This window comes from Nocardiopsis sp. TRM 82005 (genome assembly GCF_056312425.1).
This window is the reverse complement of the sequence record NZ_JBWDTQ010000019.1, coordinates 55,686-171,028: the sequence shown is the minus strand read 5'-3', so window position 1 is coordinate 171,028 and position 115,343 is coordinate 55,686. Positions and strand designations below refer to the sequence as shown.

At 71.9% G+C, this 115,343-nt stretch carries 86 protein-coding genes and 5 pseudogenes (2 of these 91 cut by a window edge); 30 read left to right on the top strand and 61 right to left on the bottom strand.

All coding sequences use genetic code 11. The annotated features are described in order from the left end of the window. Positions 1-14 carry the 3' portion of an ATP-binding protein gene (locus AC0T5L_RS16375; protein ID WP_476166347.1) on the top strand. Its footprint begins 2,110 nt before the window's first position, so the window shows 14 of its 2,124 coding nt (coding positions 2,111-2,124); its start codon lies off the left edge, out of view; the stop codon is at positions 12-14. A gap of 7 nt (positions 15-21) precedes the next feature. Here AC0T5L_RS16375 and AC0T5L_RS16370 read toward each other — a convergent pair whose 3' ends face one another. The 22 genes and pseudogenes from AC0T5L_RS16370 to AC0T5L_RS16265 form a co-directional block, all read right to left on the bottom strand. After that, positions 22-495 carry an SRPBCC domain-containing protein gene (locus AC0T5L_RS16370; RefSeq protein WP_476166346.1) on the bottom strand — a complete coding sequence of 158 codons (474 nt, stop codon included), beginning with the start codon at positions 493-495 and terminating at the stop codon, positions 22-24. A 78-nt stretch (positions 496-573) separates the two neighbouring features. Then, a complete protein-coding gene (locus AC0T5L_RS16365; RefSeq protein ID WP_476166345.1) occupies positions 574-1,398 on the bottom strand; it encodes a class I SAM-dependent methyltransferase in 825 nt (274 codons plus the stop codon). A gap of 26 nt (positions 1,399-1,424) precedes the next feature. Further along, entirely contained in the window at positions 1,425-3,044 is a 1,620-nt protein-coding gene (locus AC0T5L_RS16360; protein ID WP_476166344.1) for a class I adenylate-forming enzyme family protein, read from the bottom strand. Beyond that, positions 2,980-4,872: a CoA transferase gene (locus tag AC0T5L_RS16355; RefSeq protein ID WP_476166343.1), complete on the bottom strand. Its 1,893-nt coding sequence runs from the start codon at positions 4,870-4,872 to the stop codon at positions 2,980-2,982. The genes AC0T5L_RS16360 and AC0T5L_RS16355 overlap by 65 nt, the downstream gene beginning before the upstream one ends. Next, positions 4,869-6,476 carry a class I adenylate-forming enzyme family protein gene (locus AC0T5L_RS16350; RefSeq protein ID WP_476166342.1) on the bottom strand — a complete coding sequence of 536 codons (1,608 nt, stop codon included), beginning with the start codon at positions 6,474-6,476 and terminating at the stop codon, positions 4,869-4,871. Before AC0T5L_RS16350 ends, AC0T5L_RS16355 begins: the two co-directional genes overlap by 4 nt. Continuing rightward, entirely contained in the window at positions 6,473-7,837 is a 1,365-nt protein-coding gene (locus tag AC0T5L_RS16345; RefSeq protein ID WP_476166341.1) for a protoporphyrinogen/coproporphyrinogen oxidase, read from the bottom strand. The genes AC0T5L_RS16350 and AC0T5L_RS16345 overlap by 4 nt, the downstream gene beginning before the upstream one ends. Beyond that, a complete protein-coding gene (locus AC0T5L_RS16340) occupies positions 7,834-8,835 on the bottom strand; it encodes a UbiA family prenyltransferase (protein ID WP_476166340.1) in 1,002 nt (333 codons plus the stop codon). Before AC0T5L_RS16340 ends, AC0T5L_RS16345 begins: the two co-directional genes overlap by 4 nt. Further along, positions 8,832-9,986, bottom strand: a complete 1,155-nt coding sequence (locus tag AC0T5L_RS16335; RefSeq protein WP_476166339.1) for a DegT/DnrJ/EryC1/StrS family aminotransferase — start codon at positions 9,984-9,986, stop codon at positions 8,832-8,834. The genes AC0T5L_RS16340 and AC0T5L_RS16335 overlap by 4 nt, the downstream gene beginning before the upstream one ends. After that, entirely contained in the window at positions 9,983-11,188 is a 1,206-nt protein-coding gene (locus tag AC0T5L_RS16330; protein WP_476166338.1) for a DegT/DnrJ/EryC1/StrS family aminotransferase, read from the bottom strand. The genes AC0T5L_RS16335 and AC0T5L_RS16330 overlap by 4 nt, the downstream gene beginning before the upstream one ends. Positions 11,189-11,271: 83 nt before the next feature. Beyond that, a complete protein-coding gene (locus tag AC0T5L_RS16325) occupies positions 11,272-11,799 on the bottom strand; it encodes an EF-hand domain-containing protein (protein WP_476166337.1) in 528 nt (175 codons plus the stop codon). A gap of 182 nt (positions 11,800-11,981) precedes the next feature. Further along, positions 11,982-12,452: a DUF6917 domain-containing protein gene (locus AC0T5L_RS16320; RefSeq protein ID WP_476166336.1), complete on the bottom strand. Its 471-nt coding sequence runs from the start codon at positions 12,450-12,452 to the stop codon at positions 11,982-11,984. Continuing rightward, positions 12,449-13,435 (bottom strand): Gfo/Idh/MocA family protein, encoded by a 987-nt coding sequence (locus AC0T5L_RS16315; RefSeq protein ID WP_476166335.1) that lies wholly within the window; start codon positions 13,433-13,435, stop codon positions 12,449-12,451. The genes AC0T5L_RS16320 and AC0T5L_RS16315 overlap by 4 nt, the downstream gene beginning before the upstream one ends. Beyond that, a complete protein-coding gene (locus tag AC0T5L_RS16310) occupies positions 13,432-14,571 on the bottom strand; it encodes an Ldh family oxidoreductase (RefSeq protein ID WP_476166334.1) in 1,140 nt (379 codons plus the stop codon). The genes AC0T5L_RS16315 and AC0T5L_RS16310 overlap by 4 nt, the downstream gene beginning before the upstream one ends. After that, complete coding sequence (locus tag AC0T5L_RS16305) at positions 14,568-15,851, bottom strand: M20/M25/M40 family metallo-hydrolase (RefSeq protein ID WP_476166333.1); 1,284 nt, start codon at positions 15,849-15,851, stop codon at positions 14,568-14,570. The genes AC0T5L_RS16310 and AC0T5L_RS16305 overlap by 4 nt, the downstream gene beginning before the upstream one ends. After that, on the bottom strand, positions 15,848-16,753 hold the full coding sequence (locus AC0T5L_RS16300) for a sugar phosphate isomerase/epimerase family protein (RefSeq protein WP_476166332.1): 906 nt from the start codon (positions 16,751-16,753) through the stop codon (positions 15,848-15,850). The genes AC0T5L_RS16305 and AC0T5L_RS16300 overlap by 4 nt, the downstream gene beginning before the upstream one ends. Further along, entirely contained in the window at positions 16,737-17,750 is a 1,014-nt protein-coding gene (locus tag AC0T5L_RS16295) for a Gfo/Idh/MocA family oxidoreductase (protein WP_476166331.1), read from the bottom strand. The genes AC0T5L_RS16300 and AC0T5L_RS16295 overlap by 17 nt, the downstream gene beginning before the upstream one ends. Positions 17,751-18,048: 298 nt before the next feature. Beyond that, complete coding sequence (locus AC0T5L_RS16290) at positions 18,049-18,366, bottom strand: hypothetical protein (protein WP_476166364.1); 318 nt, start codon at positions 18,364-18,366, stop codon at positions 18,049-18,051. Between the two features lie 276 nt (positions 18,367-18,642). After that, a pseudogene (locus AC0T5L_RS16285) lies at positions 18,643-19,107 on the bottom strand (FAD-dependent thymidylate synthase); the annotation flags it as partial. A gap of 267 nt (positions 19,108-19,374) precedes the next feature. Continuing rightward, a pseudogene (locus tag AC0T5L_RS16280) lies at positions 19,375-20,007 on the bottom strand (LAGLIDADG family homing endonuclease); the annotation flags it as partial. A gap of 201 nt (positions 20,008-20,208) precedes the next feature. Then, positions 20,209-20,550, bottom strand: a pseudogene (locus AC0T5L_RS16275) (FAD-dependent thymidylate synthase); the annotation flags it as partial. Positions 20,551-20,819: 269 nt separating this feature from the next. Further along, the gene (locus tag AC0T5L_RS16270) at positions 20,820-20,960 is read right to left on the bottom strand and encodes a GPGG-motif small membrane protein (protein ID WP_017586934.1); all 141 of its coding nucleotides are present in this window, start codon (positions 20,958-20,960) and stop codon (positions 20,820-20,822) included. Between the two features lie 167 nt (positions 20,961-21,127). After that, on the bottom strand, positions 21,128-23,359 hold the full coding sequence (locus tag AC0T5L_RS16265) for an anthranilate synthase component I (RefSeq protein ID WP_476166330.1): 2,232 nt from the start codon (positions 23,357-23,359) through the stop codon (positions 21,128-21,130). A 423-nt stretch (positions 23,360-23,782) separates the two neighbouring features. On the opposite strand from AC0T5L_RS16265, the gene AC0T5L_RS16260 reads away from it, so the two are divergent. Continuing rightward, complete coding sequence (locus AC0T5L_RS16260) at positions 23,783-26,098, top strand: HelD family protein (RefSeq protein WP_476166329.1); 2,316 nt, start codon at positions 23,783-23,785, stop codon at positions 26,096-26,098. A 73-nt stretch (positions 26,099-26,171) separates the two neighbouring features. Here the strand turns inward: AC0T5L_RS16260 and AC0T5L_RS16255 are convergent, their stop codons facing one another. The 6 genes from AC0T5L_RS16255 to AC0T5L_RS16230 all read right to left on the bottom strand — a co-directional run bounded on the left by AC0T5L_RS16255 (position 26,172) and on the right by AC0T5L_RS16230 (position 33,671). Then, complete coding sequence (locus tag AC0T5L_RS16255) at positions 26,172-28,466, bottom strand: hypothetical protein (RefSeq protein ID WP_476166328.1); 2,295 nt, start codon at positions 28,464-28,466, stop codon at positions 26,172-26,174. 267 nt (positions 28,467-28,733) lie between these two features. Beyond that, positions 28,734-29,711, bottom strand: a complete 978-nt coding sequence (locus AC0T5L_RS16250) for an aldo/keto reductase (protein ID WP_476166327.1) — start codon at positions 29,709-29,711, stop codon at positions 28,734-28,736. Further along, positions 29,711-30,109: a MerR family transcriptional regulator gene (locus AC0T5L_RS16245; RefSeq protein ID WP_476166326.1), complete on the bottom strand. Its 399-nt coding sequence runs from the start codon at positions 30,107-30,109 to the stop codon at positions 29,711-29,713. The genes AC0T5L_RS16250 and AC0T5L_RS16245 overlap by 1 nt, the downstream gene beginning before the upstream one ends. Before the next feature lie 56 nt (positions 30,110-30,165). After that, the gene (locus AC0T5L_RS16240) at positions 30,166-30,843 is read right to left on the bottom strand and encodes a TetR/AcrR family transcriptional regulator (RefSeq protein WP_476166325.1); all 678 of its coding nucleotides are present in this window, start codon (positions 30,841-30,843) and stop codon (positions 30,166-30,168) included. Positions 30,844-30,896: 53 nt separating this feature from the next. Next, entirely contained in the window at positions 30,897-31,685 is a 789-nt protein-coding gene (locus tag AC0T5L_RS16235; protein ID WP_476166324.1) for a hotdog family protein, read from the bottom strand. Between the two features lie 909 nt (positions 31,686-32,594). Next, entirely contained in the window at positions 32,595-33,671 is a 1,077-nt protein-coding gene (locus tag AC0T5L_RS16230; RefSeq protein ID WP_476166323.1) for a hypothetical protein, read from the bottom strand. 651 nt (positions 33,672-34,322) lie between these two features. Between AC0T5L_RS16230 and AC0T5L_RS16225 the strand changes: the two genes are divergently transcribed. The 4 genes and pseudogenes from AC0T5L_RS16225 to AC0T5L_RS16210 form a co-directional block, all read left to right on the top strand. Beyond that, positions 34,323-36,146, top strand: a complete 1,824-nt coding sequence (locus AC0T5L_RS16225; protein ID WP_476166322.1) for a PP2C family protein-serine/threonine phosphatase — start codon at positions 34,323-34,325, stop codon at positions 36,144-36,146. A gap of 67 nt (positions 36,147-36,213) precedes the next feature. Next, a complete protein-coding gene (locus tag AC0T5L_RS16220; protein WP_476166321.1) occupies positions 36,214-36,609 on the top strand; it encodes a hypothetical protein in 396 nt (131 codons plus the stop codon). Further along, positions 36,555-38,885: an ATP-binding cassette domain-containing protein gene (locus tag AC0T5L_RS16215; RefSeq protein WP_476166320.1), complete on the top strand. Its 2,331-nt coding sequence runs from the start codon at positions 36,555-36,557 to the stop codon at positions 38,883-38,885. The genes AC0T5L_RS16220 and AC0T5L_RS16215 overlap by 55 nt, the downstream gene beginning before the upstream one ends. Before the next feature lie 38 nt (positions 38,886-38,923). After that, a pseudogene (locus tag AC0T5L_RS16210) lies at positions 38,924-39,078 on the top strand (MFS transporter); the annotation flags it as partial. Positions 39,079-39,142: 64 nt separating this feature from the next. Here AC0T5L_RS16210 and AC0T5L_RS16205 read toward each other — a convergent pair. The 3 genes from AC0T5L_RS16205 to AC0T5L_RS16195 form a co-directional block, all read right to left on the bottom strand. Beyond that, the gene (locus tag AC0T5L_RS16205; RefSeq protein WP_476166319.1) at positions 39,143-39,865 is read right to left on the bottom strand and encodes a hypothetical protein; all 723 of its coding nucleotides are present in this window, start codon (positions 39,863-39,865) and stop codon (positions 39,143-39,145) included. Between the two features lie 110 nt (positions 39,866-39,975). Continuing rightward, a complete protein-coding gene (locus AC0T5L_RS16200; RefSeq protein ID WP_476166318.1) occupies positions 39,976-41,205 on the bottom strand; it encodes an acyl-CoA dehydrogenase family protein in 1,230 nt (409 codons plus the stop codon). 158 nt (positions 41,206-41,363) lie between these two features. Next, on the bottom strand, positions 41,364-42,803 hold the full coding sequence (locus AC0T5L_RS16195; protein ID WP_476166317.1) for a helix-turn-helix domain-containing protein: 1,440 nt from the start codon (positions 42,801-42,803) through the stop codon (positions 41,364-41,366). Positions 42,804-43,021: 218 nt separating this feature from the next. Here AC0T5L_RS16195 and aceA point away from each other — a divergent pair, with 218 nt between their 5' ends. The 4 genes from aceA (at position 43,022) to AC0T5L_RS16175 (ending at position 46,146) form a co-directional block, all read left to right on the top strand. Next, a complete protein-coding gene (gene aceA, locus AC0T5L_RS16190; protein WP_476166316.1) occupies positions 43,022-44,320 on the top strand; it encodes an isocitrate lyase in 1,299 nt (432 codons plus the stop codon). 232 nt (positions 44,321-44,552) lie between these two features. Beyond that, complete coding sequence (locus AC0T5L_RS16185) at positions 44,553-44,756, top strand: DNA primase (protein WP_476166315.1); 204 nt, start codon at positions 44,553-44,555, stop codon at positions 44,754-44,756. Positions 44,757-44,980: 224 nt separating this feature from the next. Then, the gene (locus AC0T5L_RS16180; RefSeq protein WP_476166314.1) at positions 44,981-45,199 is read left to right on the top strand and encodes a hypothetical protein; all 219 of its coding nucleotides are present in this window, start codon (positions 44,981-44,983) and stop codon (positions 45,197-45,199) included. 131 nt (positions 45,200-45,330) lie between these two features. After that, positions 45,331-46,146, top strand: coding sequence for a CPBP family intramembrane glutamic endopeptidase (locus tag AC0T5L_RS16175; RefSeq protein WP_476166313.1), 816 nt, complete (start codon positions 45,331-45,333; stop codon positions 46,144-46,146). Here AC0T5L_RS16175 and AC0T5L_RS16170 read toward each other — a convergent pair. Beyond that, positions 46,115-47,395, bottom strand: a complete 1,281-nt coding sequence (locus tag AC0T5L_RS16170) for an MFS transporter (RefSeq protein ID WP_476166312.1) — start codon at positions 47,393-47,395, stop codon at positions 46,115-46,117. The genes AC0T5L_RS16175 and AC0T5L_RS16170 overlap by 32 nt on opposite strands. A gap of 170 nt (positions 47,396-47,565) precedes the next feature. Between AC0T5L_RS16170 and AC0T5L_RS16165 the strand changes: the two genes are divergently transcribed. Beyond that, positions 47,566-48,267: a FadR/GntR family transcriptional regulator gene (locus AC0T5L_RS16165; RefSeq protein ID WP_476166311.1), complete on the top strand. Its 702-nt coding sequence runs from the start codon at positions 47,566-47,568 to the stop codon at positions 48,265-48,267. Between the two features lie 152 nt (positions 48,268-48,419). Here the strand turns inward: AC0T5L_RS16165 and AC0T5L_RS16160 are convergent, their stop codons facing one another. Both AC0T5L_RS16160 and AC0T5L_RS16155 read right to left on the bottom strand, forming a co-directional pair. Next, a complete protein-coding gene (locus tag AC0T5L_RS16160; RefSeq protein ID WP_476166363.1) occupies positions 48,420-49,181 on the bottom strand; it encodes an RraA family protein in 762 nt (253 codons plus the stop codon). A gap of 249 nt (positions 49,182-49,430) precedes the next feature. Further along, positions 49,431-50,339 carry an Lrp/AsnC family transcriptional regulator gene (locus AC0T5L_RS16155; protein ID WP_476166310.1) on the bottom strand — a complete coding sequence of 303 codons (909 nt, stop codon included), beginning with the start codon at positions 50,337-50,339 and terminating at the stop codon, positions 49,431-49,433. 494 nt (positions 50,340-50,833) lie between these two features. On the opposite strand from AC0T5L_RS16155, the gene AC0T5L_RS16150 reads away from it, so the two are divergent. The 3 genes from AC0T5L_RS16150 to AC0T5L_RS16140 all read left to right on the top strand — a co-directional run bounded on the left by AC0T5L_RS16150 (position 50,834) and on the right by AC0T5L_RS16140 (position 54,346). Further along, positions 50,834-52,357, top strand: coding sequence for an LCP family glycopolymer transferase (locus AC0T5L_RS16150; protein ID WP_476166309.1), 1,524 nt, complete (start codon positions 50,834-50,836; stop codon positions 52,355-52,357). A 907-nt stretch (positions 52,358-53,264) separates the two neighbouring features. Next, positions 53,265-53,420, top strand: a complete 156-nt coding sequence (locus AC0T5L_RS16145) for a hypothetical protein (RefSeq protein WP_476166308.1) — start codon at positions 53,265-53,267, stop codon at positions 53,418-53,420. Positions 53,421-53,557: 137 nt separating this feature from the next. Continuing rightward, the gene (locus AC0T5L_RS16140) at positions 53,558-54,346 is read left to right on the top strand and encodes a VldE C-terminal domain-containing protein (RefSeq protein WP_476166307.1); all 789 of its coding nucleotides are present in this window, start codon (positions 53,558-53,560) and stop codon (positions 54,344-54,346) included. Between the two features lie 470 nt (positions 54,347-54,816). Here AC0T5L_RS16140 and AC0T5L_RS16135 read toward each other — a convergent pair whose 3' ends face one another. Next, a complete protein-coding gene (locus AC0T5L_RS16135) occupies positions 54,817-55,026 on the bottom strand; it encodes a dodecin (RefSeq protein ID WP_476166306.1) in 210 nt (69 codons plus the stop codon). Between the two features lie 557 nt (positions 55,027-55,583). On the opposite strand from AC0T5L_RS16135, the gene AC0T5L_RS16130 reads away from it, so the two are divergent. After that, positions 55,584-55,796 (top strand): hypothetical protein, encoded by a 213-nt coding sequence (locus tag AC0T5L_RS16130; protein ID WP_476166305.1) that lies wholly within the window; start codon positions 55,584-55,586, stop codon positions 55,794-55,796. A 663-nt stretch (positions 55,797-56,459) separates the two neighbouring features. Here the strand turns inward: AC0T5L_RS16130 and AC0T5L_RS16125 are convergent. The 5 genes from AC0T5L_RS16125 to moaA all read right to left on the bottom strand — a co-directional run bounded on the left by AC0T5L_RS16125 (position 56,460) and on the right by moaA (position 61,948). Continuing rightward, entirely contained in the window at positions 56,460-58,127 is a 1,668-nt protein-coding gene (locus tag AC0T5L_RS16125; protein WP_476166304.1) for a hypothetical protein, read from the bottom strand. 81 nt (positions 58,128-58,208) lie between these two features. After that, positions 58,209-58,859, bottom strand: a complete 651-nt coding sequence (mobA, locus tag AC0T5L_RS16120; protein WP_476166362.1) for a molybdenum cofactor guanylyltransferase — start codon at positions 58,857-58,859, stop codon at positions 58,209-58,211. A 23-nt stretch (positions 58,860-58,882) separates the two neighbouring features. Then, on the bottom strand, positions 58,883-59,320 hold the full coding sequence (locus AC0T5L_RS16115) for a hypothetical protein (RefSeq protein ID WP_476166303.1): 438 nt from the start codon (positions 59,318-59,320) through the stop codon (positions 58,883-58,885). A 94-nt stretch (positions 59,321-59,414) separates the two neighbouring features. Continuing rightward, the gene (locus AC0T5L_RS16110) at positions 59,415-60,602 is read right to left on the bottom strand and encodes an RtcB family protein (protein WP_476166302.1); all 1,188 of its coding nucleotides are present in this window, start codon (positions 60,600-60,602) and stop codon (positions 59,415-59,417) included. A gap of 338 nt (positions 60,603-60,940) precedes the next feature. Next, positions 60,941-61,948 carry a GTP 3',8-cyclase MoaA gene (gene moaA / locus AC0T5L_RS16105; protein WP_476166301.1) on the bottom strand — a complete coding sequence of 336 codons (1,008 nt, stop codon included), beginning with the start codon at positions 61,946-61,948 and terminating at the stop codon, positions 60,941-60,943. A gap of 370 nt (positions 61,949-62,318) precedes the next feature. On the opposite strand from moaA, the gene AC0T5L_RS16100 reads away from it, so the two are divergent. Then, positions 62,319-63,155 (top strand): lysophospholipase, encoded by an 837-nt coding sequence (locus AC0T5L_RS16100; protein ID WP_476166300.1) that lies wholly within the window; start codon positions 62,319-62,321, stop codon positions 63,153-63,155. A 55-nt stretch (positions 63,156-63,210) separates the two neighbouring features. Here the strand turns inward: AC0T5L_RS16100 and yczR are convergent, their stop codons facing one another. Further along, a complete protein-coding gene (gene yczR / locus AC0T5L_RS16095; RefSeq protein ID WP_476166299.1) occupies positions 63,211-64,677 on the bottom strand; it encodes a MocR-like transcription factor YczR in 1,467 nt (488 codons plus the stop codon). A 711-nt stretch (positions 64,678-65,388) separates the two neighbouring features. On the opposite strand from yczR, the gene AC0T5L_RS16090 reads away from it, so the two are divergent. Then, a complete protein-coding gene (locus tag AC0T5L_RS16090) occupies positions 65,389-67,194 on the top strand; it encodes a glycoside hydrolase family 15 protein (RefSeq protein ID WP_476166361.1) in 1,806 nt (601 codons plus the stop codon). Positions 67,195-67,359: 165 nt separating this feature from the next. Here AC0T5L_RS16090 and AC0T5L_RS16085 read toward each other — a convergent pair whose 3' ends face one another. After that, on the bottom strand, positions 67,360-69,588 hold the full coding sequence (locus tag AC0T5L_RS16085; RefSeq protein WP_476166298.1) for a protein kinase domain-containing protein: 2,229 nt from the start codon (positions 69,586-69,588) through the stop codon (positions 67,360-67,362). A 182-nt stretch (positions 69,589-69,770) separates the two neighbouring features. Between AC0T5L_RS16085 and AC0T5L_RS16080 the strand changes: the two genes are divergently transcribed. The 3 genes from AC0T5L_RS16080 (at position 69,771) to AC0T5L_RS16070 (ending at position 75,573) form a co-directional block, all read left to right on the top strand. Further along, positions 69,771-71,441 (top strand): serine/threonine-protein kinase, encoded by a 1,671-nt coding sequence (locus tag AC0T5L_RS16080; protein WP_476166297.1) that lies wholly within the window; start codon positions 69,771-69,773, stop codon positions 71,439-71,441. A 79-nt stretch (positions 71,442-71,520) separates the two neighbouring features. After that, positions 71,521-72,192, top strand: coding sequence for a uracil-DNA glycosylase (locus AC0T5L_RS16075; protein WP_476166296.1), 672 nt, complete (start codon positions 71,521-71,523; stop codon positions 72,190-72,192). Positions 72,193-72,324: 132 nt separating this feature from the next. Beyond that, positions 72,325-75,573, top strand: coding sequence for an NACHT domain-containing protein (locus AC0T5L_RS16070; RefSeq protein WP_476166295.1), 3,249 nt, complete (start codon positions 72,325-72,327; stop codon positions 75,571-75,573). Between the two features lie 119 nt (positions 75,574-75,692). On the opposite strand, the gene AC0T5L_RS16065 is transcribed toward AC0T5L_RS16070, so the two are convergent. After that, positions 75,693-76,484, bottom strand: coding sequence for an SIR2 family NAD-dependent protein deacylase (locus AC0T5L_RS16065; protein WP_476166294.1), 792 nt, complete (start codon positions 76,482-76,484; stop codon positions 75,693-75,695). Between the two features lie 166 nt (positions 76,485-76,650). Here AC0T5L_RS16065 and AC0T5L_RS16060 point away from each other — a divergent pair, with 166 nt between their 5' ends. Continuing rightward, positions 76,651-77,535 (top strand): sulfotransferase family protein, encoded by an 885-nt coding sequence (locus tag AC0T5L_RS16060; RefSeq protein WP_476166293.1) that lies wholly within the window; start codon positions 76,651-76,653, stop codon positions 77,533-77,535. A 42-nt stretch (positions 77,536-77,577) separates the two neighbouring features. On the opposite strand, the gene AC0T5L_RS16055 is transcribed toward AC0T5L_RS16060, so the two are convergent. Beyond that, on the bottom strand, positions 77,578-78,162 hold the full coding sequence (locus tag AC0T5L_RS16055) for a TetR/AcrR family transcriptional regulator (protein ID WP_476166292.1): 585 nt from the start codon (positions 78,160-78,162) through the stop codon (positions 77,578-77,580). Positions 78,163-78,253: 91 nt separating this feature from the next. Here AC0T5L_RS16055 and AC0T5L_RS16050 point away from each other — a divergent pair, with 91 nt between their 5' ends. Both AC0T5L_RS16050 and AC0T5L_RS16045 read left to right on the top strand, forming a co-directional pair. Beyond that, positions 78,254-79,264, top strand: coding sequence for a DMT family transporter (locus AC0T5L_RS16050; protein WP_476166291.1), 1,011 nt, complete (start codon positions 78,254-78,256; stop codon positions 79,262-79,264). A 4-nt stretch (positions 79,265-79,268) separates the two neighbouring features. Then, complete coding sequence (locus AC0T5L_RS16045) at positions 79,269-79,430, top strand: hypothetical protein (protein WP_476166290.1); 162 nt, start codon at positions 79,269-79,271, stop codon at positions 79,428-79,430. A 78-nt stretch (positions 79,431-79,508) separates the two neighbouring features. Here the strand turns inward: AC0T5L_RS16045 and AC0T5L_RS16040 are convergent, their stop codons facing one another. From AC0T5L_RS16040 to AC0T5L_RS16030, 3 genes are all read right to left on the bottom strand, one after another. Continuing rightward, on the bottom strand, positions 79,509-80,336 hold the full coding sequence (locus tag AC0T5L_RS16040; RefSeq protein ID WP_476166360.1) for an aldo/keto reductase: 828 nt from the start codon (positions 80,334-80,336) through the stop codon (positions 79,509-79,511). Positions 80,337-80,786: 450 nt separating this feature from the next. Further along, a complete protein-coding gene (locus AC0T5L_RS16035; RefSeq protein WP_476166289.1) occupies positions 80,787-81,044 on the bottom strand; it encodes a hypothetical protein in 258 nt (85 codons plus the stop codon). Positions 81,045-81,158: 114 nt separating this feature from the next. After that, entirely contained in the window at positions 81,159-81,695 is a 537-nt protein-coding gene (locus AC0T5L_RS16030) for a hypothetical protein (protein WP_476166288.1), read from the bottom strand. A 318-nt stretch (positions 81,696-82,013) separates the two neighbouring features. Here AC0T5L_RS16030 and AC0T5L_RS16025 point away from each other — a divergent pair, with 318 nt between their 5' ends. The 4 genes from AC0T5L_RS16025 to AC0T5L_RS16010 all read left to right on the top strand — a co-directional run bounded on the left by AC0T5L_RS16025 (position 82,014) and on the right by AC0T5L_RS16010 (position 86,523). Further along, entirely contained in the window at positions 82,014-83,195 is a 1,182-nt protein-coding gene (locus AC0T5L_RS16025) for a PucR family transcriptional regulator (RefSeq protein ID WP_476166287.1), read from the top strand. A gap of 182 nt (positions 83,196-83,377) precedes the next feature. Then, positions 83,378-83,974 (top strand): Dps family protein, encoded by a 597-nt coding sequence (locus tag AC0T5L_RS16020; protein ID WP_476166286.1) that lies wholly within the window; start codon positions 83,378-83,380, stop codon positions 83,972-83,974. Positions 83,975-84,480: 506 nt separating this feature from the next. Further along, a complete protein-coding gene (locus tag AC0T5L_RS16015) occupies positions 84,481-85,308 on the top strand; it encodes a rhamnogalacturonan acetylesterase (protein ID WP_476166285.1) in 828 nt (275 codons plus the stop codon). Between the two features lie 57 nt (positions 85,309-85,365). Next, positions 85,366-86,523, top strand: a complete 1,158-nt coding sequence (locus AC0T5L_RS16010) for a pectinesterase family protein (protein WP_476166284.1) — start codon at positions 85,366-85,368, stop codon at positions 86,521-86,523. A gap of 7 nt (positions 86,524-86,530) precedes the next feature. Here the strand turns inward: AC0T5L_RS16010 and AC0T5L_RS16005 are convergent, their stop codons facing one another. The 8 genes from AC0T5L_RS16005 to AC0T5L_RS15970 all read right to left on the bottom strand — a co-directional run bounded on the left by AC0T5L_RS16005 (position 86,531) and on the right by AC0T5L_RS15970 (position 95,025). After that, entirely contained in the window at positions 86,531-87,409 is an 879-nt protein-coding gene (locus tag AC0T5L_RS16005) for an ABC transporter permease (protein WP_476166283.1), read from the bottom strand. Continuing rightward, positions 87,399-88,184 (bottom strand): ABC transporter ATP-binding protein, encoded by a 786-nt coding sequence (locus tag AC0T5L_RS16000; protein WP_476166282.1) that lies wholly within the window; start codon positions 88,182-88,184, stop codon positions 87,399-87,401. The genes AC0T5L_RS16005 and AC0T5L_RS16000 overlap by 11 nt, the downstream gene beginning before the upstream one ends. Next, positions 88,181-89,239, bottom strand: a complete 1,059-nt coding sequence (locus AC0T5L_RS15995; protein WP_476166281.1) for an ABC transporter substrate-binding protein — start codon at positions 89,237-89,239, stop codon at positions 88,181-88,183. The genes AC0T5L_RS16000 and AC0T5L_RS15995 overlap by 4 nt, the downstream gene beginning before the upstream one ends. 402 nt (positions 89,240-89,641) lie before the next feature. Continuing rightward, positions 89,642-90,526: a MetQ/NlpA family ABC transporter substrate-binding protein gene (locus AC0T5L_RS15990; protein WP_476166280.1), complete on the bottom strand. Its 885-nt coding sequence runs from the start codon at positions 90,524-90,526 to the stop codon at positions 89,642-89,644. A gap of 269 nt (positions 90,527-90,795) precedes the next feature. Further along, positions 90,796-91,791, bottom strand: coding sequence for a zinc-dependent alcohol dehydrogenase family protein (locus AC0T5L_RS15985; protein WP_476166279.1), 996 nt, complete (start codon positions 91,789-91,791; stop codon positions 90,796-90,798). After that, positions 91,791-92,675 (bottom strand): carbohydrate ABC transporter permease, encoded by an 885-nt coding sequence (locus AC0T5L_RS15980; protein ID WP_476166278.1) that lies wholly within the window; start codon positions 92,673-92,675, stop codon positions 91,791-91,793. The genes AC0T5L_RS15985 and AC0T5L_RS15980 overlap by 1 nt, the downstream gene beginning before the upstream one ends. Further along, complete coding sequence (locus AC0T5L_RS15975) at positions 92,672-93,598, bottom strand: carbohydrate ABC transporter permease (RefSeq protein ID WP_476166277.1); 927 nt, start codon at positions 93,596-93,598, stop codon at positions 92,672-92,674. The genes AC0T5L_RS15980 and AC0T5L_RS15975 overlap by 4 nt, the downstream gene beginning before the upstream one ends. 65 nt (positions 93,599-93,663) lie before the next feature. Next, positions 93,664-95,025: an ABC transporter substrate-binding protein gene (locus AC0T5L_RS15970; RefSeq protein ID WP_476166276.1), complete on the bottom strand. Its 1,362-nt coding sequence runs from the start codon at positions 95,023-95,025 to the stop codon at positions 93,664-93,666. Positions 95,026-95,232: 207 nt separating this feature from the next. Between AC0T5L_RS15970 and AC0T5L_RS15965 the strand changes: the two genes are divergently transcribed. Further along, on the top strand, positions 95,233-96,186 hold the full coding sequence (locus AC0T5L_RS15965) for a sugar-binding transcriptional regulator (protein WP_476166275.1): 954 nt from the start codon (positions 95,233-95,235) through the stop codon (positions 96,184-96,186). A gap of 60 nt (positions 96,187-96,246) precedes the next feature. Next, positions 96,247-97,632, top strand: a complete 1,386-nt coding sequence (gene xylB, locus AC0T5L_RS15960) for a xylulokinase (protein WP_476166274.1) — start codon at positions 96,247-96,249, stop codon at positions 97,630-97,632. A gap of 246 nt (positions 97,633-97,878) precedes the next feature. Here xylB and AC0T5L_RS15955 read toward each other — a convergent pair. Further along, a pseudogene (locus AC0T5L_RS15955) lies at positions 97,879-98,811 on the bottom strand (RNA-guided endonuclease InsQ/TnpB family protein). Between the two features lie 128 nt (positions 98,812-98,939). Between AC0T5L_RS15955 and AC0T5L_RS15950 the strand changes: the two are divergent. Then, a complete protein-coding gene (locus tag AC0T5L_RS15950; RefSeq protein ID WP_476166273.1) occupies positions 98,940-101,717 on the top strand; it encodes an AAA family ATPase in 2,778 nt (925 codons plus the stop codon). A gap of 59 nt (positions 101,718-101,776) precedes the next feature. On the opposite strand, the gene AC0T5L_RS15945 is transcribed toward AC0T5L_RS15950, so the two are convergent. The 5 genes from AC0T5L_RS15945 to AC0T5L_RS15925 form a co-directional block, all read right to left on the bottom strand. Next, positions 101,777-102,220, bottom strand: a complete 444-nt coding sequence (locus AC0T5L_RS15945; protein WP_476166272.1) for an SRPBCC family protein — start codon at positions 102,218-102,220, stop codon at positions 101,777-101,779. A 69-nt stretch (positions 102,221-102,289) separates the two neighbouring features. After that, complete coding sequence (locus tag AC0T5L_RS15940; protein ID WP_476166271.1) at positions 102,290-103,060, bottom strand: thioesterase II family protein; 771 nt, start codon at positions 103,058-103,060, stop codon at positions 102,290-102,292. After that, positions 103,057-105,441: a beta-ketoacyl synthase N-terminal-like domain-containing protein gene (locus AC0T5L_RS15935; protein WP_476166270.1), complete on the bottom strand. Its 2,385-nt coding sequence runs from the start codon at positions 105,439-105,441 to the stop codon at positions 103,057-103,059. The genes AC0T5L_RS15940 and AC0T5L_RS15935 overlap by 4 nt, the downstream gene beginning before the upstream one ends. 8 nt (positions 105,442-105,449) lie before the next feature. After that, positions 105,450-114,293 carry an SDR family NAD(P)-dependent oxidoreductase gene (locus AC0T5L_RS15930; protein ID WP_476166269.1) on the bottom strand — a complete coding sequence of 2,948 codons (8,844 nt, stop codon included), beginning with the start codon at positions 114,291-114,293 and terminating at the stop codon, positions 105,450-105,452. Positions 114,294-114,318: 25 nt separating this feature from the next. Next, positions 114,319-115,343: the end of a type I polyketide synthase gene (locus tag AC0T5L_RS15925; protein ID WP_476166268.1), read on the bottom strand. 5,161 nt of this gene lie beyond the right edge of the window; the window shows 1,025 of its 6,186 coding nt (coding positions 5,162-6,186); its start codon lies beyond the right edge, outside the window; the stop codon is at positions 114,319-114,321.

Genomic DNA, 115,343 nt, shown 5'->3' with positions numbered 1-115,343 from the left:
CCGACGAGGGGTGAGGAGCGGTCACCGCTCGACGTGGGCCGCGAGGTTGGCCAGGGACGAGGCGAGGGCCGCCTCGTGGTCGGTCTGGGAGACACCCCGGGGAACGCCGGTCGCCTCGACGGCCACCAGGGTGCCCTCGGGCACCTCGGTGAGCCGCCAGACCATCGTCATCGTCCCCGCGAAGTCGGGGTCCGAGGACTCGAAGACGACCCGCTGCACGATCCGAGCGTCGGGCACCAACTCGGCGAACTCGACCTCGGTGACGTCGCTCGACTCCGAGGTCTTGCCCTGCCCGGATCCAGGATCGAGGTAGGTCAGCACCATGCGGAACCCGCCTCCGGACCACGGTTCGAAGCGCTCGATCCGCCCGGTCATGCCCTCCGGCGGCAGCCAGGACTCCAAGGCCTCCGGTTCGGTCATCGCCCTGTAGACCTCCACGGCGGAGGCCCGGACGGTCCTGCTCCCCCGGTCGACACGCGATTCCGTTTGGCCCATGACCGCCCCTTCCTCGAACGTGCGTGCATGGGCAACCTAACCGGCACCACCGACAAACGGCACCCGAGCGGGCAGACCTCAGGTCGGGCGGCGGCCCTGGACCGAGTAGATCGCACAGGAGCAGGCCCGGAAGGAGGGATCGGCCAGCAGCGCGCGCACGTCGGCGAGATCGCGGTCGGTCATCCCCTCGCGCAGGAAGGCCTCACGCAGGTGGCGGGTGTGGTGCGCGATCAGGTGTACTCCCGGTGAGCCGGCGTCCCACAGCTCCAGCCGGGGCTGGGGATCGACACCGGCCAGGCCCGCGCGGCGCATCGCCTCGGCGGCGTTGCGCCCCCAGGCCGGGTCGGCCCCGGCGCGGACCATCAGCCTGGTCTTGGCCTCCTGGAACTCCTCGTAGAGCTTCCGGGACCCGGCGTCGGGCATGAGCAGCCCCGGGCCGTAGGTGATGTCGAACTCGTCGAGCTGGAGCACCCCGCCGGGCTTGAGCGCGCGCACCAGGCGGTCCAGGACCGCGATCCGCTCGGGCAGGTGCAGCAGCACCAGCCGGGAGTGGATGAGGTCGAAGGCCGCCTCCGGCAGCGGGTCGTGGACGACGTCGTGCCGGACGACCTCCAGCCCCTCGGTGCCGGGGATCCGCTCGGGCTTGATGTCGGTGGCCAGCACGCTCCCGCCCGGGGCGACCCGGTCGGCCAGCCAGAGCGCGACGCTGCCGCCCCCCGCACCCACCTCCAGACAGTTCCACCCCGGTCCGACCCCGGCCTGCTCCAGGCGTTCGGTGGTCATCGGGTCATAGGCGGCCGACAGAAAACGGTGCTGGTCGAAGGCGTGTGCGTTGTGGTTGTCGAAGAGGTAGCGCGAGGCCTCGGTTCCTCGCCGGGGCGCCTCGGCGGCTGTGTCCGTCACCGGATCCTCCTTGGGTGTTCGGTCGGTCAGTGGTGCGCGGCCTCGGAGGCGACGCGGGACAGGGTGGCCGTGCAGACCTTCCCGGTCGGACCGAGCGGCAGTTCGGGCAGGACGAGCACGTGTTCGGGGAGCGAGCGGGTGTCCAGGCCGCGTTCGTCGCGCAGGAAGGCGAGCAGTTCCCGCGGGGTGGGCGGAGCGGCTCCCGCCACGGGCGAGACACAGGCGCACATGCGCTCGCCCAGGTCGGGGTCGGGCACCGGTACGCAGTGGGCCTCCGCGAGGAGGGGGTGGGCACCGAGTTCGCGCTCCACCTCGGCCGGAAAGATGTTGGCCCCGCCCCGGATCACCGTCCGGCGCAGGCGGTCCACCACCCACAGCGCGCCGTCGGGGTCCAGACGGCCCAGGTCGCCGGTGCGCACCCACCCGCCCGGTGCCCGGCGCTCGGCGTCCAGGTCGGGCGCGGCGACGTGGCACAGCGGTGTCATCGGGCCCAGGGCCCAGATCTCGCCGGTCTCCCCCGTGGGGACCGGACGGCCCCGGGGATCACGGATACTCACCTGGGCCACGTCCGCTGCGGGGTAGCCGGCCATCCCCGGCTCCCAGTCCTGCGGGCGGCGCCCGGTGTGGCAGTTGACCCCGTCGGTGGAGCCGTAGACGTTGACCACCGGCCGGTCGAAGCGTGCCGCGCAGGCGTCATGGACCTCCCGGTGCAGCGGCGCTCCGCTGGCCACCACCATGCGCAGGGACGAGGTGTCCGCCCGCTCGGGTAGCGAGGCGATCCGCCGCAGCATCGTGGGAACCCCGATCAGGTGGGTGGGGCGGTGCCGTTCGATCGCGCGCAGCGCGGCGGCCGGGTCGAAGCGGGGCAGCACCACCAGGGTTCCGCCGTGCCGGGCCAGAGTCACCGGCACCCCGCAGGAACCGAAGGACGAAGCCAACGAGACGAGGAGCAGACCGCGCATCGGTCCGGGGCCCGTGCGCAGTGCCGCCACGTAGTTGCCCCGTCCGCCCGCCATGGCGTTGTGCGTGTAGGCGACCATCGCGGGGTCCCCCTCCGAGCCCGAGGAGACCAGGACGCGGGCCGGGGACTCGGGGTCGGGCCGCGCGGGACGCCAGTCCCGGATCGCCCCAGGGTCGGGCTGGTCCAGGCTGCGCGCCCCGAGGCGGGTCGGGCCGAACGTCCACACCTGGCGCAGGTGCGGCAGGTCCGTCCGGCGGACCTCCTCCACCCTGTCCGGGCCGGTGATGAGGGCTACGGCCCGGGAACGGCCCAGCAGGCTGTGCACGTCGGCAGGGGAACGCCCGTCGGGAACGGGCATCGAGACCGCGCCCACGGCGGCGACGGCGAGCTCGGCCACGGCCGCCTCGCGTCCGTTGGGCAGCAGGACGCCGACGACGTCCCCCGCTGCCCTCCCCGCGGCGGCCAGCGAGGCGGCGGCGCACCGCACCCTCTCGTCGAGCCCGGCGTAGTCGAGCGTGCCGCGGTCGTCGATGACGGCCGCCCGGTCGGGATGGGTGCGCGCGTGCTCGTGGAACAGGGTGTACAGGTCCCTGCCCGGGCACCAGCCCCGGGCGGTCCACTCAGCGCGCAGGTCCGGCGGTACGAGGTCGGTCAGCGCCAGTCCGTTGGACGAGGTCCACGTCATCTGGTCTCCGAAAGAGGTCGGCGGGTCTGTCAGGGCTGGGTGCGGCCGGCCGCGCCGTGGCCGGGGTGAAGCTCCACGGGGCCCGGAAGCAGGACGTACCGTCGACCGTGTCCAGGGCCTGAGCGAACTCCGGTGCGGCGGCCATCGCCGCCAGGTCGCCGGCCGGTGCGTGACCGCCCCGGTCCTCGCGCGCGGTGCCGCGTCCGGTGCGGCGCAACAGTCGGGCGGCGTCCGCCAGGGCGGTCCGGGCCCCCGTCCCGGAGCCGGTGCGGGCACGGGCCAGCAGCGCGGCCACCGCCCCTTCGGCCGCGATGATCCCGCCGAGCACGTCGGTCAGGGTCAGCAGGGACGGCGAGGGCTCCTCGCCGGGTCCGGACAGGAGGTCGGCCACTCCGCCATAGGCCTGGACCAGGTAGTCGGTGGCCAGGGTGCCGGGTTCGGGAGCCTCCTCGGCCCACCCGTCGGCGTGGACGTGGACCAGGCCCGGGGCGAGGCCGGCGAGGTCGTCGGGCCCCAGGCCGAACCGCTCGGCCCGGCCTGGCGGCCAGTTGTACAGCAGGACGTGGGCCGTGGCGGCCAGGTCCCGCGCGACGCGGCGCCCGGACCCGGTCCTGAGGTCGGCCTCGACCACGCCCTTGCCCCGGTTCAGGGCGAGGAACCTGGCGGAGCGCTGCCCCGCCATCGGCGGCACACCACGCATCGGGTCGCCGCCCGGCGGCTCTATACGCACCACCTCGGCGCCGAGCATGCCGAGCAGCAGCCCGGCGAGCGGTCCCTGTATCCGGTTGGTGGCCTCCACCACGCGCAGCCCGGACAGGGGCGCGGTCCCGTCGGGGGCGAGCGGCGGCAGCCCGGGGGGACGGCGGCCCGTACCGCCTGCCGCGCGCAGCCGCCACTCCGGGGGCGGGGACGGCCCCTCCGCCTTTGCGGCGGCGCGGATCGGGGCGATACTCACTCCGGTACGCCGTGCCGCGGAGCGCACCAGGGAGAAGTCCGTGGCGGCTGCCGTGGCCGCCAGCTCCGGCGGCAGCGGGCACACCGCGGTGGCGAAGCGCCGTTGGAAGGACGGCCACCCGGCGGCGATCACGGCCGGGGCGGCTCCCAGGTCGGTCCAGAACCGCAGCCACGCCTCGGCGTCCAGGGTCTCGACCTCGAAGCGTGTCCCGTCAGCGGAGCGGAACGGAGGGGTGGGACCGGCCCCGGGCGCGGACTCCCCCTCACCCGTCGCGGACGGCCCGGCACCTGACACGAGCGGTTCCCGCCCCGGCACGGACGGCTCCTGGCCGTGGGCGGACGGCCCGTCGGCATCAGGCCCGGTGCCGGGCGCGGTGGCCGCGGCGATGTGGGGGCCCGCCGCCACCAGGGCGGCCTGGGCGGCCGAGACGGACGCGGCCAGAACCGGCCCTCCGCGCACCAGGGCCAGCGCTGAGGCCGCCACCGCCTGCGCGGCCAGTACACCCGCGCACACCGAGGCGTAGTCCACACCGAGGAACCGGGGGCCGCCGCGGGCACGGCCGTGCAGATGGGCGAGCCCGCAGACGGCCTGCACGTCACGCTCGTCCTCCAGTGGCGACGCGACCGGACCGGACCAACCGAGAGCGCAGGTGACCGGCACCGCCAGCGGGGCACCGGAACTCCCTGGGACGCGCAGCAGGCCGATCCACCCGGCCGGGGCTCCCGGGGGCGGGCCCCCGCCCAGCCGGTAGACGGCGCAGCCGAGCGCCTCCAGGCGCGCCGCCGCCACCCTCAGCACGACCGAGTCCCCCATCGCGTGCGCGACGGCTCCGGCCAGCGGGAGCACGGCCGTGTCCGCAGGTCGCGCCGTCACGTCCACCGTCCCGTACCGCAGGTGTCGGGGCGCAGGCCCATACGGTCGCGCAGCACGATCCGGCGAACCTTACCGGTGCCCGTGCGCGGCAGCCCGTCCCACGTCGTGACCACGGGGTCGGCGAGTTCGGGCAGGTCGGCGACGGCGTGCCGCCACGCCTCGGTGTCGAGCCGACCGTCCTCGGTGACCACCACCGGTACCGGGGGGCCGCCCGGAACGCTGAGGACGACGCACTCCAGCACCTCGGGCAGACGGTCGTCCACGACGTCCTCCACCTCCAGGCAGCCGCCCTCGCGCAGGACGTCCACCTCGCGGTCCACCAGCCGCACCCCGCCGGTGCGGGTGATGACCCCGACGTCGCCGGTGTTCCACCACTCTCCCACCAGCTTGGACCGCCACCGGCCCTCCTCGCCGACGTAGCCCAGGCACAGGGCCTCGGTACGGCAGAACAGCAGGCCCGGCACGCCGGATGGGACGGGACGCATGGTGCGCGGGTCCACAGCGCGCAGCCGGGTGCGGGTGGGCACCGGGCGGCCCAGGTCGCGGGTGGTCGGATGGCGTTCCCGCCCCCGGGCCAGTGCCCGACGGGTGAGGAAGCGGAAGGTCAGCGGCCCGGTCTCGCTCTGGCCCCAGCCCTGCATCCACACCGGGCGCCTGTGCCCGGTGGCGCTGAGAAAGGTGCGTACGGTCGACGGGTGTACGGCGTCGAAGGTGCTGGTGTAGAGACGTACCCGGTCGAAGGGGCCGTCCTCCCGCGCCGCCCGGTCCTGCCAGTGCACGAAGGTGGCGGGTTGGGCCTCCAGGGTGGTGGGGCGGTACCGGTGCAACAGCGGTCCGGCCTCGGCCCAGTCGGCGCCGGTAACCACCGACAGCGCTGCCGGGGACAGCCACAGCACGCCCGCGGTCCAGGCGAGCGCGCGGCCGTGCGCGAAGGAGAACGCCGCGGTCACCGTGTCGTCGGGCCGACTGCCCAGCACGGGCCAGCGGTGCGATTCGAACCCGGCCAGGCGGCGCATGATCGTGCGGGTGGAGTGCGTGACCAACTTCGGCACCCCGGTGGTACCGGAGGTGTGCATGATCGCCAGGGGCGCGTCCAGGGGCGGCCTCCGCGGCGGCGGAGCGGAGGTGCCGCGCACGTCGTCCAGGCACAGGGCGCGCTCGGCCGGGCCGTCGACGACCAGGGTGCGGGCGGCGTGCACCGCGGGGTCCGCCCCCGCTTCCCCGGCCTCGGCCAACAGCGCCGCGTCGGTGACCAGCAGCCTCGGGTCCAGCCGCTTGAGCAGAACCTCCAGGGCATGGGGCTCCAAGTGCGCCGACAATGACGCGGGGACCGCGCCCAGCCGTGCGGCGGCACAGTTCAGCAGCACGTAGTCCCAGTGGTTGCGCTTGGCGATCGCGACACGGTCGCCGGGCAGGACACCGGCCGCGGCGAGCCAGCCCGCGGCCTCGCGCACCAGCTCGGCCGCCCCGGGCACGTCCAGTTCGGTGCCCAGGCCGGGGGCGATGTCCAGGGGTCTGCTCAGGTGCACGGCGGTGGCGACGCCGCGCACGGCCAGGTCGTCGAAGAGGGTGCCCAGATGGATGGGCTTGGTGAACAGTGTCATCTGGCTTCCTTGGAAGTCGGGGCGGGGGTCGCGGCCGTGCGGCCGAGGAAGGCGAGCACCCGCTCGGCGGCCGGCTCGGCGGAGGAGACCGCCCCCTCGCTGCACGGGCGCAGCGCGATCCAGTCCCCGGCGTAGTCCACGGCCGTGAGGGGGCGGGCGGCGAAGGCGGCGCGTACCCCCAGCGCGCGCGGCCCCGCCGCGGGCAGCCCGTGCCGGAAGCGGTGCACTCGGACCTCTTCGACACGGTCCGACAGACCGGGGACGAGGCGTTCGGCGCGCACGGTGAGCAGCTCCGCCACCTCCTCGTCGGGGGCGTCGAGGAGTTCGGCGGCACCCCGCGGCGAGGCGACCAGCGAGACCAGGCCCCGACCGGCCGGCGCCCTCCCCGGGTGCTTGTTGTGGTCGGCGGTGACCACGTTGAGCAGCGGGTCCTCCGCGGCGGGCACCAGGGTGGCGAAGCCGCCCCGGGCCCCGGCCGGGGACATGGGGCGGTCCAGCATCAGGGAGACCCTGAGCATGGGTGCGTACTCGCACGCGTCGAGGTAGGCGCGCTCGGCCCGGGTCGCTTCGGGGTGCAGCCGCGCCGCGATCGGGGCGGGCACCGCCAGCACCGCCGCGCGGGCGGTGACCGGGCCCGCCGGGGAGTCCAGCCTGACCCCGTCGGGGACCGTGGCCACACCGGTCACCGGGTGGTCGGTGGCGACGTCGAGCCGGCCGGCCAGGGTTCGCGCGAGGGTGTCCATGCCGTCGCGGTAGGTACGCCAGTGGGCGGTGCTGCCCGCGGAGACCAGGTGCGCGGCGAAGGGGGCGGCGGCCGTCCGCTCCGGGTCCCAGCCGAAGAACCCGGCGGCCAACGGGCCCAGCAGCCGGTCACGCAGTTCCTGGTGGTAGGGGCGCAGAAGGTCGGCGAGGGTGCGTGTACCCAGAGGGGAGCGCTCGGGGCGTTCGGGGTCCGGTGCGGCACCGGCGAGCAGGAATTGCAGGCGCAGAAGATCGGCCCGTGCGCGCAGGGACAGCCCCGCCCCGGTGAGCAGCCCCAGCGCGCGTCCCGTGTGCGGCCGGGCACGGCCGCCGCGCCACGACGCCAGGGCACCGCGGACCCGTGTCACCGCGCCCCGGTCGGCGTCCAGGCCGAGGTCGGAGATCAGTCTCCAGGTGGCCGGATAGGCGGCGGCCGGGGGCAGCATCTCCGCGCCGGTGTCGATCAGGAAACCGTGCTCTCGCAGGGTACGCATCCGGCCGCCCACGGCGTCGGCGGCCTCCAGGACCCGCACGGAGCACCCCGCCAGGGCCAGCGCGTGGGCCGTGGCCAGGCCGGCGGGCCCGGCGCCGACCACGGCTACGTCGAGTACCTCGCTCACGCGGCGGCCCCCAGGAGCATCGGGGCGAGCAGGTTCGCGGCGATCAGCAGGACCACGGTGGCCCTGTGGGTGTGGATGGCCAGGCGCCGGGCGCGCAGGATGTCGCCGCGCACGAAGCCCATCACCAGCTGGGTCACCCGCATCACGAAGACGGGGGCGAGTACGACGGGGAACCACCACGGGGCGATCCCGGTCAGGGTCGAGACGGAGATGAGCAGGCTCTCGGCCGCGGTCGCCGCGATGATGAAGGCGGTGTTGAGCTGTCGGGGCATCAGCGCGGCGACGGTGATCCGCCCCGCGGAGCGGTCGCCGTCGGCGTCGTTGGTGTTGGAGTACAGGCCGAACAGCATCGGGCCGAACCCGAACAGCAGCGCCTGGACCACGACGAAGCCGCTCAGCTCTCCGGCGAGCAGCCCGTAGGGCACCAGCACCCAGCCCACGCCCAGGCCGATCAGGAAGACCTCCTGGAAGCCCCGGTAGCTGATCTTGAGCCCCCAGGAGTACTGGACCGAGGCGACGACGCACAGGGCGGCCAGCGCGATCGCCCACGTGGGCCGGTGCGGGGCGGCCAGCACGACCAGGGTCCACAGCACCGCGCTCGCCCCGGTCGCCGCCCAGGCGAAGCGCAGTGCCTGTGGCTCGGTGAGCGTTCCGGCGACGAGGGGTTTGCGGGCCAGTCTGCGGCGGGCCGCGTCCGATCCGTAGTTGGCCGCGTCGCTGCCGTCCCGGTACCCGGTGACGTCGTCGAAGGCGACCATCGCGGCCACCACCGCCACCTCGGCGAGCAGGATGAGGACGAGCAACCCCAGCGTGCCCGGTTGCCAGCGCAGCGCGGGCGCCAGCATGGCCAGCACCAACGGCAGGCCGATGTAGTAGTCGACGATGTCGAGTTTGGCCAGCCGCGCGTAGGCGGCCAGGGTGCCGCGGGCGGGCGGGGGCGTCCGCGCGGCCGCGGCGGGTGACTCGGTGACGGGTGGCTCGGTCGTGTGCTCGGTCATCTGGTCGTCCTCCTCATCCGGCGGGCGAACGCGCACACGGTGTCGGCGATGTGCTCCACCTCGGTGTCGCTCAGGTGCGGGTAGAGGGGCAGGGAGATGTTGCGCCGTGCCGCCGACTCCGCGTTCGGCCAGTGCCCGCCCGGCGACGCGTACGGGGCGAACGCGGGCTGCGCGGGCAGTATCCGCGGGTAGTACACGTGGGTGTGGACTCCGTGAGCGGCCAGGTGCGCGCGTAGCTCGTCACGCTGTTCCGTCAGGAGCGTGTAGACGTAGTGGCAGCGCCCGTCTCCGCCCACGGGCGGCGCCGTGATCCCGGTTCCGGCCAGCGACGCGAACCGGGAGGAGTAGTACGCCGAGACCTCGGCCCGGCGCTCCAGCCGTGCGTCCAGCCCCTCCAGCCGGTGCAGCTGGAAGGCGGCCATCACCTCGTCGAACCGGCTGTTGTAGCCGACGTGGTGGTGGAGGAAGCGGTGCTCACCGTCCTGGCCGTGGTTGCGCAGCATCCGCACACGCGTGGCGAGTGCGGTGTCGCCGGTGACCACGGCACCGCCCTCACCCGGCATGCCGAATGTCTTGACCTGTACGAACGAGTAGACACCGGCGTCGCCCCACAGCCCCGCGGGGCGGCCCTGGAGCACCCCGCCCTGGGCCAGCGCGGAGTCCTCGACCAGGCGCAGCCCGTACTGGTCGGCCAGCTCCCGGTACCGGGGCATGTCCGCCATCATCGAGAACACGTGCGCGGGCATGAGCGCCTGGGTACGCCCGGTGACGGCCGCCTCCGCCGCGGCCGGGTCCATGGTCAGCGCGACCGGGTCGACGTCGGCGAAGACCGGGTGCGCGCCGCACCCGATGACGGTGCTCGCCAATGGCGCGCAGCCGAAGGCCGGTACCACCACCTGGTCGCCGGGGCCCACCTCCATGGCGGCCAGGACCAGGGTGAGCGCCGATGTCCCGCTGGAGCAGGTGACGGCGTCGGCCACGTTCAGCCGGTCACGCAGCGCGCCCTCGAATCCGGCGGTGCGGTCGCCGAGGATGAATTTCTGCGCGGCGCTCGTCCCGGTCTCGTGGACGGCCTCCAGCAGGGCGTCGCGGTCGGCCTCGAACAGGTCCGGGGGGAAGAACGGGATGTCCCGCGTGGTCGTCGTGGTCACTGGCGCCCCCGAACGTAGAAGTCCTCGATCTCGTCGCAGACGCGGTCCACCTGCGCGTCGGTCAGATCAGGGTGGAGCGGGAGCGCGACCGCTGCCTCGCACGCGGCCTCGGCGCGGGGGAAGTCGCCCGGTGCGTGCCCCAGGTGCGCGAAGCACGGTTGCAGGTGCAGTGGGACCGGGTAGTAGGTTTCGGTCCCGATACCGGCCGCGGCCAGGTGGGCCACCAGGTCGTCGCGCTTTTCGGCCTCGACGAGGTGGACGTAGACGACCCGCCCTCCGCCTGGGTGTGGCACGGCGTCGCCGGGCACGGTGCGTACCCCCGGCACGTCCCGCAGGCGGGAGTCGTAGCGCGCTGACAGCTCCGCCCTGCGGGCGATACCGGCGTGGAGCCGGGTGAGCTTGGCCAGGAGCACGGCGGCCTGGATGTCGTCCATCTTGCTGTTGCAGCCAGGAAGGACCGTCGGGTTGGCGATACCGGGGAAGTCGTCCAGGGTCCGCCCGGAGCGGCCGTGGTGGCGCAGTGCCCGCGCGGTCTCGGCGATCCGGTCGTCGTCGGTGAGCAGCGCACCCGCGTCGCCGATCGCGCCGAGTGTCTTGGCGGGGAAGAACGACAGCACCCCTCCGGCGCTGAGCAGCCCTGCGTGTGTACCGTGCAGCCGCATACCGATCGCCTCGGCGCTGTCCTCCAGCACGGTCAGCCCGTGGCGTCGGGCGACCTCCTGCACACCCGCCATGTCGGCCAGCCGGTCGAACAGGTGCACCGGCATGACCATCCGGGTTCGGGAGGTGACCGCCGCGTCCACCGAGTGCGGGTCGATACCGTACCCCTGTTTCTCGATGTCGGCGAAGACGGGGACGCCGCCGGCGAGCACCACCGCGCTGGCCGTGGCGACGAAGGTGTAGGCGGGAACGATCACCTCCTCTCCAGGACGCAGCCCCGCGGCGCGCAGCAGCAGTACCAGTGCGTCGGTCCCGGAATTAACGCCGACCACGTGCCGTGCCCCGGTCCAGAGGGCCAGTTCACGTTCGAATTCGGCGACCATCGCGCCGTGCGAGAACTTTCCCCGGTCCATGACGCGGAGACAGTTATCGCGAATTTCTGGCCACAGCTTCCGGAAGGTTTCCGACTGATCAAAAAAGGGGACGGGAAACCGTGCTCTCCCCGGGTGCTCGGCCTCGGGGGGTGAAAGCGTTCTCTTCACGTTTTATGTTTCTGTACCTCGGAGAGGGGGTGAGGGGTCGGGGCCCGGTCGCGGCGCGGGAGCGCCGCGACCGGGCAGGGGGCTCAGCTTCCGAGGAGGGGGATGTCGTTCTTGCCGAGGTGGTAGTCGCGGACCGCGGCGACCAGCTCGGCGGTGGACAGCTTGCCGCTGCCGTCGGCGTCCAGGTCGGCGAATGCCTGGGCGGACCCGCTCTCGTCGATGCCGATGGCGTCGAACCACTTCTCCATCTCGCTCGGGCTGACCTCACCGTCGCCGTCGACGTCCAGCACGTCGACGATCGCCTGGATGGTCGGCTGGACGACGGTGGCGAACCCGGCGTCGCCCTTGCTGATGATCTCCCGTTCGGCGACCGCGACGAACTGCTCCTGGCTCATCCGATCGGTGTCCGCGCTCTGGGCCAGGAGGTCGAACATGGCCAGGTACGCCTCCTTCAGCGCCTCGCCCTTGGCGGTGCCCTCGGCCCCCAGGCGCGAGAGGATGCCGTTCGCCTCGCTCTCGAAGTCCGAGCGCTCGATCACCCCGTTGCCGTTGGCGTCCCAGAGGCGGAAGCGCTCCTCGAGCCTGCTGTTGGCCTTGGTTGCAGTCGTCATTGATTTACCCTCACATTCAACGCGAAAAAAGGATGTACGACGCCCTGTTCGAGTACAGGTAGGGCTTTCTCGGCCACGCCCGACCGAACCCTTTGCACTTCCATAGATTACCGGGAAACCTTCTCACACAAAAGGGGGGCAGAAGAACAACGTCGATACTATTTGATTTTTATATCGGACATTTATGTGTAAATACCGGATTCCTCTGGAACCGGGTCGGTCGGCGTACCTCGCTCCGCGCCGTCCGGGACGCCCTGGCGGAACACCAGAGGCTCCCCCGCGGCCAGCGACAGGTCCCGTCCTGTCGGTACCGGGTCGGCGTGGACCAGCACGTTGTAGTGGTTGGGCAGGTGACAGCCGTCGAAGCCGAGCACCACCCCCACACGGCGGGGGCCGATCCACACCTCGTCGCCCCTGTCCACCACCCCCGCCGCGGTGATCTCCGCGAATCCGAGGAAGCCCACCCTGTCGATCCGGCCTCCCGGAGCGGTCTCGGTGTGGTCGGTGGCGACCAGCTCGTGCACTTCCCCCACGCGAACGCACCGGCTCGCGTGGGGTTCGAGCCGCATGCCCCGCTCGCTCCTTCGGTGCACCAGGACCTTCACCATCGTCGCGGTGATCTCCCGCTTGGGGCCGTCCTCGTACGGGTTCATCCCACGCCCTCCCGTGTCCGTTCCTCCCCGGCGGCCGTCTCCAGCCGGTAGGTGTCCCCGACCAACCGCAGCGCGGACGGTCCGCCCCCGTCCTCGACCAGACCGCCGAGCACCCGCCGTTCGAACTCGGCGAGTATCCCGACGTACTCGTGCCACAAGGACCCCTTGAACCCGGGGTAGCCAGCCAGCATGTCCGCCGTCAGCACCGCACCGTCGTCGGTGCGCACCTCGACGTCCTTGCGCTCGCCGGGGTGGGACCAGTCGAGCAGCACCCTGGCCCGGACTCCCACCCCTCGCCCGTCGTCCCTCGACGGACGGTCTCCGACCGCGGTCCCTTGTGCCCGCAGTCCGATATCGGCCCGCCGGTCGGTGCCCGCGGCGTCCCGGGTGATGTGCGCCGCCACCGCCTCGACCGGGCCGAGCAGTGTCTCGACCAGGTCGAACGCGTTGGGTCCGTTGTCGGCGACGCATCCCCCGCCGCACCGGTCCGGGTCGAGATACCAGGTGTCGGATCCGGCGTGCTCCTCGATCCGCTCCAGGTAGCGCACGGTCATCTCGGTGACCCGCCGCCCGGCCAGGTCCTCACGCAGCCGCGCGACCTCGGAGTTGTACCGGCGGTGGAAGGCGGTGAACAACGGGACGCCCCGCTCCCGGGCGAGCCCGGCGAGCGACTCCCCCTGGGCGGCGTCCAGCGCGAGCGGCTTCTCCACGCACACGGCCGCGCCCCGCTCCAGGGCGTCGGCGCAGATCCGGGCATGGGCGTCGTTGGGTGCGGTGACCACCACCGCGTCCGGAGCAGCCCGCTCCAGCATCCGCACGTGGTCGGTATAGCCCGGCACACCGGCCCGGCACGCGTCCAGCACGTCCGGTTCGCGGTCGCACACCGCGACCAGGTCCAGCCCGGGGACGGTACGCAGGGCGGTGAGGTAGAACCGGGAGATCACGCCGAGGCCGACCAGCCCGACTCGCAGCGGCGGCCTCATCGCGGAGCTCCCTGGACAGGCGGGGTCCGCAGCCCGGTCCGCTCGGCCAGCTCCACCAGCTCGGCGTGCAGTGACGCCTCCAGCGGCACGCCCTGGCGCCGCCGCTCCTTCGCCCGGTGGTACTCGTGCCAGCCGGGGTAGCGCACCGGCTCGGCCGGATCGGTCGGCGGGCACTCCAGCAGCGCGCCGAACAGCCCCTCCGCGTCGGCACCGCCGCCCTCTCGCAGGGCGTCGGGCGCGACGGCGGCGACGAAGAAGCCGATGTCGTCGTCGCGACCGCTCGGGCCGCCGTCGCCCGCGAGGGCGTCGGGGTGCGGTCCCAGCCCGGCACCGGGCACCATCGCGGCCAGCACCTCCACCATGAGCCCCAGGCCGAACCCCTTGTACCGGCCGTCCTGGCCACCCAGCCACATCAGGTGCGCCTGTCCGGCGTCGAAGGCGTGCGGATCGGTGACGGGCGCGCCCAGGTCGTCGCACAGCAGCCCTTCCGGCAGGGTCCGGTTCTCACGGGCCGCCTGGCGGACCCGGCCGGTGGGCGCGGCCGTGGTGCTCATGTCGAGCAGGAAGGGCGGGTGCCCGCCTGCCGGAGCAGCGACGCTGAGCGGGTTCGTGCCCAGCATCGCCACCGCGCCACCGGGCGGCCGGGCGATGCGCTGGCGTCCGCAGTTGCTGGCCACCAGGCCCACCATGCCGCGCTCGGCCGCGCGCAGCGCGTGGTATCCGGCACATCCCAGATGGGTGGCGCCGCGCACGGAGACCAGGCCGATACCGTGGCGCTCGGCACGCTCCGCGGCCTGGTCCATCGCCGCGCTCGCCACCCACAGGCCCAGCGCCCGGCGGGCGTCGAGGAGTACGGCGGCGCCCAGGTCTGTGACGGTACGGGGCTCGGCGACCGGATCGGCCCTGCCCTCGTCCAGCAGTGGCAGGTAGAGACGTGTCAGGTTGGCCAGGCCGTGCGAGCGCGGCCCGGCGAGGTCGCCGTGGCACAGCGCGCGCGCCGCCTCGGCGGCCCGGCCCGGTGGCAGGCCCCGGTGGGCGAACACCCCGGCGACGAAGGTGATCAGGTCGTCGTGGTCCACCCGCACGGCCCTCTGGTCCTGTGGGGCCCGCGGCGGGACGGGGGAGGTGGTGGTCACGGTTGTCCGTTCGTCTGGTCGGTGAAGGCGGTCAGGAGACGGGCCACCGCGTCGGCGAACTCGTCGAGCTCGGCGGCGCGCGCGAACTCGCCGTCGGCGTGCGCGTTGTTGGCGGCCAGGTCGCCGGGGCCCAGCACCACGGTGCTGGCTCCGGTGACACCGGACATCCAGATGGCGTCGCAGGTGAAGGCCGGTTCGTCCGGGGGCCACGGGTCGATCCCGGCGCGGCGCAGCAGGGCGTGCCCCCAGGGGTCGCGGTCGTCCAGCACGGGCAGACCGCGCTTGCGCCACTCCAGGCGGGTCAGGGCACGCGCGTCGGCGGCGGTCCGGTCGAACAGCGCCGTACCGGTGAAGGCCGCGCCGAACGCGTCCAGGCCCTCATCTAGCGCCTCGGTCAGCGCGGACTCCAGCGCGCGTCCCGCGGCGGCCCGGGCGTAGGAGAGGTTGAGCAGTAGCGCCCCGGTTCCGTAGACCCTGTTGTGCAGGGTGCCGGTGCGCAGTCCGGCCACACACACGGCTCCCGTCGCGGCGTGCGCGTCGAGCGCGCGTCCCAGGTGCTGGGCCAGGAATCCCAGCAGCACGGAGGCGTTGTGCCCGGTGTCCGGCCGGTCGTCCACCGCGTCGTCCCCGTGGACCGACAGCCGGGCGGTCATCGCCGCCGTACTGCGCGGAAGGGACCGCATCCGGGTGGGTTCGCAGAACACGTTGAGCCGACCGGTGTGGCCGCGTTCGACCAGCGGCCGGGTGCCCAGCACCCCCATGGCGCCGCCCTCCTCCCCGGCCACGGCCTGGATGAGCACCGCGACGTCGCGTCCCAGGGCGGGGCGCCGCTCGCGCGCGGCGCGCACCCCGGCCAGCAGCGCCACCGCCGGGCCCTTGGCATCGATGGCGCCGCGTCCGTGGAAGCACTCGCCGTCGAAGCCGACCGGCGGTCGCCCGGCGACCGTGTCCAGGTGCACGTTGAACATCACGGTGCGCTCCGCGGGCAGAGCCGGGCCCAGGCGCAGCACCAGGCTGGGTTGGCAGTCGAGGAAGGCGGGGTCGGACAGGGCCTCGCGCACGGAGGCCGGAACGTCCGAGCGGTCCATGTCGGCGGGATCGGCCGGGGCGTGGTGCACCACGCGAAAGCCGATCCCGGCGGCGGCGCGGGCGTAGGCGCGCTGGGCCTCGCGCAGGCGCGGCCGGGGGCCGTCCGAGCCGGTCTCCAGCGGTCCCGCGGTGGGTAGTTCCAGCAGCCGCAGCAGCAGGGTGCGGTCGTCGGGTGTGAGGGCCGAGGTCACAGGACCCCCTCCCGGCGCCGGGTCCCGGGCACCGCGCGCCAGGACTCGGCCGTGAGCCGCTCCAGCGCGCGCCCGTAGGCGACGAAGGCGGCATGGTCGCCGCGGCCGGGGTCGGCTCCCGAGGCCCGCAGGTGCGGACGCAGATGCAGGTGGGGTTCGATGGACAGCGCTTCGGCGTAGCCGTGCTCGGCCAACAGCCGCAGGCACTCGGCGACCCCGGCCTCGCCTGTACCGGGGAGTACGTAGCCGACCTCACCGCCGGGCCCGGTCACCGCGTCCTTGACGTGGACGTGCGCCACGTGGCCGACCAGGGCGCGCAGCATCTCCGGGGCACGGTATCCGTGGGCGACACCGTTTCCGGTGTCGAACAGCAGCCGCAGTGCCGGGCTGTCCACCTCGGCCAGCAGTTCCAGCATCCGCTCCGCGCTGTCGCCCGCCCAACCCGCGCAGTTCTCGTGCACCAGTACCAGCCCGGCGTCCTCGGCCCGCCGGGCCAATTCGCGCAGGCGTGTGCCGACCAGGTGCCTCCACACGGGCTCGGCCAGTCCGCCCGAGGGGTAGGACATGATCCTGACCAGCCGAGTGCCCAGCAGCGCGCAGCGCCGCGCCAGGACCTCCAGCTCGGCCAGGTCGAGGGCGAAGTCTCCGGTGGCGGGCCGTGACCAGTCCCCGATCCGGGAGGCGACGGCGACCACCTCGGTCCCGGAGTCCCGGATCTCCCGCGCGGCGCGGGCGAAGGCCCGCTCGTCCATCCCGGCGACCGGAACCGCGTCGACGGTGCGCAGTTCCAGACGGCTCCAGCCGAGCTCGGCCAGGGCGGCGAGCTGTCCGCCGAGTCCGGGCGCGGCCTCGTCCCCGATCCCGGCGGTTACCGGGGTGAGCTGTTCAGGCGCCGACGACACTGCCCACCCCCTGCCTCGGAGCCCCGGACGCGCACAGGTTCTTGGCCTCGGTGAGCAGCCGGACCGCTTCGATCTGGACCGGGAGGGTCACGGACGCGTCGCGGGATCGGGTGTAGCGGGCGTAGGCGGTCCGGATGAACGCGGGAAGCGCGTCGTCGGCGAAGACCGAGCGGATCGGCTCCCATCCCTGGGCCTCCACCCGCAGCTGGGCGGCCTGGTCGGCCGCGCTGCACGGATAGTGGCCGGTGAGCAGGGCCCTGTCGAACTCCAGCACGATCCTGCGCTCGCGCACGGGCGAGGACAGGTCCGAGTCGATCTGGCTGCGCACCCCCGAATGGTGCTCCAGGCCGAGCCGGGCGCGGCCCATCCGGGGCAGCCGACTCCGGTCGGTCACCATGTCCTCCAGGGAGGCCGAGGTGATGTCCGCTCCCCCGGCGAGGGTGATCACCACGGCCAGCGCGTGCGGTACCTCCACGTCGAAGGCGGTGGGATGGCCCGGCGCCTCGACGGTGCGAGTGAAGCGGGGCTTGTTCTGTAGCACCGTGATGGTGCGCAGCTCGCCGAAGGCCTTCCCCCGCAGGACCGCGCGCAGTCTCCGGGTGAGCGCGCTGTCCAGCCACTGGGTGGTGACGGTGATGTCCAGTCCCCAGCGCCGCCGAACGCGGGCGACGGCGGCCAACCCCACCAGGTCCAGGGCCAGCGGTTTCTCCACGATGACCATGCGGTAGCCGAGCCTCGCCAGGCGCTCCAGCAGGTCGGAGCGCAGATGCGGCGGGGTGCACAGGTGGACCACGGTGCTCTGCGGCGGCGCGTGGCGCGCCGCCTCCTCCGGGGAGTCGACCAGGAGCACTCCCTCGGCCGACGTCCGGAACGGGTCGAAACCCATGACCGGACCCGGGGCGAAGAGAGCGGGTTCCTGGGTCCGGGCCTTGGCGAGCGACGGCAGGTGCAGCCCTTCTCCCGATCTGCCCAGACCGACGACGAGGGTATGCAGCATAACGGACGGGCACCTTTCCGATTCTCTTCCTTGCGCCGTTCGACACGCCTCTGCGGGCACACCGACCGCGCGTTCCCCACCAACTGTCGACCACCACACCGAAAGCGTCAAAAAAGAGAACATGCCCCCAAGTCCAAAACCCCGGAAACGGGCATGCTGCCACCCCAGAAGAGAAAGGAGCATAAAGAATAAAGTCCATTATGGTGGTTTTGTCGCCAGCCCTGGAGCGCCAGGTCCGACCCGCCGTCCACCACGCGGTGCCGCGGCCGCCGTCCAGTGGCCGCGGCACCGGTCCGGGTCAGGACACCGAGAAGCTGAACATCCCGCTGGGGGGAGCGTGCCAGCCCTGGTCCGGAGCGACCGCGACCCCCGGTCCCAGGCAGGACATTCCGGCGTGCATACGCACGTCGGAGTCGGTGAGGTTGATCAGGACGTGCGCGGTGGCCGGGAGGCGGTGGCAGCTGCCCTGCGCGGGGTCGGGGTAGTGCCGCAGGTCCTCCGCCTCGGTGGTGAACACCACGACCTCCCCGGTCGCGGCGTGCGCCGGCGCGGCACCCACCATGGTCCCGCCCGCCGCGAACGCGAGCGCCGCCGCAGCGGACACCAAAGCCTTCATTCCGATTGCCTCCATTTCCGTTTCGTACTTTTCGTGTCAGTTTGATCCGCGTAGATCACTGATACGGCGGATCAACCCCCACCATCCTCACGCCAAACCACCGCAAAGGCCAGGAAGATTTCAGGAAGACAGTGAATTTCGGACCGCCAGCACCCCGTGGAGGGCAGCAGAAAACACAAAACGGAAAAATGTAGGAAAGTACGATTTTTTAGTGAAGCACCGACTTCAGAACGCACAAAAAAAGCCCGCCCCGAAGGGCGGGCACGGCTACGCCGATCAGACCTTGCGCCACTGGGGCACCCAGGCGCCGTCCTGTACCTCGTAGTCACCGAAGAGCGCCGGGGCCTCCTCCTGCAAGGCCCGGCCGATGAGGTGGAACAGCAGGCGGATCTCCTCCTCGGCTCCGGGCGCGGTGCGCGCCTCCAGGGTGTGGCGCAGGGTGCGCACGTTCGCGGTCCACACCAGGCCGGTCGCCACACCCTCGGGGGCGAAGCGGCGCATGAACGAGGTCCTGTGCTTCTTCTCGGAGAACTTCACCCCCTCCTCGTCCAGGCCGAAGTGGTCGGCCATCCAGAGCTGGAACTCCTCCATCTGCTGGAGCATCGCGGTGGCGCGCTCCATCAGCTCGGGGTCGTCCTCGGCCCAGTCGGGGAACCAGAACGGCAGGTCGCTCAGGCGCACGAAGCGCAGCGACTCCTGCGAGACGGCCACACCCGGGCGGTGCCGGATGAGTTCGTGGGTGTTTCCCGAGACGACGGGCTTCCCATTGCGGCGCACCCACAGAAGGCCGTTGGGCACCTTCACGCAATGGATGCGACCGCTGTAATGCTCCATCTGGTCGTTGTAGCCATCAGCGTTCCAGTAACGGCTGGGCCTGGTACGACCGGTGTTGACCAGAGGGTGGGAGCGCTTACTGAGAAGCGAGACGACGTAGCAAGGACGCAGGTTGTTGAAGCGTTGCCCGCTGGGCATGACGCGCTCAAGCCCTACCCTGTCGTCGAGGCGAACGTTGGCGGACAGGCCCGCCTTGATGGCAAGCACCTGAAGGTCGTCTGCGAGCTCACGGGAGCAGGTGTAGATGACACGATGACCGTTTTTCTCGTGTACGGTCCCGTCTCCCTCGACCATCGCGTCCAAGAAGGTGGCGATGGTTTCCGGTTCCCAGCCATGTACCATCTCGGGCACGTACTTCTCGTGTGAGTGTCCGAGCTCAGCCAGGAAGTCCCGCAGGGCAGCGGACTGAGTGCGCACATCTCCGTGGCCGTTTTCGGGTACATAGGCGGGAAGCCCCATCTCCTCGATGGTCCGGCGCATCTTCTCCAGGCCAGGTCCACGGTTCTGGGCCAGAACAATCTGGTGGCCGTTGATGCTCCCCTCAGCAATGAAGTAGCCGAGGAAACGCGCGAAGGCCTCGGTCGGCAGGGAAACGGCCGGATAGTGCCGGGTGCCCTGCGTACCCGTGTCCTTTCGAACGAAGGTGCGCGTCGTCGCGGGAATCTCCACCCGCTCCGGGGTGTACCCACGCCACGTCGCGGCCTTCTGGTACTGGACTCGCTTATGCAGGATGTCCTCAGCGAACTCCACCCCGAAGTCCTGCTCGTCCCGTTTCGCTGCCTGAGTGTCGTACTTGCGGACCCACATGCGATGGTTCGGGGTCACCAGAAGATCGACCTGTTCGGAGGCGACACGGTACATCGGACCGTCGTAGTCGGCGTGGTAGACCTCTGTGGCCTGCTGGTATTCCAACTCCCCGTTGCGCGGGTCGAGGGTAGCGAACGTCTCGTCACCCTCGATCTTGGGCCAGGGAATCCAACCCTGGTCAGTCAGTACCTCGGTGTCGGAGTCGTAGCAGCACACGCGGGACACGTTGTGCAGCACGAAGCTGAAGCTGATGTGCTCCAGGACCGAGCCGTGCAGGCTGGCCAGGAGGTTGCCGAGGTAGGCGTCCTGGTCCTTGCGCACCCGGGTGACGTTGGGGTTCAGACCCGGCTCCCAGGAGCGGTAGCACAGCCGCCCGGCGAACTCGGCGAGGTTCTGCGGGTCGTTGAGGTGGGCGTCGAGTTCGCCGCGGTCGAACCGCTCCAGCCACGCCTCTCCCCCGACCTCCTTGAGGTAGTCGGTAACGGCGTCGTAGTCCACCTGCGGACGCGCCACCAGACGAACCTGCGGCTCGACCCTCTTCACAGCATGCCTCCCGTTCGTGATCCCGCTCCCACAGCGCACGCCTAACGGCCGTGACCAGGGATTCCATAGGCACGGGGGCGTGATGGGAGCAGGGGCTGACCAGCCTTCCCCGAGGGTACACGGGGCAGCGCGGGATCGGACCGGGCCCAGGAGGCCGGGCGGGCGAGGCGGGCGGGCCCCGTCGGAGCCCCGTCCCCGGTGCCACTCCCGACCGTCGGCAGTGGCACCAGGAGCGGGATCGTCGCCGTCAGGCCCCGGGGCCCACCGCACTAGAAGCCGTAGAAGTAACCGGGGGCGACGAAGAGTCCGACGACGATGGCGATGATGCCCCAGAGCAACTGCCCGCGCAGCACCCCGAGAACGCCGGCCACAATGAGGATAATTCCGAGAATTGACAGCAAAATACCCATACACAACCACTGACCCATAACGAGTTGGTCAAACTTTGTGGTTGGTCGTGTTTGGGAAAAGAGAGCTTCTGCGCAGGTGAGCGGACACGTACGTGATCCGCGCATGGCTCGTGTCACGCTCGGATCACGATGCGCGGGCGGCCCCGGCCGGGTCTCGGCGGCGGTCCTCAGCCGCGGGCCAGACTCAGCACCCTGGCCACGATGCCCTCGCCGACGCTCGCGGTGAGGATCGACTCGGGGTGGAACTGCACCGCGTACCACCGCGCGGCCGGGTCCTCGATCGCCATCACGGTGGGGTTCTCCTCCGCCTCGCCGTCCAGGAGCGCGGTGACCTCGAAGTGCTTGACCAGTTCGGGAACGGTGTAGGTCGAGTGGTAGCGGGCCGCCGGAAAGGCCTCCCCGCCGCCCAGCCCCGCGAGGAGCCGGCCGCCGGACACCCGGACGCGGCCGGGCTTTCCGTGCACCGGTTCGTCCAGGGTGCACAGCTCTCCCCCGGCGTGCTCCACCATCCCCTGTAGTCCCAGGCACACGCCGAACACCGGCAGACCGCGGGCGGCGAGCGCGTCCAGCAGCGCCGACATCCCGAAGTCCTCGGGCAGGCCGGGGCCGGGCGAGAGCACCACCAGGTCGGGGGCGAGCCGGTCGAGCAGGGCGGGGTCGAACCCGTAGCGGACGGTGGTCACCTCGGCTCCGTGACGGCGCACGTAGTCGGCGAGGGTGTTGACGAAGGAGTCCTCGTGGTCCACGAGCAGCACCCTCATGCCCTGGCCGGGGAGATCGGCGGGCTCTGGGGCGGTCCCGCCCTCGGCGGGGGCGGCGCCCTCCTCGCCCCGCTCGCCGAGGGCGAGGGTCTCCAGCAGGGCGCGCGCCTTGAGGAAGGTCTCGCGCTCCTCCGCCTCGGGATCGGAGTCGTAGAGCAGGGTGGCGCCCACGCGCACGGCGGCCACACCGTCGCGGATGTGGGCGGTGCGCAGGGTGAGGCCGGTGTTCATGGAGCCGTCGAAGTTCAGGACACCGACGGCACCGCCGTACCAGTGGCGGGGGCTGGTCTCGTTCTGCTCGATGAACCGCATCGCCCAGGTCTTGGGCGCGCCGGTGACGGTGACCGCCCACATGTGGGTGAGGAAGGCGTCCAGGGCGTCGAACTCACGGCGCAGGGTGCCCTCGATGTGGTCGACGGTGTGGATCAGACGCGAGTACATCTCGATCTGGCGGCGGCCGATCACCCGGACGCTGCCCGGCTCGCACACGCGGGACTTGTCGTTGCGGTCCACGTCGGTGCACATGGTCAGTTCGGACTTCTCCTTGACCGAGGAGAGCAGCTCCTGGATGTTCTCGGCGTCGCCCAGGGCGTCCTCGCCGCGGCGAATGGTGCCGGAGATCGGGCAGGTCTCGACCCTCTGTCCCGTGCCGGGCTCGCCGCTGACCCGGACGAACATCTCCGGGGACGCGCCGACCAGGTACTCGCCGCGGCCGAGGTTGAAGAAGAACTCGTAGGGGGCGGGGTTGCGCTCGCGCAGCAGCTCGTAGAAGCGGGCGGGCGAGGAGCAGCGGGCGTAGGTCCGGTGGCCGGGCACGACCTCGAACAGGTCTCCGCGGCGGAACTTCTCCTTGGCCCTGGCCACGATGCGCGCGTAGGAGCCGGGTTCGGGGCCCTCGGGCACCTCGGTGGCGACCACGGGCGGGGTGGGCTCGGTCTCACGCGGCAGGCCGCGGGTGGTGGCCTCGGCGCGCTCCCCGTCGGCGGGGACGGTGAACTCGTAGGTGTAGCGCATGCACGTCTCGCGCTTGCGGTCGCGGACGACGATGGCGTCGGGCAGGTGCAGGACCAGGTCCCGGTCGTCGGGGCCGCGGTCGATGTGCTGTTCGATGGGTTCGAACTGGAAGGCGAGGTCGTAGCCGAAGGCGCCGTACAGGCCCAGGTGGGTGTCCTCGGAGCTGCGCAGGGCGGCCATGACGGCGCGCAGTGCGGTGAAGACGCTGGGGCGGCGGCTGCGCTCCTCCTCCGTGAAGAACTCGCCGGGGTCGGGCTCGGGAACGGTGACGGTGACGCGGCCGTGTTCGAGGTCGCCCATGGTGCTGTCGGGGTCCGGGGCGCCAACGGAGTACAGGGCCTCGGCCAGGACCGGCAGCAGGACGCGGCCGCGGTCGTTGAGGGTGGCGGCTGTGACGGCGCGCCCGCGCGTGGTGATCTCCAGGCACGGGTCGGCGTAGCCCAGGTGCCAGCGGTCGTAGCGGCCCGGATACTCCATGCCGGAGGAGAGGACGCCGCCGCGGCGGTCCTCGATCGACTGGACGAGGGTGGTGAGGACCTCGGGGTCGCAGGGGGTCGCGCTGCGGTGGACGGTCACGCCGCCCTGGGTGCGGTACGTGGTGTTCTGTGCGTCGCTGGGGTTCACGGCCGGTCCTTTGGCACTGTGGTCGGTCGGGACGGATCGCACCGGCCGGGGCCGTGAAACGGGAAACGACCGCCGGTCCGGGGCGGTCGCTGCATGGGTATGCGCACTCGGAGCACCGCCTAGAGGCGGCGCCACCACTGGGCCTGGGTGGTCGTGTGTCGCATGGGAACGAGTGTAACGGGTGCGGGCGGGCATTGGGGAGACCGACGTGGAAGTTGTCCGGTCCGTCTGCTTTCTGCCGTCCCCTCGCCCCGACCGGAGCCGAACCGACACCGTGCGTGCGTCTGGCCGCGCACGGGGCCGCCGCGCGCCGTGGGGACCACGAAGCCGCGCAGGAGTGTGGCGCTGTGCTAGGCTCTGGAGTTTACTATCAACCTCTGAACAAGGACACAAATAACCTAGCATACGGAGCATAGCAAGTAGATGGAGTTCTGTCAAGTGGACGCCGATGAGGCGTCGTCGGCCGCCCTGGCCGTGGAGCAGGCCCGGGTCAGCACGATGTACGAGCGCCTGGACACCCTCCGCGCGCACACCGCCGAGCAGCTCGCCGCCGCCCACCTACAGGAGCGCGGGGGCTTCGCGGCCGCCGTGGAACGCGAGACGCGCTCCTACGAGCAGGCCCGCCGCCGGGCCCGGCTCGGATCGGTCGAGGAGGGCCTGTGCTTCGGCCGGATCGACCTGGCCCCTCCGGAGGAGGCCGGCGCCGGGGAGGAGCCCGAGACCCGCTACGTGGGCCGGATCGGGCTGCGCGACGCCGGGTACGAGACCATCCTCGTGGACTGGCGGGCGCCGGCCGCCCGCCCCTTCTACGCCGCCACCCCCGGTGATCCGCACGGGCTCGCCCGCCGCCGCCAGCTTCGTGTGCGCCGCCGCAGGGTGGTCGGGATCGACGACGACGTGTTCGACCCCGACGGCCTGACCGACACCGACCGCCGCCAGCTGGTCGGTGAGGCGGCACTGCTCGCGTCGCTGCGCCAGGGGCGGACCGGGCGGATGGGCGACATCGTGGCCACCATCCAGACCGAGCAGGACCGCGTCATCCGTTCCCGGCTGGCCGGGGTGCTCGTGGTCCAGGGCGGTCCCGGCACCGGCAAGACCGTCGCGGCCCTGCACCGGGCCGCCTACCTGCTCTACACCCACCGCGACGTGTTGGAGCGGCGCGGAGTGCTGGTGGTGGGCCCCAACCCGGCGTTCCTGCGCTACGTCAGCGACGTGCTGCCCTCCCTCGGGGAGACCGGCGTGGTCATGCGCACGGTGGGAGAGCTGTTCCCGGGGGTGGCGGCCTCCGCGCACGATCCGCACGGCACCGCCGCGGTGAAGGGCTCGTCGGGGATGGCCGACCTGGTGCACGCGGCCGTGGCCGACCGCAGGCGCACACCCGAGGAGGCGTTCGGCGGTGAGGACCTGCTCGTGGAGACCGACGCGGGGATGCTCACCGCGTCCGGCGTGCTGTGCGAGCACGTGCTGCGGACCGCGCGGGGCTTGCGCCTGCCGCACAACACCGCGCGCAAGTACGTGGTGAACACCCTGCTCGACGAGCTGGCGCGGTCCGAGTCCAAGCTGCTGGGCCGCCCCGTGGAGGAGGAGGACCTGGCCTTCGCCGGCGAGCGGCTCTGGCATGAGGACCCGGTACGGGAGGCTCTGGACGGGCTGTGGCCGTACCTGTCTCCGCAGCGGCTGCTGCGCGAGCTGTTCGCCGACCCCGCGGCGCTGGAGCGGGTCGGGGCCCGGGCCGGGATCGGTGCCGAGGCGTGTGCGGCCCTGGTCCGTTCCCCCGGGTCGCCGTGGACCGTGGAGGACGTTCCGCTCCTGGACGAGGCCGCCGAGCTGCTGGGGCACGACGACGGCACCGAGCGTGCGCGCGAGCGCCGCGCCGAGGCCGAGCGGGCCGAGGAGGAGCGGTACGCACAAGGCGTGCTGGAACTCACCGGCCTGTTCGATGACCAGATGATGGACGCCGCCGCGATAGACGTCGCCGCGATGGCGGACCGGCAGCGCGACACCGGTCCGACGCGTACCACCGCCGACCGCGCTGGCGCGGACCGGGAGTGGACGTACGGGCACGTCATCGTGGACGAGGCCCAGGAGCTGTCGCCGATGGCCTGGCGCACGGTGATGCGCAGGGCTGCGACCCGGTCGTTGACCGTGGTGGGCGATGTGGCCCAGACCGGCAGCGCGTCGGGGACGCGGTCGTGGACGGCCGCGCTGGAACCGTACGCACGGGGCAAGGTGCACGTGGAGCGGTTGCGGGTGAACTACCGGACCCCGGCACCGATCATGGCGGTGGCCGCCGACGTGCTGCGCGAAGCGGCGCCGGACGAGGAGGTGCCCGAGTCGGTGCGCGAGGACGGCGATCCGCCGCGCGCGGTGCGGCTGCCGTCTCTGGACGGGGGGTTGCCCTCCCTGGTCGCCGGTGAGGTCCTGGCGATCGGTTCGGGCAGGGTCGCGGTGGTCACCGCCGACCGGCACGTGGACGCGGTGGCGGCGGCGCTGCCGGAGGCCGCACGTCCGGGTGCGGGCCGGGACGCCTTGGAGGAGGCGGTGGTGGTGCTGACCGCGACCGAGGCCAAGGGGCTCGAATTCGACTCGGTGGTGGTCCTGGAGCCGGACGCCCTGTTGGCGCAGCCGCGCGGCGCCAACGACCTGTACGTGGCGGTCACCCGCGCCACGCGCCGGTTGACGGTCGCCCACACCGGTGAGCTGCCGGACGTGCTGGACCGCCTAGTCCAGGGATGGTAGGCGGGCGCGCCGACGGCACCCTGGCGGGCGTGCTGGACCCGCTTCCTCCAAGGGGGCCGCGGCGTGCGCGAGGTCAGAGGGGCCACCAGGACGCGCCGGTGATCCCGGTGCCCAGCGCTCCGAGCAGGTCCGTGGTGCCCAGGCCGAAGCGGGCGCCCACCTCCATGCCGGTGGCCAGGAAGGCTGCCAGGAGGACCATGACCAGGACGAGGGAGGGCCAGCGGCGGGGGCCGTGCGTCGCGGGTGCGTCCCCCTCCTCGCCCGGGTCCTCCAGCCAGGGTCGGTCCAGGCGGGCGACCACGCGGCGTAGCTCCTGTACCTCCGCGTGGTACCGGTCGCGCTCCTCGCGGACCCGCTGGAGTTCGGCGCGTTCGGCCCGGACGGCGGCGCGGGCGTCGACGATGTCGAGGCGCGCGCCCTCCGGTCCGTGTCTGGAGTGCCAGCGCTCCAGCCGGGACAGGGGCAGGTCCGCGTACTGGGTGGGCCAGTTGTCGTCGGAGGCGTCCTCTTCGAGGTCCTCGTCGGGTTCGGTCTCGACCGCGTAGTCGAGCTGCGCCTCCGCCGGGCCGCCGGTCCCGCCCACGGTGTCGGCACCGGCGTCGGGAACCACCGGCAGGGGTGGCGCGTCGGCGGGTGTCCGGTCCTTGGGACCGTCCGTGAGGTCGGGGCCCTTCGGTGGCCCGGAAGCCTCGTGCGTCTGCTCCGGCGGTACCGGGGTCCTGGGGGCCGCCGTGACGGGAGGGACTTCCGCCTCAGGTGGCTCCGGCGCGTCCCCAACGGATCCGTGCGGGTCCGAGACGATGCGCGGTCTGCGGGGTTCCCGGCGTGCCCGGGGTTCGGGCGCCCCGAAGATCCCGGGCCGGGCGAGCGGGTACGGTCCGGACACGCCCTCGGAGCCGTCGGGCTCGGACTCCTCGGGGAGGGGTTCGGGTTCGGGGACGGTCTCGGGCCAGAGCGACTCGTCCTCCCCGTGCGACGAACCGTGTGTCGCGGAGGTCTCGTCACCGGGCCGGTCCCGGGGGCCACCGCCGTGCCCCAGTTCACTGGTCCCGCCGGATGCGGCGGACGGCTCCTCCCCGATGATCCCCCTCAGCGAGCGCTGGCCACCGGGCACGACGGCCCCGGCCCCGAGCTGGGACCCGGTTTCCGCCGTTTCGGGGCGGCTCTGGCGGACACGGGGTTCGTCGAGCGGCCACGGCCCGGCCTCCTCCTCCCCCGGGGGCTGCGCCTCGGGCAGGTCGGGAAGGGGCGACCATGTCACGGCGGAACCTTCCCCGGAAAACCGCTCGGGGACGGGGGCCTCGTGAGCGGACACGCCGTCGTCGGGGGAAACGGGTGCGGACGCGTCCTTGGCGGGGGCGCCGGGGAAGGGCACCTCGTTGCCGGGCTCGCCGGGGGCGGGCACGTCCGCGTCGGGGCGTGTCCGGGGGTCGAGCCAGTCGCGGAGCAGGTCGCGGCGGTCGGCGAAGGTCGGGGCGTCGGGGACACCGCGTTCGCGCAGGTGCCCGGCGAGCGCGTTCCCGCCCTCCTCCCGCAGGACGGTCACGAGCCTCTCGGCGACCCTCCGGTAGTCGGGGGGCGGGGGGTTGAGGAAGGGCCCCGAAACGTCGGGGACCGGTGGGCCGAAGGCCAGGTGCTGGCCCTCGGCGGTACCCAGCACCGGGTCGTAGGTGGAGAACGACCAGCTCCATCCGGCCGCCGGGATGGCGCGGGGCGGGGTGAGCACGTCGTGCAGTACCCGGTGCACTCCCCACAGGAAGCGCAGTTGCACCGCCTGCCACAGGTCGGCGCGCTCGGGCGCCAAGGCGATGTGGACCGGCAGGTCGGGGCGGTACAGAGCGGCGGCCACGGCGCCGACCAGGATCGGCTCGTCCTCGACGGCGGTCTCGGCCGCACGCCTGTCGCGGGTGCGCACGGCCCCGGGTGCGGCGGTGCGTTCCCAGGGCTCGGGCACGGGAAGGGTGGCCATGGTTCCCCAGCCGGGTTCCGGCGGTCTGCGTCCGGCCGGACGGGTGTTGGGGTTCTCGTGCAGGGACAGCACACGTGGTAGCGCGAGGCCGTACGCCGGTCCCACGATGGCACAGGCGTGCGCGGAGCGGACGTCGCCGGGCCACCGGTAGACCAGGGCGGCCTGCCCGTCGGGGTAGGCGCGGGCCCAGAGGGTCTCGGGGTAGTCGGCGGGGTCGCTCTCGGGCAGCGCGGACCGGTAGTCGGCGGTGAGCGCGGGGACGAGGCGGTCACGCCAGGAGCGCAGTACGGGCTGCTCGGTCTCGGGGAGGGAGGAGGCGGCCGGGCCTGGGCCGAAGTGGCCCAGGAGTGTGGGTTCGGCCCAGGCGAAGTGGATCTGGTGGTATGTGCTCTCCGGCAAGTCGCCCCTCCCACGGGTTCGCGGACCGAGGCGGCGCGGGCCGTCCCGCCGCCATTGGGGCGTGTTCCATGGACACCACTCGTGACGAGCGGCGTCCATGGAACACGCTCTAGGAAGGTATCCGGTCAAAGCATGGTGAAAACCGTGCATGCATACGTATGGGGCATTACGCGTGCTTTGTCCGAAACTCGACGTCCCCGATCCCGGCCTCCCGTGCGGACGGCCCCACTCACCGCTCCGCGCGCCCGCCACGGACACCCGTCCCGGCTACCCCGCCTCGGCCATGCGCTTCCACTGTTCCTTGCTGAGCACCAGGTCGGTGGCCTCGATCGCCTCGTTCAGCTGCTCCAGGGAGCTCACCCCCACCAACGGCACCACGCTCGGATCACTGTCCATCAGCCAGGAGAGTACGACCTGGTTGCGGGTGGCACCGCTCTCCCGGGCGACCTCGTCCAGGGCGGCCAGGCGGGCGGGCGTGCCCGGGTGGTCGTAGGCCCGGTCCAGCTCGGCTGCCTTCTCCGGACGGGTGTAGGCGCCCCACAGCAGCGAGGTGTAGGCCACCAGCGTGTGCTCCCGGCCCTCGGCGGCCTCGGAGCGGACGAAGTCGAGGAGCTCGGGGGTGGCGGGCATGTGTGCCGTGGACCGCAGCGGCACGTCGAACCGGGGCTGCAAGTAGCTGTACCGGTACTGCAGCACACGGGGGCGCGGCCAGCCCCGGGCCTCAGTGGTGGCGCGGGCCCGCTCCAGCTTCCAGGTGCGGTGGTTGCTCAGGCCCACGTGCTCGACGGCGCCGTCGTCGACGAGCTCGGCGAAGGCGCCCAGGGTCTCGGGCAACGGGGTCCTCCGGTCCTCCTGGTGGGCGTAGAGCACGTCCAGGCGGTCCACCCCCAGGCGCTGGCGGCTGCGCTCGGCGGCCGTCGCCACCGCCTCGGCGGACAGGCCCTCCTTGATCTCCAGTCCGGCTCCGGGCACGGTGGGCTGCGCGCCGAGCTTGGTGGCGATCACGACCTCGTCGGTGATCCCGCGCTCACGGCGCCATCGGCCCAGGAAGGTCTCACTCTCGTGGCCCTCGAAGCCCTCCACCCAGAACTGGTAGCAGTCGGCGGTGTCCACGAAGGTGCCCCCCGCCTCCACGAAGCGGTCGAGGATCGCGGCGGACGTGGCGTCGTCGGTCTCGCTGCCGAACTTCATCGCACCCAGGCACAGGGCGCTGACCCGGCGGTCACCGATGGTGGTGTAGCGCATCAGGAGGTCTCCTTGACCGGTTCGGGAGTGCGCTCGTCGAGCACGCCCAGGTAGTAGTCGATCTTGTGCTGGATCACGTTCTGGCACTGGCGCATCTCGGCGATGCGCGCGTCCAGCTGGTGCTGGTGGCTCTGTAGCACGTCCAGGCGCGCGGGGATGGTGTGCCCGCCCTCGCGGACGAGTTCGGCGAAGTCGCGCAGCCGTGCGATGGGCATGTCGGTGTCGCGCAGGCACCGGATCATGTTGAGCAGTTCGACGTCGTCGGTGCGGTAGCGGCGGTGCCCGCTGGGCGCGCGGTCCACCCGGCGGAGCAGGCCCGCCTTCTCGTAGTAGCGCAGGGTGTCCAGGGTGAGGCCGAAGCGCTCGGCGACCTCACCCGGTGTGTAGTGCTCCTTCATGACAAGAAGCATGGGACCTGGAGCGCACTCCAGGTCAAGGGACCGTGGAGAAGTCCTCAGCCGCCACTGCCGCGGATGGCTCCGACCACCGCGTCGGTGAGGTCGTCGATGATCTCCTCCTCACCGACCTCTGGGTGCTCCAACCACCACTCCCCCGCCGCCTGCACCATGCCCACGACGGCGTGCGCGACGATCTGGGAGCGCAGGCGGCCATCGATGCGCAGTTCGGCGACGAGCCGCTCGGCGAGCTCCTCGCCCAGGCGGCGGACCATCATTCCCAGGTCGCTGCGGGTGCGTGAGTCCTCGGAGGTGGCCCGGTCCATGAGGAACCGGTAGAGGTTGAGGTTCTGGGAGATCATCGACAGGTAGGCGCCGACCGTGGCCCGGGCGCGTACCTCGAACTCGGTGCGCTGGTGCAGCTCCTCGCGGATGCGTTCGATGAGCGGATCCACATGGCGCCGGGCCAGCGCACGGTACAGGCCGCCCTTGTCCCCGAAGTGCCGGTACAGGATCGGCTTGCTGATTCCGGCCTCGGCCGCGATGGCCAGCATCGACGCGTCCGGGCCGTCGCGCTGGATCACCCGGTCGGCGGCGTCCAGGAGGGCCCGGCGCCGTTCGGGGTCGCGCCCGCGCCCGCCCCGTCCCCCGCGCGTGGCGGACGCCCCCGGCCCGGTCGGGCCGGAGGTGTCACTGCTGTCGGTCAGCGCGGTCTGCCGCGTGCGTTCGAAAGACACAAGGGATCACCGTAGCGGTTCGGCACGGTGCGGGAGGGCGCGCGGGAGGCGGATCACCCCCGGATGGCGATCCAGGTGGCCCGGGCCAGGGCCAGCAGGCCCCCCTCGGCGTCGTAGAGCGCGCTTCCGGTGCGGATCTTGCGGCCGTCGACCGACTCCAGGTGGCCCATCACCACGTGGGTGTCCCCGATCCGGGGCGCGCGGTCGACGCGGACGGTGATCCGTCCGAGGACTGCGGGGCGGCCGACCACGTCGCTGGACCAGCCGCCGGGGCAGTCCAGGGACGCCCACACCCGGGCGAGGTCCACCGCACCCGAGCCGTCGTCCAGGGCGGGGTGCGGGGTCCAGGTGCAGGCGACGGTGTTGCCCGCGGAGCCGGGGCCGGCGCCGGGGCGCACGGAACCGGCGAACAGGCGCAGGCCGTCGCCTTCGGCGCGCTCGGGGCCGCAGCTGTAGCAGCGCGGGAAGGGGTGGGCGGTCAGGCCCGGGTAGCGGCCCTCCGCGTCCTTGGCCTCGGGCACTCCGACCGGGCCGCCGGGGACGACGGGGCTGTCAGGGGTGTCCGGGAGATCGGCGACCGCCGCCTCGGCGACCAGCCGGGCGCCCTCCTCGGCGGCGGGGTCGGTCAGGGTCAGCGTGCCGGCGGGATCGCCCTCCACCGTCAACGGATGGTCCAGGGGCGGAGGGGTGCGCAGAGTGACCTGGACGGCGGGCCCGCCGACCGCGGTGATCCGTTCGGCGAGCAGGCCCGCGGTATAGCCGCCGTTACCCGAACCGTCGGGGCCGTTGTATCCGGTGGGGATGGTGATGGTGGAGGCGTCGTTGCCCGTGGTGGCGTTCATGCCGCCAGGGTAAAGGTCGGATGTCAGGACGGGCGAGGGTGGTTCCGGAACGGTCGGCTTCAGGCGTACTGCCGTGTGCGGCCGTATACGGCCGTGCCCGGCAGAGCTTTCCGACACTTCAGGCGTCAGTGCCAACGGGTGCTACCCCGAGGCATGACGATTACCGCTGTCAGCAACCGGTTCTTCGAATGAGACCGACCGGGCACGGTCACAGCGAAGGAAACCGATGACGACCAGTGCACCGCTGCTCCCCGAGGAGACGTCCCGCGGCCTGTTCGCGGGCTTCCCCGTGCCGTCCCCCAGCGCGTGCGGCTCCAGCGGTTCCATTGACGTCCTCCCCGGGGTGAGCCCCGGGGATTCCCACAGCCTCGCGGCCGTGGGCGCGGCCCGCCTCACAGCGTCCGCTGGTTCCTGCTTCACCGGCCGGTGCCCCACCCCGGGGGCGGTGGTCCTACCCAGGCTCCCGCCCCTGCTGCGAGGGCTTCGCCATGGTCTCGCAGCGGGGGCCCGGCGTTTCAGCTCTCCGGCGAGTCTCCGTCCAGCGGCGGGCACGATACGGGACGCGTTGACGTCCCGGCCGTGTTCGGTACCGCACCCCGAACAGGTCCAGGTACGGATGTTGAGGGGCTCGGGCCCATCGATCTGGTCGTGAGGGCCGACGGGTTCCCCCACCAGGCTCCGCCCGGCTCCCCGGACGAGCCCACCGAACTGTTCGGTGAATTCAGCTTCGCCCTGACCGAGGATGACTTCGACAGCAGTTTCGAGGTCCCCCTCCGAACGAACATCGGCCTCTACCCGCGCCCTTCGAGGGCCGGCCCCCGCTCACCGACCTTGTTCACCCGTCATGTGCCACCGCCGGATCCGCCGCGCGGCGCATGGCGGGAAGGGCGCCGTCCCCGCCGACCGGGCTCATGCGCGGTCGGGGCCCAGCGCCACATGGCCGACGGTGAAGTAGAACGGTGCGGGCACCGGCGGACGCCTGAACGAGGCGAGCCGCGCCAGGGCGTACCTGGGCCAGTTGATCGACGCGTGGACCCCTGTGAAGAACACATGGCGGACGTCGGCGCCGCCCGGCCCGTCGTCCACGCACAGGCTCGAACCGAAGAACCCGTTCCGCAGCCAGTCGGGGCCCTCGGACGCGCCGAGGACCGGCTCGGGGGTCGACCAGTCGCCGGCGTCGCCGCTGGGCGTGGTCGACGTACTCAGCCAGAGCCCCTGCTCCGGACGGTCCGGCTCCCCGTAGAGGTTGGGGCTCCTGCTGAGCAGCATCTCGTAGGAGGAGTCCCGCTTCAGCACGTAGGCGTGCGCGAAGCTCTCCGCACGGGAGTAGAACGGTCGGGGCACCGTCCAGCCGCCGATCCCGTCCTCGCTCTCGGTGTACCGGATCTCCGAGACGGGGCGCTCTCCCCTCGCGGGTTCCCCCGGGGCCGCGCGGAACCACATCCGCCACTTCCCGTCCGCGAAGACGACCTTCGGTCCCAGGGCGCTCGGGCTGGCGGCGTCGCCGACGACCACGGGCTCGGGGTGTCGCCTCCAACCGTCGTCCGTCCGCTCCAGGAAGCCGATCGCGAACGACGTGTCGTTTCCCTGGGCCCTCCGGGAGGCCCGGCCCGTGTAGTAGACGCGGTGGCACGGGACCGAACCGCCCTCGGGTGCCCTTCTCAGCCCGTTGACGAAGCAGGGCTCGTGCAGCCCGTAGTGGTCCCAAGCGCCCCTCTCGGGCTGGTCGACCAGCGGCCGCGCGCGGTTGGGACGCGCGGGGTCGGTGGTGATCGTCCACTCCTGGCCCTCCCCGGGGCGGGCTCCCCTCGGCAGGCTGGCGCTGAACAGGTTGTTCCGGAAGTCGCGCTGGAAACCGCCGAAGAACATCCACCACTGGTCGCCGATCCTGTGGACGTTCGGGTCGCCGGCCCCGATCAGGTTCGTGATCGGCCGGTAGCCGTCGAGCATGCCGAATATCGCGCGCGGCTCGGTGATCGTCCTCATCACATGTCCTCTCCGACGCTTCCGCGACGTGGGCCAGGCATCGCCGTGACACCTGTGGGTACGATGTACGCAGCTTGTGCGTACAGCGTACTCACGCGGATGCGCCGGGACAAGAGCCAGGTGGGGGCGGACCGGTTGAGCAGAGGACCCCGCACCACCGCTCCCCTACGAGGAGTGCGCCCAGCGCGGCGCGTGCCCCGAAGCGGAGGCCGTGGTCTGGCGGATGGGCCCATGGGCGGCCACCACGCGTGGCCCGCGACCGGCCACCGGAGCCACTGCGGTGTCAGCACCCGTGACCGCGTGTTCGAGCCACGCCGTCTGGTGGCGTGACATGCCGTTGACGGCACAATGCGTTCTTTGGCCTGATGGGAGGACCACACTGTACTGCGTTGGTCACGGTCGCGTCAGGGAACCGTGTGCACGGACCGTGTGAGCGGGTCTTCGAGCAGAACCGGTGGAATCGTCGAACCGGCCCGGCACCGTCAGGGGTGGACGCTCGCACGGCGGCACCGGGCCCGTGGAACACGGCGGTCAGGGCGTCGGCGCCTTCGGGGCCGGCGAAGCGGAAGAAGCCGCCGCGGGAAGCCGACCGCCGCGGCCGCGCCGCATGGTTCGGCGGCCGCACCGGCGAAAGAACCGGAGGTAGGGGTGATGAGCGGCTCCGACTGGCCACTGGAGGCCGGCTTGCTGCACGCGGTGTTCGACAGCCTGGGTGCGGGGATGTTCGTCACCGACACCACAGGCCGCATCACCGCCTCCAACCCCTTCGCGCAGCAGATCCTCGACCGCCCCAAGGAACAGACGCTGGGCTCTGACCTGCATGATCTACTGCACCGCGACGCGGACGGGAACGAGGTTCCACGGGAGGAGTGCCGCACCCTGACCGTGCTCGAGAGCGGTCAGCCGGCCGAGGGGAGCGAGGACTTCTACCTGCGGGGGGACGGCACTCTCGTGCCCACCATCTGGGCGGCCACCCCGCTCCAGCACGGAGGCGACCTGGATGGCGCGGTCATCGTCTTCCACAACTTCAAGCGGCACCACGACGCCGCCGAACAGACCGCGGCGCACCTGGCGGCCCTGGAGGAGCTGACCGCCCGACTGAGCATGGTGGCGGAAGTCTCCGGGCTCCTCATCGCCACCCTGGACACCCCCGAGATGATGGACAGGCTGGTCCGGCTGCTGGTGCCGGAACTGGGTGACTGGGCGGCGATCGACCTGATCCCGGCCGGACGGACGGAGGAGATCCAGCGCATCGCGGTGCACACCCTCGACGACCACGGCGCGGCCGAGTCGCTGAGGGGCCCGCTGCCGCCGCTGCCGCGTACCTCCCGCACAGCGCTGGCACGCGCTCTGTACAGCACCCAGCCCGTCCTGCTCGACGCACGGACCCTGGCCCGCGAACCGGACGAGCCGCTCGCCCAGGCGCACCGCGAGCTGTTCGACCGCCTGGGCGGGCACTCCGCGGTGGTGGTACCGCTGTACACCCGCAGACAGGTCTTCGGCGCGCTGACCGTGGCCCGGACCGAGCAGCAGCCCGCCTACACCGATACCGAGGTCCTCGTGTTGGCCGACATCGCACAGCGCGCCGGCCTGGTGATGGAGAGCAACCAGCTCTTCGAGCAGCAACGCCACGTCGCCGAAACCATGCAGCGCCAACTCCTGACCCCCCTGCCGCAGGTCGACCACCTCCGGTTCGCCGCCCGCTACCAACCCGCCCAGCAGAGCGCGGAGATCGGCGGAGACTGGTACGACGCCTTCCTCCTCGCCGACGGCGTCATGACCATGGTCATCGGCGACGTGGTCGGCCACGACCTTCGCGCCGCCGCGCACATGGCCGAGGTCCGTAACATGCTGCGCGCCCTGGCCTGGGACCGCCAGGAACCCCCCAGCCTGATCATGCAGCGCCTGGACGAGGCCATGACCAACACCAGCGACGCCCCCATGGCCACCGCCGTCTTCGCCCGCATCGAGGGCCCCGAGGGCGGACCCTGGAGCCTGCACTGGGTCAACGCCGGACATCCCCCGCCGCTGCTCGTCACCGCCGACGGCCACACCCGCTACCTCGAGGACGGCCACGGCCCCCTCCTCGGTATGAGCGCCACCCTGCACATGGGCCTGGGCTGGCCCGACGCCCGTGAGGACATCCCCGCGCAGTCCACGCTGCTGCTGTACACCGACGGCCTCGTCGAAAGCCGCGACCAGCCCATCGACAGGGGCATGGCCAACCTGCGACGCCACGCCAGCGACCTGGCCCGCCACGACCTGGAGGACTTCCTCGACGAGCTCCTCACCCGCATCGATCCCGGCGGCGACGACGTCGCCCTGCTCGCCCTGCGCCTCCCGCCGGCAGGCACTGGCGCCGACGACACACCATCTCCAGCGCAGCGCGCGCACAGCCCCGCCGCCGCCGACCGGGGAGCTCCCGGCTCGCGAGAAGAGGACACCCCGGTCAGGGACACCTCCGAGCAGGCTTAGTACTACGGCGGTACTCCGCTCTGCCGGCCACCATCAAGCGAAGCCGCGCACGACGAACGGCCGCCACGTGCACCCTTCGCAGGCATGGACCAAGGCGAGGACGACGCGGGACGAGCGCACCGCGGTCGACCAGCTGCGTGGATACGTCGACCACCGCCTGGACCGCCCCCACCGGGCGCCCATCGACACCGAGCCCCACATGCCCTGGACGGCCGACGAGGCCCGCTGCGCCGCGACCGGGGCACCCGCCCAGCGCGACTTCGCCACCAGTACATCGCTCGGCGGCGGCCAGGACGGGTCGCGCGTCCTCCTCCGCGAACTCCGCCAGCTCCTCGCCGACAGTGCCGACCCGGACCCAGACGGTCCCCTTGGCGAGCTCCGGGGCCGTGACCGGGTAAAGCTTGTCCCATGGACAACCACGACGACCGCATCCGGGTACGCGGTGCCCGCATCCACAACCTGAGGAACGTGGACATGGAGCTGCCCCGGGACGCCCTGGTCGCCTTCACCGGGGTCTCCGGGTCGGGGAAGTCCTCCCTGGCCTTCGGGACCCTCTACGCCGAGTCCCAGCACCGGTACCTGGAGTCGGTGGCGCCGTACGCGAGGCGCCTGCTCCAGCAGCTCCCGTCCCCGGACGTGGACGACGTCACCGGGATGCCGCCGGCCGTGGCGCTCGCCCAGCCGCGCTCCGCGCCCTCGGTCCGCTCCACCGTGGGCACCCTCACCACGCTCTCCAACACGCTGCGCATGCTCTTCTCCCGGGCGGGCACCTATCCGCCCGGGGCGGAGCACCTGGACTCCGACTCCTTCTCCCCCAACACCGTGGCCGGCGCCTGTCCCGTATGCCACGGGGAGGGAGTCGAGCACGAGGTCACCGAGGGGTCGCTGGTGCCCGACCCCGGGCTGAGCGTCGCCGAGGGGGCCATCGCCTCCTGGCCCGGGGCCTGGCAGGGCAAGAACCTGCGCGACATCCTCGGCACCCTCGGGTACGACATCCACCGGCCCTGGCGGGAGCTGCCCCAGACCGAGCGCGACTGGATCCTGTTCACCGAGGAACAGCCCGTGGTGACCGTCCACCCGGTCCGTGAGGCGGGCCGTGTCCACCGGCCCTACCAGGGAAAGTACAGCAGTGCCCGGAGGCTGGTGCTCAAGGCGTACGCCTCCTCCGCCAGTGAGGCCCGGCGACGCAAGGCGGCCGAGTTCATGGTCAACCGGACCTGCCTGGAGTGCGGCGGTCGGCGGCTGCGCCAGGAGGCGCTGCGGGTCACCTTCGCCGGGCACACCATCGCCGAACTGGCGGCGCTGCCCCTGACCGAACTGGTCGCCCTGCTGCACCCCTGGCGGGAGGGCACGGGGGCGGCGGGGGCGCTGGCCGGGGAGATCACGGGACGGGTCGGGGTGTTGGCGGAGCTGGGCCTTGGCTATCTGAGCGTGGCCCGGCCGGCACCGACCCTGTCCACCGGGGAGTTCCAGAGGATTCGGCTGGCCACCCAACTGGGCACGGGGCTCTTCGGGGTGGTCTACGTCCTGGACGAGCCCTCCGCGGGCCTGCACCCGGCCGACTGCGAGGCGCTTTCGGGGATTCTCCGGCGCCTACGCGACGGGGGCAACACCGTGTGCTTCGTCGAGCACGACCTGGACACCGTGCGCGGCGCGGACTGGATCGTCGACGTCGGACCGGAGGCGGGCGAGCACGGCGGGCGCGTCCTGTACAGCGGCCCGGTGTCCGGCCTGCGCGAGGTCCCGGAATCGGTGACCCGCCGCTACCTGTTCCACGACGTCATCCCGGAGCACCGGACCCACGCCCCCAGCGGGCACCTGGGACTGCGCGGGGCCACCCGCAACAACCTGCGGGGGCTGGACGCCGACGTCCCCCTCGGCGTGTTCACCGCCGTCACCGGGGTATCCGGTTCGGGCAAGTCCTCCCTGCTGGCGGAGATGGGGGACCGAGCCGCCGAAGACGGCCGGGTGGTGTGGGTCAGCCAGCAGCCCATCGGGCGGACACCGCGCTCCAACCTGGCGACCTACACCGGGCTCTTCGACACGGTGCGCAAGCTGTTCGCGGCCACCGAGGAGGCCCGCTCGCTCGGTTACGGGCCCGGCCGGTTCTCCTTCAACGTCGTGGGGGGACGCTGCCCGACCTGTGAGGGGGAGGGTTTCGTGTCGGTGGAGCTGCTGTTCCTGCCCACCACCTACGCCCCCTGTCCGACCTGCGGCGGCTCGCGCTACAACGACGACACCCTCCGGGTGGAGTACCGGGGGCGCACGGTCGCGGACGTGCTCGCGATGTCGGTCGAGGAGGCGGCGGGGTTCTTCGCCGAGGAGCCGTCAGTGCGGCGCTCCCTGGAGACCCTCTCCGGGGTCGGCCTGGGTTACCTGCGCCTGGGCCAGCCCGCCACGGAGCTGTCCGGCGGCGAGGCACAGCGGATCAAGCTCGCCACCGAACTCCAGCGCCGCCGGGTCGCCGACACGGTCTACCTGCTCGACGAGCCCACCACCGGTCTCCATCCGTACGACACCGACGTCCTCGTCAGCCGTCTGCGCGACCTCGTCGGCGCAGGCGCCACCGTGGTGGCGGCCGAGCACGACATGCGGGTCGTGGCCACCGCCGACCATGTCATCGACCTGGGCCCGGGCGGTGGTTCGCAGGGCGGCCGGATCGTCGCGCAGGGCACGCCCGCGCAGGTCGCGGCGGCCCCGGACAGCCGGACCGGTTCCTACCTGAAGGGACTGCTCTGATGCGCCACGCCCTCTGCCTGCCGCCGTTCGGGCACTCGGCCGCCTGGGCGGTACCGACGCGGTCCATGGTCGGCACCGCGAACGTCTACATGTACTTCCTGGGCGTCTTCGTCTTCACGCCGCCTTCGGCCTGAGCCACGGCCCCCGGTCGGCGCTGTACGCGGAGGTGTTCCCGGCGGAGGTCCGCTACTCGTCGGCCGTTCGTCGTGCGCGGCTTCGCTTGATGGTGGCCGGCAGAGCGGAGTACCGCCGTAGTACTAAGCCTGCTCGGAGGTGTCCCTGGCCGGGGTGTCCTCGTCCGGATCCCCGGGCCTGTCGTCCGGGCCGCCGGGCCGGAGGAAGAAGGCGCCCAGCGTGCCCGCCAGCGAGGCGAACACGACGACCGAGTAGACGGCCAGGACCACTTCCAGGCTCTGGGCGAACGCGTCGTCGGCGGTCAGCGGCTCCCCCACGACGGTCGCGAGCGCGGCGTCGTGCAGGGCGCTCGCGTAGTCGTCGTAGGAGCCCAGGATGTACAGGAGCTGGCTGGAGCCCAGGACCACGATCCCGGTGACCACCGCCAGCCAGGTGATACGTCCCGACAGCAGGCGCGAGGCCGAACGCGACCCCCGGACCGCCGCCGAGAGCACTCCGCCGACCCGCGCCGTGCGCAGCAGGGTGAAGGTCCGGGCGAAACGCAGGAAGGGCAGCGCGAGGAAGAGGACCTGCCACCAGTTGCGCGCCCAGAAGAGGCGCTGGTCGCGTGCGACGTAGGCGCGAAGCGCGAACTCGGCCACGAAGGACAGCCACAGCAGCCAGCCCAGCCAGGACAGCGCGGTGCTCACCGAGGGCGTCGTGGCCAGGGCCTGGCCGAGGACGACGAGCACGAAGAGCAGGCCGAGCGCTCCCATCGGCCTGTCCAGCCAGCGCGCCAGGGCCTCCGCGCTCTCCATGCCGCGCCGGTCCCCCAGCGGGGGCCGCGGTCCGGTAGACGTGCTCATGGGCGACCACTACCCGCGGTACACGGCCGGCCACCGGGACGGGCGCCCGCCGCCGTGCCGACGGGGGCGGGGCCCGACCGTGAGGGCGCCGGGTGCCCGTCCCGCACCCGCTAACGGATCGGCAGGCCCGTGATCTGGCGGCCGATGATGAGCTTCTGGATCTCGCTGGCGCCCTCGAAGATCGTGAAGATCGTGGCGTCGCGGTGCCACCGCTCCACCGGGTACTCCCTCGTGTAGCCGTTACCCCCGAGGATGCGCACCGCGTTCTGGGTGACGAACGTGGCGGTCTCGCTGGCGTAGAGCTTGCTCATGGAGCCCTGCGCGCTGTCGAAGTCCTTGTCGTTGCGCGCCATCCACGCCGCGCGCCACACCAGCAGGCGTGCGGCGTCGATGCGGGTGGCCATCTCGGCCAGGGTGAAGGCCACGCCCTGGTTGTCGCCGATCGGGCGGCCGAACTGCTCGCGCTGGGTGGAGTAGTCGCGAGCGTACTCGTAGGCGGCGCGGGCGCAGCCCACGGCCATGGCACCGACACTCGGACGGGACGCCTCGAAGGTCCTCATCGCCGCCTGGCCCTTGGAGCGTCTGCCCTCACGGGCGCGGGCCAGGCGCTCGTCGAGCTTCTCCTTGCCTCCCAGCAGGCACGATCCCGGGACGCGCACGTCGTCCAGGACCACCTCGGCGGTGTGCGAGGCGCGGATGCCGTGCTTGGCGAACTTCTGCCCCTGGCTGAGGCCGGGGGTGTTCGGCGGCACGATGAACGTGGCCTGGCCCCGGGAGCCGAACTCCGGGTCCACGGAGGCGACCACCACGTGGACGTCGGCGATGCCGCCGTTGGTGGCCCAGGTCTTGGTGCCGTTGAGCACCCACTCGTCCTTGGCCTGGTCGTAGACGGCGCGGGTCCGGATGGCCGAGACGTCGCTGCCCGCGTCGGGCTCGGAGGAGCAGAACGCGGCGAGTTTGACGTCGTCCGCGGTGCCGAACATCTGCGGCGTCCACTCCAGGAGCTGCTCCTGCGTGCCGTTGGCGGCGACGGACACCGCGGCGAGGCCGGTTCCGGTGATGGCCAGGGCGATGCCCGGATCCCCCCAGTACAGCTCCTCGAAGGCGACGGGAATGCCGATGCCGCTGGGCTCCAGCCACTGGTTGGCGAAGAAGTCGAGGGAGTACAGGCCGATCTTGGCGGCCTCCTGGATGATCGGCCAGGGGGTCTCCTCCCGCTCATCCCACTCGGCGGCGGCGGGACGGATGACGTCGGCGGCGAACCCGTGGGCCCAGTCCCGGACATCGCGGACGTCCTCGCTCAGTTCCAGGCTGAAGGCGGGCGCGGCGGCCTCACTCATACGCTTACATCCTTTGTCGGACCCTCCGGGGGTGGAGGGGCGGCCAGTGCGTGTTACCAACGGTAACAGTTGGACTTTCGCGTCACAACGCCGCATTTCACGTGAAGGGGGCCGGGATGCGAACTGAACTGCCCCCGGCCCCTCTCGATCCCGGCGACTCAGTCGAGGGAGTGCTTCTCCAGGAAGGTGTACACGTCGTGCTCGTCCACGCCCGGGAAGGTGCCCGAGGGAAGCGCCGAGAGCACGTGGGAGTGCGCCCGGGCCGACGGCCACACATTGCCCTCCCAGCGGGCGGCCAGGTCCGCGGGCGGGCGCACGCAGCACTCCCCTCCCGGGCAGTTGGACTTGGTGCGGTTGGTGGTCTCACGCCCCCGGAACCAGCGCGACTCCTTGTAGGGAACGCCCAGGGTGATGGCGAAGTTGCGCTCGCGGCTGGGGTCCACGTGTGCCACGCACCAGTGGGTGCCGTTGGGCTTGTCCGTGTACTGGTAGTAGATCGAGTAGCGGTCCGGCGAGGCGAAGACCTGGCGCCCCGACCACTGGCGGCACATGCGCTGGCCCTCGATGGCTCCGGTCTCGTCGGTGGGGAAGACCAGGCCGTCGTTCTCGTAGGCCTTGTAGATGATGCCGGTCTCGTCGTTGCGGATGAAGTGGCAGACCAGGTCCAGGTGGCGGTGGGCCAGGTTGGTGAACCGGTGCGCGGCCATCTCGTAGGAGACCGAGTACACGTCGCGCAGGTCCTCCACCGACAGGTCGCGCGCCTGCTTGGCCTCCTGGAGGTAGCGCACCGCGGTGGCCTCGGGGATCAGGACGGCCGCGGCGAAGTAGTTGGCCTCCACCCGCTGGCGCAGGAAGTCGCCGAAGTCGCGCGGCTGGCCGTGGCCCAGCACGACGTGGCCCAGGGTCTGCAACAGGATCGTGCGCGGGCTGTGCATGCCCAGCGTGGTCTCGCGCTTGAGGTAGATACGCCGGTTGACGTGGTCGGTGAGGGAGCGCACCGAGCGGGGCAGGTCCTGGACGTACTTGAGGGAGAAGCCGTGGTGGGTGGCGATCGAGAGGATCTGCCCCTGGGACAGGGCCCCCGCGGTGTAGTTGACGGCGTTGAGGGTCTCGGCCGCCGCCTTCTCGATGTGTTCGAAGTAGTTGCCGCGCTCGCGCATCTGGCGGCGCAGGTCGGCGTTGGCCCGGCGGGCCTCCTCGGGACTGGCCGTGGGCTTGGCGCTGCGACGCTTGAGCTCGCCGTACAGGCCCACGATGTGCTCGAGCACGTCGTTGGGGACCCGCTTGCCCACCCTCAGGTGCGGCAGGTCCAGCTTCTGGTAGAGGGAGTCGCGCTGGGCCTCGTCCACGGCGATCTCCAGCTGCGCGCGGCGGCTCGGGGGCTGCTTGGACAGCAGCTCCTCCACCGAGACGCTGAGGGCGGAGGCCAGGGACGTGAGCAGGGAGAGCTTGGGCTCGCGCTTGCCGTTCTCCAGCAGGGAGAGCTGGGAGGGGGCCCTACCCACGCGTTCGCCCAGGTCAGAGAGGGTCAGACCGCGAGCTCGCCGTAGATGACGGAGCCGCTGGCCAAAGGTGACGAGATCTAGGTCACCTGTCAAAGACGGTATTTCTTCAGCACCAAAGTACGCCATGGCTTCATAGTACGGAAAAAATCGAAGATCTTCACCAGGTTTTGAGTGGAAAAGTCTTGGAACTTCGTCAAGAATTCTAGTTACCGGCGGGGAACTTACCGCTCAGGGCTCACCCCCTGGCCCGGGCAGGGCCTCCCTCGACCGGTGTGAACACCTTGGGGACTACACGTAAGGCGGGAACGAACATGGGCACCAGCGCTCGACGACAGGAAGCCAGCGCCGAACTCCAGCGCGACTGGGAGACCAACCCCCGGTGGGCCGGTATCGAGCGCACCTACTCCGCTGACGACGTGGTCAAGCTCCGCGGCTCGGTCACCGAGGAGCACACCCTGGCCCGTCGCGGCGCCGAGCGCCTGTGGGACCTGCTCCACACCGAGGACTACGTCCACAGCCTCGGCGCCCTCACCGGCAACCAGGCGGTCCAGCAGGTCCGCGCCGGCCTGAAGGCCATCTACCTCTCCGGTTGGCAGGTCGCGGCCGACGCCAACCTCTCCGGCAACACCTACCCGGACCAGAGCCTGTACCCGGCCAACTCGGTCCCGTCCGTGGTCCGCCGCATCAACAACGCTCTCATGCGTGCCGACCAGATCACCTGGGCCGAGGGCGACGACAACGCCCCCGAGTGGCTCGCCCCGATCGTCGCGGACGCCGAGGCCGGGTTCGGCGGCGTCCTCAACGCCTACGAGCTGATGCGGGGCATGATCGCCGCGGGCGCGGCCGGTGTGCACTGGGAGGACCAGCTGGCCTCCGAGAAGAAGTGCGGCCACCTGGGCGGCAAGGTCCTCATCCCCACCAGCCAGCACGTCAAGACCCTGAGCGCCGCCCGCCTGGCCGCGGACGTCGCCGGTGTCCCGTCCCTGGTCATCGCGCGGACCGACGCCCAGGCCGCGACCCTGATCACCAACGACGTCGACGAGCGCGACCAGCCCTTCATCACCGGCGAGCGCACCGCGGAGGGCTTCTACCGCTTCCGCAACGGCGTCGAGGCCTGCGTGGCCCGCGGACTGGCCTACGCCCCGCACTCCGACCTGCTGTGGATGGAGACCGCGACCCCGGACCTGGACGTGGCCCGCGACTTCGCCGAGCGCATCAAGGCCGAGTACCCGGACCAGATGCTGGCCTACAACTGCTCGCCGTCCTTCAACTGGAAGCGTCACCTGGACGACGCGACCATCGCCAAGTTCCAGCGCGAGCTGGCCCACATGGGCTACAAGTTCCAGTTCATCACCCTGGCGGGCTTCCACTCGCTCAACCACTCGATGTTCGACCTGGCCCAGGGCTACGCCCGGAACGGGATGACCTCGTACGTCGAGCTCCAGGAGGCCGAGTTCGCCTCCGAGGCCAACGGGTACACCGCCACCCGCCACCAGCGCGAGGTCGGCACCGGCTACTTCGACGCCATCAGCACGACCATCTCCCCTGAGGCCAGCACCACGGCTCTCACCGGCTCCACCGAGGAAGACCAGTTCTCAGCGGCTCACTGACACTGGTCTTCGTTCCCAGGAGGCCGTCCCTCCCCGCTTTCGTGGCTGGGGCGGGGCGGGCGGCCTCCGCCCCCCTAGCCGTCGGCCATGCGCGTTCCGTGTCACACGCGCATGGCCGGCGGCTTTTCACGTGCCCGCGCCCCGAGCGCGGCCCCTGGCCACCGGAGGGGGCGGGACCTAGGCTTGCGCTGTACGGACCCGTGCCCCACCCGAAGAACCGGAGGAACCTCCCGTGAAACTCCCCGACTCCCTCCTTCCCGGCCTGACCGTGCTGCGCCGCGTGCTCGCCGTGGGCGCCCTGGCCACCGTCATGGCCCTGGGCACCGCCGCCTGCGAGGAGAACATGCCGGAGATGGACACCGAACAGGGCGAGGACGGAGACGAGGGCGAAGGCGGAGACGAGGGCCAGGACGAGGACGGCGACGAGGACGACTGAGCCCGGGGCCCGGCGTCCGGGCCGGTGGCGCCGGGCACCCCACCTGACAGGCACCGAACGGGGCCATGCGGCCGCATTGGAACGAATCACCTTCCGTGTCCCCCTGGTCACGGAAGCGCAACACGTCTAATGTGGTCCGCACATGGGTCACAGGCGGATAACGCCTGGCTCTCGCCGCGGAGCGGTAGCCCATGGCACGCGTCCCCGATCCGATGGAGCCGGCAGTGAAGCTTGAGGACATCAGCAAGGAGACCGCGGCCACCGCCCGCCGCGTGCTCGCCGGCGGAGCGATCGCCGCCGTCGCGGTACTGGGAATCACTGCCTGCGAGGATCCGGATGTCGAGGACCCGGGGCTGGAGACCCCGGCCCCGCGGACGCCGGACATGGAGACCCCGGGCATGGAGGGCGAAGAGGGCCAGGAAGAGGACGGCACGGGTTACTGACAGCGCCCTCGGGGACGTCCCGCGCCGGGGACGACACGTCGAAGCAGTGGCCCCGCCGTCGCCTCCGAACGCTCCCGCCCGACGGTTCCCCTCGTCACGCGCCCCGACGAACAGCACGTACATTGCAAGGCGTGACCGACAAGATCCACTCCCCGCGCGCCGAACAGCCCGCGGGGCCGACTCCCTCCCCCATCCCGGCCGACCGGCGCCTACTGCGCTGGGAGGTCCTGTGCGTGCTCGCCCTGTCCCTGGGCGCCGCGGCGGTCTCGGCGACCATCTCCTTCGCCGGCGTGCTCACAGCGCCCGAGTCCCTGACCGAGCAGACCGCCAGCCTGGTGCGTCCCCGCGCCCAGGAGCGCCCCTGGCTCGACCTGTCCTTCCAGCTGTACGCGGTGGCCTCCGCCCTCGCCCCGGTCCTCCTGGTGGCCTACCTCATGCGCCGCTCGGGGGAGTCCTCGCGCACGATCGGCTTCGACGTGCGCCGTCCCGGACTCGACCTGGGCGGCGGCGCGGCCCTGGCCGCACTCATCGGAGCGGGCGGACTGGCCGTGTACGTGGTCTCCTGGCGCCTGGGGCTGACGGTCACCATCGCGCCCAGCACCCTGGACGGCAACTGGTGGGACGTGCCCGTCCTGATACTCCAGGCGGCCAAGAACGGCGTCCTCGAAGAGGTGATCGTGGTCGGCTACCTGCTGCACCGGCTGGGGCAGCTGGGCTGGACGCCGTGGAAGGCGGTACTGGCCAGCTCGGTGCTGCGTGCCTTCTACCACCTGTACCAGGGGGTCGGAATGTTCTTCGGCAACCTGGTGATGGGCCTGGTCTTCGGCTGGTTCTACATGCGCTACGGGCGCGTGATGCCCCTGGTGGTGGCGCACACGCTCATCGACGTCGTGGCCTTCGTCGGCTCGGTGCACCTCATCGGGCAGCTCGACTGGCTCCCGGTGTGAGACCGCGTGCGGCGATGGCGTCCTCCAGGTAGCGGGGACGGCCCAGCAGCATGCCCACGGCCAGGTTGACCACGACCAGGGACGCCACCAGGAGCAGGGGCGCGTGCCAGCCGCCGCTGGTCTCGTGCAGCAGCCCGAACAGGAAGGGTCCCGCGCCGCCCATGAGGTAGCCCAGGCTCTGGCTGGCGGCCGACAGGGCCGCCGTCCCGGCACCGGTGCGGGTGCGCAGCGCGAAGGAGGTCAGGGCGAAGACGAAGGTGCCCATGCCGATGCCCACGAGCGTGGTCCAGATCCACACGCCCGACAGCGGTGCGGCCCACAGTCCGGCCAGGCCCGCCAGGTAGGCGACGGCGAACATGCCGACGAGGGGGCGCTGGTCGCTCGTCCGGGTCAGCAGTGTGGGCAGCAGCAGGGACATGGGGATGCCCAGGAGGGTCAGGTAGGACAGCGCCAGGCCCGCGGTCTGGGCGTCCATTCCCTGGTCGCGCAGCATCTGCGCGTACCAGCCGAACATGATGTAGGCGATCGAGGACTGGGTGCCGAAGTAGAGCACGGACTGCCAGCCCAGACCGGTGGCCAGCACCTGGCGAAAGCCCAGTGCCTGGGCGGGGTCGCCGCGTCCGGGCTCGTGGCGCAGCACCAGCAGCCAGGGCACGGCGGCCACGATGCCGAAGAGGGCGTAGGCGCCCAGGGCCGTGCGCCATTCGCCGGTGGCCTGCTCCATGGGCACGGTGGCCGCGGCGGCGATGGTGGTGCCCAGGGCCAGGGCGGTGGTGTACACGGTGGTCATCAGGCCCACGCGCTCGGGGAAGTGCTGCTTGACCAGCGCGGGCAGGATGACGTTGCCGACCGCGCCGCCGGACAGGGCCACGGCGCTCAGGACCAGGAACATCCACGGTTCGGGGACCACCGCCCGGGCGGCGAGGCCGAGGGTGAGGGCGGTCAGCGCGCAGACGATCAGGTGGTGCTCGCCGAGGCGGCGGGCCAGGACCGGGGTGAGGCCGCCGAAGAGCGCGAAGCACAGCACGGGCAGGGTGGTGAGGATCCCGGCTCCGACCGCGGTCATACCGAGGCCCGCGGTGACCTCGTCCAGCACGGGGCCGACGCTGGTGATGGCGGTACGCAGGTTCAGCGCCGCCAGGGCGATCCCGGCGGCGATCAGCAACAGGACCGCTCGTGACGGACGGGCGGTCCGGCCTGCGGTGGGACCACCCGTCACGGGGGTGTGGGGCGCTGGTCCGACGCTCATGGAAGGCGGCTCACAGAAATTCGTAGGATGACCCGATGTACTTCATGAGGATAACGCATTGCCGTTCAAAGCCAATTCCCGACCGTAACTGGTCTAAGCTCCGGCCTTAACCGTTCCCTACCTGTGCGCTGGCCCTGTCATCCGGCGACCCGCCCCTAGGAGGTAAAAGCGTGCCCCTCGCCTCGACACGCCGGACCGGTCTCGTCGACCAGGTCATCAGTCAGTTAAGAGCTCAGATCGACTCGGGCGAATGGGGGGTCGGCGACCGCATCCCCACCGAGTCGGAACTCGCCGACCAACTCGAGGTAGGACGCAACACCGTCCGTGAGGCCGTCCGCGCCCTCGCCCACGCCGGACTGTTGGAGATCCGCCAGGGGGCGGGCACCTTCGTGCGCGCCTCCAGTGAACTCGGCGGTGCCCTGCGTCGCCGCCTGGAGCGCTCCCGGTTGAGGGAGAACCTGGAGGTGCGCCGCGCCCTGGAGGTGGAGGCGGCCCGGCTGGCCGCGCTGCGCCACAGCGACGAGGACATGGCCGACATCGACCGCGCCATGGCCCTGCGCGAGGCCGCCTGGCGCGAACGCGACATGGGCGCGTTCGTGGAGGCGGACTTCACCTTCCACCGCGCGGTCGTCAACGCCACCCACAACACACTGCTCATCGACCTGTACGACGACATCGCGCAGGTGGTGTACGCGAGCATCGCCCACACTGCCTACGAGCAGAGCGACGAGGCGACCGACCATCCCTCGTCGTCCACCGACGGCGTGGACCACTCGAAGCTGGCCGAGGCGATCCGGGGCGCCGACGCGGCCGGGTCCGCCCGTGAGGCGACCTGCTACATCGACGAACTGCTCTCGCTCACCGAGGACTGAACGTTCCCGCCATGGCGAAGGCCCGGAGCGCTACCCGGCGGATTCCAACGGGCGGCCCCGGGCCTTCGCCGTGAGGTGGGTCCAGGACGCCCCCGGAGCGGGGCCGGCAGTACTCGCGCACCGGCCGCGGCCCGCTGACCGACGCGGGGCGCTCAGTCGCCCCGCTGGGCGTCGCCCACGACAGAACGCGGAGAGACCCTCGGCCAGGCCGCGGAGTGGCCCTCACCGCCGCGCACGGCGGCGTCGCGCACTGCCCCGAGGTTCCGTGAGCGCCCCATGCCACCGCGACGGGAGCACTCGGCTCCCCCCTCCCAGCCGGTGACCCGTGAGGCGTCCAGGCCGAGCAGGTCCAGGGTGCTCTCCCCCGCGTACACGGCGTCGATGACCTCCCGTTCCCGGGAGAGGCTGTCCAGGGTCTCGGTGATGATGGAGCTCACCTGCCCTCGCGGCAGGCACACCACGCCGTCGTCGTCGGCGACGGTCCAGTCGCCCCGGCGCACCGGCAGAGGCGCGGGGCCGCCCGCCGACATGCTGATCTGGCGCCCGACCGAGCCGCCCGCCTCGTGCCCGGCCTCGCGGACGGCGACCCCCGCGCCGAACACGGGCAGCTCGCAGCGGACGATGGCGGCGATGTCGCGCACACAGCCGTCCAGGACGATCCCCCTGATTCCCCGGGTGCTGGCGGCCACGGCGAGGATCTCGTCGACGTAGCCGTACTCGGCCTCGCCGGCGACGTCGATCACGAGGGCGGAACCGGGAGGGGTCTGAGCCACCGCGACGTGGATGGCGAGGTTGTCCCCCGGCGTACAGCGGACCGGGAAGGTGGTCGCCGCGAACGCGGCCCCCGGCCAGACGGAGAACAAGTGCGTACCGAGTGGTCGGCCGCCGCACCGCGCCAGCGCCACCGTGCCCACAGCCGTCAACGTATCCGCAAGCGCCACGTCAGCCTCCCACTACACCCGCACCCGGTGCGGTCGGTCCGGACCGAACCCTTCCCATACTCACGGGTAACTTAAGTGTGACGCAAGCCATATACGATGGAAACACGTAAAAATGCGACCGCTGGCTAGCGGGGCGGACGAAGAACACGGCCCCCTCCACCCGGGGGGGGCGGGAGAACGTCCCCGTCCCCGGCCTTGCACGGCCGCCCTCCGGCCACGGCGCTACCCGGTGATCCACTCCACGGGCCGCTCGCCTCCCCGCCGTTCCTTGCGCACCGACAGGTGGTCCCAACACTCCACGTAGCCCACCCCCGGCGTCGAGCGCACCGACTCCAGGGCGTCCACCAGCTGGCAGCGGTCTGGCGCGGTGAGGCCGCCGAGGACGTCGTAGCGACCGAAACCGCTGGCCAGGAAGGAGACCCCGGACATGTTCGCCAGTGCCGCGCCCACCGCCTCGGCGTCACCACGGCAGCGCAGGCCAAAGCCCAGTCGCTCGTTGGCGCCCATCGCAGCGGGTTCCACCAGCGCGGTCACGTGCACCACGCCGGAGTTGAGCAGACGCACCACCCGAGAGCGCGCCGCGGCCTGCGACAGGCCCACCTGGCGCGCCAGGTCCGCGTAGGAGGACCGCCCGTCCCTGAGCAGCTGGCGGACCAGGCGCCAGTCCAGGGCGTCCAGCTCGATGTCGTGCAGTTCCCGCACGCTGCTGTGCGCGTCCTTGAACACAGCGTTGGCGCGGAAGACCTCCGCGCCGTCCACACCCGGCAGTGAGCGCAGCTCGGACAGTTCCTTGGTCAGGGCGGCGTCGTCGGCCACCCGTACCTGCGCGACGGCGGGGAAGCGCCCGGCCGACTGCGCGGCGAAGGTCACGGCCTCGCGTTCGCCCAGTGCGTCCAGCATCGGCCCCACGGGCCCGCTGACGTGAAACGACACGTGGCCGAGCACCTCCATGCCCACGACCCCGGCGTGCAGCACACCGACGATCCTGATCGCCCCTGACCGCACGAGCTGGCGCACCCTGGCGCGCACCGCCGTCCTCGACAGACCGACTCCGTCGGCCAGTGCCTGGAACGTCGCTCTGCCGTCCCCCTGCAACGCGCGCATGAGCGCGGCATCAACCGCATCGAGCACGATGGCTTGCCTTTCGTTCCCATGACGCCGCCCTTCCCCCGGGCGACGCCCCCTCCTGCGGCCAGATCATCCCAGCTACAGCGTCCGTTCACTACTGATCGTGAAAGAAATCGGCTGATTCACCCTTTTGATTGCTCCGAAAGCGTCGCCCAATGCCCCATCAGCCACCTCAGCATCACATAACAGACTTGTATAGAAGATCCGTCATCACTGGGCAGCTGTCCTCACAACTCTCGCAAAGCGCCACACTGATCTAGCGGGCCCGCACGACGCCCCCAGAGGGACTCCCCCATCCCCCAGAGGCCCCATACGCGGCCCGCGTGACGCGTCCGAGCGCACGCACACCGCCCGGGAGGGAACCGGACGCTCTTCCCCGGACGTGTACATAACAGAGGTTTCAGACGCATTCTGACCACGGCCACCGCTCGGCGACCGTGGCGGAGGACGACGGAGACAATGGGGCATGCCGCCCCACGGCTGGAGAGGAACCACTGGTGGCAGCGGAGGACGATCAGCGGGACGGGGCGCCCGCGCGCCCCAGTACGGGCCGGGCTCTTCTGTGGACCGCGGCGTCGGTTCCGCTCCCGGGTCTGGCGCACCTGCGGATGCGCCGCCGGATCTCGGGCACGGTGATCCTGGTCCTGTACCTGTCCGCGATCCTGGGCCTGGCCGTGTGGGGATGGCGCCTGGGCAGCGGCGAGACGGACAGCATGACGATGCTGGCCCGGATGGCGTTGCAGAGCCGTTGGCTGGTAGGCGCCATGGGCGTGGTGTTCGGTGTGGCGGTGCTGTGGCTGGCGGTGATCGTGCACTCCTGGGCGATCACCAAGCCCGCTGGTGCCTCCCGGGGCACGCGAGTGCTCGGCGCCGCCGTGGTCCTGCTGCTGTGCCTGCCCATCGCGGCGCCCTCCGCGCTGGCGCTACACGGCGGCTACACCGCGTACCAGACGCTCAACAACGTGTTCCACGCCGAGGAGGACCCCCTCCAGCCGCCGCACGACGAGGCCGACCCGTGGAACGGCCAGGACCGGGTCAACGTGCTGCTGATCGGCTCGGACTCGGCTGACAACCGCTACGGAGTGCGCACCGACAGCATGATGGTCGCCAGCATGGACACCCACACAGGTGACACCGTGCTGGTGGGGCTGCCGCGCAACCTGGAGAACGTCCGTTTCCCCGAGGACAGCACCCTGGCCGAGCGCTACCCCGAGCCGTACGGCTTCAACCTGTTGCTCAACGACGTGTACCAGACGGTCGCCGAGGAGCCCGAGGAGCTGGCGATCAACCCGACCGCGTCCGACCCCTCAGCCGACACCCTCAAGAAGGTGATCGCGCACAACGTCGGTCTGGAGATCAGCTACTACGCGATGGTCGACATGATGGGCTTTCGCGACCTGATCGACGCCATCGGCGGTGTGGAGGTGCTCATCGAGGAGCCGATCCCCTACGGCGTGCACGGCGGGGTGCTGGAGCCGGGCCTGCGCCGCCTCGACGGCCACGACGCCCTCTGGTACGGCCGCTCCCGGACCAACAGCGACGACTACGGCCGGATGGGCCGCCAGGGCTGCCTGATCAAATACGTCGCTGAGCAGGTCGAGCCGACGACCGTCCTGACCAGCTACCGCAAGCTGGCGGGCGCTACCGAGCGCACCCTGAGCACCGACATCCCCCAGTCCAAGGTGCCCTCCCTCGTCGAGCTGGCCGACATGGTCACCGACACCGGCGAGATGCGCACGCTCCAGTTGTCGCCTCCCCAGGTCAACACCGCCAACCCGGACTGGGACGCGGTCAAGGACCTGGTCGCCGAGGCCATCACCGAGAACGGGGCCGGGGAAGGCGAGCCCTCGGAGGAAGCCTCCGGCGCCCCGTCCGAGGATACAGCCGAGGGCGGGGAGGGCTCCGAGGAGGACGGGCGCACCGACTGGCAGGAGTACACCGGCCTGGACGAGGAGGAGCCCGCCGACCCGGGCCGCCAGGTGGGCGAGGAGCCCACCGACCTGGAGGCCCTGTGCCCCTGATCCCGGCTGCCGCCGCCCCGAAGGGGGCGGCGAAACCGCTCCTAGGGACTGATGGGGAGTGGGGTTTTCTGGCGGCCGCCCGGACCCCGGGGGGGGCGGGACCGGCCGAGGGCGGGTTCGCCCGGCGAACTCAACTGAGGGAGGCCCCCAGCCCCGGAGGGCACAGGAGTCGTAGAAGCCAGGCGTCCGCTCAGAGGCCCGCCCGCCAGGCTCCAGGGGCAGCGCTGCCGGGAACGGGTCCCGCACCGCGTGGAGGCGGGGGTACACGGCGCGGGTCCACGGCAATCACCAAGCCGTACACGTGAGCGCACACCGTTCGGGGACAAACGGGGCGCGGAGCCTCCAGCAGACCCCGACCAGGCACCCGTAGGGCCCGGGCTGGCGAACAACCACAGTCTTGGTTGCTCACCGCTGAAAGCTCCACGGGTGCCTGACTGAGGTCTGCCGGAGGCTCTACCCAACCTCCTGGGGCGGGCCACCGCTCCAAGCTTCCCCAACCCCCTGGGGCGGAGCGCCGCCGCCAGCTCTACGAGCGCACGGCCGGGGTCTCCCGTCTCAAGAATCAGGGGACCTCCCCGCCCCGGTTCCTCCGGCGGGCCGTCCAGGAGCAGCGCTGCATACCGCACGCCCTCGCCCAAGCACGCAGTGCCAAAGAGCCACTCCTGTGCGTTTGAGTCATCTTCTACCCCAGCAGTCCGCCCCCCTCTGACCGCTTTCTGTCAGAGGGGGGCGGGCTGTTCCGTGACCGCCGCGCAGATCTGGACTCTCATCGCGTTGGGCGCCTTCCACGGCCTGCACCCCCCGGGGCCCGTACTGGCGGGGCAGCTCACACACGCATTCCGAAGGGTGCGGACACGGCACCGCGCACCGGCCACCGGAGGCCTCGGAGAGCACTTCCGCCACCGGGATGCGCACGTTGGCGATGCTGGCCGCCCACGACTTCCCAGGGGTGCACGCACTGCGCTGGCGTGGGGTCACCATGGACTGGGCGCTGACGCCGACCCCGGGCGGCCTGTTCGCCCTGTGGTCGGTCCAGTCGGCCTCCGGTCAACAGCCCCGGTGACGGTAGTCGCGCCCCGACGCCGGGGAAGATGACCGTAGTGTCGGAAATCTGGTGAATTCTGCGGGAGCTGACCACTCCGAAGCCAGAGCTGACGGCCGAAGAGCGCCGCCCGGCACGAACGTGGAGGAGCAGAGTGTATGACACACAGAACCGTGCGACCCGAGCGCCGGTGGTACAGGCTGGTCATCGCTGTGGCCGCCCTGATCGTGCTGGGCGTCGTCGCCGTCGTGGGCATCCGCTGGCTGGCCCAGAACACCGGTGTCTTCCCCATGTCGACCCCGTGGGGGCCCGACTGCGCGGTGTGGACGGGCGGGGAGCAGGTCCGGCTGGACCGGGACCAGGCCCGGCGGGCCACCACCGCGGCCGCCGTCGCCGTACAGGGTGACAGCGCCCCGATCGGGGCACCCGACACCAGCGACGTCCCCGACGCTGTGACGGCCCTCCTGGAGGAGGGGCCCGAGGATGACGCCGGGCCCTCGCTGACCTGTCGGTCCACCAAGAACCCCGAGCTGAGGGTGCAGGAGGACCTGGAACCCTCCGGCCTGACCGCGCGCGCACAGCACCTCAAGGACGGCATGGAGGAGCACTTCTCCGACCTGAGCCTGGGCGGCTACCACCCGGGCGGCTTCGACACCGGACACGGCGAGGACTCCGCGCACTACGAAGGCCGTGCGATCGACGTCTTCTACCGGCCGGTCAACGAGGAGAACCGCCGCGAGGGCTGGGTGATGGCGCACTGGCTGATCGCGCACGCCCCGGACTACGAGGTCGACGTGATCATCTTCGACGACAGGATCTGGAGTACGAGCTACCCGTCCCTGGGATGGCGCCACTACGAGGCCGATCCGGACAACGAGATCCTGAGGCACCTGGACCACGTGCACGTGGACGTGCAACGCGGCCAGGACCCCTCCGACGACGGCTAGGCACTGTCTTCTGGACGGCCACTCCCACTTCAGCTCCGACAGATCGCCGTCGACGGTCAGGTCCGCCGGTGCCCGTCTCCGCGGACAGCGTCGCGCACAGCCCGTCCAGCACGCCCGCACGACGGTTCGGACCGGCCAGGGCGCCGCGCGTGCGCAGCAGGTCGGCGATGGTACGCCGCAGCTCGGTCACGGTGACCACGACCATCCCGGTCAGCGCCGCGGGGACGACGAAGGCGCCGGGGCCGCACAGGCCGCGCTCGACGCCTTCGGGGACTGACGTCCTCTCCCGAGGACAGCCGTCCGGTGGGGCGGAACCCACGCGCACCGGGCGGTCGCGGCCCGCTGCAACGAGCGGGCCGCGACCTTCGACGGGACCGTGCGAGCGGTCTCGCTCCGGATCCGGCTCCACGGCCTGGCCCATCCGGAGAACAGTGCCTGGGCCGTGTTCTCTGGATCCTCGCGCGCTCGCCTCACTCGTCCAGGCGGAATCCCACCTTGAGGCCCACCTGGAAGTGCGCGACGTCGCCCTCCTCGATATGCCCCCGGATCTCGGTGACCTCGAACCAGTCGAGTTCGCGCAGTGTGGCCGAGGCCCGGTCGATGCCGTTGCGGATGGCCTGGTCGATACCCTGCGGCGAGGTGCCGACGATCTCCGTGATGCGGTAGGTGTGGTGGGACATGTGGGACCCCCTGCGTAGTCGGTTGCTCGGTCGCACGCGGCGCGACCCCCCGCTTTCTGCTCTCCCCGCAATCCCACACGGCCACACGGAGGCGTTCCCCGCGCATCCCTCCGCCCCAGGCGGAACACGCTGGGCGCTTTGCCATGTGCCAACGGAAACCTGGGGCTTGTGTGGAGCTTTCTTTACCCAGGGAATCGTGTTGACCACGGGGACAACGGGTTGCATGTTATGGGCGAAGTGTCCGATTGGTCCTGGCCTGGGACTTAAGGCCCTGTATTGGTGGAACCCTCCCGAGACAACGTCGTAACTGACTCTTGACGTACACAGGGGGGCATCGGTGTACATTGGGTTCTAGCGCTTCGGTCCCCCGTCGAAGCGCGGACGCGATGTTTCGAGCCCCCGTCGAAACATCGCCTGCGACGCCGGGTGGTTTGCCCCCGTAGCCACCCGGCGTCGCCTTTTGTCCAACCCGGCCTCCTTCGGGCCGAGCGGTGGAAAAGACCAGGCCGTGCCCGTGGCTTTACCATGGGGGTCACTTCTTCGACTGGGGGTCAGCATTGGGTAAACCGGACGTTCCACCACACTGCTCTCGGCGCGACTGCCGTACCGAGGCGACCTGGGCGCTGGTGTGGAACAACCCCAAGGTGCACACCCCCGACCGGCGCAAGGTGTGGGTGGCCTGCGACGAACACCGGGAATACCTGTCCAACTTCCTGGGCATGCGCGGATTCCTGCGCGAGACCACGCCCATGGGCGAGTTCGAGGGCTGAGGCCCGGCCCTGGGGCGCGGACGCCAGGGCCCGGGTCCTCCCCGTCCGTCCCCGCGGAAGCACCCAGCCCACGACCGCCCGCCAGGCCTCCGCGCGCACCGCCTCGTGACCGAGGCCGCCCGCGCGCGAGAGCAGTTCCGGCCAGGGCGCCGCCCAGTCGCTCTCAGCACCGGCCCTCTCCACGAGGCGCGGGCCCACCGTCGCCGTCGCCTCCCCACGGCGCCGTCCGTGCGGGCCGCGGTGTCGAAGAGGCGGCCCACCACCTCCTCCGGCATCCGCGGCGGGACCCGCGACCGGGAACGTTCGGCGGCCACCGACCGGACGAACTCCTCCAACCCGGTCCCGGAGGGACACCGGGACAGGAGCCGGGCACCGGCCAGGAGCAGGTCCGCCAGCCTCCGGGGCGAGGCGGCCTCCTCCCGTCCGGTCTCGGCCGAGACCATCCGCTGGACGACGCGCACCGCCTCGGGAAGGTACTCGTCCCTGGAGGCCAGCAGGCCGAGCACGGCCTTTCGCTGCTCCCCAGCACACGGTCGCCCGCCCTTCCAGACCTCCTCCCCTCGTGGAGGTGGAGCAGGCCCTTCGTCCGGTGATGGGCGGAGTCGCCCCGTTCCCGGTGGAACCGGCGCAGGGGTACCCCGCCCTCGGGTCCGGGAACGGCCCTCAGAAGCCGGGACAGTGTCTCGCTGATCCGGTCGGTGCCCCCTCCCGCTCGAACGAGCACGCCGAGGACGCGGATCGCCTGGTCCCCGTTCCGATTCGGACCGCAGAGGGTGTCGACCACGTCGTCGAGGTCGTGTCCGGTCCGGGGCGCCCAACGGCTCGTCCATCCGGGGAACCGCCAGTGGCCACGGGAGGGATCGGGCAGCGAGGCCACCAGCCGGGCAGCCGACTCCCACCGCGTCGGCGGACAGGAGAGGGGCGGCACCTGCAACAGGGAGGACTGGACCTCCACCTCAGTGAACCCCCGGGCGTTCCGGGCCAGGGCGGGTAGAGCGGCGGGATGGTCCAGAGCGCGCATGAGCGCACCGGCCACGGCCGCCCGCACGTCCCGGTGCAGCCCTGCGCCGGTGCCCAGGACGCGGACGAGTTCCTCGATCCCGCCGGGCGGGCGGTGGCCTCCACCAGCCGTGCCAGGCCGCGCGCCCGGCGTTCGGTGTCCCCGGCTGAGGCGGCCTCGTTGAGCGGGTCGGCGGCCTCCCCGTAGGGCAGGTGGGCGACCGCGTCCAGGTCCTGGTCGGGGTCGGTGTGGCGGGTGCTTCGGCTCTGGAAGGCGTTGATCTCCGCCAGGGCACGGCGGGCTTCGGTCTCAGCCCTGTACCCGGGCAGCAGTCCCAGGTAGGGCAGGAGGGCGAACGCGCCCGGGCCGTGGCGGCCCTGGACGAGCTGGTCCAGGTAGCCGGTGCGCACCGGCTGGGGCATGGCCCGAGGGACGGGCAGAGCCGTCGAGGGGCTGCGGCGCATCTGCCGGAGCAGGTCCCGGACGGACCGGCCACCGCGAGGCAGGGCGGGATAGCGGAAGGGGTAGACGTGGCGGTCCCCGTCCCCGTACAGGCGCCGCTGAGCGTGCGGGAGGAAGCGGAGCAGCCTCCGGCCGTTCGGGTCGAGCTCCTCCAGGAGGGCCCCGGTCCCGGCCGGGCGGACGGGGTCGAGCGCCTGGAGGACACGCCACCAGTCGGGCAGCCGCGCGTACGGGGTCCCCTCCCGTGCACCCAGCTCCCGGAGGTGGCCCAGGAGGATGTCGGGGTGGCGGCGGGCCAGTCGGCGCCAGGAGCGCACGGCGTGCAGGAGGTCGGGCAGGCGGCGGCCGACCTGCCCGGGTGAACAGGCGGGCAGGAGCGCGGCGGCTCCGGCGTCGCCGTACTCCACGCGGACGCGGGGCAGGAGGGAGTCAGCGAGTCCGTTGCGCCGCGCGTGGAACGGAGTGCGGTACAGGGCGCGGCGCAGGCCGGTGGGCGCCCGCGCCGTCCGGTACGGGTGTGAGGGCCTCGTCGGGGAGTTCGCGGACCGCGCGCGGGGCGGCGCGGCGAAGTTCGTGGTCAGGCCCTGCGAGGTGGCGGGCGATGGTGCCGGTGTCGTGTACGGCCCTGGCCATGTGCACGGCGAGGCGGCCGTGGCCCGTGGTTTCGAGCTGCCGGAGGATCCCGGTGAGACGGGTGTGCCCGCGTGGTCGCGGGCGTAGAGCGCGAGAACACGCATACGCCGGGAGACGGCGCTGTTCTCGAGGGAGTGCAGGAGCTGGGTGGCCGACCCGTACGTCGGCGCGGTGGGGCTCAACGGCCCGGGCGGGATCCGCCCTTCCTGATCGTCATGGCGAACGTGACGGCCCATCGGGCCGGTGTTCGGCGAGCGGCCGTCCGGGCGAACCCGGACGGCCGCTCACTGATCCGAAAGCCTTCCCAAGAACACTCCCTAGCCGGGCGGGGGCTCCAGCAGGCCGCGGGCACGGGCGAGGTCCTCCGGGGTGTCGCAGTCGTCCACGGCCAGGTCGTCGGCCAACGGCACCGCGCGGGGCCGAAGGGGGCCGAGCAGCCCGTACAGGGACCGGCCCCGGTAGTCGGCGAGGGCGGCACGTACGGCTCCGGTGCGCCACACTCCGGTGAGCCACTGCTCGCGTCCGGTGGAGTCCACGAACACCGCTCCCGACTCCTCCTCGTCCGGGGCGAGGGAGAGGGCCGCCAGGTGACTGGTGTCCAGGTGGGGCAGGTCGGCGGCGAGCAGCGCGAACCAGGGGGCGCGCACATGCGCCAACCCGGCGCGCAGAGCGGGCACCGGGCCCGATCCGGGCGGGTCCTCGCGGACGTAGAGCGCCCGAGGACTCTCCCGGGGCGGGCCGACCACGATCATCCGGCCCCTACCCTCCGTCCCCGCGTCCGTCCCGCGGCTCCTCGCGGTGTTCCCGGCGTCTGCGGCCGTCGCGGCCCCGGTGTTGTGGGCGCGGACCGCGTCGGTGACCCGCTCCAGCAGGGTCCGTCCGGCCACGGCCAGCCCCGGCTTGTCGACGCCGCCCATGCGGCGACCCGTGCCCCCGGCCAGCACGACCGCGTCCAGGGGCTCGCGCACCCTCCCGGTATGGGCCACCGCGCTCACCCCTCCGTCTCGGTCAGTCCGTCGACCACGTCGTCCAGGACGAGTCCGCGGTCCTCCACCGGCATCAGCCGCAGTTCCTTGAGCGCGGGCGCGGTGTCCACGCTGGTGCCCCGCGCTCCCTGGACCGTGCACACCCGCATGCAGTGCTGGGTGGGCACCCGCCAGAAGTCACGCTCGTCGATGGGCGCGATGCGGTACACCGTGGCCGGATACTGAACCGGCCTGCCCGGCGAGTGCCACTGCTGGGCACGCGCCAACACGAAACCCGTCAGGAGCGAGTCGAACACCCCGCCGGAGGCGAGGTCCTTCATGGCCTCGCGGTCGCCCTCCCGTTGGCACTCCTTGCAGCCGTCCAGTTCGGCCCGTAGCAGCCATCGGGCCCGTGCATGGCTCACTTCGGAGTTCTTGAGCTTGCTCGGGTGTCGGTGTCCCATGGAGGGAAGGTTACGCGGGCCCGCGGAGACTGGCGGGCACGGTCCCGGTCGACGGCGTTGCCCGCCGCCGGCCGGGAGCACCGGGCCCACCGTGTCAGCCCTTGACGCACACCACCTGGCGCAGGTGGGCGACCACCTCGACCAGGTCGGCCTGGGCGCTGATCACCGACTCCAGGTTCTTGTAGGCGGCCGGGATCTCGTCCACGACGCCCCGGTCCTTACGGCACTCCACTCCCCTGGTCTGCTCGGCCATGTCGGCTTCGGTGAAGGTCTTGCGGGCCTTGTTCCGGCTCATCCGGCGCCCCGCCCCGTGCGAGGCGGAGTTGAACGAGGCGGGGTTGCCCAGACCGCGCACGATGTAGGTGCCGGTGGCCATGCTGCCCGGGATGATCCCGAGGTCGCCCGCCCCGGCGCGGATGGCGCCCTTGCGGGTGACGAGCACGTCCACGCCGTCGTAGGTCTCCTCGGCCACGTAGTTGTGGTGGCAGGAGATCCACTGCTCGAAGCGGGTGCCCGGGATCTGTTCGGCCACGGTACGGCAGGCCAGGCCCATCATCACGTCGCGGTTGCGCCGCGCGTACTCCTGGGCCCAGAACAGGTCCCGGCGGTAGGCGTCCATCTCCGGTGTGCCGGCGACGAACACCGCCAGGTTCCGGTCGGGCAGGTCCTGGTTGTGCGGCAGTGTCTGGGCCTGCCCGATATGGTGCTCGGCCAGTTCCTTGCCGATGTTGCGCGACCCGGAGTGCAGGACCAGCCACACGGTGCCCTCGTCGTCCAGGCACACCTCCAGGAAGTGGTTGCCACCGCCGAGGGTGCCCATCTGGCGCCGGGCCCTGGTACGACGGGGGTGGACGGCCTCGGCCAGGTTCTCGAACCCGGACCAGAACCCGGACCAGTCGGTACCGCGCAGGGTGGGAACGGTGTCGGGGTCGACCGGTTCGTCGTGGGCGTGGAAGCCGACCGGGATCACGGCCTCCAGGGCCGAGCGCAGCCGCCCCAGGTCCTCGGGCAGGCGCTCCGCGGTCAGGCCGGTGCGCACGGCGGTCATCCCACAGCCGATGTCGACCCCCACGGCGGCGGGGCTGACGGCATCGCGCATGGCGATGACAGAGCCCACCGTCGCGCCCTTGCCGTAGTGCACGTCTGGCATAACGGCCAGACCGTGCACCCACGGCACTCGGGTCACATTGCGCAGCTGCTCCATCGCCGCGGTCTCGACCTCGTCGGGCGCGGCCCACATGCGGATGGGGACCCGTTCCCCGGCAACCTCGGTGTAGGGCATATCAGGCCACCTCCCCTTTCCGGACCAGGCCTGTGTCTCGTTCGTGCGGGCACGTACGCGGTCGTGCCCTCCGAGACATCAAGCCAGAGTGGAGCAGGGTGTGCAACGTGTTTTGTCAGCGGGCCTAAGTCGTGTTCTTTGCATCATTCCGGTGCCGCCCGTCTCCCTCCACCGCCCACAAGGGAGAGCCTTCGGCTCCAGTCGCCCGCGGCGCCGGGCCGCCTCCCGCTACGCCTGCGCGCTCGTGGGGCACGGCCAGGCTGGACTCCGCACACCGTCTTGCGAGAGACGGCCCGGACGGCCGCTCACCGACCCGAAAGCCTTCTAAAAAACACTCCCTAGCCGCCGATCGCGGACATGGGCCGGGACGGCTGTAGGAAGCTGGGGTCGTTGATGCCGTGTCCGGGCAGCTTGGTGGCCACGGCGGCGGTCCAGCTCTCGGCGATCCTCTCGTCGGTGGCGTCGCCCCGCAGAAGGGCGCGAAGGTCGGACTCCTCGCGGGCGAACAGGCAGTTGCGCACCTGCCCGTCCGCGGTGAGGCGGACCCGGTCGCAGGCCCCGCAGAAGGGCCGGGTGACCGAGCCGATGACGCCGACGGTCGCCTGCTCCCCGTTGGGGAAGCGGGCTCCGCGCACGTGGAAGAGCTCGGCGGGAGCGCTGCCGCGTGTCTCGCTGTCGGCGGCGTCCAGGGTGAACTCGGTTTCGAGCCCGGCGAGGATCTCCTCTGCGGTGATCATGGTGTCGCGCCGCCAGCCGTGCTGGGCGTCCAGCGGCATCTGCTCGATGAAGCGCAGCTCGTAGCCGTGCTCGATGCAAAAACGCAGGAGGTCGGCGGACTCGTCGTCGTTGATGCCGCGCATCAGGACGGCGTTGACCTTGACCGGGGTGAGTCCGGCGCTGGCGGCGCCCGCCATGCCGTCGAGGACGTCGTCGAGTCGGCGGCGCCGGGACAGGGTCTCGAACACGTCCGGTCGGAGGGTGTCGAGGGAGACGTTGACACGGTCGAGGCCGGCCTCGGCCAGGGCGGGGGCCATCCGGGCGAGCCCGATGCCGTTGGTGGTCAGGGCGGTGTGGGGCCGGGGCCGCAGCTCGGTCGTCCCCGCGATGAGGCCGGGCAGACCGCGGCGGAGCAGGGGCTCACCGCCGGTGAAACGCACCTCGTTGATGCCGAGGCGGGTCACTCCGATGCGGACCAGGCGGAGGAGTTCGTCGTCGGTGAGCAGTTCCGGCTTGGGAAGCCACTCCAACCCCTCCGGCGGCATGCAGTAGGTGCACCTGAGGTTGCAGCGGTCGGTGAGCGAGACCCGCAGGTCGGTTGCCACTCGCCCATATGAGTCGGCCAGCACGGGCGTCACCCTCTCCAGTCCGAGTTACCGGGCGGTTCGTATACGAAGGCACCTGCCCGAGAGATACCCATAGATAAGCGTAGAAGATCCCTCTTTAACAGTGTGTATTTGTAATCACACCCTATGACGCAATTCGTTGCCCGACACGAGAAGTTGTCGACGCTGGGGGCGTTCGCACACACATACGGGCACGATCGTTACTTCCCCGATGCACGACGGCCCCTCGTGCCGCTCCCGTCCACGCCGAGCTTGTAGGAAGGTCCAACATCGCCCTCGTGCGTACCGGCCCGCCGCGCCATAGGGTTCCGGGGACGGTCGCGTACGGTCCCGATCGTCGCAGACGGAGCCGCGGACGAGGAGGCAGAACACGGTGATCACCACACGCGAGTGGGCCCTGGCTGGCGGGCCCGACGGTTCGGAGAGACTGGCGGCACGGGCCTGGGTCCAGGCCGGGGGCGAGCCGACCTGGCTGGCGGTGCTGGTCCACGGCTACGGCGAGCACCTGGGCCGATACCAGCAGGTGGCCGCGGACCTGGTCGCGGCGGGCGCGGTGGTCTACGGCGCCGACCACCGCGGGCACGGGGGATCATCCGGTGAGCGGGTGCTGATCGACGACTACGCGGGCGTGGTCGAGGACGTGCACCGGGTCGTCACCCAGGCGCGCACCGCCTACAGGACACTGCCGCTGGTCCTCATCGGCCACTCCATGGGCGGGCTGATCGCCTCCCGATACGCCCAGACCCACCCCGGCGAGCTCCGGGCGCTGGTGCTCTCCGGACCCGTGCTGGGCCGGTGGGCGGCACTGGAACAACTTGCCGCCGCCGAGGAGATCCCCGACGCCCCCATCGATCCCTCCACGCTCTCGCGCGATCCCGCCGTGGGGCAGGCGTACGTGGCCGACGAGCTGGTCTGGCACGGCCCCTTCAAGCGCGTCACCGTGAACGCCATGCTCACCGAGATGACGCGGGGCCTCTCGGCCGGGAGCGTGGGGCCGCTGCCACTGCTGTGGGTACACGGGGCCGAGGACCAACTGGTACCGGTGGAGGGCACCAAGGTGGGCATCACGTCGGTCATGGGCGATGACTTCACCGCTCGGGTCTTCCCCGGTGCCCGGCACGAGGTGTTCAACGAGACCAACAGGGACGAGGTGCTCGGCGAGGTGGTCCGCTTCGCGCGGCGGTTCGCCCTCCCCGCCGGCACCCCCTGAGCGCGTCACCCGTCCCGGCGGCGGTGCGCTCCGCGGAACCGGCCTGGCGGAGCGGTCAGACGTACAGCTGCCCCCAGGGCTGCACCGGGTGGGCCAGGGTCTCGGTACAGGCGGCGGCCAGGCGCTCCACGGCGTCGGCGAGCACGTCCGGCGGCTGGGTGTAGGCCAGGCGCAGGTAGTACTCCAGGGTGCCGTCGGTGCCGAACACCGGTCCGGCCGCCGGATGCACCCCGTACCGGTCGGCGGCCGTGGACAGCGCGCTGGCCACGGGCTGGGGCAGCGCCGTCCACAACACCAGTCCGCCTCCGGGCACGCTGGGCCGCCAGTCGGGCAGCCGCTCGCGCAGCGCGTACAGCAGCGCGTCGCGGTTGCGGCGCAGCTGGCGGCTGCGCTCGGCGCGGATGCGCATCACGTCGGCGAGCAGGTGGGTGGCGGTGAGCTGGTCCAGCACCGCCCCGGCCAGGTCGAAGCGCTGCCGTGCGGCCATCAGCCGGGCCACCATCGGCGGTGTGGTGCGCACCCACCCCACCCGCAGGCCGCCCCACAGCAGCTTGGCCACCGATCCCACCGTCAGTACCCGGCCGTCGGTGTCGTGCGCGGCCACGGGCGCGGGAAGGTCGCCGGAGTCGATGGCCAGCTCCGCGACCGACTCGTCGACGACCAGGTGGCTCTCCGACCTGCGCGCCTCGCGTACCAGGGCGTGGCGCTCCTCGTCGTTCATCAGGGCGCCGGTGGGGTTCTGGAAGTCGGGGATGAGGTAGGCCAGGCGGGGCTTCCACTGGCGGAAGGCGTCGACGAGGTACTCCATGTCCCAGCCCTGCGGCGTCACCCCGACCGTGCGTATCCGCGCCCCGCCGCGGTGGGCGGAGTCCAGCGCGTGCGGGTAGGTGGGCGACTCCACCAGCACCTCGTCACCGGGCTGCACGAGCAGGTCCATGGCCAGTGCGATGCCCTGCTGAGCGCCGCTGGTGACGAAGATCTGCTCGGGGGTGGTGGGCAGCCCGCGCTCGACGTAGCGGCGGGCGATGGCGTGCCGCAGCTCGGGCAGGCCGTAGGGGTAGTAGCCCAGTCCGCCCACGTGCGCGGCGAGCTGCTCGGTGGCCCGGAACGCGGCGGCGCGCAGCCCGTCCACGGCCGGGGGCGCCGCCACACCCAGGTCGATGTGCTCGGTGGCGGGGGCGAACGGTGAGGGCTCGCCGGCGCCGGAGTCGGGTAGGACGGTCCAGCTGCCCGCGCCTTGCCTGCTCTCCAGGAACCGGTTGTCGCGCAACCAGGCGTAGGCGGCGGTAACGGTGTTGCGGCTGACCCCCAGGGAGGTGGCCAGGTCGCGTTCGGCGGGCAGCCGGGTGTTGCTGGGGACCCGCCCGTCCAGGACCAGGCCGCTGACGGAGCGGGCGATGGCCAGGTAGTAGGGGCGTTCCACGGGAGCCGCGCCGATGAGACGGGCCAGAAGGCGTCCGTTGATCCGCCGGATGCCGTTCCCGGAGCGCTCCGCCGCACGGTGACCGTTCTGTCTCGCCATGCCGTCTCCCGTCGCCTCGTTGCGAACCGGGCCACCTGCCCGTGATCGGTACTTCGTCCCAGGCGCCGCATCCGCCACGATACCCAGGTGGCTCTTCCACCGGATCCCGACGGCCCCGGGCGCACCGCCGGACCGGACTCTCCGTCGACGCGTGTCTCATGGCGGCCGGCGCGACGCTGGTGCCGTTGTGGATCCGGCCGCTTCCGGAGCCGTCCTGGGCACGTTGGGCGGTGGATCGCCCGCCCCTTCGGGTTCCGGCTGTCTGGACACCGTTCTCTCACGAGCCGTAAGCTTCCCCGGGGCCGAATATTCATCACCGCGTCGTAACTTCTGACCTGACAATCTCCCCCATTTCCCTACATATCTCCCCGCACGTTCCGATGCACGTGCAGATGCGGGTAGCGCGCTCTCCCCGAAGAGGGGAAGATAGGGACCGCGGTGAACGGAAAGGACCGTGTTCGGGACGGTTCCTGGGTACCGGCCTTTTCGCCTGCCCACACCTGGGCACATAACCGGGTGGAAGGCAAGCGGCGGCTGGTGCGGAGGCAGGACGTGGCCCGAACGGCGCCCCTTCCCGACAGCGGGTCCACTCCCGGTGACGGGCTGGGTGGGAGGACCCCGGCAGGGCGTGCACAGGGGCGTGCGCGCGCCGGACCGCGAGGACGCGGTGCCACCCCACGAGGCGCCGACCGCAGGAACCATGACGACGTGATGGGGGTGAGCCGCGTGCCCGGCTGGATTGAAGACTACGCAATGATCGGCGACATGCAGACCGCCGCGCTGGTCGGGCGTGACGGTTCCATCGACTGGGCGTGCCTTCCCGACTTCGACTCCTCCGCCTGCTTCGCCGCGATGCTGGGCGACGAGCAGAACGGCAGCTGGATCCTGCGGCCCGCTGAAGGCGACCCCCGCGCCGTCCGCCGCCGCTACCGGGGCGACACGCTCATCCTGGAGTCGGAGTGGGACACCGACGGCGGATCCGTCCGGATCATCGACTTCATGCCGCCGCGCGGCGGTGCCCCGCACATCGTCCGCATCGTCGAGGGGCTGTCGGGCTCGGTGTGCATGGAGACCACCATGCGCATCCGCTTCGACTACGGCCACGTCGTCCCCTGGGTGCACCGCGCCGGTACCGAACTGGTGGCCGTCGCGGGCCCCGACTCCATATGGCTGAGCAGCCCCGTCCCCCTACAGGGCCACAACTTCACCCACGACGCCACCTTCACCGTCACCGCCGGTCAGCGCGTGCCGTTCGTCATGACCTGGCATCCCTCGCAGGTGGAGGAGTCCGACCACCTCGACGCGGAGAAAGCGCTCTCCCGCACCGAGCGGTTCTGGGAGAAGTGGGTCAACCAGTGCACCTACGAGGGCCCCTACCGCGAGGCGGTCATCCGTTCCCTCATCGTGCTCAAAGCCCTCACCTACCACCCCACCGGCGGGATCGTCGCCTCGCCCACCACCTCCCTGCCCGAGTCACTCGGCGGGGTGCGCAACTGGGACTACCGGTACTGCTGGCTGCGCGACGCCACCATCACCCTGGAGGCGATGATCCGCTCGGGGTACAAGGACGAGGCGCTGGCCTGGCGCGAGTGGCTGGTACGCGCGGTCGCGGGCGAGCCCCAGCTCATGCAGATCATGTACGGCATCCGCGGTGAACGCAGGCTCACCGAGTGGGAGGCCGAGTGGCTGCCGGGCTACGAGTCCTCCCGTCCGGTCCGGGTCGGCAACGCCGCCGTAGGCCAGTACCAGCTGGACGTCTACGGCGAGGTCATGGACGTGCTGCACCTGGCCCGCCGCCACAACATCCGCGGCGGCGACTACCTGTGGGGGCTACAGCGCTCCCTGGTCAACTACCTGGAGTGGTGCTGGGACGAACCGGACGAGGGCCTGTGGGAGGTGCGCGGGCCGCGCCAGCACTTCGTGCACTCCAAGGTGATGGCCTGGGTGGCGGCCGACCGTGCGGTACGCAGTATCGAGGAGTTCGGCAAGGAGGGCCCCATCGAGCGGTGGAAGTCCCTGCGCGACACCATCCACGCCGAGGTGTGCGAGTACGGCTACGACCCCCAGCGCAACACCTTCACGCAGTACTACGGCAGCAAGGAGCTCGACGCCGCGCTACTACTCATCCCGGAGGTGGGCTTCCTGCCCTACGACGACCCGCGCGTGGTCGGCACCATCGAGGCGGTCCGCAAGGACCTGATGGTGGACGGGTTCGTGCTGCGCTACCGCACCGACCTGGAGAGTTCCGCCGACCAGCTGCCCGGTGACGAGGGCGCCTTCCTGGCGTGCAGCTTCTGGCTGGCCAACGCGCTGCTGTCCATCGGCCGCGAGGACGAGGCCCGTGAGCTGTTCGAGCGGCTGCTGTCGCTGCGCAACGACGTGGGCCTGCTGGCCGAGGAGTGGGACCCGCGCGAGAACCGCCAGGTCGGCAACTTCCCCCAGGCCTTCAGCCATGTGCCCCTGGTGACCACCGCGCTGAACCTGACCACCCGCCAGGGAGGATGGCGCGCCGAGTAGCTCCGGGCGCGCCCTCGCGCGTGGGCGGTCGGCCCCGCACGGCCCTCACCGCGTTCCCGGACACGGACCCCGCGAACGGCCCCTTCAACCCTCGCCCCGGAAACCAAGGACGCCCCCGCGGCCGAACCCGGCCGCGGGGGCGTCCCATCGCCCGTACCGCCGGGCTCAACCCTTGCTGAGTGTGGGATCGGCCCAGACCGGATAGATGCCCTTGCCGTCGCTCTCCACCTCCAGGCGCAGGCGCAGGGCGTCGGAGACGTCGACCTCGATGTCCATCATCTCGCCCAGGCGCAGGGTCTCGGTGGCCTTGGCCTCGCCGTCCACGTACACGGTGAACGTGGTGGTGGCACCGGCGTTGGAGGTGTCGTCGACACCGATGGTGGAGGTGAACGTCGTCCAGTCGCGGCCGAGGTTGTAGTCGATCCAGCCCGTGCACTTGGAACTGTGGTCGGCGCAGAAGCCGGAGACGATGGCGCGGCTGTAAGCCTCGCCGTCGAGCTCCGCGCGGCCCGTCTCGGGACGCCAGTAGTTCATGGACTCCTCGTCGACGACCTCCATCTGGGTCAGCAGGGTGGTCTCCGACTCGGTGTCCTCGGGCGAGGCGGGTACCTCGGAGGCCCCCTCCTCGGGCTCGGGGGGTTCCTCCTGCTCTTCGGAGGCGGAGCCCCGGACGGGGCTCTCCGAGGGCTCCGGGGAGACGTCGGCGGCCGGTCCCTGCCCCGCCGCGGCCGGATCCGGATCCGGATCATCGGCGGTGACGGTGGTCGACTGGAGGCGGTCCATGACCGTGTAGGTGCCCGCCGCTCCGCCGATCACGCACAGCACACCGAAGATCGCCAGCCCGATGAGCACGGGCTTGCGTGATCTGCGCTTCTTGGGCTTCTCCGCCTCCGGGAACGCGTGGGCTCGCGCGTCCGTGTGCGGGAGGGCCCCGGTGGCGTTGGGCTGGGAGGGGCCGTTCCAGCCGGGTTGCGGGCCGGTGTGCGGGAGGCGGCCGGGGTGGACCGGGCCGGAGTGCGCGGCGGCGGGCCCCGGAGCACCGGGCGCCGGCGGCTGCTGGGGGGCCGGGCTCGGCGGAGGCGCTCCCCGGTACGGCGCCTGGGGCTGCTGTCCGGGGGGCGGAGCACCCGGATGGGCTCCGTCCGGTCCGGGCCCGGGCTGCCCCGGCTGTGCGTCCCGGGGGCCGCTGGTGGGTGGCGTCACCGCCTGGCCCGGCTGACCACGCATCCCGCCGACCGGGCGGGGAGGCATGTTCTGGGCGTCCGCGTCCGGGTACCCCGCGGAGGGGGCCTGGCCGCCCTGTCCCTGAGAAGCGTCGTGTCCCGAACCGTCTGCGGGTTCACCGGGCAGGCGCCCCTCCTGCACGGGTGCCTCCGCCGCCGGTGCGCTCTCCGGCGGCGGACCGGACACCCGGTCGCCCAGGGGAGGCGGCGCGGAGGGTTCGGGCCCCTCGGCCGCAGCCGCCGCTAGGACGGCACCGCCCGGTTCGGACATGGGCCCCGTCCAGGGCACCGACGTGGCCAGGGAGCGCAGTGCCCGGATCCAGTCCGAGGACTCGGGGCGCTCACCCGGCTCGGCGGAGAACATGGACATGACCAGCTCCCGCTGGCGCTCGCCGGCGCTGGCCACCAGTGACAGCGCGCCGAAGCGTTCGCGCAGCTGCTCGGGCGCGGGCGGCGGGTCCTCGCCGGTCAGGGCGAAGAAGGCGATGGCCCCGAAGGCGTAGCGGTCGGTCGCCGCCGAGTACTCGCCGTTGAAGATCTCCGGAGCCGCGTAGCCGGGGGTGAACCAGGGCCGGGCGGTCATGTGGCGGGCCGCGATCCGGCTGAGCCCGAAGTCGACCAGCGTGGCCTGGCCCTCGTCGCTGATCATGATGTTGCCGGGCGACAGGTCGCCGTGCACCACCACACGCTTGGAGGGGGTGGCCCGTCCCGAGTGCAGCATGTCCAGCACCAGCGCGATCTGCTCCAGGTAGCGCAGCACCTCGCGCTGGCCGCGCGGCCCCTCCACGGCGTGCTCGGCCCGCCAGTCACGCAGGTCCACGCCCTGCACGTAGTTCATGACCAGGTACAGGGCGCGGTCGGTGTACTCACCCGCGCCGTCTGCCGGGTGCTCGGGCACCCCCTCGAAGTGCTCGCGGATGCCGACCACGCCGAGCCGGTTGATGAAGCGCAGCAGCTCGGCCTGCTCTCCCCACTTCGCGCTCAGTTCGGCGAACTGCTCCTCGTTCGCGGTCACGTCGGAGTTGAGGACCTTCACCACGACCGGCTCGGTCTGTCCGGCCAGGCTCACTTCGGCCAGGTAGAGCGTGGCCTCTCCACCACGCCCCACGGATCGGACGAGACGGTACTTGTCCGGTTGGGAGTCCGGACCGACGTAGAGATTCAGGCTCACAGCTCTGACGCTCGTTTCCACACGGGGGACGGGGGTCGAAGGCCCGGGACTCGGGGGTTTCGGTCCTCGGGCGGAAGACCACACTAACGCGGACGGCTGTACCCTTACGCCCGGTACGACCGTAACGGCCGACAGCGGCCAAGGTCGGCCGCGAACGCGGACGCTGACGGTGAGGGGCTTCGGTGGCCGAGGAACGGGTGCTGGGTGGCCGCTACCGCCTGCTGTCCCAGCTGGGCAGGGGCGGTATGGGCGAGGTCTGGCGGGCGGTGGACGAGCTCCTGGACCGTCCCGTGGCGGTCAAGCTGATCAGGTCGGGCCGTACCGGCTCGGAGGAGGTGGCCGCCCGCTTCCGCCGTGAGGCGCGGCTCACCGCCCGTCTGGCGGGCCACCCCAACGTGGTGATCCTGCACGACTTCGGACACGAGGAGGCCCACGGCGGCCCGGGGCCGGTGTACGCGGTGATGGAGCTGGTGGCGGGGCGGCCGCTGACGGCCGTGTTGCGCGCGAGCGGGCCGATGCCGGTGCCGCGCGCAGCCGCCCTGGTCTCCCAGGCCGCGTCCGGGCTGGGCGCCGCGCACGCGGCGGGGATCGTGCACCGCGACGTCAAGCCGGGCAACCTGATGGTGGTCGAGGAGGGCGCCGGGGGCGGCACGGTGAAGGTGCTCGACTTCGGGATAGCCGCGCTCACCGCGGCCACGCAGAGCCGCCGCATCACCCAGACCGGCCAGGTGATCGGCACACCCCTGTACATGTCGCCCGAGCAGGTGCGCGGCGAGCAGGTGGGACGCGCGGGCGACCTGTACTCGCTGGGCGCGATCCTGTACCAACTGCTGACCGGGCGACCGCCGTTCACCTCCAAGGACTCGCTGGCGGTGCTGCGCCAACACCTGGTCGAGGTTCCGCGCCCCGCCGTGGAGCTGCGCCCGGAGGTGCCCGGCCCGCTGTCGGAACTGGTGGGTTCGATGCTGGCCAAGCGTGCCGAGGAGCGGCCCGCGAGCGCCGAGGAGGTGCGTGACCGGCTGTCGCCCTTCCTGCCCTCCGCCCCCGTCCGTCCCTCACGTCCCCGGTCCGCGCCGCATGCCAGCGCTCCCTCGCCCGTCCCCGCGACGCGCCCCTACACCCGGGTGGCCACCACCCGTCCCGAAACGGTCGTGCCGGAGGACCCCGGGCGGCTGCTCGCCCTGATGGACGGTGCCCAGGACACGGCCGACGCGGGGCAGTTCGCCGCGGCGGTCCGGGAACTGCGCGCGCTGCTGCCCCGGCTGCGGGCCACGCTCGGGCCCGAGCACCCGGACACGCTGCGGGCGCGCCGCAGGGAGGCCTACCTGACGGGGAAGAGCGGGGAGCCCCGGCGTGCCGTGGAACGGCTGGACGTGCTGCTGGCCGATCTGGTGCGCGTCCACGGGGCGCGGCATCCCGAGGCGTTGACCGTGCGCTACTACCTGGCCACGAACGCGGGCCGTGCGGGCGACCACGCGCTGGCCGCACGTGTGCACGGGGACCTGGTGCCCGACCTGGTGGCCCTGCACGGACCGGACTCCGGACGGGTGCTGACCACCCGGCTGTACCTGGCGTTCGAGACCGGTGAGGCGGGCGAGCCGGAACGGTCGGTGAAGTTGCTGGAGGAGCTGGTGCCGGACCTGACGCGGGTGCTGGGCGAGGACGACCCGTCCACGCTGCGGGCCCGTCACTACCTGGCCGCCTACCTGGGCCACTCGGGCCGGCCCGCCGAGGCGGCGCGCCGCTACCACGCCCTGCTCGCCCACCACACGCGTGTGCACGGCGCGCAGAGCGCCGCGACCGAGCGCGTCCGCGCCCACCTGCGTCAGTGGCAGGACCGCGCCCGCGGGTAGCCGGGCCGTGCGCGGTCCGGGGCGGTCCGAAGCCCCGAAGCGTCCGTGGATGTCGCTCCATGGCGCTAGTGTTCTGGCCATGCCGAAGGACCTGAAAGAAATCATGGAAGCCGGCTGGGCCGAGGCTCTGGAACCGGTCGCACCGCAGATCGCCGCGATGGGCGACTTCCTCCGCCAGGAGGTCGCCGAGGGCCGCACCTACCTGCCAGCCGGAGAGAACGTCCTGCGGGCCTTCCAACAGCCCTTCGAGGACGTGCGCGTGCTCATCGTGGGCCAGGACCCATACCCGACCCCGGGCAACGCGGTGGGCCTGAGCTTCTCGGTCGCCCCGGACGTGCGCCTGCCCGCGAGCCTGCGCAACATCTACAAGGAGATGGTCGACGACCTCGGGGTGCCCATGCCCTCCAACGGCGATCTGACACCGTGGACCGATCAGGGCGTACTGCTGCTCAACAGGGTCCTGACGGTGGCCCCGGGCAAGGCCGGATCGCACCGCGGCAAGGGCTGGGAGACCATCACCGAGCAGGCCATCCGGGCACTCGCCGGGCGGGACAAGCCGATGGTGGGGATCCTGTGGGGGCGCGACGCCCGCAACCTGCGCCCGTTGATGCCGGGGGTGCCGTGCGTGGAGTCCGCGCACCCGAGCCCGCTGTCGGCCAAGAACGGGTTCTTCGGGTCCAAGCCGTTCAGCCGGACGAACGAACTCCTGAAGGAGCAGAACTCGGAACTGGTGAACTGGGAGCTGCCCTAACCGGTTCGGGCGCCGGGCTCCGAACACGCTCCACAAGCCTCGAAACCCTGTTGACCTGCGGACTCGGCACTGTCCCCGTGCCGGGTCCGGCCGTGTTTCCACCCCCTGAAACCGGAAAGGCAGTCCATCCCCATGGCGAAGCGACTCACCTACGCGGACGCTCTCAAGATCCTCGGCCAGAACGACTCGGAGGTGCTGGACCTCGCCGAGAAACTGACGGACGGCGGCCTGGGGCTGGTGGGGGTGCCGGACCTCTTCGGTGTGCGGGGGATGCTGGTGAGCAAGGGCCGCCAGGCCATCGAGGGGATCCGGGGCAAGCTCAGGGGGCAGAGCCGCCTGTCCCGAACGGAGAGGATCGAGGCGGCCTACAAGATCCTGGTCCTCATCTCCTTCTCCGAGGCGGTCGAGGAGTGCCTCGCTCGAGCCGAGGCGCCCTTCACCCCGGACACTCTCAAGCTCACCGACGCCGAACCGTTCGCGTACTTCGACTCGGCGCTCCAGGGCCTGGGCGCGCTCCCCTCGCCGGCCGAGGTACGCGAGGAGGAGGCGGAGGGGTCCCCCTGGGAGGTCACGCAGGTCTTCCCGACGCTCATCGGAGCCTTCAGCGACATCCTGGCCAACCACCCCGAGGCCGTGGCGCACGGCGTGGACCATGACCATCCCCTCATGGAACGGCTGATCGACGAGGTTCCTCCGGACGCCGGACAGCGGTTGGCCGAGAACCTGCGCCGCCTCGCCGCCGAGGTCCCGGAGTTCGGCATGTGGGTGCATCTGGGCGAACACGACCGCACGCGCGGAGTCCTCACCCACGGACTCGGCGAACTGCACCGCCGCCTGGAGGAGATCGGCTCCCGCCGCCCGGTGGACAGGCGCAGGCAGGAGCTCTGCGCCTCCTACCAAGCGGTGCTGCGCCAGCCCGTACTGCGCTCGGACGACGCGCCGCGGGGGCTCGCCCTGCCCACGCTGGAGGAGGCCTACATCCCTCCGCGCGGACGTGTGGCGACGGTCTACGACTCGAGGGGCGCCCCCTCCGTGGAGGAGTGGTGGCAGCAGCAGCCCACGCTGAACGACCTCCAGCCGTTCATCGCCGCCCATCTGCTCCACCCCGAGACCACCGGGTGCCCCACCGTCGTCCTCGGGCACCCGGGCGCGGGCAAGTCCAAGTTCACCGAGATGTTGGCGGCCCAGCTCCCGGCGTCCGACTTCCTGCCGATCCGTGTGGAGCTGCGCTCGGTGCGGCCCAACTCCCCCATCCACCTCCAGATCGAGGAGGGGCTGGCCGCCGCGCTCCACACCCAGGTGTCCTGGCGGGAGCTCGCCGAGTCGGCGGACGGCGCGCTGCCCGTCATCATCATGGACGGCTTCGACGAACTGCTCCAGGCCACGGGTGTGGACCGCTCCGACTACCTGGAGCGGGTCCAGGAGTTCCAGTACCGGCAGGAGGCGCTCGGGCAGCCCGTGGTCGTCATCGTCACCAGCCGCACGGTCGTGGCGGACCGCACCCGGTTCCCGAACGGCACCGCGGTGATCCGGCTGGAGCCCTTCAGCGATGAGCAGATCGGGCGGATGCTGGCGGTGTGGAACAGGACCAACGCGCGCGCGTTCGCGGCCAGGGGCCTGGAGCCGCTGACCACCGACGTCCTGGTGCGGTACCGCGATCTGGCCGAGCAGCCCCTGCTGCTGCTGATGCTGCTCATCTACGACGCCGGGGACAACGGACTGCGTCGCGCCTCCCAGGCACTGACTCACGGGGAGCTGTACGAGCGGCTGCTCACCATGTTCGCCAGCCGCGAGGTGGACAAGCACCGCTCCGGGCTGGGCAGGGTCGGCTTCGAGGACGCGGTCGAGGAGGAGCTGCGCCGTCTGGAGGTCGCGGCCCTGGCGATGTTCACCCGGCGCAAGCAGAGTGTGGGCACGGACGAGCTGGACCGGGACCTCGCGGCCCTCATGCCGGACGCGGCCGTGCACGCCCCGGAGGCGGACCTGCACGGCCGGATCGCCCCGGCCCACCAGGTCCTGGGCAGGTTCTTCTTCGTCCACGAGGCCCGGGCCCAGGTGCGCGACGGCACCGCGAGCGTGTTCGAGTTCCTGCACGCCACCTTCAGCGAGTACCTGGTGGCCCGGGCCGTGACCGCGGCTCTGGAGGACCTGGACGAGTCCCGCCACCGCTCCTCCAGGCGCCGGGGCCGCACCACCCGCGTCGATGACGGAGAGCTGTACGCCCTGTCCTCCTTCGCCAGCTACGCGGGCCGGGAGAAGGTCGTGGACTTCCTCGCCGAGCTCCTGGAGCGCCGGATCGCCGAGGAGCCCTCGGCCCGCGAGGACTACGCGGACCTGCTCGTGGAGCTGTTCCAGGAGGCGCCCTTCCCCGCACCCAACCGCTCCTACACCGCCTACGAGCCCACGCGCCTCCCGCTGACCCGCCGCGAGGCCAACTACACCAGCAACCTCATGATCCTGTTGGCCCTGGTCCGCGAGGAACCGGTCGACGTCCGCGAGCTCTTCCCCGACGCCCACGAGCCCGACCAGGCCCTTCAGAGCACGTCCACGCTGTGGCGCACGCTGCCCGGGGCGGAGTGGTTCAGCATCATGAGCACGCTCCGCGTCCGCCACCTGGACGGATGGGACGAGGACGGTCCGGTCACCGTCATCGGGCGGGAGGACGCCTCACCCGTCAACGTCGGGGAGAGCATCGGTTTCGAGCTCCGGTCGAACATGGACACCGGACCGGACGTGATCGATCCGTACGAGATCACCGTGCCGTACGAGTCGACGACCTCCCGCCTGCTGCGCTCGATGGCCATGCGGGTCAACGGGACGGCCGGGCGCTTCTCCCTGGCCCTGCTCCCCTACCTGCGCCACGTCTCCGACGACCTGGCGACCTGGTACCAGGACATCGGCCACGACGACGGCGGCGGCAGGCCCTGGACCGAACCGCACGAGGTCCTGCGGCTGCGCCTGGAACCCGTGCACCACGATCCCGAGGGGCGTCTGGACAGCTACCGCAGGCTGCTCTCCTCCCGGACCTTGGGACGCCTGGAGCTCCTGGTGCTGAGACAGGCCTCGGAGGACCTGCGCATGTCCGGCGCCGAGCCCTCGCTGAGGGCCGTGTGCGAGGAACTGGGGGAACTGGTGCGGAACTACCTCTTCCACCTGGGGGACGTGGTGGTGGGCGACCAGCTCAGCGCAGAGAGGATCGAACCGGTTCTGCGCTCCCTGCCGGAGGACCTCAGGCAGGAGGACGGGATCGTGGTCCACGTGCGCCGCCTCCTGGACGGCCAGGCCAGAATGGCCCGGTCCCTGCCCACCGACCGCGTGGCGGCCCACCGGCAGGAGGACCCCGTCATGAACTCCTACGGCAGCGGCGGCCGGGACCACTAGGTGTGCGGTGCGTCGACGTCGGTCCCGTACTCAGAGCGGGGGCCGGCGCGCCGGGCCCCGCCGCAAGTACGGGATCGCCGCGTGCTGGGGTCCCCGGGCCGGACCGGCGACACCGCCGTTCAGCGCACCCGCTCCACCAGGGCCGGGACGGCCCGGCCGATGGGGTCGCGGACCACGGCGCTGGCGAAGTCGTCGTAGGGCGTGGGCTCGGCGTTGACGATGACCAGGCCGGCCCCGGCCATCATGGCCACGTCGCACAGTCCCGCCACCGGATGCACGGTCAGCGAGGTGCCCACGGCCAGGAACACGTCGCACTCGCGGGCGGCCCGCGTGGCTTCGTCGACCACGTCCGCGTCGAGCCGCTGGCCGAAGGAGACGGTGTCCGACTTCTGGATGCCCCCGCACTCCACGCACCGGGGGTCGGACTCCTCGTCCAGGCGGGCCAGCACCTCCTCGCTGGGCGTGCGCAGGCCGCACGCCATGCACACGACCCGCAGCACGGTGCCGTGCACCTCGACGACCCTGTCGTCCGGCACCCCGCCCAACTGGTGCAGGCCGTCGATGTTCTGGGTGATCAGCGCCCGCAGCCGTCCCGTGGCCTCCAGGTCGGCGAAGGCCCGGTGCGCACCGTTGGGCCGGACCCGCCACCTCTGGTGGGCGCGGCGCTGCGTCCACACCTCACGGCGCACGTTCACGTCGCCCATGTAGGTGTCGATGTCCGACAGGGCCTGCGCGCCCGGGTTGGTCGTCCACAGACCCCGCGGGCCGCGGAAGTCGGGGATCCCGGAGTCGGTGGACACGCCCGCCCCGGTGAGCACCGTGACACGTCCGGCGGACGCCAGTAGGTCAGCGGCCCTCTCGAAGTCCTCTGGGTCGACGAAGGGCGCGGAATCGGTGGTGATCAAGGCCATGATCCCATTCTTACAGCGACTGGTGGACCGCTTTCCCCATCTTTGGCCCCAAAAGCGAGTTTCCACCCGTCGGGACACCGTAGCCTCGGGGAGCGTGGCGTGCGAAGGCGAAATCCCCTAGCCGATGCACACGAGACGGGCAAAGGGTGCAAAAATCAACACAATCATGAAGCAGCCGTCCTACCTTCTCGTGGTCAACGGGACCAAGGTCCAGCGTCCGGTGTTCGTGCTGGGCGCGCCCCACTCCGGGGTCACCGAGATCTCCCGTGCCCTGTCCCGTGTGCCCGGACTCCATCTCGGCGCGGGTTCCTCGGGCGTGCTCAACGCGGTCTACGCCGTGGCCAGGCGCCCCTCCCTCGCTCTGGAGAAAGTCGCGGGGACGGCGAGCCTGCTGCGCGAGGCCTACGCCGAGGCCTGGCAGCTCACCCCGCTGACCTGCCCCCGCTGTCCGGGCCCCCGGGCGCGCGTGCCCGCCAACATCTCCGCCGAGCCCTGCGAGCACAGCGCACACGTACGCCGCTACGGCGACGCCAGCCCCGACCTGCTGTTCTGCGCCACCGCCCTGCACACGGCCTTCCCCGACGCACTGTTCGTGCAGGTCATCCGGGACGGCCGCGACGTCATCGCGGACATGATGGAGGACGAGCGCTCCCTGGCCTGGCTCAAGCCGAGCTTCATGAAGCTGGACCACGAGTTCCCCAACCACTTCTTCGGGCTGGAGGAGGAGTCGGACCTGACCGCGTTCAAGGAGGGGTCCACGGCCGCCAAGTGCGCGATGCGGTGGCGGGGCGCGGTCCGCATGTCAGCACTGCTGCGCCGCTGCATCGGCGCCGAACAGCTGCTGACCCTGCGCTACGAGGACGTGCACGGCGGGGAGGTGGACACCTCCGAGCGGCTGCGGGAGTTCACCGGGGCACGGGTGTCGGCCTCGGAGCTGCTGACCGGGCAACCGTGGGGCGTGGGCTCCTGGCGCCAACGCCTGTCCCGCGACCAGTACGGGGACGTGCACGAGGTGGCGGGAGTGGAGCTGTCCCGGCTCGGCTACAGCTGATCCGGTGGGCGCGCGGAGCGCTGACCCCGGCCCCGGAGCTCCTCAGGCCGCACCGTGGGCGGTCATCAGCGCGTCGGCGGCGGCACGGGCCGTGCGCGCGGCGTCCGCCGCCCCGGTGACGTTGCGGGCGATGACGGCCCCCTCGTGCAGCATGGCCAGCGCGTCGCCGAGTGCGGCCGGGTCGCCGGCCCCCGCCCGCGCGGCGAGGCCGGCGTAGAGGTCGCGCAGCCATCGCTTCTGCTCCTCGGCGACCGCGCGGCCGGGGTGCTCGGGGTCGGAGAGCTCCGCGTAGGCGTTGACCATGGCGCAGCCGCGCGGGTTCTCCACGGCCATCCAGTCGTCCAGGGCCTCGAAGGTGGCGGCCACACCCGCGCGCGGGGTCTCGGCCCGCTCCAGGTAGGCCCCGAGGTGCTCGCGCCAGCGGGCGTCGCGGACGTGCAGGTACTGCACGACGAGCTGCTGTTTGGAGCCGAAGCGGTCGTAGATGGTCTTCTTGGTGACCCCGGCCCGCTCGGCGACCAGTTCCATGCCGACGGTGTTGATACCGCGTGTGTAGAACAGATCGGTCGCCACGTCCAGTACACGGCGCGCGGCCGGGGTCAGCGGTTTCGCCTCGGTGCTGCCCATGGTGTCCACCCTCCTTCTCCTCCTCCGGCTCACAGTGCTGCGTCCGGTGGCTACATTGTGAGTATACCGACCGGTATGTTTACCTCCAGGCATGGAGTCCACTAGAACACGTCCGCCCCGCTCCCCGCTACCCGTCCTGCTCGCCGCCGGGCTGGTGGTGATGTGGAGTTCCGGTTTCGTCGGTGCTGAGATCGGTACCGCGTACGCACCCGCGACGACCCTGCTGGCCTGGCGTTTCCTGGTCGTGTCCGCACTGCTGGCGGTGTGGTGCCTGTGGCGGGGGGTGCGGATGCCTCGGCGGGACCTGGCGGCGCATGCCGCACTCGGGCTGCTGTCACAGGCCGGGTACCTGTACGGGGTGTACGCCGCCGCGCAGGTGGGCGTCACCGCCGGGACGAACGCGCTGGTGGCCGCCCTCCAGCCGCTGGTGGCGGCGTCGCTGGCGGTCCCGCTGCTGGGTGAGCGGGTGCGGCCGCGCCGGCTGGTGGGCCTCGTGGTGGGGCTGGGCGGGGTCGGTATGGTGGTGGGCGCCGACCTGCTGCGGCCGGGTGCCGCTCCCTGGTGGGGGTACCTGCTGCCTTTCGGGGCGATGACCTCCCTGGTGGCCGCGACCCTGCTGGAGCGCCGCGTGCGGCCCGGAGGCTCCCTGGGGGAGGCCCTGGCGGTGCAGTGCGCGGTGAGCGCGGTGCTGTTCACCGGACTGGCCACCGCCACCGGGACGCTGGCCCCTCCCCCCGATCCCGGGTTCTGGTGGGCCGTGGTCTGGGTGGTGGTGCTGTCGACGCTGGGGGGCTACGGCCTGTACTGGATCAACTTGTCCCGCACGGACGTGACCCGGGTGTCAGCGCTGCTGTACCTGACCCCGCCCACCACGCTGGTGTGGTCCTGGTTGATGTTCGGCGATCCGGTGGGGACGGGCGCTCTGATGGGGATGGCGGTGTGCACGGTGGCCGTGGTGCTGGTGAGCACCGAGAGCACCACGGGAAACGTCGGTGGACGCGACGCTGTGCGCGGGTCCGGGAACGCCCCCTGGGGGCGGGCACCGCACCCGCCGCCCGTCCGGCGGCCTGGTGGGGACCCGCCGGACGGGCGGCTACGATGAGCGCATGCCGATCATTTCTTCGCTGTCAGTCATCGCCCTCGTCGCCGTGCTCGGGGTGGTCGCCGCCATCTTCGTCGGGGGCGCCGTCTATGCCGGGCGCGTCCGCCGCGACGGCATCGACGCCGTCCTGGACGGTGCCCGCAAGCGCCGGGAACTGCGCGACTAGGGATGTTCTCCGTGGAACGCTCCACGCTCGCGGTGACCGACTCCGCCGAGGGATGCCGAGGCATCCGGGAGACACCTCCTAGACGCCGTCGAACTCGTCGGGGTCGGGGCCGAACCGGCTGTCGGCGTTGAGCCTGACGACGCGGTCCATCTCCGCGTCGGAGAGTTCGAAGTCAAAGATCTGGAAGTTGGACCGGATCCGCTCAGGCGTCACTGACTTGGGGATCGCCACGTTGTCGAGCTGTAGGTGCCAGCGCAGGAGCACCTGCGCGGGCGTGCGCTCGTGGTCCTCGGCGATCTCGGTGATCGTGGGGTGGTTCAGGAGCTTGCCGTGGCCCAGAGGGCTCCACGCCTCGGTGACGATGCCGTGCCTGGCGTTGAACGCCCGCACGGACTCCTGGACGAGCAGCGGGTGCAGCTCGATCTGGTTGACCATGGGCGCGATTCCGCCCTCCTCCAGGACCCGCTCCAGGTGCGACGGCTGGAAGTTGGACACGCCGATGGCGCGGACACGGCCCTCGGCGTAGAGGCGCTCCAGCGCCTTCCAGGTGGGTACGTACTGGTCGCGCCCGGGCAGCGGCCAGTGAACGAGGTACAGGTCGAGGAACTCCAGGTCCAGGCGGTCCAGGCTGGCGTCGAAGGCCCGCAGGGTGGAGTCGTAGCCCTGGTCGGAGTTGGCCAGCTTGGTCGTGACGAAGACCTCGCCGCGCTCCAGGCCCGAGTGGCGCAACGCCTCACCGACCCCCTGCTCGTTGTCGTAGGCAGCCGCGGTGTCGATGCTGCGGTAGCCCGCGTCGAGCGCGGTGGAGACGGCGTCCTCCACCTCGTTCGGGGGCACCTGCCACACACCGAACCCCAGTTGCGGAATGCGTACTCCATTACTCAGAGTGAGCTCTGGAACTGTCATCTGCTTCATGTCTCTCATCCCCCGTTAACGCTGAACGGTCCTGCTTGCTCTCACAGCGTGCGGCCTTCCGCAGTCGCATACTGCCACGTCAGGACTCGTTGTCACCCCAGGTGCGCCGCAGTGTGCACGCTTTCGCCGCCCACGTCCGGTAGTGGACGGTGGCGAAGAACATCCCCGCGGGGGCAAGGACGGTCCAGCGGGTGGGAGCGGCCGCGGTGCCCCTCGCTCCTTCACTCGACTCACTGCCTGCCCCCGACCACGCCTCCGGCTCAGCGGCCCCTCTTTGTCTCCTACCGTTCCTCAACAGTGTCCAGGAGTGGGTCTTGGACCCACGTCCCGGAACCGCGCGCGTCCCGAACGGTGTTGGACGCGCTGGTCTCCCGCGTTCGCTGTTCCCCGATCCGGGCACGTGCATCGTGTGCACGCTCCGTGACGAGTGGGCGGGTTCCCTCACTCCCACGGCCACCCCCGGGCCGGGACCGCTTCCATGGAGATGACGGGAACAGGGGCGCGGGTCCAGGACGCGGTCACATACCACCGCCCCCGGCCGGTATCCAGGTGGAGGCGGTAGGCCACCGCACGATCAGCCTCCACCCGGTCGGCCCACTCGCCGCCCCGGTGGGCGAAGTCCACCCGGGACGAGAGCACGTACCTACCGTGTGGGGCGTTGGCCAGCTCCGCGAGCGGGGCGGGGAGCTTGATCGACACCCGCCCCTTGCGGGGTGATGCGGATCGTCTCGTTGCCGTACCGCTTGCCCGATTCACCATCGGCGGACAGGACGGAGCGTGTGGCCTCCCACCGCTGGCGCCACTCGGTTTCAGTCAGCTGCGCCTGGTCCATGTGGTGCCGGGCCCGGACCAGCCGCTTGCCGCCGCGTACCGGTCCTGGAGCGCGGCCAGGCGCCGGAACTTGGCGTGCCATTCCTGCCGCGTGCGGTACCCGCCCGGAGCCCGCCGGGTGCCTTTGTCCCCCAGAGGTTGGGGCAGCCGGTGCCGCAGGGTGTCGATGCCCGCATGGAGGCGGTGCGGACGGGCACGGTGGCCGCGCCGGACCAGGGCCCACTGCTCGTTGGCGGCCCTGGTGATCGCCCCGGCCCACCGCGAGGACGAGGCGGGGGTCAGTTCCCGTTTGCGGGCGGCCCAGGAGTCCCTGTCGTGGCCGGTGCCGTGGGCGCACCGGGCCGCCAGGTCCCTCGAGGCCAACGATCCCAGGTGCGCGCCCACGGCCCGCAGCACCGTCTCATCCCGAGCGGTCAGACCCTTGAGCCGGCCGCGTGTGGCGACCCCGGTGGGTGCGGGAGCGATGTAGGGGGCCTGGAGCGGCCGCGGCCGCCGCGTACCGGCCTGGGACACTCCCACCCCACCCCTGGCGGTGCGCGTTCGTTTCGGTGCCGTGTTCGACACGAACAGCAGCCAGGACCGGGGCGCCTGCCCCAGGAATCAGTGAACTTCCCCGCCCCGGTTCCTCCGGTGCCCCGGCGTGCTATCCGGGGGCAGCGGCACAGAGCACACGCCAGCACCCGAGCACGCAGTGCCAGAGAGCCATTCCTGTGTACTCGTGTGCACGTGAGTCACCTCCCACACCAACAACCCACAACCCACAACCCCGCCAGAATCAGCCTTCCACAGCCCGGAACTGCCGATAGGCTGCCCGGGCCAGGGCTGGAGGTGGGGCTGATGGGACGCGAACAGCGTGCCCGGGTCAGCGCTGACCTGGCGCGGGACCAGGCCGGGCTGGTGGAGCGAATCGTCGCCGAGGTGCACTCCGAGATCCCCGCCTACCGCGCACTGCACGACTCCCAACTGGTGGAGGTGCGAGCGATCACCGGGTGGCTGGTGAGGCGTTCGCTGGAGCTGTGGGTGGCCGGAGCGACCCGGCTACCGCCGGAGGACATGGAACGGCTGCGGGGCATCGGACGCTCCCGGGCGGCCGACGGTCGATCGATCGGCGCGGTGGTGCGGGCGCATCGGGTGGGGTCGGTGGCGGCGGTGCGGCTGGTATCGGAGTCCGCGGCCGGCCGGCTCGACGCCACCGACGTGTTCGCTCTGGGCGAACTGTGGCTGACCTCGATCGACCAGATCTCCGAGAGCCTGTCCGCGGGCCACTCCGAAGCCGTGCACCAACTGGACACCGACCTGGAACGGGCCCGCCGGGCCTTCCTGGACGATCTGCTCATCGGGCGGCAGGCCTCGCGCGGGGCGATCCGCGACCGGGCGCGGACCCTGGGCATCACACCTCCCGACCCCGCGGTGCTGGTGGTGGCCGAAGCCTGTGGAACCCCCGCCGACGGTGCGCCGCAACCGGCCACGGTGTCGGCGGGGACGGAGCTGCTCGGCCTGGGTGAGCCGGTGGGCGCCGATCCGCTGCTGACCACGCGTTCGGGACGGGTGGTGGTCCTGCTGTCGCCCGCCGACGCCGATCGGGTGACCGCCGTGATCGGCGGCCGCCCCTGGCGCGGGTGCGTGTTGGCGCCGCGTGCGCTGGCCGACATGTCGGCCGCCTACCGCCTGGCCGACGACGCGCTGGAGACCGCTCCGCCGCACGCGTTCGGTACCCGGGGACTGCTGGGGGACGCCGACGCGTGCGTGCTGGCGCTGCTCAACGGCGGTCCGGTCACCTCGGTGACGGTCCGCCGCACCGTACTGGGACCGTTGTTGTCGAAGGGCAACGCCCACCTGCTGGAGACACTGCGTGCCTACTTCCGCGAGAGCGCGGCGACCACGGCCGCTGACGCGCTGCACGTCCACGCGCAGACGCTGCGATACCGGCTGCGCCGGGTGCGGGAGCTGACCGGACACGATCCGAACCGGCCCTGGCAGCGATTCCTCCTGGAGACCGCCTGCGCCATCGCACCCTGACCGGCGTGGCCGAAAGCGGCCACCAGCGCGTCCCGCTCGGCAAAAGCACACGAAACTTACCCCCGGTTGGGGCGAGGTTAGGCGCCCGTCGGCGGTGGGTAGCCGAGACTGGCAGGCGGAGCGTGCCCTGGCGTGCGCTCCCAGCCGCGACACGAGTCACACCGACTGGAGGGGGACCAGACGTGACGACCTCAGACCACAAGCCCGGAGCGGCACCCAAGCCCAGGAGCAGCCAGCCGTGGCTGCACCAGAACGGAGAGGAGATCCAGGAGTTCGGGACGGTCCGCCAGTTCCCGATCGGGCTCTCCTACGACACGCGGATGTACTCCTGTCAGCGGCTCAACCAGGTGCTGTGTGACACGCGTATCCTGCACGACCTGTACAAGAAGCACCACTGGCTGATGCGGGGGCAGACCTTCTACCAGCTGCACCTGCTGATGGACAAGCACGCCGACGAGCAGACCTCGCTGATCGACGGCATCGCTGAGCGCGTGCAGACCCTGGGCGGTGTGGCCGTCGGCGACCCCAGGCACGTCGCGGAGATCACCAACGTTCCCCGCCCACCGAACGGCGCCGAGGAGGTGCCCGCGATGCTCTCCCGCCTCCTGGAGGCGCATGAGACCCTCCTGGAGGACTGCCACGACGCGGCCGCGCGCACGCAGGAGTTGGGAGACGACGGCACGAACGACCTGCTGGTGTCGGAAGTGGTCCGCACCAACGAACTACAGGCGTGGTTCGTGGCCGAGCACCTGGTGGACACCCCGCTGGTGCGTGCCTAGGGCGTGTTCTTCGGAAGGCTTTCGGGTCAGTGAGCGGCCGTCCGGGCCGTCTCTCGCAAGACGGTGTGCGAAGTCCAGCCTGGTCGTGCCCCACGAGCACGGAGGCGTAGCGGGAGGCGGCCCGGCGCCGCGGGCGACTGGAGCCGAAGGCTCTCCCTTGTGGGCGGTGGAGGGAGACGGGCGGCACCGGAATGATGCAAAGAACACGGACCTGGATCCCTGGGTGGTAAGCGGGCCGGTCAGCGCGGGGGCCGCTGACCGGCCCGCCGCTGTGAGCCGGGGCATCAGGAACAGAACTACAAACGCTTGCTGTCTGCCAGCCGTCAGTGCGGCGACCCACACAGGCTCCCCTCACCACATCACCCCAGAAGACCCGAAAAAGGGCCCTTGGACGCCTGTGTCAAGGGGTTGACGGAGAGCGCCACATTGGAGAAGGTCATGCAATCGGTTGCAGGAACATCTCCGAACTTTGGGAAAGCGCTTCCCATAGAGAGGGACCGCCCCCCATGATCCGCCGCAGCTTCCTCACCGCCTCCGTGGCCGCCCTCGGGCTCCCCCTGTGGGCCGCCCCCGCCTGGGCGGGCCCCTCCCACCGTTCCCCGCGCGTCTTCGTGGCGGGCGACTCGACCGCCTCCACCTACGCAGCCCGTGAGGCCCCGCGCAGCGGATGGGGGCAGGCCCTCGGACTCTTCCTCGGCCACGGCGTGAGCGTGGACAACCGGGCACTGTCCGGCGCCAGCTCCAAGAGCTTCGCCGACCTGGGCCTGCTGGACGGCCTCCTCGACGACATCAGGCCCGGCGACCACCTCCTGGTCTCCTTCGGGCACAACGACTCCAAGGACGAGGATCCCGAGCGCTACACCGAACCGTGGAGCACCTACCAACGGCAGTTGGGCGCCTACCTCGACGGCGCCCGCGAACGCGGCGCCCACCCGACCCTGGTCACCTCGGTGGAGCGGCGCCGCTTCACCGCCGAGGGCACGCCCCGCGAGTCCCACGGCGACTACCCGGCGGCCATGCGCGGGCTGGGCGCGCGCGAGGGTGTACCCGTGGTTGACCTGACCGCGCTCAGCCTCGGCCTGTGGGGCGAGCTGGGGCCGGAGGGCACCAAGACCCACTTCCTGTGGACGCAACCGGGTGAACACCCCAACTACCCCGACGGCGTCGAGGACGACACGCATTTCCAGGCGCACGGCGCGATCGAGGTGGCCCGTCTCGTCGCCGGCGAACTCAAACGGCTCCGCGCCCTGCCGCCCCGGCTCGTCCGCCGCCTCGGAGACCCCTTCCCCGATCCCGGCAGCGCTCTGACCTGGCCCGAGGAACGCCCTGTCTGATCCCCGACCCTCAGTCGGCCCATGAGTCGGTCAGCCCATGAGAAAGGGAGAACACCCGTGAGAACCCACCCGACCCCGCCCCGGGCACACACCGCGGTGCTGACCGCGCTGGCGGGGCTGTTCACCGCCGCGCTCACCACCGCGCTCACCACCGTGTCCGGCAGCGCGCACGCCGACACGGCCCCCTCCACCCGCCCCCACGGCGCGAAGGGCCCGGTGATCACCGTGGCCTCCGACGGTTCCGGCGACCACACCGGCGTCCAGGCCGCGGTCGACGCCGTGCCCGCGCACAGCCCCGAGCGCGTCACCATCCGGATCGAGGAGGGGGTCTACCGCGAGCCGGTGGTCATCCCCTCCGACAAACCCAACATCACCCTGGTCGGCGCGACCGGCGACCCGAGCGACGTGGTCCTCACCTACGACCGCGCCTCGGGCACCCCCAAGCCCGGCGGTGGCACCTACGGCACGTCCGGCAGCGCCAGCGTCGTCATCTCCGGGGACGACACGCACGCGCGCGACCTGACCTTCGAGAACTCCTGGGAGCGCGAGGAGCACCCGGAGATCACCTCGACCCAGGCGGTCGCGCTGCGCACCACCGGCGATCGGCTGGTCTTCGACAACGTGCGCTTCCTCGGCCACCAGGACACGCTGTACGCGAACTCACCCGACGTGGACACCCCCTCGCGGCAGTACTACAGCGACTGCTACGTCGAGGGGGACGTGGACTTCGTCTTCGGCCGGGGCACGGCCGTCTTCGACGGGTGCGAGCTCCGTTCCCTGGACCGGGGCAGCGACACCGACAACGGCTACGTGACCGCGCCGAGCACCCCGCCCGGCAACGAGTTCGGCTTCCTGTTCACCCGGAGCTGCTTCACCAGCGACGCCCCGGCCGGCACCGTCTACCTCGGCCGCCCGTGGGTGCCCAGTTCGAGCCCGGACGCCGAACCGCGGGTGCTGGTGCGCGACTCCTGGATGGGCCGCCACTTCCGTGAGGAGGGGTGGGTCGAGATGTCCTCCGGGCACGACTGGCGTCAGTTCCAGATGCGCGAGTACGGCAACTACGGCCCCGGCGCGCTGGTCACCGAGGACCGTCCGCAGATGGACCGGGAGGACGCCGCGCACCACACCGCCCATGCCTACCTGGCCGGTGACGACGGCTGGGACCCGGTACGGGAACGCCCGCGGCGGCCGGTGTGCACCGCGCGCGGGCGCTGACCCGGGTTCAGGAGGCGGTGACGCCCCAGCGGTGGCGGATGGAGCGGTCGGCCCAGTTGAAGAACACGTCGATGAGGATGCCCACGCACAGCACGATGACGACGTAGGCCAGCAGGCCCTCGGCGTCGTTGAACTGGCGCGCCTGGCTCAGCGCCCAGCCGATGGAGTTCTGCTGGTCGATGATGACCAGCAGTTCTCCAGCCATGAGCGAGCGCCAGGCGAAGGCCCACCCCTGTTTGAGGCCGGAGACGAACATCGGCAGGGCGGCCGGGACGATCAGCAGCGTGTACCGCTGGACACCGCGCAGGCCCATGGCCTGGCCCGCCCGCAACAGCTGCGGGGCCACGTAGTCGATCCCCGAGGTCAGCCCGCCCGCGATGGAGGGCGCCGCACCCAGGACGATCACGAACATGATGGCCGACTCGCTGATGCCGTAGAGCAGCATCGCGAAGGGAAACCAGACGATGGACGGCATGGTTTGCAGGCCCGTGATGAGAGAGCCGATCGCCACGCGCAACAGCGCGAACCGCGTCACGGCCAGGCCGAGGAGCACGCCCACGACCAGGGCCAGCGCGAAGCCCGTGAGGGCGCGGCGCATGGTGACCCCGAAGGCCTCCCAGAACCCGGTGGAGGTGATCTCGGTGAGCAGACGCGGCAGGACCTGGTCAGGTCCGGGCAGGACGTAGACCGGTCGCCATCCGCTCCACACCACCGCTTGCCAGGCCACGAGCACGATGGCCACGGCGGCCAGCTTGGGCCAGGTGGCCGCCCACACCCTGGCCGCCGTCCGCCCGGCGGTGGACCGGTCGGACTGGCGCGACGGCGCCATCTCCAGGGCGTCCAGGCCCTGGAGGCGGCGGTCCTGCACACTGGGATCAGCCGGCATGGCGCGACACCTCCGTGCGCAGCCGGTCGGTGATCTCGGCCGCCTGGGAGGAGATCTGGGCGGAGTCGATCCGTCGGGGCCGCTCACCCTCCACCGCGAACTCCTCGATGACGCGGCCGGGGCGGCTGGAGAGCAGGATGACCCGATCCCCCAGGCGCACGGCCTCGCGCACGTTGTGCGTGACGAACATGATGGTCAGCGACTTCTCCCGCCAGATCCGCTCGAGTTCGTCGTGGAGGATGTCGCGGGTCATGGCGTCCAGGGCGCCGAAGGGCTCGTCCATAAGCAGCACGTCGGCGTCCTGGGCCAGGGCCCGGGCCAGGGCGACGCGCTGGCGCATCCCGCCGGAGAGCTGGTGCGGGCGCTTGCGGGCGAAGCCGCTCAGGCGTACCAGGTCGAGCAGTTCGGCCACGCGCTCCTTGCGCCGGGCCTTGGGGACCCCGTTGACCCGCATGGGGATCTCGATGTTGCCGCCGATGGTGAGCCAGGGGAACAGGGACGACTCCTGGAACATCATGGCCACGCGGTGCCCGCCCGCGTCCACGGTCCCGGTGGTGGGCCGCGCCAGGCCCGCCACGAGCGAGAGCAGGGTGCTCTTGCCACAGCCGGAGGCGCCCACGACCGCGACGAACTCCCGCGCCCGCACCGAGACGGACATACCGTCGATGGCGGTCAGGGCGCTGGGGCCCTCCCCGAACACCTTGGAGATGTGGTCGATCTCGATGGCGGAGGTGCGCGCGGTGCTCGTACTGAGGCTCTCGGTCGTGGCTGTCACTGTTCCTCCTGGGGTCCGGCGACCTCGTCCCGCCCGTCCTCGCGGAGGAGGTCGTTGAGCGGGCCGAGGGCGTAGATGCCGTCCAGGTCGACCGGGTCGAGCAGGCCCACGGCCTGGGCGTGCTCGGCTCCGGCGGCCAGGGACGGGGCGATCGGGTCGACGGTGAAGGTCATGTTGTCGAAGGCCGAGGCGACGACCTCGGGGTCGGACTGGTTGCCGGTCAGGTCGGCCAGGTGGGCGGCGGCGGACTCCCGTGCGTCCTCGGGGCGGGCGTTGATCCAGTCGACGGTGTCGACATGGCCCCGCAGGAGACGTTCGATCTCCTCGGGGTGGGAGTCGAGGTAGTCGGCGTTGGCGACGAGGTGTGTGGTGACGAAGTCGCCGCCGGTCCCGGGCCACCGCTCGGCCTCGTCGAGCAGCGGTTCGCCCCCTGCCTCGACGACCAGGCGGCTCAGGTGCGGCTCGGGGAGCCAGGCGCCGTCGATCTCACCGAGCGTGAAGGCGCTCACGGTCTCGGCGTTGTTCTGGGGGATGACCGACAGGTTCCCGCCGCCCTCGGTGTCGACCTGCCAGCCCTGCTCCCGGGCGAACCAGCGCAGCGCCACGTCCTGGGTGTTGCCCAGTTGGGGGGTGGCCAGGGTGGTGCCGAGCAGGTCCTCGACGCCGTCGATGCCGGGGCGTACGACCAGGCCCGCGCCGCCGGAGGTTGATCCGGCGATGACACGCAGCGCGGCTCCCCCGGACTGCGCCCAGCCGTTGACGGTCGGACTGGGACCGATGAAGGCGGCGTCGATCTCGCCGGAGAAGACGGCGTTGATCGCGTCGGGACCCGCGTTGAAGGTCTGGGTGGAGAGCGGGGCGTCCTCGCCCAGGGCCTCCTGGAGGATGCCCTCCTCCACGCCCACCAGTGCCGGAACGTGGGTGAGGTTGGGGAAGTATCCGAGCATGAGACCGCGGTCGTCGCCCTGGTCGCCCACGGCACCGCACGCGGTGGTGGCCGCTGCGATGACCAGGGCCGCCGCGGTGGCGCGGAGCAGGGACCTACGCGGGGACATCGGGGATCCTTCGGGCTTCGGGTTCCGGACCGGCGAATCAAACTCTACTTAATGAGTAGGTTTTGTGGAAGTAGGACGTCCACGCCCCCTTTCCCGGGACGACCGGCCCAAACAGGAGGAGGCGTCGGCCAAGGACAGAGTCGCCACCACGGGAAAACGCAGCTCAGGCGACCGCACGGGGAGTGGCGTCCGCACCACGACTCCCCGGCGTCCCGTGCCGCCGCGCCCCACCGACCCCCGAAGCCCCTCACGGTGTGATGCGTATCACCAGCGATGGCCGGGTGTGTCGGGGCACCGACACAGAACGAGGGCGGCGGAGCCGGAAAGCTCCGCCGCCCTCGTGGCAGGAGTAGGTGTGCGGTGGGCCGGGACCGCGAGGAAGCGGGCCCGGACCCCGCGGTGTCACTCCTGTTCGGTGTCCTCGTCCGCGCTCTCGACGACGTTGCCGTCGCCGTCGACCGCCAGGACGACGCCCTGCCAGGACTCCTGGACGAACTCCAGGACACGCTCGTCGTGCAGCAGCTCGGCCAGCAGCTGGACGCGCTCGTCGTCGGCGTTCTCCTCCAGGGCGACCAGGCCGTTGGCGTAGGCCTCGACGTAGTCCTCGCCCTCGGGCTCCCAGGCCAGGACGTTGGACTCCTCGGGCAGGTCCGCCTCGATGGCGTAGTTGCCGTTGACGACCGCGGCGTCCACGTCGGCGATCGAGCGGGGCAGCTGCGCGGCCTCCAGCGGGGTGACGGTGATGTCCTGCGGGTTGTCGGTGATGTCCTTCTCGGTGGCGCTCTCACCGGCCTCCGGATCGATGCCCACCAGGCCCTCGGTCTCCAGGATGCGCAGTGCGCGGTTGAGGTTGGCCGGGTCGTTGGGGACCGCGATCTCAGCGCCCTCGGGCAGGTCCTCGATGCTCTCGGCGCTCTCGGAGTAGAGGCCCAGCCGCTCGATGTGGACGTCGGTGATATACGTGAACTCGGCGTCCGGCCCGTTGGCCACCCACTCGTTGAGGAAGGAGCGGTGCTGGAAGTAGTTGGCGTCCAGCTCGCCCTCGGCCAGGGCGGAGTTGGGGGTGTTGTAGTCGGAGATCTCCTCGATCTCCAGCTCCAGTCCCGCCTCCTCGGCGAGGTTCTCGTCGATGAAGGCGAGGATGTCACCGTGCGGCACGGGGTTCACACCCACCCGCAGCGCGTTCCCCTCGCCGCTGGAGTCGGCGGCCTGCTCGCTGGGCGCGCCGCAGGCGGCGAGCGCCAGTGTGAGGGCGGCTGCTCCGATGACGGCTGAGGTCGTGCGCATGGTGCGCTCCTTCATGATCGCGGATTGGAGGATCGCGGGGTCGCGGTCGCCGGTAACGATGACCGCGCGGCTCCCGTGGGATGCCGCAGGGCTGGCCAGAGCCTACCCGACCGAATTAGTAGGAATTATCCCTGCGCCTCGTCACCGCACGTGGGATCTGACACATCACCTGTCCCCCACCGCCGGGAAACCGCCGGTCACCGGCTCACGGAGGTGCCCCGGGCCGGGCACCTCCGCACGGCCCGGGGCACCCCGGCGCGGCCCCTCCCCTACCGCTGCGGGTCGATCTGGAGCTTGCGGCCCCGCCCCGCCCGGAAAGCGCCGACCGCGTCCCCGTAGTCGGCCAGGGCGAAGGTGTCGGTGACCATGGCGTCGGCGTCGACCACACCCTTGGCCATCAGGTCGACGGCCCGCCCGTAGCTGTGCAGGACGGCCATGCTGCCGACGACGGTGATCTCGTCGTTGTAGATCCGGAACGGGGAGAAGGAGGCGGTGGCCTCGGCCGGGGCCACGCCGAACACCTGGAAGGTGCCGCCCCTGGCCACCCGGGTCAGACCGTCCTCGACGGCCCTGACCACCCCGGTGCAGTCCACGACGACCTCCCAGCCGCGCCGGTCGAGGTCGTCGGCACCTGTGGCCACCGTGTCGGCGGCCAGGGATGCGGCCACCGCCAGCCGCTCGGTGTTGGGGTCCACCACGGACACGCTGGCCGCGCCCGCGGACCGCGCGAGCTGGGCCATGAGCAGGCCCATGGTGCCCGCTCCGTAGATCAGGTAGTGCTCACCCAGCCTGCCGGGAAGCAGGTCGAAACCGTGCACGGCGCAGGAGAGGGGTTCGATGAGGGCACCGTGGGAGAAGGGCATGGCGTCGGGCACGCGGTGGCAGGAGGAGACGGGCGCGGTGACGAACTCGGCGCAGGCGCCGTGCCCGGTGACGCCGATGGCGTTCCACCGCTCGCACAGGTTCCCGCGGCCCACGACGCACTTGGCGCACTCACCGCAGAACAGGGAGGGATCGACCGCCACACGGTCGTCCACGGACAGTTCCGTGACCTCCGCGCCGACCGCGACCACGGTTCCGGCGAACTCGTGTCCGGGAACGATCGGGTAGGGCGTGGGCTCGAACTCCCCGTCGATGATGTGCAGGTCCGTGCCGCAGATACCGACGGCGGACGGGGCGACGACCACCTCGCGGGGGCCCGGCGCGGGATCGTCCACCCGCTCCGTGCCGAAGCGGCCGGGTTCGCTGACGACGAGTGCGCGCATTACTTCACGGCTCCTAGGGACAGGCCGCGGACCAGCCAGCGTTGGGCGGTCCATCCGGCGATGATCACGGGCAGGGCCGCCATGGTGGAGGCGGCGGACAGACGGGCCCAGAACAGCCCCTCACCGCTGATGAAGCCGACGAGGAAGACGGGCACGGTGGCGGCCTGGGTCGCGGTGAGGTTGACCGCGAAGAAGAACTCGTTCCAGGCGAAGATGAAGCAGATCAGCGCGGTCGCCGCCACCCCCGGGGCGATCATCGGCAGGATGACGCTCCGCATCTCGGTGAGCCTGCCGGCACCGTCCATCCGGGCGGCCTCCAGCACCTCCTTGGGGAGCTCGGCCAGGAAGGAACGGATCATCCACACCGCGATCGGCATGTTCATGGCCGTGTACACCAGGATGAGGAGGCGCAGGTCGTCCAGGACGCCGATGTTGCGGGCCATGACGTACAGGGGCAGGATCATCGCCACCGGCGGCAGCAGCTTGGTGGACAGGAAGAAGAACAGCGAGTCGCGCCACTTGGGTATCCGGGCCAGCGAGAGCGCGTAGGCGGCGGGCAGGGCCAGGGCGACGGCCAACACCGTGGACAGCACCGAGGCCTGCAACGAGTTGAGCAGGTAGGGGGCGAAGTCGCGTCCGAGCACCGCCGAGTACTGGTCCAGCGTCGGCTGGAAGAAGAGGGTCGGCGGGTCCGTGGAGGCCTGCGACTCCTGTTTGAACCCGGTGAGGAACATCCACAGCACCGGGAAGAAGAACACCACGCCCACGATCCAGGCCAGGACGCCCAGCCCCGGACGGGTGTGACGGCGGCGGCCGCGTCGGGGCCCAGGCCCCGGTCCGGAACGGGGCGCGGCGGCGGCCGGCGCTTCGGTCACGCTGGTCACGACTCCTCCTCGAACAGGCTGGAGACCACCCGCAGCGCGAACATGGCGACGACAAGGGTCGCGACGACCACGATGACCCCGGCAGCGGCGGCCTCGCCGACGTCGAAGGCGCGGAAGGCCTGGAGGTAGATGAAGTAGGGCAGGTTGGTGCTGGCCTGGCCGGGGCCTCCCTGCGTGATCATGTAGACCGCGTCGAAGGTCTGGACGATGTAGATGGTGCCGAGCAGCACCGCCAGTTCCACGAAGCGCCGCAGCTGCGGGAACGTGATCCGGCGGAAGACGGTCCAGGGCCCGGCCCCGTCAACGTGCGCCGCCTCCAGCACCTCCGTCGACTGGCTCTGGAGGCCCGCGAGCATGATGAGCATCATGAACGGGGTCCACTGCCACGTCAGCACGAAGACGATGGACAGGAGCGGGGATTCGTTGACCCAGTCCGGACTGGCCCCGAGCGGTGAGAGCACCCAGTTGAGCAGCCCGTAGACCGGGTGGTACATGGAGGTCTTCCACAGCAGGGCGGCGGCGACCGGCATGACCAGGAACGGCGTGATCATCAGTGTGCGCACGATCCCGCGGCCCAGGAAGGTCCGGTCGAGCAGGAGGGCGAGGGCCAGCCCCAGGACCAGGGAGAGCAGGACGGCGCCGACGGTCAGTAGGACCGTGTTCATGACGGCGTTACGGAAGAGCGCGTCCCCCAGGACCCTGCCGTAGTTGCCCAGTCCGGCGAAGGAGCCGGATTCGGACCGCAGCAGGTTGCTGTCCTGGAAGCTGTAGTACACGGTGAACAGGAACGGGATCTGCGTCATCGCGATGACGAACAGCAGCCCCGGCAGGAGCGGACCCCTTCGGCCCCAGCGCTGTCCCCACGTGAGTTCCCCCGCGCTGGGTCCGCGCCGCGCCGTGTCCGGCGTGGTCTGAGCGGTCATGGACTTTCCTCGTGGGTGTCGGGTGGTGGGACGGGCCGGAGCGCTCTCCCCGGCCCCGCGCCGGCTCATTCGCGGTAGCCGCCGGACTCGGCGGTCTCCTCCGCGTACTCCTGGGACTTGCGCAGCGCCTCCTCGACGGACTGCTGTCCGGCGATGGCAGCGGAGATCTCCTGCGAGACCCGGGTGCCCAGGTCCTGGAACTCGGGGATCGCCACGTACTGCACACCGGTCCACGGCTGCGGGTGCAGGCCGGGCTGCTCGACGTCGACGTTGTCGATGGCCTCATAGGTGGGGTCGGCGAAGGCCTCGGCCGCCTCCTGGTACTCGGGAATGCCGTAGGTGGACACGCGCGCTCCCGGGGGGACGCGCTCCCAGCCCAGCTCCTCGCCGACGAGCTGGTGGTACTCCTTGGAGGTGGCCCAGGAGACGAACTCCCAGGCGGCCTCGGGGTCGGTGGAGGTGGCGGGGATCGACAGCGCCCACGCCCACAGCCAGCCCGCGTGCTCGGTCTGGTCGACCGGAGCGGCGACGTATCCGATGTCTCCGACGACGCTGCTGGAGTCGGGGTCCTCCAGGTTGCCCGCGGCGACGGTGGAGTCGTAGAACATGGCGGCGTCGCCCTGGGCCATGGTCGTGAGGCACTCGGTGAACCCGGCGTTGGGCGCGCCGGGCTGCCCGTACTCGCCCACCAGGTCGACGTAGGTCCGCACGGCCTCCCGGACCTCGGGCGAGTCCAGGTGCGCGTTCCAGTCCTCGTCGTACCACCGGCCACCGTGGGTGAGGATCGCCGTGTTGAGCGGGGCCAGGAGCTCGCCCCAGCCCGGGACGCCGCGCAGGCAGATACCGGCGACGCCCCCGTCCGGGTCGTCCAGCTCCTCGGCGAACCCGGCCACCTGGTCCCAGGTCGGGTTGTCGGGCATCTCCAGGTCCGCCTCGTCGAACAGGTCCCGCCGATACATCAGGAACGACGACTCCCCGTAGAAGGGCGCCCCGTACATCTCGTCCTCATAGGAGAGGGCGGAGCGCACGGTCGGGATGATGTCGTCGATGTCGTAGTCGGGGTCGGAGCCGTACTCCTCAAGGCTGAGGATCCAGTCGTTCTCCGCCCAGATCGGGACCTCGTAGGTGCCCACCGTGACGACGTCGTACTGACCGCCCTGGGTGGCGATGTCCTGGGTGACGCGGTCCCGGAGCTGGTTCTCCGGCAGGACCACGAACTCGACGTCGATGTCGGGATGCTCGGCGCTGAACTCGTCCGCGAGGGCCTGGATGTCCTCCATCTGGGGGTTGGCCACCGTGGCGACGGTGACGGTCCGCTGACCGTCCGACCCGCCTCCGCCTGCTCCGGCGCAGGCCGTGGCGAGAAGCGCCAGGCCGGTCGCGACGGCCATGACCGGGAGTCCGCGCCGCGTCGTGTGTCTGAACATGGTCTTCCTCCTGGGGGGACGGCTGCGGCCCGGGGGTCGGGAGCCGCGTTCCGCGGATGCCTTCGCTCCCCTTATATCCGCTCACATGAGCGGGAAGTTGAGCAGATGAGCACCGTGGAGGATCATTAAAATTGTGGCGGGCATCACGAGTCAAGCCACGATGCAACAATGAGCAACAAGGTGCTCATATGAGCGAAACTCTGGAGGATGCCAATGAAACCCGAGTTCCGACCAGCGGAACTCATCCGTGCCACCGCGATCGCGCGCAGGTACTACATCGCCGGAGAGTCGAAGATCCGCATCGCGGAGGACTTCTCGATCAGCCGGTTCAAGGTGGCGCGCATCCTCGACGAGGCCCGGGCGGCGGGCATCGTACGGATCGAGATCACCGAACCCGCCGAGGTCGACACAGACCTCTCCCACCAGCTGCGAAACGCCTACGGCCTCAAGGAGGCGATCGCGGTCGCCGACCCGGGCGGGGGGGAGGCGATGCACCGCGGACTGGGCCGACTCGCGGCCGAGTACCTCACCGAGATCCTGGAGGAGGACGACACCCTCGGCCTGGCCTGCTCGCGCACCCTCAACTCGATGACGCTGGCCCTGGACGGCCTCCCCCGGTGCACGGTCGTGCAGCTGACGGGGGTCCTCCCCGGCGGTGTGGAGGAGAACTCCGTGGAGCTGGTCCGGCGAGTGGCCAGCCTGGCGCGCGGCCCGGCCTACCCCGTCTACGCCCCGATCGTGGTCTCCGACGCCGCCACCGCCCACGCGCTGCGCGCACAGCCCCAGGTCGCCGGAGCCATGCAGCTCTACGGGAAGCTCGACAAGGCCGTCGTCGCCATCGGCTCCTGGTCACCGTCCCTGTCCCTGGTTCGGGACGCCCTCTCCCCCGCCGAGGGGGCCGCCCTCGACCGCGAGGGCGTGCAGGCCGAGGTGTGCGCCCGGACCGTGGACGTACACGGCATGCCCATGGCAGCGGAGCTGGACTCGCGGGTCATCGCCATCACCCTGGAACAGCTGCGCGACGTGCCCGAGGTCGTCGCGGTCGCCGGAGGCACGGGCAAGTCGCGGGCGATCCACTCCGTACTCAGGACCGGCGTGGTGTCCTCGTTGGTGACCGACACCACCACGGCCCGTACCCTGATCGAGTCGGCTGGCGGCTGACCCGTCGCCAAGCCCGCGTATCCGTTCCCCGAAGAAGCCCCTCACCCACACGGAGCCGATATGGCATTGGTCGCCGGAATCGACAGCTCGACCCAGTCCTGCAAGATCGTGGTCTGCGACGCCGACAGCGGCGAGATCGTGCGCGAGGCGCGTGCCCCGCACCCCGACGGGACCGAGGTCCGCCCCGACGCGTGGTGGTCCGCGCTGGAGCATGCCTCCTCCGGCCTGCTCGACGACGTGGCCTCCATCGCCGTCGCCGGACAACAGCACGGCATGGTCGCCGTCGACGAGCTCGGCTCGGTGGTGCGCCCGGCGCTGCTGTGGAACGACACGCGCTCGGCCGGATCGGCCCTGGAGCTGACCGAGGAGCTGGGCGGCCCCGCGGAGTGGGCCGGGACCGTGGACAACGTGCCCAACGCCAGCCTGACCGTCAGCAAGCTGCGCTGGCTGGCCCGGCACGAGCCGGACAACGCCGCACGCACGACCGGGGTGATGCTCCCCCACGACTGGCTCACCTGGCAGTTGACGGGGGCGCGGGCCGAGCCCACCACGGACCGGGGTGACGCTTCCGGAACCGGCTACTGGTCGGCGACCGAGAACGCCTACCGGCCCGACCTGCTGGCGCGGGCCCTCGGGCGCGAGATCCAGGTGCCGCGGGTGGCCGAACCCGCCGAGGCCGTGGGGCACACCCCCTCGGGCGCGCTGGTCGCCCCCGGGACCGGCGACAACATGGGCGCCGCCCTGGGCCTGGGGCTGCGCCCGGGCGACGCCGTGGTCTCCCTGGGCACCAGTGGGACCGTGTTCGCCGTCAGTGAGGGCCCCACGCAGGACCCGAGCGGCATCATCTGCGGGTTCGCCGACGCCACCGGCCGGTTCCTGCCGCTGGTGTGCACGCTGAACGCGGCCCGGGTGCTCAGCAGCACCGCCGAGATGCTGGGCGTGGACCTGGCGGGGCTGGACGAGCTGGCGCTGGCCGCCGAGCCGGGCGCCGAGGGGGTCGTGCTGCTGCCCTACCTGGACGGCGAGCGCACCCCGGTGCTGCCCGACGCCGCCGGCTCCCTGCACGGGCTGCGCCGCTCCAACATGCGTCCGGAGAACATCGCGCGCGCGGCGGTGGAGGGGATGCTGTGCGGACTGGCCGACGGGCTGTCCGCGATGACCGACACCGGCATCCCGGTCCACCGGGTCATGCTCGTGGGCGGGGCCGCGCGGTCGGCCGCCGTGCGCACGGTCGCCCCGACCGTCCTGGGCGCGCGGGTGGTCGTACCCCCGCCCGCCGAGTACGTCGCGATCGGTGCCGCCCGCCAGGCGGCGTGGGTGCTGGCCGGTACCGCCGAGCCTCCGGCCTGGGACATCGGCGCCCCGGAGGCCGCCTCCGAGCCCGTGGACCTGCCGCACGTGCGTGAGCGCTACGCCGAGGTACGCCGGTCCACCCACGGGGTGTAGGACCCGAAGGATCCGACCAGCCGCCCCCCTCCCACGGCCTCCGGAGCGTCGCGCTCTCCCACTCCCACCATGTGCGCTGCTCCTGGCCGCGGTGTCAGCCGAGGCGCCATGAATCATTCACCGCACAGAAACACCGAGTCCTTATGACGCGTCGCGTTCCTCTCTAGGATCTAGGCGCGTCAAGATTGACTTTCTCCCTCTCCTGGAAGAGGAGGAGTCCGACCGTCCCTGACAGGACGGTCCCGCTTACGCGGACTGCCTCACGACAGCGGTTTCCTGCTTCGTCGCCGACCGCGGAAGGGAGGACCCTTGCCTTCTGACACCAGCTCACCAGGCATCACCCGCGCCTTCGCGGGCTGCGACTCGACCAGCCGCAAGGGTGTTCCTGGCCGCTTTCACGTCCCGACCATGCCGGGTGCGACGGCAAGGGCACGTCCAATGCCGGGTACCCAAAGACAACGTGTCCAGCAGGTACCCGCACTCCGAGCACGTCTTGCCGCTGGGAAACCACCGGTCGACCACCACCAGCGCGCGACCGTAGCGTCGGGCCTTGCGTGCCGGATGTGTGGGGTTGGCGGCCTTCTCCCCCGTGGACAGGGTCGCGGAGTCCTTCACCCCCAGGACCGCACCGACCTCACTGCCGGACTCGTGCGCGGGTTCAGGATCAGCGGCCTCAACGGCGAAGGCCACATACCAGCGCCCGTCCGGCTCCCGCGACACGATCACCGCGGTCGAGTGCAGGTCCGCGAGCGCCACGTCCTCGAAGGACCGCGCCATCTTCAGCGGCATGCTCTGTTTGGCCGGGAACAGGCGCCCCTGGCGCAGACGGAACGCGCTGCGGGTGTAGCGCGCCGGCTGTTCGCCGTTGCGGTTCCTGAACCGGGGGTAGCGGGCGCGCCCGGCGAAGAGGCGCGCGAACGCGCTGTGCTGGTGGCGCAGCGTCTGCTGGAGCGGGACCGAGGACACCTGGGACAGGAAGCCCAGGTCCCCGGTTCTCTTCTACTCGGTCAGCGCCGCGTCGGTCTGCTGGTACGAGGTCTTCTTTCCCTGGGTGTGGTAGGCGCGGTGGCGTTGGGCGGGGGTCTTGTTCCACACCAGGCGCACGCACCCGAACGTGCGGCCCGGCTGGGCCGCTTGTCCGGGGTCCGGCTATGCCCGGCACTTGTACGCCGTCCTCACCCAGCGAACTTTGATCCGAGGAGAGGCATGTGTAAGGCAAAACGCGAGGAATGCGGGTTGCCTGCCCGAATTCCTGCCCGGCCTGAAGGCCGGGGCCTTCTCCGGGAGGACAGGTGAACGAGGAACCGATGCATCTTGTCCAGCGCGAGCACGAACGCGCCCTCATCCGTAGCCTCTACGCCGAGTGCTCGACGGGCAAAGGCCAGATCGTCCACATCACCGGACCGACGGCCTCCGGAAAGTCAGTGCTGTTGGACGACTTCGTCGGCCACGTGGCGGCCTCGGGAGGGATGCACATCCCCGCCAGCGGTGCACGCGGAGAACAGGACCTGCCCCTCGGCCTCCTCAACCAGATCATGGTCGCCGCGGGGCTGTCCCCCATCGCTCTGGAGGGCAAGCAGGCTCTGGAGCTTCCCCGGGCCGCTCTGCCGCCCTGGTTGGTCCTGCACCTGGAGGAGCTGTGCCGTGAAATGAGACGCACGGCCGCGGACACGCCCCTGACCGTGCACGTCGACGACGCCCACCTGGCCGACGTTCCCTCCGTCCGCTGCCTGCTGTACGTCCTGCGGCGCATGCGCCGGGCGTCGGTCATGACGGTCGTCACGGAGCGTCTGCCGACACGCGGATGCGCCGCCGAGTACCTCGCGGAGTTGGCGTGGCTGCCGCAGAGCACCCAGATCCGGCTCGCCCCGCTGGGTGAGGCGGACGTGCGGGAGTTCCTGTCCGGGTACTTCACCGAGTCCGATGACGGGGCCGCCGCCGACCTGGTGCGGATCACAGGGGGCGTACCCGGCCTCGTGAAGGCCGTGTTGGAGGACCACCTCGGCACCACGGGGCGCGTACCCCGGAACGGACCCCCGACCGGGCTCAAGCCGGGCGAGTCCTACCGCGTCGCCTTCGTCGAGTACCTGCACCGCCACGGGCCCTCCGCCACGGAACTGGCCAAGATCCTCGCGGTCATGAGCGAGACCGAGGCGCGGGGCGAGTCGCTTCCCTACCTCCTGGCCCGCTGGCGGGAGGCGGGGAGCACGCTGCAACGGCTCCGAATGGCGGGGCTCCTGGACTCGGACGGGTTCCGCCACCCCGAGGCACAGGCCGCGGTGCTGGATCTGATGGGACCCGACGAGCGGGCCGAGACACACCTGTGGTGCGCCCAGTCGCTGTACGAGCACGGCGCGCCGGCCGCCCGGATCGCGCGTCACCTGCGGGCCACCGAGTACGTGGCCGACCCGTGGGCGGTCCCGCTGCTGTGCACGGCCGCCGAGCAGGCCATGGCACACGGGGACCTCGCGTTCGCGATCGACTGCCTCACCTCCGCCTCGGCGTTCTGCACCGACGAGGAGGCCAAACCCCGGATCGCGCTGGCACTGGCCGCGGCACTGTGGCGGGTGGACCCCGAGGCCGCGGCCCGGCACCTTCTGCGGCTCACCGACAACGCTCTCGCCGGCCGGCTTCCCGCGTGCGAGCTGTACGCGCTGCTGCGCGGCCTGCTGTGGGCGGGGCACCGTGTGGAGGTGGAGAGGGTGCTGCGCGGCCTACCGGCGTCCGTACGCGGGGACCCGGAACCCACCGCCGCGGTCGAGGCCCGCATCACCCGGGCGGTGTGCGCGTCCACCCACCCGGAGCTGACCTCCCTCGTCCCCGAGCCCGGAGGCGTCGGGGCGCCCGGCGACACCCCGAGCATCGCCATCCCGATACTGCGGCTCAACGGGGCGGAGTCACTGACCACCGCCCTGAGCGGGGAGGACGACCGCTCCGCGACGGACAGGGCGGAGGAGGTCCTGACCAACGCCGGGCTCGGCGAGCACATGGTGGAGTCGGTGTTCGCGGCGCTCTTCGCGCTGATCTACACCGACCGGCTCGACCGGGCCGCCTACTGGAGCGAGTCGCTCGTCAACGCGCAGGACCGCTCCCCGCTCTGGCGCGGCCAGGCCCACATGCTGCGTGCCGGCGTCGCGCTGCGGACCGGTGACCTGGGCGTCGCACGGCACCACGCGGAAACCGCCCTGTCGACGCTGTCCATGCCCGGTTGGGGCGCGGTGATCGGCCTGCTGCTGGGAGATCTGCTCCTGGTCGCCGAAGCTACCGGCGACCGGCGGGAGGCCGCCCGTGTGCTGGCCGAGCCGGTGGCCGAGGATGTCTTCCGGTCCCGTTTCGGCCTGCACTACCTGTACGCCCGCGGTCACCACCACCTCAACGCCGGGCGGGTCCAGAGCGCCCTGGCCGACTTCTGTGTCTGCGGCGAGCTGATGACGAAGTGGAAACTGGACACCCCCTCCCTGGTGCCGTGGCGGGGCGGTGCCGCGCGGGCCCACCTGCGCCTCGGTGAGCTCCGATCGGCACGGAGGCTGGTGGTGGAGCAGGAGGCCCTGGCCGCCCCGGACCGCCCGCGCACGCGGGGCGTCGTCCTGCGGGACCTGGCCGCCGTCCTGCCGCTCGAAGAACAGGTGCCGGTGCTGGAGGAGGCCGTCCACGTGCTGGACCGCGCCCCCGACGCCCTGGAGGCGGCACGGGCGCGCCTGGACCTGGCCGACACGCGTGAGTCTCTGGGCGAGGGCGCCGAAGCCGTGTGCCTGCGTGCGAGGGCACGCCGTTCCCTAGCCGAGCACAGCGCTCCGCTGTCCGAGGAGCGCGGCGGATCCGTCCTCCTCCCCGCACCGGATGCGGGTGCCCGGGCCGGTGTCCGCGTACGCCCGCACCCGGCCGCGCCCGAACTCACCAGGGCGGAGTCCCGGGTGGCGGTGCTCGCCGCCAAGGGGCTGACGAACCGGCAGATCTCATCCAGCCTGCACATCACGGTCAGCACCGTGGAGCAGCACCTGACCCGGATCTACCGCAAGTTCGACATCACCGAGCGGCAGCGGATCTCGGACGTTCTCCCCCAGGACCGCGACATGGTGCGCTGAGCCCGTCCCCGTCACAGCGGTGCACGCGGCCGGCCGCGTGCACCGGGCGGGGATACGTGTCAGTCGTTGGCGGCGGCGCGGGATTCGACCAGCTCCTTCAGAGCACGGTTCATGTCGCGGAAGCCCTGTTCGGTGCGCTTCAGGGTGCCCTTGACCAGGGGGACCAGGAGGCCGGTGAAGGTCTCCTTGTGTGTCAGGGCGGTCCCGCCGCCGGAGGGCTCCAGACGGAACTCGTGCACGGCGCGGGCCAGCCAGGCGGCCCCGACGGTTCCCTCCCAGCACAGCGCCCGTCCGGGAACGACCTCGGTGATCACCGGGGTGTGGCTGCTCTTGCTGCCGTCGGGCAGGACCATCCGGAACGAGATGCGCTCACCGACGGTGGCCGTGCCCTCGACGGCGACGATGAGGGGGTTCCACTCCCGGAAGCGTCCCAGCTCGGACAGGGTCTGCCACACCTGCTCGGGTGTGGCGTCGATGGTCTCGCGGGTCTCAATGACGTGCATCGGGGCTTCCTTCGTTGGTACGGCTCCGCGCGGTGCGCGGCCGGATTCGGTGTCAGGGAGTGTTTCGGCCTAGGCCCGGCCGACGGATTCGAGCGCGGCGGCGCGGATGTCGGCGGCCAGTTCGCGGGCCAGACGGCCCGGCCCGTGGTCGACGAAGTAGAAGTGTCCTCCCGGCAGGGTGCGTCGGGTGAAGGCGGCGCTGGTCTCGTTCCTCCAGTCGGATACGGCCTCGGGCGGTGCCCAGGGGTCGGTGTCGCCCGCGTAGGCGGCCACCGGGCAGGTCAGGGGCACTCGGTCGGCGGCCGGCCGGTAGGAGCCGACCGCGCCCAGGTCGGCGCGGACCAGCCGCAGGAAGCGTCGGCGGAACTCGGGGACCTCGGCCACCCGGTCCGGCAGCCCTCCGCCCACGGAGTCCAGGGAGGCGAGCAGGGCGGCGTCGTCGAGCTCGTGGATGCCGCGGGTCCCGCTGGCGGGGAGGCCGGGCGCGGCCCGGCCCGAGACCCCCAGCCACAGGGGCTGGCGGCCCCGCGCGGTGAGGGCGCGCGCGGTCTCGAAGGCGACGACCGCGCCCAGGCTGTGGCCGAACAGGGCGAAGGGCCCCTCGGGTTCCCGCTCCAGTTCGGCGACCGCCCGCCCGACCATCCGCGGTATGTCACCGACGGGTTCCTCCGAGCGTCGGCGTCCGTGGCCGGGAAGGTCGTACAGGACCGGGTCCCAGTCCTCGGGAAGTTCGCGCGCGAGGGGGAAGAAGCTGGCCGCGGACCCTCCGGCGTGGTGGAACACGAACAGGCGCAGGTCGGCGTCCCGCTGTCCGCGGGGGCGTGTGAAGGGGGGCGTCATCCGGCCTGCCCCTGTCCGGACCGGGCCTGCACGGCCTCCACGACGCGGTCGGCCATGTCCTCGACGAGCGTGCCGACCGTCGCCTCGATGTCGAAGCCGTCCAACGGGAGTTCGCACCCGAAGCGCTGTTCGGCGCTGGTGAGCAGCGTCATCGCGGTGAAGGAGTCGCCGCCCACCTCCAGGAACCCGGTGGCGGGATCCACCGCCTCCTCGGCTTGGAGGACCGTGGCGCACTCGGCGAAGAGGAAGGCGGTGATCTCGGCACGGTCGGCGCCGTCCCCGGCGGCGGGGGCCTCCTCCCCGACCCGTGCCGTCGCGGGCGCCGCCTCGGGCCGGGGCTCGTCGATCCAGTAGCGCCGCCGTTGGAAGGCGTAGGTGGGCACGTCGGGGTCGAACGGGATTCCCGCTGGGCGCAGCGCCGCCATGTCCAGATCCGCTCCGGCGGTGTACAGGGCGGCCAGGGCGTCGAGGAAGGCGGCGGCGCAGGTGCCGGGCCCGGTGGTCAGCAGTGGGTGCGTGCGGCCGTTCCACTCCAGGGCGGCGGTGTGCTCGGGGGTGTCGGCGTGTTCGGCGACCGTGCGCAGGCCGAGGCCGGCGAGGGCCGCGACCAGCGCGGCGGCCGGATCGGTCCCGGGTCCGTCGCCGGGGACCAGTCCGGGCAGTGCCGTGGCCAGGGAGCGGACCGCCGTGGTGAGGGTGCCGGTGTCCCGGGTCAGCCGCAGGGTCACCGTACGGCCCACGGTGTCGTCGGGCTGTCCGGCTTCCAGCGCGGCGCGCAGGTTGGCGGCCAGTTCGGCGGCGTCGGCGCCGGTGGCGGCGATCCTGTGGGTGAAGTCCGCACGGCCGCAGCGCAGTGTGTGGCAGGCCGAGGCCAGGTGCTTGCTCTCGACCAGGTGGTCGCCGACACGCTCGACGAGCTCGGCCAGCGCGGCGCGGTCGCGGGCCGAGACGGTGACCAGTTCACGGCGGTCGGGTCGGGGTTGGAGATCGTGCGGGCGCGCGGGCGGCGCGGCCAACAGGGCGTGGGCGTTGGTGCCGCTCAGCCCGAAGGCGCTGACCCCGGCGACGGGTGCGTGGGTCGACCAGGGGCGGATCCGGTCGGGCACGTCCAGGTTCACCTTGTCCCAGGGGATGTGCGGGTTGAGGGGGCCGTCCTCGCTTCCGCGCGCCGCGGGGACGGCGCCGTTGCGGAGCATGAGGACGAGTTTGATCAGCGCGGCCGCGCCGGAGGCGGCCTCCAGGTGGCCCAGGCGGGCCTTGACGCTGCCGACCATCAGCGGTTCGTCCCGCTCGGCCCGGCCGTAGACCTCCTGGAGCGCGCCCGCCTCGATGGGGTCGCCCAGGGAGGTGCCGGTGCCGTGCGCCTCGACGTAGGAGACCTCCTCGGGGCGCAGCCCGGAGTCGGTCAGGGCGGAGCGGATGACCTCCTGCTGGGCGGGGCCGTTGGGCACGGTCAGCCCGGAGGAGGCGCCGTCGTGGTTGACGGCGCTGCCGCGCAGCACGGCCAGGACGGGGCGTCCCTCCCGTTCGGCGTCGTCCAGGCGCATCAGGACCAGGGCGCCCACGCCCTCGCCCCGGCCGTAGCCGTCGGCGTCGGCCAGGAAGGGCTTGCTGCGGCCGTCGGGCGCCAGGGCCCGGCTCCGGCACAGCGAGACCATCAGCTCCGGGGAGAAGATGGCGTTGGCGCCGCCGACCAGGGCGTAGCGGCACTCGCCCCGGCGCAGGCTCCGGGCGGCGTAGTGCAGCGCCACCAGGGAGGAGGAGCAGGCGGTGTCCACGCTCATCGCCGGGCCGGACAGGTCCAGGGCGTAGGAGACGCGTCCGGCCGCGAATGCGTGGCCGCCGCCGGTCCCGTAGTAGGGGTCGATGTCCTTCAGGTCGGCACCGCGTGCGAGCCGGTCGGTGTACTCGGCGGCCATGATGCCCACGAAGACGCCCGCGTTGAGACGGTCGCCGCGCCGGATCGCGATCCCGGCCCGTTCCATGGCCTCCCAGGAGACCTCCAGCATCAGGCGCTGCTGGGGGTCGAGGGCCTCGGCCTCGCGCCGGGAGATCCCGAAGAAGGCGGCGTCGAACCCGGCGGGGTCGTCGAGCAGGGCCGCCTTGGACACGTAGGAGGTGCCGGGTCGGTCCGTGTCCGGGTCGTGCACGGAGCGCAGGCCGACCCGGTCCTCGGGGAACTCGCGGGCGGCGTTGCCCTCACCGTTCAGGAAGTCCCAGTAGCCGTCGGGGGTGGTGAGGCCCCCGGGCAGGCGCAGGCCGGTGCCGACGACGGCCAGCGGGGCCCTGTCCCGCTCCTTGAGCTCACGTATCTGGTCCTTGAGCCTCCGGGTGAGTGTGAGTTGTTCCTCCACGAGGCTGCGCAGATCGTTCTCTTCCACGGTCTTCCTCACTCTTCGCTCATCAGCTCGGCGCGGGCGGCCGCGACGAGGTCGTCTGTGCTCAGCTCGGACAGGTTTCCGGCCGGTGCGTCGGTCCCGGGAGCGGGCGGCACCGGCGCGGGGGCCGCGCTGGGCAGCCGCTGGTCGACGTAGCGGGCCATCGCCCCGACGGTGGGATGGTCGAGGCCGACGGTGGAGGGCAGGTCGAGGTCGAGTGCGTGGGACAGGCGTCCGCGCAGGTCGATGACCATGATCGAGTCCATGCCCAGGTCGGCGAAGCCATCCTGGTCGGTGACACCGCCGGTGGATCCCATGACGTCCTCGGCCGCCTCCCGGACGGCGTCGCGCAGGAGTTCCAGGCGGTCCTCGCCCTCCGCTCCGGCGACGCGGGCGCGCAACCACCCGCGTTCCGACCCGCCGTCGGAGCCCGTGGCGGCTCCGGCCCCGACGAGTTCGGCGACCAGGTGGGCCGCCGGGTGGGAGCCCAGGCGTTCGGCGTAGCGGGTGAAGTCGGCGGCGACGGCCACCACCGCGGCGGTGTCGCCCGGGACGGCGGCCGCCAGTACGGGCCAGGCGTCCTGGTCGGTGAGCGGTCGCAGTCCGGCGCGTTCGGCGGCCGCACGCGCCTGGGCGTCGGCGGCCAGGCCGCCTCTGCCCTCGGGCTCCCAGGGGCCCCAGGCCACCGCGGTCGCGGGAACGCCGCGTGCACGCAGTGCCGACGCCAGGCCGTTGAGGTAGCCGTTGGCGGCGGCGTAGTTGGCCTGTCCCGCCGCTCCCAAGACCGAGGACACCGAGGAGAACAGCACCAGGGAGCGCAGCGGCTGGTCGGCGGTCGCCTCGGCGAGCCGGTCGGCGCCCTCGGCCTTGGCGGTGAAGACTCCGCGGAAGGCGTCCTCGTCCAACTGGTGGAAGGCGCCGTCCCGGGTGCTCCCGGCCAGGTGGAACACGTGGTGGAGGGGGCCGCCGGTGGTCGCCTCGGCCACCGCGCGGGCGCAGTCGCCGGGCTCGGTGACACTGCCCGCGACCACGCGGACGGTGGTACCGCCAGCGGTGAGCCGGTCGATGACCGCGCGGGCGGCCGCGTCGGGCGCGGAGCGGGCCATGAGGGTGATGTCCTCGACGCCGCGCCCCGCCAACCAGCGGGCCACGCTCAGTCCCAGCGCGCCCAGGCCGCCGGTGACCAGTGCGGTTCCGCCGTCAGCGACGGTCTCCTCTGGGTCGGCGTCCTTGGAGACGAGCCGTGCGGTGTGAACGCCGTCGGGGGTGACCCGCAGGCGGGTTCCCGTGGGCGCGTCCAGGCGCGCGGCCAGGGCCTTCGCCGCCTCCGCGCTCCCGGCGCCGTCGGCGAGGGTGACCCGGAGCAGGCGGCGGCCGGTGTCCTCGGCCTCCAGCGCGGTGAGCATGCCCCACAGGGCTTCCCGCACCGGCGCCTGCTCGTCGGCCCCGTCGGCCAGGACCGCGTAGGTCGTGCCCGTGCGCGCCTGGCGCAGGGTGGCGGCCAGGTCGAGGACGGCGGCCAGGCACGCCTCGGCCGAGGTGTCGGGGATGTGGGCGAACCGGGCGTCGACGACCAGCTCGCCGCGCGGGGCGCCACCGTCCCCGGTGACGGTGATCCCGGCCTCGGTCAGGGCGCCCTCCAGGTCGCTCCCGGCCCCGGCCCCGTGCAGGACCGTCGCGGTGGTACCCGGAGCGGGGGCCGCCTCGGCCGTGTCCGCCCGCCACTCGACGGTGTGCAGGTGGTCGCCGCGCAGTCCGCGCTGGAGGACCTCCCGGGGCGCGTGGCGGACGCGGAAGCGGTCGGCGGTCATGAGGGTGTCACCGTCGTCGGTGAACATGTGCAGGTCGGCGACCTCGACCCGGAGCCGTCCGTTGGGCAGCTCGGCGGCTTCGCGTACCCGCACGTGGCCCCACAGCTCGGCGCCGGGGCGGGCGCGGGAGGGGAAGGACAGCCGGTCCGCGGCGAAGGGGATCGCCAGCGAGGAAGCCTCGTCGGCGCGGATGTCGACCATGAACCCGGCGATGCTCTGGAAGCAGGAGTCGATCAGGCCCGGGTAGAGCTCGTAGTCGGCGGGGTCGTCGGGCAGTTCGGGAGTGCGGTAGCGCACGAGGGCCTCCTCGCCGCGGATCCAGACTCCGTCGATCCACCTGAACGAGGGGCCGAGGGTGTAGCCGAGGCCGCGGAAGTAGGTGTAGAAGCCCTCTCCGTCGATGTGGCGCTCGGCCTCGGAGACGAAGGCCGCGGTGTCCGGGCGCTCGGGTGCGGGCGTGTCCTCGTCGGTGGCGATCCGCGCCGACACGTGCTCCTGCCAGGTGGTCCCCCGGCCGCCGACCAGGCTCTGGACGCTGAGCGCGGGACGCTCGCCCTCGCCGACCACGAGCTGGACGTCGTAGCGCTCGTGGTCGTCGATGACCAGGGCGCGCGGGCACAGCAGGTCGGTCAGGCCCAGGGGCTTGCCGTCCCCGGCCAGGGCGGACAGCGTGGTGGCCAGGTGGGAGGCCGCCGGTGTCACGACCGTCCCGTAGAGGCGGTGGTCGGTGAGGTAGCGGGGGAAGTCCGCGGACCGGTGGAAGGCGAAGGCCCGACCGATGAGGGCCGGCGAGCGCACCTCCCTGCCCCAGTGCCGCACCTCCTCGGGCGTGTTCCCGCCGGAACGTGCCGTCCTCCGTTCGACGGCGGCCCAGTACGGGGTGGTGTCGAAGGGGTAGAGCGGGACGCCCTCCGCACGGGTGCGGGCGGCGGGCTGAAGGGCGTTCCAGTCGAGGTCCTGGCCGAGTTCGTAGAGTTCAGCGGCGGCGCCGAGCAGTACGTCGCGCTCGCCGGCGCCCCTGCGCATCGACGCCACCAGGGCGGGGCGGCCCTCGGCCGTGCCCGCTGCCCGCACCAGGCCGAGGAGCGTGCGCCCGGGGCCGATCTCCAGGTAGGCGTCCACGTCCTGGGATGCGAGGGCACGCGCGCCCTCGTGGAACAGGACCGGTCGGCGCACGTGCCGCCGCCAGTACTCGGCGGTGTACTGGTCGGGTCCGGCCAGGTCTCCGGTGACGTTGGCGATCACGGGGATCTGGGGCCGGGCGAAGTCCATCGGGGCCAGGACCTCGGTGAAGTCGTCGAGCATCGGCTCCATGAGGCGGGAGTGGAAGGCGTGCGAGACGGTGAGCGCGCGGGCTTTGGCTCCCGTCCGCCTGACCTGCTCGGCGAAGGCCTCCACCCTGTCGGGGGCTCCCGCGACCACGACCGACTCCGGGCCGTTGACCGCGGCCACGTCCAGGCCGGTGCCCTCGACCAGTTCCCGGACGCGGGTGGCGGGGAGCGTGACCGAGAGCATGGCGCCGGGCTCGGTGGCCTGCATGAGCTCGGCACGGTTGCGGATGAGGCGCATCCCGTCCTCCAACCCGAGGACCCCGGCGTGCACGGCGGCGGTGACCTCGCCGACGCTGTGTCCCATGACCGCGACCGCCTGGACCCCCCAGGACTCCCAGAGAGCGGCCAGGGCCAGTTCCAGCGCGACGAGCGCGGGCTGGGTGACGCGGGTCTGGTTGATGAGGCCGGGGTCGGCGGAGCCGAACATCAGGTCGGTGAGCGAGGCGCCGAGGGAGCCGTCCAGGGCCTCGTCGCAGCGGTCGACGACGTCGGCGAACACCGGCTCGGTCCCGTACAGTTCGCGGCCCATACCGAAGTACTGGCTGCCCTGTCCGGAGAACAGGAACGCCACGCGGGGTGCCCGGCCGGCGGCACGGCCCCCGTGGGGCCGGGCCAGGGCCTCGCGCAACCCGGCGGCACCGGTGCCGAGGACGGCGCGGCGTACGGGCAGGTGGGCGCGTCCGGCTCCGGCGACGGCGGCCAGGGCGGGTACCTCGTCGTCGGTGGCGGCGGCCAGGCGCTCCCGCCAGGCGTCGGAGAGGCGGTCGAGTCCGTCGGTGCCGTGCGCGGACAGGGGCAGTACCACCCGGGTGGCCTCGGCCGGGTCCGCCGGTGGGGCCGGAGGCGCCTCCTCCACGATCAGGTGGGCGTTGGTACCGCTGAACCCGAACCCGGACACCCCCGCCAGGCGCGGCCGGGAACCCGTCCTCCAAACGGTCGGCTCGGTGACCACGCGTGCGTTCAGCCGGTCCCACGGCACGTGCGGATTGGGTTCGGCGCAGTGCAGGCTGCTCGGGATCGTGCCCTCGCGCAGCGCCAGGACGGTCTTGAACAGGGCCGCCATGCCGGAGGCGGACTCGGCGTGGCCGATGTTGCTCTTGACGGAACCGAGCAGCAGCGGGCGCTCGGCCTCCCGGCCGCGTCCCAGGACGTTCCACGCGGCCTCGACCTCGATGGGGTCGCCCAACGAGGTCCCGGTGCCGTGCGCCTCCAGGTAGTCGACGTCGGCTCCGCTGACCTCGGCGTCGGCCAGTGCCGCGCTGATCACGGCCTCCTGGGCTCGTCCGCTGGGGGCGGTCAGTCCGGTGGAGGCGCCGTCCTGATTGACGGCGCTGCCGCGCAGCACGGCCAGGATCCGGTCGCCGTCCCGCCGGGCGTCGGAGAGCCGTTTGAGGACCACGGCGCCGCAGCCCTCCGCGCGGCCGAACCCGTCGGCGTCGGCGGAGAAGGTCTTGCACCGGCCGTCGGGGGCGAGCATGTGGGCACGGCTGGTGGCGGCTGTGCAGGTCGGATCGGTGATGACGTTGGCGCCGCCGACGATCATCCGATCGGACTCGCCGGTGCGCAGTGACCGCACGGCCAGGTGCAGGGCGACCAGGGAGGAGGAGCAGGCGGTGTCGACGGCGAACGCGGGCCCGTTGAGTCCGAGCAGGTAGGAGATGCGTCCGGCGGCCGCGTTGAGCGCGGTCCCGGTACCGAAGTAGGCGTCCACCCCGTCGGGGCCGCCGCGTTCCAGGACGCGGGCGTAGTCGGAGTTGGACAGCCCCACGATGACGCCGGTGCGGGTGCCGCCCAGCACGGACGGAGGGGTGCCCGAGTCCTCCAGGGCGTGCCACGCCGACTGGAGTAGCAGCCGGTGCTGCGGGTCCATGCTCTGGGCCTCGCGGGCGGGGACGCCGAAGAACGGGGCGTCGAACCCGGCTATGTCGGAGAGGAAGCCGCCCCGGTCGGTGGTGAGGCCGCCCGGGTCGAACTCGGCGCCCTCCCACCGGTGGGCGGGGATGGGCGCGGTCGCGTCGCGGCCGTGGCTGAGCAGGTCCCACAGCTGTCCGGTGTCGTCGGCGCCCGGGAATCGGCCGGCCATGCCCACGATGGCGACGGGCCCGCCGGCCCCCGTGGTGGTCGGCGCCGCCGTCTCCCGCTCGCCGCCGGTGCGCGCTGCGGCGCGCGGAACCGGTACCCGCGGCGCCGCGGGTTCGGAGCCGTCTCCGCGGATCCGCCCGTACAGGTGGGCGGCGAGCCGCTCGATCGTGGAGTGGTCGAACACCTCGGAGATCTCCACGGTCACGCCGAGCTCGGAGGACAGCCTCTGGACGAGGTCGACCGCCATCACAGAGTCCATCCCCAGGTCGTAGAACCCGGTGTCGGTGCGCAGCGCCCCGGCGTCGGCGTGGCCGAGGACGTCGGCCAGGACGGCCGCGGTGTAGCGCCGGGTCTCGTCGACGCGGGTGCGTTCGGGCACGGCCATGATGCGGGAGGCTGCCTCCGCGTGGGCCCTGCCCTCCTGGCCGCGGGCTGGTGCGACCTCGTTGAACAGGGCGCGTTCGCGCCGTGCGGCCATGACCCGGGTGAAGCGGTCCCACTCCACGGGACAGACCAGCAGGTGCGGGTCGCCTCCGGGGCCCCGTGCGGTCAGGGACGCGGCGCCCCGGGCGGGGGCGATGTCGCTGAGCCCGGTGTCGGCCAGGGCCGCGCGGGACTCCCCGTCGGCCATGCCGTCCAGGCCCCAGAGCCCGAAGGCCAGGCTCACGGCGGGCAGCCCCGCGGCGGCCCTGTGGGCGGCGAGGGCGTCGATTCCGGCGTTGGCGGCGGCGTAGGCGGCGTATCCGTCGCTGCCCCACTGGGCGGAGGCCGAGGAGGCCAGGAGGAAGAAGTCCGGTGCGTGGTCGCGGCTGAGCAGGGACAGCCACCAGGCTCCGGAGTACTTGCCGCGCAGGGCCGTGGCGAAGTCCTCGGCGCCGATCAGTCCGATCGGGCGCCTGGGCAGGCTGCCCGCGCAGTGCACGATGCCGCCCAGGGCGGGCATGGGGCGCAGGGCCTCTCCGGCGTGCGTGATGACCGACGGGGCGTCGCAGTCCGCCGCGAGGTAGGAGGCCTCGACCCCGTCGCGGCTGAGCCGGTCCAGGAGGCCGACGGCGGCGGCGCCGAGTTCCTCGCCCGGGCGGCGTCCCAGGAGCAGAAGGTGTCGGGCGCCGCGTTCGACGAGGTTCTCGGTGACGGCGCGGCCGACTCCGCCGAGGCCGCCGGTGACCAGGTAGGTGGCGTCGGGGCGGACCGGCAGTTCCGGATGGTAGTCCTCGGGAGCGGGCACCAGCCGGGGCACGAGGGCGGCGCCGTCCCGGACGGCCGCCGTGTCCTCGCCGCGAACGTCCAGGACCAGGTCCAGCAGGGCCCGGGCGTCGTCGGGGGCGGATGCGGCGGGCAGGTCGACGGTTCCGCCCCACACCTCGCCCAGTTCGAGGCCGAGGGAGGCCGCGAGTCCGTTGAGCAGGCCGTGGGGCCCGGCGACGACGGTCTCGGCCCCGGTGACGCGGCGGCTGGCCCGGGTGAGGACGTGGGCGCGGTCGCCGGGTACGCCGCGCGCGGCCAGGGTCCGGACCTCCTCCGTGACCGCGGCGCACAGCAGCGCGCCCTCGTCGGCGATGTCGCGGTCGGCGTCGGGGGCCTCGGGCAGGGGACGTGCGGTGTGGGCGAGGAGCAGGGTGACCGGTCCGGCCTCGGGCAGGGGACCCTCGCTCCAGCCCGGGGGAAGCTGGCCGCTCCCCGCCGGGCCGAGGACACGGCCCGTGAGACCGCGTTCGCGGGCGGCGGTGAGGACCTCGCGCAGGGTGTCGGTGTCGTCCCCCGCGAGGACGAGCGTGCGGCCGGTGTGGTCGCCCTCGTCTCCGGGGCCGGCCTCCCGCCAGCGCAGGCTGTGCGCGGGAACTGGTGCGTTCCCCGCCTCCTCACCCGGCGTCTCGGCCTCCGCCACGGGGGCGGCCTGGACCTCGGGCGCGTGCCGTTCGCGGTGCCAGGGGTAGGCGGGCAGATCGGCCACGTTGCGGGGCAGGCCGGTGAGGCCGGGGTCGGCGGTGTTGCCGGGGTCGTCGACGACCTCCACCAGATCCGAGCCCCGTCCCTCCGAGACCGCCCGCAGGGCGGCCTCGGCCTGGGCCGGGTCGGTGGCGCGCACACGAGCGCGGACGCGGTGGCGGAACCGGCCCTCGGTCAGGGTGTAGGCGAAGGCCGCGTATCCGGCCTGGTCCCCGGGCACCTCGGCGATCAGGGCGGCGGCCATGTCGCGCAGTGCCTCGGGGCCGGCGGCGGCCAACTCGAACCCGGGGACGTGCTCGGGGGCCCCGGGCCGCTCCGTGTCCGGTTCGGCCGGGCCGACGATGACGTGGGCGTTGGTGCCCGACATGCCGAAGGAGCTGATCCCGGCGTAGGCACCGGTGCCGCCGCCGGCCCAGGGCAGGGTCTCGGTGGGCAGGACGATGCCGGTGCCCTCCACGTCGACGCGGGGGTTGAGGGTGGTGAAGTTGGCCAGCGGGGTGACCTTGCCCCGGTGCAGGCAGGCGATGGCCTTGAGTACACCGGCCACGCCCGCGGCGGCCTCCAGGTGGCCGATGTTGTTCTTGAGTGCGCCGACCCGCAGCGGCGCGCCGCCGTTGGAGCGGGCCAGGGCCTCGGCGATCGCCTCCATCTCGATGGGATCGCCCAGGGAGGTCCCGGTGCCGTGCGTCTCGACCAGGCCGATGTCGGCGGGGGTCAGGCCCGCGTTGGCCAGGGCCTGTCGGATGACGTCGACCTGGGCGAGGACGTTGGGCGCGGTGAACCCGGTGGAGCGGCCGTCCTGGTTGACGGCGGAGCCGCGCAGCACGGACATGACGCGGTCGCCGTCGGCGACCGCGCGGTCCAGGCGCTTGAGCACCACCACACCGCATCCCTCACCGCGGCCGAAGCCGTTGGCGCGGGCGTCGAAGGCCTTGCAACGGCCGTCGGGGGCCAGCGAACCGGTCCGCTGGATGGTGCGGGTCGAGCGCGGCGACATGATGACGCTGACTCCGCCCGCCAGGGCGACGTCGCACTCACCGGTGCGCAGCGCCTGCGCGGCCTGGTGCATCGCGACCAGGGAGGAGGAGCACGCGGTGTCCACGGCGATCGCCGGGCCGGTCAGGCCCAACGCGTAGGAGACGCGCCCCGCGGCGAAGCAGTGGCCGCTGCCGGTGGACCAGTAGGCGTCGGCCTCGTCTCCGCTCCAGTCGCGGTAGTCCTCCTGGCTGCCGGTGATGCCCATGTAGACACCGGTGCGTACGCCCGTCAGCCGGTCGGGCGGCAGCGCGGCGTGTTCCAGCGCCTCCCAGGCCACCTCCAGCAGCAGCCTGTGCTGGGGGTCCATCGCCCGGGACTCGCGGGGGCTGATCCCGAAGAAGCCCGCGTCGAAGTCCAGGACCCCGTCCAGGAACCCGGCCCGGTCGACGGTGGAGTCCCAGCCGTCGGCGAAGGGCGCCCTGCGGGAGGCGGGCACGGGGCCCACGGCGTCCCGACCGGTGCTCACCAGGTCCCAGAGTCCGTCCAGGTCGCGGACGCCGCCGGGCAGGCGCATCCCCGCGCCGACGACGGCCACGGGCTGGTCGTCCTTCTCCTGGGCGAGTTGGGCCTTGAGCTGTCGGATCGTGTCCATCGCACGGCTCAGGGGGGTGGGGCCGCCCGGCCGTCCGCTCGGTTCGTTCATCGCGTTCGTCCTCGGGGTCAAAGGTTCAGGCGGAGGTGGTGAGGCGCTCGTCCAGCACCGCGGCCAGGGCCTCGGTGCTGCCGTAGGTCCACAGCAGGGTCGGCGAGAGCTTGAGGCCGAAGGCGACCTCCAGCCGGTTGCGCAGCTCCAGGCTCATCAGCGAGTCCAGGCCGAGCTCCTTGAAGGGGATGCGCCGGTCGATGGCCTCGGACTCCATGCGCAGGACGCGCCCGGCCAGCTCCCGCACCTTGGCCTCGACCAGGCCGGGCCGCTCGCCGGGGTCGGCCGCCAGCACACGGACACGGAACTCGTCGCCCTCCATGCCGCCGCTGGTGGCACGGTCCTTGAGCATTTCCCAACTGGGCTGGGCGGCGGTCTCGGGGTAGGCGTCGAACCAGCGGCGCAGGTTCAGGGGCACGTACCCCGTTACGGGGGTGTCGGCGTCGAGCAGCCCCTCCAGGGCCCGCCACGCCTCGGCGGCGGTGAACCCGCCCATGCCGCGGTCGGCGAGCCGGTCCCCTCGGTTGGCGTCGGCGGCGGCCAGGCCCACGTCCGTGAACGGGCCCCACTGCACGCTCAGCGCGGGCAGGCCCCGGTGGCGGCGGGCCACCGCCAGGGAGTCCAGATAGGTGTTGGCCGCCGCGTAGGCGGCCTGGCCGACGTTGCCGACCAAGGCGGCGGCCGACGAGAACAGCAGGAAGAAGTCGAGCGGGTCGTCGCCGGTCAGGGCGTCCAGGTGACGGGCGCCGTCGACCTTGGGGCCGATGACGCGTTCGATCGCCTCGGGGGTCAGGGTGTCGATGGTGGCGTCGTCGAGCACTCCTGCCGCGTGCACGACACCGCACAGCGGCGTGCCGTCCTCGCGCAGTTCGGCCAGGAGCTTCCCGGTGGAGACGGCGTCCGTGACATCGGCGGAGACGACGGTGACCCCGGTCCCGCGCTCACGCAGCGCCTCGATGCGCGCCCGGGCCTCGGCGGTGGGCCGCGACCGGCCGACGAGGGCGAGCGCGCCCGCTCCCCTGTCGGCCATGTGCTCGGCCAGGGACAGGC

What these genes read in the sequence shown, in the direction of transcription:
- AC0T5L_RS16370 (WP_476166346.1), bottom strand. Translation starts at nt 495, where the DNA reads ATGGGCCAAACGGAATCGCGTGTCGACCGGGGGAGCAGGACCGTCCGG.
- AC0T5L_RS16360 (WP_476166344.1), bottom strand. Translation starts at nt 3,044, where the DNA reads ATGACGTGGACCTCGTCCAACGGACTGGCGCTGACCGACCTCGTACCG.
- AC0T5L_RS16350 (WP_476166342.1), bottom strand. Translation starts at nt 6,476, where the DNA reads ATGACACTGTTCACCAAGCCCATCCATCTGGGCACCCTCTTCGACGAC.
- AC0T5L_RS16340 (WP_476166340.1), bottom strand. Translation starts at nt 8,835, where the DNA reads ATGACCGAGCACACGACCGAGCCACCCGTCACCGAGTCACCCGCCGCG.
- AC0T5L_RS16325 (WP_476166337.1), bottom strand. Translation starts at nt 11,799, where the DNA reads ATGACGACTGCAACCAAGGCCAACAGCAGGCTCGAGGAGCGCTTCCGC.
- AC0T5L_RS16320 (WP_476166336.1), bottom strand. Translation starts at nt 12,452, where the DNA reads ATGAACCCGTACGAGGACGGCCCCAAGCGGGAGATCACCGCGACGATG.
- AC0T5L_RS16315 (WP_476166335.1), bottom strand. Translation starts at nt 13,435, where the DNA reads ATGAGGCCGCCGCTGCGAGTCGGGCTGGTCGGCCTCGGCGTGATCTCC.
- AC0T5L_RS16295 (WP_476166331.1), bottom strand. Translation starts at nt 17,750, where the DNA reads ATGCTGCATACCCTCGTCGTCGGTCTGGGCAGATCGGGAGAAGGGCTG.
- AC0T5L_RS16290 (WP_476166364.1), bottom strand. Translation starts at nt 18,366, where the DNA reads ATGAAGGCTTTGGTGTCCGCTGCGGCGGCGCTCGCGTTCGCGGCGGGC.
- AC0T5L_RS16270 (WP_017586934.1), bottom strand. Translation starts at nt 20,960, where the DNA reads ATGGGTATTTTGCTGTCAATTCTCGGAATTATCCTCATTGTGGCCGGC.
- AC0T5L_RS16260 (WP_476166329.1), top strand. Translation starts at nt 23,783, where the DNA reads ATGGAGTTCTGTCAAGTGGACGCCGATGAGGCGTCGTCGGCCGCCCTG.
- AC0T5L_RS16250 (WP_476166327.1), bottom strand. Translation starts at nt 29,711, where the DNA reads ATGCGCTACACCACCATCGGTGACCGCCGGGTCAGCGCCCTGTGCCTG.
- AC0T5L_RS16245 (WP_476166326.1), bottom strand. Translation starts at nt 30,109, where the DNA reads ATGAAGGAGCACTACACACCGGGTGAGGTCGCCGAGCGCTTCGGCCTC.
- AC0T5L_RS16235 (WP_476166324.1), bottom strand. Translation starts at nt 31,685, where the DNA reads ATGAACGCCACCACGGGCAACGACGCCTCCACCATCACCATCCCCACC.
- AC0T5L_RS16230 (WP_476166323.1), bottom strand. Translation starts at nt 33,671, where the DNA reads ATGAGGACGATCACCGAGCCGCGCGCGATATTCGGCATGCTCGACGGC.
- AC0T5L_RS16225 (WP_476166322.1), top strand. Translation starts at nt 34,323, where the DNA reads ATGAGCGGCTCCGACTGGCCACTGGAGGCCGGCTTGCTGCACGCGGTG.
- AC0T5L_RS16215 (WP_476166320.1), top strand. Translation starts at nt 36,555, where the DNA reads ATGGACAACCACGACGACCGCATCCGGGTACGCGGTGCCCGCATCCAC.
- AC0T5L_RS16205 (WP_476166319.1), bottom strand. Translation starts at nt 39,865, where the DNA reads ATGAGCACGTCTACCGGACCGCGGCCCCCGCTGGGGGACCGGCGCGGC.
- AC0T5L_RS16200 (WP_476166318.1), bottom strand. Translation starts at nt 41,205, where the DNA reads ATGAGTGAGGCCGCCGCGCCCGCCTTCAGCCTGGAACTGAGCGAGGAC.
- aceA (WP_476166316.1), top strand. Translation starts at nt 43,022, where the DNA reads ATGGGCACCAGCGCTCGACGACAGGAAGCCAGCGCCGAACTCCAGCGC.
- AC0T5L_RS16170 (WP_476166312.1), bottom strand. Translation starts at nt 47,395, where the DNA reads ATGAGCGTCGGACCAGCGCCCCACACCCCCGTGACGGGTGGTCCCACC.
- AC0T5L_RS16145 (WP_476166308.1), top strand. Translation starts at nt 53,265, where the DNA reads ATGCGCACGTTGGCGATGCTGGCCGCCCACGACTTCCCAGGGGTGCAC.
- AC0T5L_RS16140 (WP_476166307.1), top strand. Translation starts at nt 53,558, where the DNA reads ATGACACACAGAACCGTGCGACCCGAGCGCCGGTGGTACAGGCTGGTC.
- AC0T5L_RS16135 (WP_476166306.1), bottom strand. Translation starts at nt 55,026, where the DNA reads ATGTCCCACCACACCTACCGCATCACGGAGATCGTCGGCACCTCGCCG.
- AC0T5L_RS16125 (WP_476166304.1), bottom strand. Translation starts at nt 58,127, where the DNA reads ATGGGCCGTCACGTTCGCCATGACGATCAGGAAGGGCGGATCCCGCCC.
- AC0T5L_RS16115 (WP_476166303.1), bottom strand. Translation starts at nt 59,320, where the DNA reads ATGGGACACCGACACCCGAGCAAGCTCAAGAACTCCGAAGTGAGCCAT.
- AC0T5L_RS16110 (WP_476166302.1), bottom strand. Translation starts at nt 60,602, where the DNA reads ATGCCCTACACCGAGGTTGCCGGGGAACGGGTCCCCATCCGCATGTGG.
- yczR (WP_476166299.1), bottom strand. Translation starts at nt 64,677, where the DNA reads ATGGCGAGACAGAACGGTCACCGTGCGGCGGAGCGCTCCGGGAACGGC.
- AC0T5L_RS16090 (WP_476166361.1), top strand. Translation starts at nt 65,389, where the DNA reads ATGGGGGTGAGCCGCGTGCCCGGCTGGATTGAAGACTACGCAATGATC.
- AC0T5L_RS16075 (WP_476166296.1), top strand. Translation starts at nt 71,521, where the DNA reads ATGCCGAAGGACCTGAAAGAAATCATGGAAGCCGGCTGGGCCGAGGCT.
- AC0T5L_RS16070 (WP_476166295.1), top strand. Translation starts at nt 72,325, where the DNA reads ATGGCGAAGCGACTCACCTACGCGGACGCTCTCAAGATCCTCGGCCAG.
- AC0T5L_RS16065 (WP_476166294.1), bottom strand. Translation starts at nt 76,484, where the DNA reads ATGGCCTTGATCACCACCGATTCCGCGCCCTTCGTCGACCCAGAGGAC.
- AC0T5L_RS16060 (WP_476166293.1), top strand. Translation starts at nt 76,651, where the DNA reads ATGAAGCAGCCGTCCTACCTTCTCGTGGTCAACGGGACCAAGGTCCAG.
- AC0T5L_RS16055 (WP_476166292.1), bottom strand. Translation starts at nt 78,162, where the DNA reads ATGGGCAGCACCGAGGCGAAACCGCTGACCCCGGCCGCGCGCCGTGTA.
- AC0T5L_RS16050 (WP_476166291.1), top strand. Translation starts at nt 78,254, where the DNA reads ATGGAGTCCACTAGAACACGTCCGCCCCGCTCCCCGCTACCCGTCCTG.
- AC0T5L_RS16045 (WP_476166290.1), top strand. Translation starts at nt 79,269, where the DNA reads ATGCCGATCATTTCTTCGCTGTCAGTCATCGCCCTCGTCGCCGTGCTC.
- AC0T5L_RS16040 (WP_476166360.1), bottom strand. Translation starts at nt 80,336, where the DNA reads ATGACAGTTCCAGAGCTCACTCTGAGTAATGGAGTACGCATTCCGCAA.
- AC0T5L_RS16025 (WP_476166287.1), top strand. Translation starts at nt 82,014, where the DNA reads ATGGGACGCGAACAGCGTGCCCGGGTCAGCGCTGACCTGGCGCGGGAC.
- AC0T5L_RS16015 (WP_476166285.1), top strand. Translation starts at nt 84,481, where the DNA reads ATGATCCGCCGCAGCTTCCTCACCGCCTCCGTGGCCGCCCTCGGGCTC.
- AC0T5L_RS16005 (WP_476166283.1), bottom strand. Translation starts at nt 87,409, where the DNA reads ATGCCGGCTGATCCCAGTGTGCAGGACCGCCGCCTCCAGGGCCTGGAC.
- AC0T5L_RS15995 (WP_476166281.1), bottom strand. Translation starts at nt 89,239, where the DNA reads ATGTCCCCGCGTAGGTCCCTGCTCCGCGCCACCGCGGCGGCCCTGGTC.
- AC0T5L_RS15990 (WP_476166280.1), bottom strand. Translation starts at nt 90,526, where the DNA reads ATGCGCACGACCTCAGCCGTCATCGGAGCAGCCGCCCTCACACTGGCG.
- AC0T5L_RS15985 (WP_476166279.1), bottom strand. Translation starts at nt 91,791, where the DNA reads ATGCGCGCACTCGTCGTCAGCGAACCCGGCCGCTTCGGCACGGAGCGG.
- AC0T5L_RS15975 (WP_476166277.1), bottom strand. Translation starts at nt 93,598, where the DNA reads ATGACCGCTCAGACCACGCCGGACACGGCGCGGCGCGGACCCAGCGCG.
- AC0T5L_RS15970 (WP_476166276.1), bottom strand. Translation starts at nt 95,025, where the DNA reads ATGTTCAGACACACGACGCGGCGCGGACTCCCGGTCATGGCCGTCGCG.
- AC0T5L_RS15965 (WP_476166275.1), top strand. Translation starts at nt 95,233, where the DNA reads ATGCCAATGAAACCCGAGTTCCGACCAGCGGAACTCATCCGTGCCACC.
- xylB (WP_476166274.1), top strand. Translation starts at nt 96,247, where the DNA reads ATGGCATTGGTCGCCGGAATCGACAGCTCGACCCAGTCCTGCAAGATC.
- AC0T5L_RS15950 (WP_476166273.1), top strand. Translation starts at nt 98,940, where the DNA reads ATGCATCTTGTCCAGCGCGAGCACGAACGCGCCCTCATCCGTAGCCTC.
- AC0T5L_RS15945 (WP_476166272.1), bottom strand. Translation starts at nt 102,220, where the DNA reads ATGCACGTCATTGAGACCCGCGAGACCATCGACGCCACACCCGAGCAG.
- AC0T5L_RS15940 (WP_476166271.1), bottom strand. Translation starts at nt 103,060, where the DNA reads ATGACGCCCCCCTTCACACGCCCCCGCGGACAGCGGGACGCCGACCTG.
- AC0T5L_RS15930 (WP_476166269.1), bottom strand. Translation starts at nt 114,293, where the DNA reads ATGAACGAACCGAGCGGACGGCCGGGCGGCCCCACCCCCCTGAGCCGT.